Origin of the sequence: Nocardia sp. NPDC005366 (assembly GCF_040606855.1) — a bacterium.
Taxonomy (GTDB): Bacteria; Actinomycetota; Actinomycetes; order Mycobacteriales; family Mycobacteriaceae; genus Nocardia.
This window is the reverse complement of sequence record NZ_JBEXFQ010000002.1, coordinates 288358-401370: the sequence shown is the minus strand read 5'-3', so window position 1 is coordinate 401370 and position 113013 is coordinate 288358. Positions and strand designations below refer to the sequence as shown.

Here is a 113013-nt window from a genome sequence, read left to right as displayed (position 1 = left end):
AACCACTTCGGCGGCATTTCGACCGGGTGTCGGAATACGAGCCCACCTGTTTCCTATGGTCGCGCGCCGATATGGGGGCTGCCGGAAGTGTCGGCCACGAACGGGTGGATGTGAGGAACCGGGCCGCGCTCGTACGATCATCTGGTGCGTCACTTCGTGCGCTCGATCTGGAGCGAGCCCGCCGAACCGGATCCGCCGCGACCGATGTGGCGGGACCGGGTGTTGGTCGGCGTGCTGGTGGCTCTCACGCTGGTGCAGGGTGCGCTGAAACCCGAGGTGCCGCACCGGGCGGTGTGGGTGCTGGTCACGGTGGCGATCCTGGTGACGTTGCCGTGGCGCAGGACGAAGCCGCTGCCGACGGTCACCGTCGCCTTCCTGGCCTCGGCCGTGACGACGGTGCTGCTGGGCGGCGAGCAGTCGGGTATCGACACGATGGCCGCGATGCTGCTGCTGCCGTACGCGTTGTTCCGCTGGGCGTCCGGCCGCGACATCGTCATCGGCTCGGTGGTCGTCCTCGCCGGGGCCGGAGTCGGGATAGTCACCGCCGGTCTGCGGGCCGCCGATGCCCTGGGCGGGCTCACCGTGCTGTCCTCGGCCATCGCACTGGGTCTGGCGTTGCGGTACCGGGCACGGGCCAAGGCGCGTGAGCTGGACCAGGTGAAGCTGATGGAACGCGAACGGCTGGCCCGCGAGCTGCACGACACCGTCGCGCATCACGTGTCGGCGATCGCGATCCGCGCGCAGGCCGGTCTCGCGACAGCGGCGGCGCGGCCGGAGGCGGCCACCGACGCGCTGCGTGTGATCGAGACCGAGGCCGCGCGCACGCTCACCGAGATGCGCACCATCGTGCGCGCTCTCCGCATGGACCGCCCTCCGGACGTCATCGATCTGCACCCGAATCCGGGGATCGCCGATTTGGAACGACTCACCCGTGGACCGGGTGACGGCCCGTCGGTCGAGGTCGAATGCCGCGGTCCGGTGGACTATCTGTCGCCCGCGGTCGGCGCCGCGATCTTCCGGCTCGCGCAGGAGTCGGTGACCAACGCGCTGCGCCACGCCGAGAACGCCACTCGTGTGCGGGTACGGGTCGCGGCCGAGGACACGACGGTGCGGCTGCTGGTGTGCGACGACGGGGACAGCCGCCCCGGCCGCACGATCCCGATGGCGGGGTTCGGGATCTCCGGCATGATCGAGCGGGCCGCGCTGCTCGGCGGCACCTGCGCGGCGGGGCCGTCTCCCGGTCGAGGCTGGATGGTGACGGCGATGCTGCCGCGTGAGGCGGGGTCGTGACCGGTGAGACGCTGCGCGTGATCGTGGCCGACGACCAGGAAATAGTCCGCACCGGGCTGGTGATGATTCTGGACGCCCAGCCGGGCATCGAGGTGGTCGGTGCGGCGGCGGACGGGGCTCGTGCCGTCACGCTGGCACTCGACCTGCGCCCGGACGTGTGCCTGTTCGACATCCGTATGCCCGGCACCGATGGTATCGAGGCGACCAGGCAGCTCGCCGGGCCCGGCGTCGCGAATCCGCTGGCCGTGGTCGTGATCACCACCTTCGACCTCGACGAGTACGTCTACGCCGCGTTGCGGGCCGGGGCGCGCGGGTTCCTGCTGAAGGAAGCCGGACCGGATCTGCTGGTGCAGGCGGTGCACGCCGCCGCCAACGGTGACGCGCTCATCGCACCCAACATCACCGCTCGGCTGCTCGCCGCGTTCGCCGGTTCCGGGCCGGAATCCGTTCCGGCGCAACCGCTCAGCCCGCTCACCGCGCGCGAGGAGCAGATTCTGGCCGCGGTCGCGCGCGGACGCACCAACAACGAGATCTCCGCCGAACTCCACATCAGCCTCAGCACGGTGAAGACCCACATCGCGAGCCTCATGGCCAAGGTCGGCGCCCGCAACCGCGTCGAGATCGCCATCTGGGCTTACGAGACCCGGCGTCTCGGGCGCTGATCGGCCGAAAGAACGAGGCGAGACCGAACTTTCGGATGGTCCGGATCGAGCCGTGAGTCCGATGTGCGATGGCGGCCCCGGCGGCGAGGATTTCGGGTATGGCCTCCACTCGCGCCGACCGGCTGGTGCCCGCCGGGTTGATCCTGCTCAGCGCCGTGCCCGCGCTGGCCGCCGCGTTGCGCCTGGCCGATCTGTCCGGCGTGGCCGACGTGACCACCGACGATGCCCGCTTCGCCGCCGCGCCGGTGCCGATCGTGGTGCACGTGATCGCGGCCGGCCTCTTCACCGTGGTCGGCGCCCTACAGTTCGCGCCGACGCTACGTCGCCGCCACTGGCATCGCCGCGCGGGCCGCGTCCTGGTCCCGCTCGGGCTCGCCGCCGCGTTGTCGGGCCTATGGATGACCGCGTTCTTCCCGCACCCGGCGCACGACGGCGTCCTACTCGGCGTGTTCAGAGCCGTATTCGGTTCGGCCATGGTGGTCGCGCTCGTACTCGGCGCGAACGCGTTGCGCCGCCGCGACTTCGCGCGGCACGGCGCCTGGCTGACCCGCGCCTACGCGATCGGTCTCGGCGCCGGAACACAGGCGGTGTTCCTCGGATTCTGGGCGGCCGTCGCGGGGGAGCCCGCAGTACTCGCCCGTGCCCTGCTGCACGCGGCCGCATGGACCCTCAACCTCGCTGTCGCCGAGTGGGTCATCTCGCGGCGCAGCCGCCCTGACCATTCATCACCGATCGAAGAGGAACCCCGTGACCACATCGACCGCGACGATGCGAGCCATCGTCCAGCGCGCCTACGGCCCACCGGAGCAGGTGCTCGAACTGGCCGAGATCGACCGGCCCGTACCCGGTGACGACGACGTGCTGGTACGCATGGCGGCCACCAGCGTGAACACCCCGGACTGGCTGACGGTGAGCGGGACCCCCTCAATCCTGCGGCTCGGATCCGGACTGCGCCGACCCGCGACGCCGGTGCGGGGCAGCGACGTCGCCGGGACGGTGGCGGCCGTCGGCCGCGACGTCACCGATCTGCGGCCCGGCGACGAGGTCTTCGGCGCGGTGTGGGAGAACCGCGCCCGGAGCCGGTCCGGCACATTCGCCGAATACGTGGTGGTCCCCGCCGACCGGCTCGCCCCCAAGCCCCCTGGCCTGTCGTTCGAGGAGGCCGCCGCGGCGGTGATGTCGGGGATCACCGCGCTGACCGCCGTGCGCGACGTGGGCCGGGTCGGGCCGGGCACCCGCCTGCTGATCAATGGCGCGTCCGGCGGTGTCGGGACGTTCGCGGTGCAGATCGCCGCGCGGCTCGGCGCGCAGGTCACCGGGGTGTGCAGTACCAGGAACGTGGACTTCGTTCGATCCCTCGGCGCGGATCACGTCATCGACTACACCGTCGAGGACTACACCCGAGGAAACGACCGCTACGACGTGATACTGGACAACGTACTCAACCACCCGCCCGCGGCGACCGCCCGAATGCTCACGGCCGCGGGCATCTTCATCCCGAACAGCGTGGGGCCGGGCGGCGGCCTGCTCGGGGGGCTGCCCCGCGTGGCACGGGCCATGACCATGCGCTGGGGTTCCACCGACGTCCGCACCGTCACCTGCGTGCCCGACCGCGAGAACCTCGCCGCCATCGCGGCCCTCCTCGCCTCCGGTGAGGTCGCTTCCATCATCGAGCGGACCTATCCGTTCGAGGAAGCCGCTCGCGCGGTGGCGCACATGTTCGGTCACCGTTCCCGCGGCAACATCGTGATCGGTATCGACGGCCGGTAGTCGCTCGGCCGTGTCGAATCTCAGGCAGCAGCTCGTGTCGTCGTCTTCGACGAGGGCCGAGCGTCATCGAGAGCGAACGCGCCAGCGAGTGCGCTAAGTGGACGGCCTGATGCCGCGTTCAGGCTCGTCGGCGAGGCCCGAAGCCCGTAGTCGACCGGCGACTCCCTCCAGGAATATCGCGACTCCGTGGGCGAAGACCTCGTCGGCAGGGGCGGCGACATAGACGGCGCCCGCGGTGCGCAGGGCGGCATATCGGTCGGCGGGCAGGCCATCGAGCAGCCGGGCGAACCCGTCGGAGCGAGTGGCGCCGTGTGGGCCGCGTCCGACAGCGCTGCGCTGGATGTCCGCGGCGCCCGCGACGAATTGGATCATCGTCGTGGTCGTGAAGGCCGCCTGTTCGGGGGTGTTGCCCGCTTCGAGGAACAGCTCCAACGCGGCATCGACGAGGCGCAGGGTGTTGGGGCCGTATCCGGCGGTATTGCGGCCCACCGAGGGGGGGAGTGGCTGGGAGAGCATGACGCGCCGCATCTCGTGCATCAGCGCTTCGGCGTCGGCGCGCCAGCCACGGTCGGTGCGCACGAGACGGATCTCGCCCATGACGTGGTCGGCGATCAGCGCGATCAGTTCGTCACGGCTGGCGATATGACGATAGAGCGAGGCGCTGCTGGTGTGCAGGCGCTCGGCGACCCCGCGCACGGTCAGCGCTTCGACACCTTCCTCGCGCAGCAGTTCCACTGCGGCCGTGATGATCCGCGAGGTCGACAAGCCGCCGTCACGCGGCCTTCGTCGGTTCTCGGCCGCGGCGCGTTCGGCCCACCACTGTGACGATCCCGGCTCGAGGGATTCATTGCCAGAGAGGGCGGCGCGGGTCATATCCCCGCTCCGTGGTCGGCCGAGGCGAGGTGCGGTTCAAGACAGCGCATCCGGCTCCATCCGCTCGTGTGGACATCACTTGACAGTATGCGATCAACGCTCGCATACTACCGAATCAGAAATGGGAGCAATGATCGCATAGCGGTGATCGGCAGCTTCATGCTCGGGCGCTGAGCGGGTGCCACACGGCAACCGAAAGAGGTATCGGTCGATGAAGCAGCAGCGGCGAGGACGCAAGATCGCCATGACCCCGTCCGAGATCGATGCATTCCTCGCCGAGGAGCGGACCTGCCGCGTCGCGACAGCCGGCCCGGACGGGCCACATCTGACCGCCCTCTGGTTCGTCTGGGACGGCACGGCGTTGTGGCTCAACTCGGTGGTGAAGAGCCAACGCTGGACCGATATCGTGCGCGACCCTCGGGTCGCTGTGCTCATCGACGCAGGCCGCGAATTCAACGAGTTGCGGGGGGTGGAGATCCGCGGTGTGCTGACCCCCGTGGGCGAGGCCCCCCGTACTGGCACGCCCGACCCCGACCTGGCGACGCCCGAGCGGTTGTTCGCTCGCAAATACGCAGGCCGCGACGAGATGCACTACGACGGCCGTCACGCCTGGCTGCGTCTGGAACCACAGAAGTTCACCAGCTGGGATTTCCGAAAGATGTGACACCCCTGCCTATCCCGCCGTTCGGCACAACAATGGAGAAGTCCATGAATCTCGATGACATGATTTTGATCAGCGTCGATGACCACATCATCGAACCCCCGGAGATGTTCACGAATCATCTGCCGCGCCGCTATCTGGCCGACGCGCCGCGGTTGGTCCACCGAGACGACGGCACGGACGTGTGGACCTTCCGCGACGTAGTCATTCCCAACGCCGCGCTCAACGCGGTCGCGGGGCGGCCCAAAGAGGAATACGGCATGGAGCCGCAGGGGCTCGATGAGATCCGTCCCGGCTGTTACGACGTGCACGAACGCGTCAAGGATATGAGTGCGGGCGGCATCCTGGCGCAGATGAATTTTCCGTCGTTCCCTGGCTTCGCCGCCCGGCTGTTCGCCACCGACGACCCGGATTTCTCGCTGGCGCTGGTGCGCGCCTACAACGATTGGCACATCGATGAATGGTGCGCTGCCTATCCTGGTCGATTCATACCGATGGCGCTGCCGGTCATCTGGGACGCCCAGGCCTGTGCCGCGGAAGTACGGCGAGTGGCCGAGAAGGGAGTGCACTCGCTCACCTTCACCGAGAACCCCGCCGCGCTCGGCTACCCGAGTTTCCACGATCCGTACTGGAATCCGTTGTGGCAAGCCCTCGTCGATACCGACACCGTGCTCAGCGTGCACATCGGTTCCTCCGGTCGGCTGTCGGTGCCTGCGGTGGATTCGCCACCCGACGTCATGATCACCCTGCAGCCGATGAACATCGTGTCGGCGGCGGCGGATCTGCTGTGGTCGCGGGTTATCAAGGATTATCCGGGTATTCGCATCGCGCTGTCCGAGGGCGGCACCGGCTGGATTCCGTATTTCTTGGAGCGCGTCGATCGCACCTTCGACACGCACTCGACCTGGACGCTGCAGGACTTCGGTGGCCGCCGCCCCAGTGAGGTATTCCGCGAGCACTTCTTGACATGTTTCATCAGCGATCCGCTGGGTGTCCGGTTGCGCCACGACATCGGCATCGACAACATCTGCTGGGAAGCGGACTACCCGCACAGCGACTCGATGTGGCCGAACGCACCCGAAGAACTGCACGAGGTGTTCACCGCCGATCACGTCCCCGACGCCGACATCGACAAGATCACCCACGAGAACGCGATGCGGTGGTACTCCTTCGATCCCTTCGCCCACATCCCGCGCGAGCAGGCCACCGTCGGTGCTCTGCGTCGATCGGTCGCCGGACACGATGTGAGCATCCGGTCGCGCAGCCACCGAATCGTCGCGGCCGAGGAGAAGATGGCGGGCTATCGCGAACGCGCACGTCGCGCGGTGCAGACAGCGCGTTGAATCCGGCCGGTTGATCGTGGGTGGTCGACCCTGTGTGCGTTCCGGACGGCTCGCTCGGGGGCTTTGTCGAGTCCGCGCCTGCTGACCGCTCCGAACGCGCAGGTCACCACCCCCGATCGACCCCCGACGTCAAGTGCCGCGTACACGGGAGGGCGGGTGGGAACTGCGATAGAACTCCCCACCCGGACGTGACACGATGAGGCGCACGCCAGTCCCTACCTCGAGCCACACTCGGAATCGACTGTGGCTCAACGAAAACGATTCCTCCCCCCGCGTGCGAGTCGGCGAGCCCGCGATGGTTCGATGAGTGGGCGCCAGTAGCGAACCGAGACGCGCCTCGGAACTCGGTGTCGCGCAGCCGTGACCGATTCGAGGAGGTCAGTGAGCACCTGCTCCAGATTGCCAGGGGGACGGCGGAGGCGATCATCGCGCCGCGTTCGGCGAATTCCGCGACGCTGAGCCGCCCACTGCGAAATGATCGGACTACCGCTGTAGCGATTGTTCGCGCTCCGCGGTGCCTACGCGGATTTCGGGTACTCCGTCATGAGGAAGAGGCTAGCGGGGAGGTTTGAACATGGGCGAGATGTGGTTCGGCCACTACCGCCTGGAGCGACTGCTCGGCAGCGGCGGCACGGGTAGGGTCTGGCTCGCACGCGACACTCGCACCGATCAGAACGTGGCGCTGAAGGTGCTCGCGGCCGAGCTGGCCGCCGATCCCACATACCGGCAGCGCTTCACCCGGGAGGCTCGCCTGGCCGCCCTGTTGCGTGGCCCGCACACCGTGCCGATCCACAGCTTCGGCGAGCTGGACGGCCGCCTCTACCTGGACATGGAATTCATCGAGGGAATCGACGGGGCCGTGTTGCTGCGCCGCGAGGGGCGACTGGCTCCCGAACCGGCGGTCCGGATCGTCTCACAGGCCGCCACCGCGCTCGATGCCGCGCACCGGATCGGTCTCGTGCACCGGGACGTCAAACCCTCGAACCTGATGGTGACACCGACCGGGTCTGTCTGCCTGATCGATTTCGGCATCGCCACCCGCACCGGCCAGCCCCCGATCACCGCCACCGGCCAGATGGTCGGCACCCTCGGATACCTGGCGCCCGAGCGGTTCGCCGGGGCCGCCGACGCGCGTTCGGATCAGTACTCACTGGCGTGTGTGCTCTACGAACTGCTCACCCGCCGACGGCCCTTCGGCGACGGCGATTCGCCCGAGCAGATGTGTGCCCACCTGTTGGCGACGCCACCGGCGGCGAGTGACCTGGTCGCTGCCGTACCCGCCGAGCTGGACGCGGTGATCGCCCGCGGCATGGCCAAGGACCCGGGTCAGCGCTGGTCCAGCGCCGGCGAATTCGCGGCCGCGGCCTATGCCGCGGCGACGGGGAAGGATATGCCGACCGTCGAGATCTCGCCGGTGGCCACTCCGACAGCGGTGATCGCGACCGCGGTCGCCCCGGCCGCGTACTCGGGAACAGTCCACGCGACGGCCCCGCTGCACGCGACATCGACCAATTGGATCGCGGCCGATGCCGCGCGGACTCCCGTCGCACACTCCGTCGCGGGACAGTCCGCACCGGCGCCGGGCAGCGCGGCACCTCCGCTCTCGACGCGACCAACCACCCGCCCGAGGACATACGGCCCGCTGCGCGAGCGGCCGCGGTTCGCCGTCGCGGCATTGGCCGTTCTCGCCGCGGTGATCGGCGGCGCGCTCTGGCTCGGCAGGCCCGGCGCCGCCGAGACCGATTCCGCCGTACCGACCACCCGGCCCGGCACCCCGACGGCAGTCCCTTCGCTGCCCACCGCGGCACCGATCGCCGCGCCGGCGATCGTGAGCACTCCGGTGGTCGGGCAGCCATGTGATCCGGCCGTGTACGGCACCGGATTCGACGGCGACGGCGTATCGCTGCACTGCACCGGTTCCGGTGACAGCGCGAGCTGGACTCGGGTACCGCCGCAGCCCATTACGGTCGAGCCGAACATGGACGCACCCGGGGTCGACGACAACTCCGGCCCGAGCCAAGGAAACAGCTCGGGCCAAGGAAGTAGCTCGGGCCAAGGCAATTCCGGCAACAGCGGCAATGGCAACGGCAGCAATGGCAATGGCAGTAGCAACGGCAACGGCATTGGCAGTAGCAACGGCAATGGCAACAGCAATGGCAACGGCATTGGCATTGCCAAGCCGCCCAAGCCGTACAAGTAGCGCCTACCGGTCAGTGTTCTCGTGAGCGCGGCCGAGAACCGCTGATCGGTTGCGTCGCAGGCCGGTTCGGTACTGGTGTCGCGCTAGGTGGTGCGATCACTCCCACGCGAATGCTCCGACTCGTCGGTCGTCTTCGATGCCGGGTCGATCTGATCGGCACGTTCACGTTCCCGGTTCAGCGCGTCGCGCGAGGACGCGGCCGCACTGCGGTGTTCGGATGCTTGCTGTTCCAATCCGGCGGCGTGGGCGGCTTTGGCGTCGGCCTCGGCGGCGGCCGCGCGCGCCTTCGCGGCGGTCTCGTCGGCGAGCGCTTCACGCTGCCGGACCTGCCGGGACTGTTTGACGTTCTCGGCGCGGATCTGCTCGGCTTCGGCATGGCGCTGCTGCGTGCGTTTGCGCTGCAGCGCCCATCCGAGCGCTGCCAAGAGCAGAATTACGACGACCGCGATGACGATGATCCAAACGATGGTGCTGGTGGCCATCTTCAGCTCCTTGGAGTTGGTTGCTGATGAGCGATGTGGCCCGTGTACAGGTCAGAAGTGCGGACAGGTCAGTAGTAGTGGCGGCGGCCCCCGACGGCGCGGCCCATCGATCCCAGCAATAGCAGCACCAGGCCGATGACCAGGACGACGAGCCCGATGGTCCACAGGATCGGAATATCGAGGAGGAATCCCACGACGAGCAGGATGATTCCGAGAATAATCATGGCGACCTCTTGATCTCGAGGGAGGGACCGGAGGACTCCGGCCGCGGATGGCGCCGGTCAGTGTTTGAATGCGTCCTTGATCTTGGCGCCGGCTTGTTTGGTGTTGCCCGCGATCTGGCCGCCGCGCCCCTCGGCCCTGAGGCGGGTATTTCCGGTAACGCGGCCGACCCTCTTCTTGGCGCTGCCCTTGACGGCTTCGAACTTGTACGCGAGTTTCTTGGTGATACTCATGTCCGGTTCTCCTTGGTGACCGATCCGGCAGTCGTCTATCGGGCGCCCTCGTGGCCTGCGGCAGTTCGTCGCGGTGCTGCCCGATACGCGAGCACCGCCTCATGAAGACTCCGGCCGGATCGTCATTGCCTATGGCGGATGACCAGCGGTTTTCAAGTGTAGATCTTTAAGTCAACTCCGCTGGACGCTTTGCTGTCAACGTTGTCCGGCCTACGCGGGATCTGTCCGGGGCGACCACCTCCGCGATCAGTCGGCGAGGTCGAGCGCGGCGCCGACGATCGCGTCCGCGTCGATGCCGTGATGTCGGTAGACATCCGCGAGCGAGCCCGACTGCCCGAATCCGCTGACCCCCAACGACACCGTGCGGACCTGATTGACGGCGGACAGGAAGGTCAAGGTGTGGGGATGCCCATCCAGGACGGTCACCATCGGCGCGGACCGCTCCCGAGGAAAGACCCTCTCCAGGACCCACGGGTGGCCCGCGCCGACGCCACGCCGGGCTTGCACTGCTTCGAAGAGCAGGCCGGGGCTGGTGACGCACACGACGTCGGCGTCCACACCCTGAGCCGAGAGCCGGTCCGCAGCGAACAGGGTTTCGGGAACCATCGCGCCCATCGCGACAAGGGTGACCGCTGGTCGCGGCGCCTTGCGCAGCAGGTACGCACCCGCGAGCACATGGCGGCGGCGACGCTGACGTGCGGTCGGATCGGACGGGACCGCGGCCAGTCTCTGGTCGACGGGCCGGGTCGACAACCGAAGATACGACGAGCTGCCGTCGGGGCGTCCGAGTCGGGAGATGGCATCGAGCAGAATCCATTCGACTTCGATGGCGAAGGCCGGTTCGTAGCTGACGCAGCCCGGCTGTTCGAGTCCGATCGATGGCGTCGTGATGGATTGGTGCGCACCGCCTTCGGCGGCGAGGCTGATCCCGGAGGGCGTGCCGACGAGGATCGATTGGCCGCCCGCGTAGATGCCGTAGGACCACGGTTCGAGTGCGCGCTCGACGAATGGGTCGTAGAGCACCCCGATCGGGAACAGCGGCTGGCCCCACCGGCTCCAGGTGGCGCCGAGTTCACCCATCAAACCGACGAGATTTGTTTCCGCGATGCCCAGTTCCACGTGCTGACCTGTCGGCTTCTCCCGCCAGTGCATGATGGTCTCGGTGTCGTCGGCGAACCAGTTGTGGCGTTCGTGCGGCGCCCATACGCCGACCTTGTTGAGCCAGCCCGCGAGATTGGTGCTCGAACTGACGTCCGGGCTCACGGTGACAACGCGTTCGGCGGCGTCGGGCGCCTGCCGCGACAAGTCGAGCAGGGTCCGTCCGAGCGCGGCCTGGGTGGTGGCGGTGCCCGAGGGCGTGCGGCCGAGGTCTGCGGGCACGGGAGGCGGTGTGACATAGGCGGATTCGGTCCTGCGCAGCCGATCGGCCGCCGATCGGCACAGCTGGCCCGCCTGCGTTCGTTCATCGAATCCGCGCCACGGATCTGCGGGGTCCATCCCGAGGGCGGTTGCCAATTCGGCGAACTGATCGACGGTCAGCAGTGACGAATGGTTCTGCGGATGCCCCTCGGTGGGCAGGCCGTAACCTTTGATGGTGTAAGCGATGATCACGGTCGGTCGCTCGTCGTCTATCTGCGCGTATGCCGTGCGTAATGCGTCGAGATCGTGGCCGCCGAGGTTGCGGATGGCGCGACGGAGTGTGGCGTCGTCGAGTCCGGCGATCAATTCGGCGATCGGCGCCGAGCAAGCCCCGGCGCCGGGCAGTCGCCGCCGCAGCTCGTCGGCGCCGCAACGCAGCAGACGCTGATATTCCGGATTCGGCATCGCCAGAATTCTGGTGCGCAAATGCTCGCCGCCCGCACGCGTGAACAGTGATTCCAGCAGTGTGCCGAACCGGACTGCCAGCACCTGCCAGCCCGCCGCGGCGAACATGCTCTCCAGTCGCGCGGCGGCGATGTTCGGAACCACACGGTCCAGCGACTGGCGGTTCATGTCGACGATCCACACTATCTCGCCGAGTTCGGCGACGGAGGGGTCGAGGATGGCTTCCCACACCGCCCCCTCGTCGAGTTCGGCATCGCCTACCAGTGAATACTGTCGTCCGGTTCCGGTGCTGCCGGTTGTGGCGTTCACGTAGCGTCGCGCGATGGCGCCCCAGATGGGGGCGGTGGCGCCGATGCCGACCGATCCCGTCGAATAGTCCACGGGGTCGGGATCTTTGGCGCGGCTGGGATAGGACTGCAGCCCGCCGAACTCGCGCAGGGTCGGCAAATAGCGCTCGTCGAGTGCGCCGAGCAGATAGTTGATCGCGTGCAGCACCGGCGACGCGTGGGGTTTGACCGACACGCGGTCGTCCGGGCCGAGCTGTTCGAACCACAGCGAGGTCATGATCGACACCATCGACGCACAGGAAGCCTGGTGCCCACCGACCTTGAGTCCGCTCGGATTCGGACGTATCCGGTTGGCGTGATGGACGATTCCGGTCGACAACCACAGCACTCGACGCTCGATCTCTTCGAGGATGTCGAGGTGGCGATCGTGGACCCGCGTGGTGGCGTCCGGCGGGGGAGCCGGAAACGGTGCGGTCATGGTGACTTCCCTGGAGACGATCACGGCATGTTTATGCAGAACTGTTAGCTGAGTGCACCATTCTTGGAAGATCCGCGCAAACATCGATGGTATTTTTGATCAGAGTGCACGCATTCCGGTCGATTGCCTCGGTGAAAGGTCAGCAGAATGACAAGGAAGACCACCGGCGACGACATCGATGGTCGACTGCTGCGGGCGTTGCGGGAGGACCCGCGAGCGCCGACGATCGCGTTGGCCGACCGCATCGGTGTCTCCCGCAATACGGTTCAGGCCCGGATGGCGCGCTGGGATCAGTCGGCTGTGCTCGGGTCCTTCGAGCGGCGCGTGGAACCCGGATTCCTGGGCTATCCGCTGCGGGCCTACGTTTTCACCAACGTCAAACAGCGTTTGCTCAGCGAGGTCGCGGCTGCGCTCGACACCATCCCCGAGGTGGTGGAGGTACACGGGCTCAGTGGTGTGTCGGATCTGCTGATCCAGGTGGTCGCGCGTGACGCCGATGACCTCTATCGGATCGCCGGTCGGATCCTGGGAATCAAGGGCGTCAAACGCACCAATACGGCACTGGTGATGCGAGAGTTGGTCGAGTATCGGCTGACGCCGTTGATCGAGCGGCTCGCCTCGAGGACATCCGATCGGATACAGCCGTGAATGCCCTCGGGAACGCGCGGTCACGGATACGGCAGCGCCGACCCGCCTCGCTTGTCCAATGACACCGTCATCAGCGTGATCTCCTGCTGCTGGCCGTTGACGATGGATATCGCGCGGGCCCGGACAGCGGGGACAGCGGTGACCTCCGCCGCTGCCGCCGCCATGGCGACACCGCCCTGATGATGACGGATCATCAGTTGCAGGAACAGCACGTCGCGCTCGTCGCCGGTCGCGTGATAGAGCCGGGTCAGTTCCTCGTTCGACGCCATGCCCGGCATTCCCGCGGCGTGGCCGTGGTGGTCGCCGCTGGAGTCGGGAGCTCCGGGCTGCTGCACTGGCATTCCGGTCAGCTCCAGCCAGCCGGTCAGGGTACCGATCTCGCGCCATTGAGACGCCCTGATCTGCTCGGCCACCGCACGCACATCGGGCGTGGCCCCGGAGCCGAGCATGTCCACCATCGTGATCGCCTGCTGGTGATGCGCCGACATCTGTTGCGCGAAAACGATATCGGCGTCAGCCAGAATCGGCGTCGCCCCGGTCTCCGGCTCGCCGCGCCCGAACCAGCCGATCAGGACTCCGGCCGCGACGCACACGCCCGCCGCGACCACCAGCGCGACCGGCGTGTGCCACCGTCGCGTCCTCATCGCGGCGGATATACGGCGGGATCGAGCCGCAATGCCATGAATCCGTTGTCCATGCACGCGACATACAGCGTGTCGCCGTGGAATTCGGGCGGCGACAGGCACCAGTCGGCGGACAGGTCACCGCCGACGAGCCGACTCTGATCGTTGATGACCCCGTCGATTCCCGTCTGGCCCTGCAGGACTGCGCGCGCCAGCGCGAGGGTGCCGATTACGGGGGGCCCGATGATCGAACCGAGAGTGGCGTGCAGCGAATTCGGCAGTCGCAGATGTTTGCCCGTTTGCGCGGGCGGGTTGAAGTAGGCGATCTCGGCGAAATGATCCGGGTCGCTGACGTCGAAAACCCGGATGCCGGATTGGATCCAGCCGCATGCCAGTGTGCGCGGATTGTCGGGCCGATCGACCGAGCAGTAGTGCGCGTCGTAGCCGAATGCCCCGTTGCCCGCGCTGCTCGAGGCCCAACGATCCTGGTGTTGGGGCAGGTTGATCGCGAGCTTGACGCTGTTGCGCCAGCTGGGATTCGCCGGATCGGCGATGTCGAAGAGTTTCACCCCGCCCGAGCCGCCCTCATCGACGGTGAAGATATGGGGACGACCGTCGTAGGTGACGAAAACGCTGTGCTGGGTGATCTGGCCGTCGGTCCAGAATTTCTGACCGATATGCGGAAGCGGATGGCCGATCACGGTGTGCGGCATACGATTCTGCACTGCCGAGACGTCGATCACCGTCAGTCCGGTCAGATTCGACAGGAACATGGTGTTGCCGTCCGGGGTGAAACCCATACCGTGGGCCTCGATTCCGGTGAGACCGCCCCACACCACCATCGGTTGGGCGGGATCGGTGATGTCGACGGCGCTGATCCAGCCGGGCGCGATACCGGAAGCCCAGTAGGTGTTGCCGTCCGGGGAGAAATCACCCTCGTGCGTGGTGATCGGGACGGGCATGTTCAGCATCGAGCCGGTCGTGGTGTTCAGCAGTCGCGGATGCGCGCAGTCTTCGGAGATGTCGTAGACGGAGAGGAAACCCGCGCCCTCGATCAGGCCGACCCCGGTGCCGACGAGCAGGCCGCGGCCCCGGTGCACCTTCAGCGACTCCCAGGTGCCGCCGAGCATGGCCGGTTCGGACAGCACTGCCGTGCGGACCGGGTTGGCGGGATCGCTGACGTCGATGACGTGCACGCCCGCGTCGGGGCCGAGCAGGTTGGTCGGGAAGGTCGACGCGAGGTAGGCGCAGTGGTCGTAGGACGGGCTCACCGGTCCGGCGCCGAGTCCCTGGTACTGCCCGATCAGATCGATATTGCAGTTGTATCCGGCTGTGCTGCGGCCGGATTCGCGGTCAGCGAGCGGGACTTCGCCCTGGATGCCGGTTTCGGTCAGATCGCCCGCGCGGCACGACGCCGGGTCCACCGCCGTCGGCCACACCCCGGTGAACTCATCGATGCCATGGGATGGTGCGGCGGTTCCGACGGCCGATCCCGCGACCAGGACGGCCGCCGCCGCGAGTGTGCTCGCCGCCTGTGCGACCGACCTGCGCCGCCACCGCGGCGGTTCACCGGGCCTGGGTCCGCGCCATCGGCGCGTCCGGTCGATAGCGACATCGTTGTCTCGCCCGGTGATCATCGGTGGTCCTATCGTTCGGGGGTGCTCACCCGATCGGAGTGTTCCCGATCGGCATCGAATTCGTCAGTGGTGGCGTGGTTTCCGGCTGCCGCTGCGTCGCGGTGGGCGGCTTCGTCGGGTACGGGGTGAATCCGGGCCGTCCCGGTCGGTCGGGTAGCCAGCTCTCGCAGGGCGTCGGAGACCGCGTCCGGGAATTCCAGTGGCGCACAGTGCCCGCAGTCCAGTTCGATGAGGTCGAGCAACTCCGGCAGCTGGGAGGCGATCAGGCGCGACCGTGCCGGTGGCGCGATCCGGTCTCGTCGCCCGGCGATCACCAGGGCCGGGACATTCACCGAGGCCGCGTCGATGGTCGTCACCAGATTGACCAGCATGGCCCCGTAACCGCCGCGCCCACCGGCGGACGTCGCGCCGATCATGCGATCCAGTTGCAGCCCGATCTCCGCCGCGGCGGGCGCGCCGACCGCGATCTGCGTCAACAACTTGCGGCGCAACGGTATACGGCGCGGCATCGGCAGCCCGGCCAGTGGCACCACGGTCTGCGCTAGGCGACGACGGAGGCCGATCAAGCTGTCGGGGCCACGGAGAAACCTCACATTGTCCAGGATCGCACCCGGAGTGGTGTTCACGAGGGCGACTGCAGAAGCGCGGGCGGCGATATCGGCCGGATAGCGTGCGGCCCAAGCCATCACCGCGATTCCGCCCAGGGAATGCCCGGCGACCACAGCGGTCCTGTCCGCCGGGACCGTGGCGGCGAGCACCGCGTGCAGGTCGTCGGCGAGATGATCCATGCTGTAGCGCCCGGCGCGGGCCACAGCACTGCGGCCGTGTCCGCGCTGATCGTAGGCGACGATCCGGAATTCGCTGCCGAGCCGCTCGATCTGTTTGCGCCAGAATCCGAGTGAGCACAGGATGCCGTGGGCGAGCACGATCGTCGGCGCGTCGGCCGGACCGTGGATCTCGACGTGCAGGCGTGTCCCGTCCGCGCTGCGGACGTCGACGACCTCGAAGGGTAGGCCCGCCGGCGACGCCGAATCGTCGCCGCGTGACCCCGCAGAACCGGCGCGCCGTGCCTGTCGCATCGCGCGTCGCGCCTGTGGCACCAGCCGCAGCGAACGCGGCAGCCGCGGCACGGTATTGCGCGAGACCGCGGCGAGCGCGTCGAAGGCCAACCGGCGGCTGCGATTCCACGGCACCCCGAGTAGCTCGCGCAACTCCGGCGTCAGCAGTCCCGCGGTGATCAGCGCGAGTACCCGCCCCGCCACCGGCCGCACGGTGTAGTTCCACACGATGCCGTGGCGCAGCACGGGAACCGGCGGTGGCTTCGGCGAATCGACTACGGCCAGTACCCGATCGGTCATATCCGACCGTTCGAGCCGGGTGGCCGCCATCTGCTCGAACCATCGTGTGAACGCCGCCCAGTCGGGCGGCATATCCTGCTCGCGGACACCGTAGAGTCGTCCCACCTGACGCATCTCGAGATAGAACCGCTCGATCTCACCGGGACGCCAGCCGCGGCCGAGCACCTTCTGCTGGGTGTAGACGCCGTGGACGAGACTGGCGTGCACCCAGTGAAACGCTTCGGGATTCAGTGCGCTCCAGCGCGATCCGTCCGGTTTCGTGCCCTTGATTTCGCGGTGCAGCTCGCGCAGCCGCCGGGCGGTCGCCAGCGAGTCCTCGCGCCCGTAGACCACACCCATGATCATGTCCAGGGTGCGCTCGGCACGGCCGTAGGGATCGGTTTCGAAGACCGAGAACTCGCGCACGCCCGCCGCGACTACCGGATGCGCCACATCGATGAGCAGACGGCGCGAGGCGCCGAGTACGAACGTGAGATCCCCGAATACCGACCAGGCCACCGAATCCGGTCCCAGCGGCGTCGGCTCATTGCCGGTCGCCGCCCGCGTGTCCACCACATCAGTCATGAGACTATTATTAGCATAATGGTCTCAAGTGCAATACTGATCGGATGACCCGCCCGGGTGCGCCGCTGACCAGCCTGTTCGAACGCGCGATCGAACAGGCGGTCTCCGGCGCTACCACGGTCGTCGGCGATGACCACGTATTCGACGCCGCGCTGACGGTGCTCGCCGAGCGGGGCACCAGGGCGGCGACGATGGATGACGTCGCCGCACGGTCCGGAGTGAGCCGCGCGACCCTGTTTCGCCGGTTCGGGGGTAAGGACGCGCTGTTCGAAGCGGCCATGGCGCAGACGCTGCGCACATTCCTCACCGCGATCGCCACCACATTCCTCACCGTGACCGACCCCACCGAGCGCATCGTGGAAGCCTTCGTCGCCTGCCTGCGGCTGCGTCGACGGTTCATCGCGGGCAACCCCGACGCCGCGCACAATGCCGAGCTGCTCGCGATGCTGTCCGCCGGAGACCCGTCACCGCTCGATATCGGACATCGTTTCATCGCGGCCCATATCGTCGCCGGACAAGCCGAAGGTGTGCTCCCGCAATCGGATCCGGATATCCAGGCCGACGCCATCATCCGGCTGACACTGGGCTACCTCGTGCTGCCGAGCACCCGCTACGACCTCGACGACGAGCTGACCGCGCGGCGCATCGCCCGTCACGCCATCGCGCCGTTGGTCACGGGCTCGCCGCCGTGACCGTCGAACGACCGCCCGGCGCGTGGATGTCGCACTGTCGAATTCGATTGCCTTCGGCGACCATGACGTCAGGCTTGTCTTCCGGTAGGTAGCGACAGATGAGGACCGATCATGAACCCGACTCTCACCCGGCATGCCCGGATCCGGACACGCCGCACCGACCCCGCGGTGCGGCACGCGTGAGTACCGAACCCGCCCCCCTCGTGCACGAACCGCGGATTCGTCAGCACCGGCCCGCGGCGGATTTCCTCGTCGACCGGCCCCGGCTCGATACCTTCGGTGTGCGCGAAGCGATCCGCGTGGTCACCATCGGCCTCGTGCTCGGCGCGATGATCGCGCGCCGATTGCTCGGGTGGCTCGCGTCGACTCTGCGGCGCGGGGCCGAGCGGCCCACTCGGCGGGAGGTCGTCGCCGACGGTATCGTCGACGGATTCGAACGACTCGGCCCGATGTTCGTGAAACTCGGGCAGTTGATCGCCTCGGCCTCCGGAGCGTTCCCCCGTGAACTATCCGACGCGTGCCTGCGCTGTCTCGACGATGTGCCTCCCTTTCCCGCGGCCATGGCTCGACGCATCGTCGAGCAGGATCTCGGCCGACCGCTGTCCGAGGTATTCCTCGAATTCGACAGCACCCCGCTATCGGCGGCGTCGGTCGCGCAGGTGCACGCGTGCGTACTCGCCGACGGGCGCGAGGCCGTGGTCAAGGTGCAGCGTCCGAGGATCGCGCGCCGGATGTTCATCGATCTGCGCGCCGCGTTGGTGCTGGCCCGACTGCTCGAACGACGATTAGAATCCGCCAGGGTCGTGAATGCCGTCGGCGTGGTGCGCGACCTCTACGAGGTGACCGTCACCGAGTTGAACTTTCTCCTCGAAGCGGACAACCAGAGCCGCATCCGGGCCAATCTCGACGCCTTCGGTGACAACACCGAAGTCGTCGTCCCCGAGGTCTACTGGGAGTTCTGCGGCCCACGCACGATCTGCATGCAGCGGCTGCGCGGTGTTCCGCTGGATCGGTTCGACGTCGTCGCCGCGGCGCACGCCGACCCGGAGATGCTGATCCGGCGACTGGTGAAGGTCTGGTTGGAGGGGGTCATCGTGCACGGCCTTTTCCACGGTGATGTGCACGCGGGAAATCTGTGGCTCCTCGATGACGGCAGGCTGGCGATGCTGGATTTCGGAATCGTCGGCACCATGGCGCCGCCGTGGCGTGCGATGGTGCGCGCGATGTTCTACGCCAGCGCCTTCGACGGCGACTTCACCCCGGTCGCGCTCTCGCTGCGCGAACTGAATCTGTTCGCCGAACAGCGCGCCGACGATTCGGCGATCGGCAGGCAGTTGGCCATCGTGCTCGGTCCCATTCTGTCCGGTGAACTCGCTCGACTCGACCTACAGGTGATTACCGCCGCGCTGTTGGATTTCGGTCAACGGCGCGGTGTCGCCGGGCCCGAACAGCTCATCTTGATGTGCAAGCAACTGGGTTATTTCGAGCGGTACGCCATCGAACTCGCACCGGGATGGCAGCTCGGTCGCGATCTGTTCCTGCTGCGCAACATCTTTCCCGATGCGGTGGCGGCCAGGGTGACGCAGCACGGTATCAGTCTGCCGGACAACTGATTCGACAACCGGGCAGCAGGCACGGTGGCCTCCCCGGCCCCGCTCGGTGAACACGGCAAGAGCCGTCAGCGGCCGAAAGTGCGCGCCGTGGCCAGGGTGGTGACGCGGTTGTCGTTACCCGTGTCCCGGAGTTCTACTCGTCCCACGCCTTCCCGCAGGCGGGCCTCGGCGATGACCGGGCCCACTCGAGCGCCCAGCAGATAGCGCAGGCCGAGGAAGCTGAGGCTGTCGCCGGGGGCGAGGGAGAGCACGGCCTCCTCGGCGGCCAGGGCGATGAGGCCGCCATTGATCGTGTCGGAGGCGTTCAGTCCCTCGATCGAGTAGGGCAGCAGGACCGTTCCGGGGCCGACTCGTTCGCAGTTGGCCCGTTCGGCCAGCGGCATCGGCAGCCGGTCCGTTGTGGGGGGCAGCTCGACACTCAGCGTCGGCGGCAGTTGGACGTCCGGGTTCGGCGCGACCATGAAGGAGGCGGCGCCGACAGCGATCGGTTCGTCGTCGACGGTGAATTCGAATTCGGCGACGAACACCGACCGGCCGACTTTGACGACTCGCCCGACTACCAGCACCGTGCCCTCGCCGGGGGCCGGACGATACAGGTTGACATCGAGTTCGAGTGTCACCGGAACACGGGGGCCCATCACCAGGGAGGCCAGCAGGCCCGAGACGGTATCGGCCCAGGTCGCGAGGATCGAGGTGCGGAGAATGGTGGTGCCGGGCACGTGCATCTCGGGGGTGATCTCGGCGGAGCCGTGCAGTTCCTCGCCCACGCGTCGGGTCGTGAAGGCCAGTTCGCGCAGGATCTGTCCGCGTTTGTCCAGGCTGCTCGGCACGATCGTCACGGTGTCTCCTCATGGTGGTGGGCGCGCACGCGGGGGAGATCCCGTGGACCGCACGCGGCGATAATTGCATTCTCTAATTTGAGAATCTAACTTTCGAAGTTAGCACTACCCCGGCGCTTTCAGTCGAGTCGCCTGCGTGACGACGAACACAAGGCCGTGGCGCGGCAACCGCGGCCGGTCAGGTCGGGAATTCTCGCGATTCTCGCACCTCGCTGACGTGTATCCGACTGGCTCAACGCGACGTTGTCCGCCTCGGGAAAGAACTCTCGCCAGAAAAATCGGGGACGGTGTCGATCGGCGCCATCGCCCGTTCGACCTTGTTATGAGAGGGTCCGACAGGGATCCGGATAACCAGGGAGAAACGACCATGAAGTTCATGCTGGTGATGCGCGCGACCGACGAGGCATACGCGGGAATGGCGGATGTCGACTTCGAGAAGATGCTCGAGACCGTGGGCAGGTTCAACGACGAGATGATCCGCGCCGGGGTGCTGGTCGCGGCGGAGGGGCTCGATGACGCCGCGCAAGGCGTGGTCGTCGACTACTCCTCGGAGACGCCGGTGGTGACCGACGGCCCGTACGGCGAGACCAAGGAACTGTTCGGCGGGTTCTACATCCTGAATGTGGCGTCCAAGGAGGAAGCCGTCGAGTGGGCCAAACGCCTGCCGGTGACCGGACCCGGATTCAAGACCGAGATCCGCCGCGTGACATCCATCGACGAATTCCCGCAGGACAACGTATGGATCCAGAAGGAGCGGGCATGGCGCGAGGCCACCGGCCAGCTCTGAGCGAGATATCCGGCGATGGCTGATCCGACCGGTCGCGAGGCCGTCGCCGCCGTCTGGCGAATCGAATCGGCGCGGATCGTGGGTGCGCTCGCGCGCTATACCGGTGATTTCGCGCTGGCCGAAGACCTCGCCCAGGAGGCGCTGGCCGAGGCATTGGTGACCTGGCCGCGGCAGGGAGCGCCGCGCAATCCCTCGGGATGGCTGCTCACCGTCGGTCGTCGCCGTGCGATCGATGCGTTCCGCCGCCGTTGCGCCTTGGACGACAGGTACGCCGCCCTTGCCCGCGATCTGGGAGAGGGCGGCGTCGCCGCGGGAAGTGACCGCGCACAGGCGGATCAGGACGGTGACGATGTGCTGTGGGACCCGGACCAGATCGATGACGACATCCTCGCCCTGATGTTCATCTCCTGCCATCCCGTGCTGTCACGGGAGGCACAGGTGGCGCTGACCCTGCGCGTGGTCGGCGGCTTGACCAGCGACGAGATCGCCAAGGTGTTCCTGGTTCCGACCGCGACCGTGCAGGCCAGGATCACCCGCGCGAAGAAGACGCTGGGGGCGGCGCGGATTCCGTTCGAGGCCCCGCCCGCCGAGGAGCGCCGCGCCCGGCTCGGTTCCGTGCTCAGCGTCGTCTATCTGATCTTCACCGAGGGCTCCTCGGCCAGTTCCGGCGGCGAGCTGATTCGGTTCGACCTGGCGGGCGAGGCGCAACGTCTCGCGCGGGTGCTGGCCCGATTGATGCCGAACGAGCCGGAGGCGCACGCGCTTTCGGCGCTGCTCGAACTCACGGCCGCGCGTTTCCCCGCGCGCACCGGGCCCGACGGTGAACCGGTGCTGCTCGAACGGCAGGACCGCCGCCGGTGGGATCGCGCCGCCATCGCCAGGGGGCGCGCGGCCCTGGCGCGCGCCGCGCAGATCGGCAGGGGTTTGGGGGTGTACGGCCTACAGGCGGCGATCGCCGAATGTCATGCGGTCGCCGCCTCGGTCGATGACACGAACTGGGAGCGGGTCGTCCTGGTCTACGAAGCGCTCGGGCGTCTGGCTCCATCGCCGGTGGTCGACCTCAACCGGGCGGTGGCGGTTTCGATGGCGCAGGGACCGGGCGCGGCGCTGCCGATAGTGGACGAATTGGTCGCGACAGAGGCGCTGGCGAATTCGCATCTACTGCCGAGTGTGCGCGGGGAGTTGCTCACGCGCCTCGGTCGCACCGAGGAGGCGCGGACCGAATTCGAGCGCGCGATCGGGTTGTGCGCGAACGAGCGGGAGCGGGTGCTGCTCGGGCGCAAACTCGCCGATCTCGGGTGAGCATCGGCACCACTGCGCGAGGGCGGCCGGGATGCCGATCGTCCGGGGATCAGTCGGACCCTTCGTCGTCGCGATCCGCCGCCTTGCCCGAGACGCGGATGACCCCGGCGTCGAGGTCGAGTTCGACGCGCGGTCGGTGCTGCTCACCGTCGCCGGACTGGCTGCTCTCGTCGGTCAGCTTCTTGCCGGGGAACAACTCTCCGAAAACGCCCACGAATCCACGATAGCTCGCGCCGCGCACCGGCTTTCCTCCCTCAGCCAGGTTTCGTCGGTCGCCAGCGCCCGATACCGGCCGCGGCCACCGTCATTGCCTGATGCTCAACCAGCCCTCCATGAAGGCGTGGTAGCGGCAATAGAACGGGTGCGAGCCGATTTCGCTGGGTGCGGTGAATGTGATGGTTCGATAGGCTTCGACCTGCTCGTCGAAGAGTCCGGGGCGTCTGCTCGTGACGCTGTGCCGGACCGCGTCGTGGTTGACGACGGTGACGACCGCGCCGGGAGTGATCGTCGGCAGCGAGCTGAAGGCGAGATCGTCGATGGTGATGGTGACGGCGGATATCGGAGCGGGAGCGGGCGGCGGAATCGCGAGCGGCTGCTCGGAGGAGGAATCGCAGGCGGCAATCGAAACCAGTGCGAGTATTCCGCTCACCGCGAATCCCCATCCGGACCGTGCTCCGCGGTGACGAAGACGTGCTGGCACGGCTGCCTCCTGACGCGCGGTTCCATCCTGGTGTCACATGGTAAATGCCCGAGCGAATGTATTCGGCCGAACTTCGGATGACATTGCCTGAATTAACTCCGTCGAATACGGGCGCATGAATATGGCCGCCGCACAAGATGCGGCGGCCATTTCGTTACCGGATCGACGTCATTCCACGACTTCGACGATGTCGCCGGGGGAGAGATGTTTGTAGGTCGCTTCTGCGCCTTCGGGCGTCATCCGGATACAGCCGTGCGACTGTTCCTCGATCGGCCCGATATGGGTCGCGATATCGCCGTTGAAGAAGACCGCCCACTTCATCGGCGCATTATGCATCGTGCTCCAGTGGTCCTCCTTTTTGAACGCGACGCGGAACCTGCCGGGGGGTGTCTCGTAACCCGGCCGACCGTGGGAGATCGGGGTCGGGCCGTATGTCACTTTCCCGTCCTCCATCAACCAGCCCTCGTTGGTGGAAAGCCGCAGGCAGAACCGTGCATCGGCGGCACATGGCGCGTATACCGGCGCGGGTGGCGGCGGTGGGATCAGTGCGGGCAGACCCGGCACGTCCGGGCCGCCCGGCCACAGTGGCTCGGCCTGCGCCGTCGCGGTGAGAGTGAAGCCCGCCGCCGCGATACCTGCGAGAACGGCATATCCAGCCGCCCGTCCGCGTGATTTCTTGATGCTCATGAGAACCCCTTTTCCCGCTGCCCTCGTGTCGCTTTGCGAGGGTGATGCGTCCAGTACGTCGCCGAATATAGAGGATCGTCGTGAAGAACGAGCGATCTGTGCGGATCCAGGTCGGGATAATCAGTTTGCGCATCGCCTGCGTGATTTTATCGGGTGGGCAAGTCGGGGCAGTTCATTTTCCGAAGAAAGGAGTGGTACACGCCGATATTGCGATTCCCGCCCGAAACGTGAGCTATGTCGGTATTGTGACCGCACCGAACTCGAGGAGGTTTCCGATGCAACGACGCATCTCGGTTCACGCGCTGTGGCGCCACATCCGTCGCGGCCTGCTCCTGTACGGCGCGAGCGTCGGCGGCTCGATGCACTGCTACCAGGAATCGGTGCGCGAAGAGGCCGAGGCCAAGGCGTGGGATTGGTCGATCCCGAATCAGTGGTACGACATGGCCCATCGGGACTGAGTGTCGAGAACCGACGGGGGTGTCCCCAGAACCTCCGCCCAGATAAGTGGGGGGTCCGAATCACGTAACCGGTGAATGTTCCCGCTCGATGTCGCAGTTGATCAGCTACGACCGGCGGAGGACGTTGTGAATCATCTGGTGAGACTGGCGGTACCCCTTTTCGCGGTGCTGCTGCTGGCGGGCGGGGTGGCCGGGGTGGCCGCGGGCGCGCCCGACGGCTTGTGGCATTGCGAAGTCGGTTCCGGTCGGGTGCCCCAGACCGCGATACCCGAAGAGGTGGGCATCGATTCGGCCGCACTGGCCGCCGCGGTGGCATTCGCGTCGGATCCGACGCGCAGGAATGTCCAGGTCTTCCGGAACAACTGCCTCATCGCGACGGGACCGCACAACGCGGAAACCGGTGGGCAGCCATGGAATATGTGGAGCGTGACCAAGAGTGTGGTCGCCATGGTCGCCGGTATCGCGATCGACGAGGGACGGTTGCGGCTCGACGATCCGATCGGGGCGCACCTGCCCGCCGGACTCGGTGACGAGGCGCACCGGGCGATCACGGTGCGGAGTCTGCTCACCGAGTCCTCCGGTATGCAGGTCGCGGTCGCGTCGGAGGGCGTCACCGGACTCGTGCAACTCGATCCGAATGTGGTGGCGCAGGCCATGGCGATGCCGATCGAGCATCCGCAGGGCACCGTGTGGCAGTACAGCCAGCGTGCCGTCGACCTGCTCGCCTATGTGACGCAGCAGGCGGTCGGCGAAGATCTTCAGGCATTCGCGCAGCGGAAACTGTTCTCCCCCTTGGGTATCGAGCGCACCGACTACCACTGGGGCCGCGACCGCAGCGGGAACACCTACGGCTACGCCCACCTGATCCTGCCGCCCGACGATTTCGTCAAACTGGGGTTGCTCGTCCTCAACAAGGGCGCATGGCGCGATCAGCAGGTCATCTCGGCCGAATACCTCACGCGGGCGACCGAACCCTCGCCCGCGAATCCCTGCTACGGATTTCTCTTCGTCGTGAACGGTCCCGGTTGCGAAGTCCTGTTTCCCGGACTGCCGCCGGACGCGGTGCAGATGTCGGGCATGCTGCGCCAGGACGTCTTCATCGCGCCGAGTCTGGGGCTGGTGATCAGCTGGACGGGTGTCACCGTGCCCGGCGGGTCGGTCAGCTTCCCCCACGATGTCCTGCGCAACACCGCGGCGGCCTTCCGTGAACCGCGTCTGGCCGACCCCGGCCCGTATGTTCCACGCGAGGACATCAGTCTCATGGATCCGACGATCTCGAATCCGTCCACCACCCTCGCCGCCTTCGGCATCGGTCCCTCCGCCTATCCGGGGTGCGGCCCGGTGAGCTGCCTCGGGAAACCGCTCGGTCCGCCGATCGCCGGTTGGCCGCCGGGCTGTTTCGTCCTCGGCTGTATCGGCCCCGACCCGCAGACACCGGGAATTCGTTGAGGCCGAGGGGGTCACGATGCCGAGCGGTGCGCGCCCGTCTTCGCGGTGCGGTCCCCGGCGGAGCGGGCGGCTCGGATGGTTGACCCGGCCCGCCGCGCCGGGCATGGTGGGTCCATGGGCAACGCGGAGGTTCGGGCGGGCGTCGAACTGACCAACCTGGACCAGCCGCTGTTCGACGGCGCGCAGGCCACCAAACGGGACCTGATCGACTATCTCGAGACCGTTGGTGAGCGCATGGTGCGGAATCTGCGGGATCGTCCGTTGTCGGTGGTGCGGATCCGGCCCGGCCAGGAACCGTTCATGCAGAAGAATCTGCCCAAGTACACGCCGGAGTGGGTACACCGGGTGACGATCTGGGCGGACAGTTCCCGGCGCGAGGTGTCCTATGCCCTCTGCGACGATCTGCGCACGCTGCTGTGGTTCGGCAATCAGCGGGCGGTCGAGTATCACACCACGTTGCTGCTCGCCGAGCACACCGCGGGCCCGACTCATCTCGTACTGGATATCGATCCGCCGCCCGGCGCGCCTTTTCGCCAGGCGGTGCTGGCCGCCGCGCTGATCCGGCGGGCACTGGCCGACGACGGGTTGGCCGGCGCGGTGAAAACCAGTGGGGCCAAAGGGGTTCACATCTTCATCCCGGTGACCGCGGGCCTTCCCCTCGAGGATGCCGCCGCCGCCACCCGTGCGATCGCGGCCCGCGCCGAACGCATCGATCCGGATCTGGCGACCACCGCTTTCATCCGAGAAGACCGCGGCGGCAAGGTATTCCTCGATTCGACCAGGGCGGGTGGTGCGACGGTCGTCGCCGCCTACAGTCCGCGGGTGCGCCCGGATGCCACCGTTTCGTTCCCGGTGCCGTGGGCCGACCTCGAGAATGTGACTCCGGCCGATTTCACCATCCGCACCGCGCCGGGACATCTCGGCGACCGCGATCCGTGGGCCGCGGAAATGCCGACCCCGCAGATCCTGCCCGCCGACCTGATCGAGGAGGGCCACACCATCCCCGTCGCCAGGGTTCAGGCCATGCACGAGGGGAAGCGTCGCGCGCGGGCGCGCCGCGCGGAGTAGCGCCCGGCGCGATCCGGCGATTCTCCCGCGCGATCACGCGGGATTGTGAACGCTGATGTCGGGCCGGTGAGACAGGAGTGGATCGTGGAACCGATCGTCGCGGTGACCGGGGGAAAGATCCGGGGCAGGAATATCGACGGAATCAGCGCGTTTCTCGGGGTCCCGTACGCGGCGGCTCCGGTGGGTGAGGCGCGTTTCCGGCGACCGGAACCGGTCGAGGGCTGGGCCGGGGTGCGTGAGGCCGGTGCGCTCGGTGCGACCTGTGTTCAGGGGCCCTATCCGCCCGCGATCGAGGCGATTCTCGGAACCTACACCGTGTCAGGCCCGGAATACCTGAATGTGAATGTGTGGACGCCGGATCCGGGTGGCGCGGGCCTGCCGGTGATGGTGTGGATCCACGGGGGCGCTTTCCTGCACGGATCCAATGCCGTGCCCGTATACGACGGGGCCGCCTTCGCCCGTGACGGCGTCGTGCTGGTCGCGCTCAATTATCGGCTCGGCGCTTCGGGTTTCGCGGTGCTCGATGGCGCGCCGCCGAACCGGGGTCTGCTCGATCAGCTGGCCGCGCTGGCCTGGGTGCAGGAGAATATCCGGGCATTCGGCGGAGATCCCGGCAATGTCACCGTCTTCGGTGAATCGGCGGGCGGGATGAGCGTCGCATCGCTGCTCGCTTCGCCCGCGGCGCGCGGGCTGTTCACGCGGGCGATCATGCAGAGCGGTAACGGCGGCGTGGTGGCCACCCTCGATGACGCGCGGTTGCTCGGCGGCGCGCTGGCCGACGCGCTCGGACTGCCCGCGACGGCGCGAGCATGTGCGGCGGTGGCGCCCTCGGTGCTGCTCGCCGCGCAGGAGGCCGTCGCCGCCGATATCGGTCGCGATCCGAATCCGGCCCGCTGGGGACGGTCGGTGCTCGCGCGCGGGGCGGGCATCATGAGTTTCTTCCCGACGCTCGACGGTGAACTGCTCACCGAAGAACCCGCCGCGGCCATCGCCGCGGGGTCCGCGCGCGGCATACCGCTGCTCGCCGGATGCACGGCCGAGGAATTCCGGCTGTTCACCGTCCCGACCGGTCTGGCCGCCGCGATCACCATGCGGCGGCTGCCGTTCGCCCTCGCGCGCTTCGGCATCGATGCCTCGGTGATCGAGCATTACGCGGCGAATCGGCCCGATGCCACCGGCGGCGATCTACTGGCCGCTATCGTCACCGACGCGGTGTTCCGCAGCCCGACCAGGGATATCGCGTCGGCACACGCCGCCGCGGGAACTCCCGCCTACCTCTACGAATTCGCTTGGCGGCGCGCCGATCTCGGCGCGATCCATGCTCTCGAGGTACCCTTCGTCTTCGACACGCTCGCGGCCGGTCCCCGGCTGACCGGCCCGAATCCGCCCCAACGCCTCGCCGACGAAATGCACGCGGCCTGGATCGCATTCGCCACCTCCGGCGACCCCGGTTGGCCTCGCTACGCCGACGGCGAACGGGTGATGAACTTCGACGACCCGGCCTCCGCGCTGATTCCCGACCCGCGCCCCGACGAGCGTGCCGCACTGGCATCCGCTCTCGCGCACTGAGTCCTGCGGTATCGGTGGCCCGTCGGCCGTTCGACCGCCATAATCCGATGAGATGTGCAATGTTGTTAGAGCTCAACAGCATTGAGAGGGAAACCCGAGGTCGCCGAAAAGGCGCCGGTAAAAGGGGGTGCGGCGAGTGATGAGGTCGTCGAACACGTCCGATCCCACGCGTGGTGTCGGCGCGCTGCGTACGGGCGCCGCCCGTGGTCGGGGGCGGTCTGGAGCGGTTCCGCTGTGGCCGGGAATGATTCCGGCGTCCGGGGAGGCGCCGTCGCGCACACTACCCTCGTCGCGGGCTCTGCCCCCGCCGCGCACGCTGTCGCCTGGACGCACGCTCCCCGCGTCGAAAGGGCGTCAGCGCAGGCCGACGCGTCGCCCCCGCCGCAGATCCTGGCTGGTGGGATCGGTGGCGTTGGGTGCGTCGCTCTCGGCCGTCGCGGTGGTGATGGTCTACTCCGGCGCGGTGACAACGCCGCGCCAGGCGGCGACGGCCGCCGATCCGGTGCTCGGGGGTGGGCCGGGCTGCGAGCCGACCCGGACCGACCAATTGGTGCGCGGCAATGGCGTCGGCTCCACGGCAACCGGTCCCGAGACCATCCTCGCTTTCCAGCACGCCTATTACGTGAGCCGGTCGGGTGCGCAGGCGCGCGCACTGACGACCGAGAACGCCGCGGTACCGACGGCCGAGGTGATCGGCGCGGGTATCGCCTCGATCCCTCCGGGAACACAGCACTGCGTGCTGATCACTCCGCTGGCCGACGGTCGCTTCGACGTGGTCATCACCGAACTGCGCCCCGCCGCCCCCGCCCGCACGTACCGCCAATTCGTCACCGTCGCCGCGGGTTCGAACGGCATGGCCATCACCAAGATCGCGGCGCCGTCCTGAGACGTTATCCGCGACCCCGCTCGGATCAGGGGCGCGGTCCTGGCCCGCGGATCGCCGCCCACACCGGCCCGTCAGCGCGGACATCGGCTCAATCTTTCGGCAAAGATGCTGGTCAGGTCGATTTCGAAGATTTTCTCGAATCGAGAGGTGTCGATCGCGTTCGCCGGGGTATCCGGGCGTCGCCGAGCTCGAGACGGAACGAGGGATATCGGATGAGTAGGACACCAGCTTCTGCCGAAGGAACGCACAGCGCCGCCCGTCGGGACAGCTACGACGATATCGAGCCGTGGTTCGACAAGTTGGCCGCACTCGACGCGGACGACCCGCACCGGTCGAGCCTGCGCACGCAGATCGTGGAGCGGTGCCTGCCGCTGGCCGAGCACATCGCGCGCAAATTCTCCGGGCGCGGCGAGGATTTCGACGACCTGTTGCAGGTCGCCAGGCTCGGCCTCGTCCAAGCCGTCGACCGCTACGACGTGTCGCGCGGCGCGACTTTCCTCTCTTTCGCGGTGCCGACCATCATGGGTTCGGTACGCAGGCATTTCCGTGACGGCACCTGGGCGCTGCGGGTGCCGCGCCGCGCCAAGGAGGTGCAGGCGCTGATCCGTCCTGCCATCGAGGCGCTGTCCCAGCGCCTGGGCCGCATGCCCACCGCGCGCGAGATCGCGGCCGAACTCGACCTCGACGTCGTCGAGGTGACGCAGGCGCTGATGGCCGCCAACGCCTACCAGACCAATTCCCTCGACGCCGTCGCGAGCTCGTCCGATGAGCAGGCCCGCCCGTCGATCGCGGACACGCTCGGCGCCGAGGAGCCCTCCTACCGGCTGCTCGAGGACGCTTTGGCGGTGCGCCCGCTGCTCGCCGCGCTGCCCGAGCGGGAACGCCGGGTGCTGGTGATGCGGTTCTTCGAGAACAAGACCCAGGCGCAGATCGCCGACCGCCTCGGCGTCTCGCAGATGCAGGTGTCGCGCATCCTCACCAGAACCCTGAAGAAGCTGCGGGAACAGGCGCTCGGCGACGACCAGGAGTATCGGGTCGCCTGAGCGAGGGACGGCCGCGAACCGACGTCGGCCCGCTGAGCCTCATGAACCGGCGCTTGCCGCACTGGATATCGGGATGTCGGCGCGAAACAGGTTGTCCCAGCGGCGGTCCAGCCGCTGTTTCGCCTCGGGCAGCGCCACCGCGCCCAGTGTGCCGTCGTCGTCCTCGGTGAGCAGTTCCAGCTCCCGGAGTGTGCGCAGCCCGCCGCCGATCTCGAAGTCGAAGGTTGTTTCCCACCGCGCGCGGAACCAGTTCTCTACCCGCTGATCGAGTGCGGCCGCGGTCAGTGGGCGGTCGGCCGTGCGCAGGAAGTGGTAGGCCAGGATGGTTTCCTTCACCTCGGATTCCTCGGCAGCGTCGAGCAAATGGTGGAACACTCCCGCGTCGTTGTCGAGATTGCGGAAGTAGAGGTGTTCCGACAGCGTCTTCATCAGCGTGATCTTGCGGTTCTTGAATTTGGAGAACTGTCGCACCAGGTATCCGCCGAAGGCCGCCACCCCGGCGCCAAGGGTGACCAGCGCGGTCTGATCGAGCAGCACGGATTCCTCGCGTAGCCCGAGCCAGAACGCCAGCAGCAGTACCAGCAGTCCCAGCGAGGCGATCAGTTTGGTGACGAGAACGATGATCCCGGAGATCACCGCGGGCACACCGATCAGCAGCTTGTCCAGCGGCCGCATCCGCACTCGGACTCTCGGGTACAGCATCTCGAGGTCATTTCTCGGTACGTTCTGGAACATCTTCAGCAGGACGCCGCCGTTCGGCCGATCCGCGGTCGCCTGCGGGCGCTCGGTGAACGCGATGTACACGAGAACCTTGGAGTAGCTGGTGAATTCGACGCTGCGTCGCCGCAACCCGTAGAGCCACTTCACCTTCTCGGTGCGCTGCGCTACTCCGCGCCGGAAGAACATCGCCGTGTCGATATCGTCGTCGTCGATCTCCAGTCGCACCTTCACCAGTGAGTGTTCGGCGAAGGAGCGCTCGATCTCGGCCGCGTCGATGCGGGTGAAGTCGGCGGCCTCGGCCAGCGCGACGAGTTCACGTTCCACTGTCGCCCGTGCCGCCGCCCGATCCCGAGGTGTCGCGGCACGGATCGTCCGCTCATCCTCCGCGGGATCGACCAGTTGATAGGCGTCGAGCACCGAGTCACCGCGCACATGGAATCGGTGATGCAGCAAGGCCGCCAATAGACGCGCGAACTCCAGGAACGACGCGCGCTCCGCATCGGGCAGTTCCTCGGCACACAGCGAGATCACCGCGCTCTTGCGAAACGGCAGGAAGTGTTCGGCGTCCATCGGCAACTCCTCTCGGCGGGCACGCCCGTCGGCCATCACCATCAGAGGATGCGGACATCGACCGCGCACCGCGCGGGTACACACAGCGGAGCAGCAGTGTAATGCACAGCCGTGCGATGACTTTCAGGTCAGCCCGACGACCGCCGTAGCGCGTCCGAAGATCTTCTTCCCGCCGTATGTCGCGGTGAGCGCGATGACCGCCGTACGGGTGCTCGGGTCGACGGATTTGACCTTGCCCTGGAATTCGACGACGCTGCGGCCGTCGGCGCCCACGTACACCGGGCTCGTCATCCGCACGCAGTACTGCCGCAGCGCACCCGGATCGTCGAGCCAGGTGGTGACGAAACCCGCGCCGAGCCCCATGGTCAGCATGCCGTGCGCGACGACGCCGCGGTCGAGGCCGACGAGTTCGGCCGCGCCCGAATGGAAATGGATCGGATTGGGATCGCCCGAAACACCGGCGTAGTTCACCAGATCGCCGAGGGACAGCTCGACCCTGCGCAGTGGCAGTTCCTCGCCGGCCGACACCGTGTCGAAGGCGCGTGCGCGCGGGCCGGGCGCAGGCGCGGCAGGTTCGGGCAGCGGTGTCGGCCACCGCAGGAGTCGGGCCGGGCTGCTCATGTCGTGACGCTCGATCGCGGCCAATCCGGCGGCGATCCTGTCGGCCTCACCGGCGGCGTCGGACTGTGCGATCACCGAGGTGTAGGCCATGACGACCAAATCCTCGTGCTGGTTGGTGATGGCGTTCTCGATGACGATCATGTCGCCGCCGAACGCCGAGCGGAACGAATGCAGCGAGACATTGCTGGTGATCTCGTCGCCGACGAGAATCGGCCGGTGATAACGGAAGACCTGGTCGGTCTGCACGGTGGTGGTCATATTGATGCCGACGAGGACTTCGCTCATGGCCTTCTGGACCGAACCCATGAGCAGGCAGGTGAAGGTCGGTGGTGCGGGCAGGGCCGGATAGCCGTATGCCGCGGCGGTGTCCTCGTCCCAGTGCACGGGATGGAAGTCTTGGACGGCCCGCGCGTACTCCCTGACCTTCTCGCGCCCGACCAGGTAGCTGTCCTGGATCCGGAAACGCTGCCCGACGCGCGAGCGGATATGAGATATCGGCTCGACCTCACCGCGCGCCATCTCGACGACCTCCATCATCGAACTCCTCTCCCGGTTGCCATCGACCCACTATCGGTGGCAGGCACCCATTTGCCGAATGGGCGCGCCGACTACGCGCTGTAGCCGCCGTCGACATCGAGTTTCTGGCCGGTGATGAAATCCGCGCGATCGGAGGCGAGGAAGCAGACGGCTTCGGCGATGTCCTCGGCGTCACCGAAGCAGCGCAGCGGGATATTGGCGCGGGCGATCTCGAGGGCGTGATCGTCGAGTTCGCCGGAGCCGATCAGGCGTTCGGCCATGCCGTCGGTGGTCATACCGGGGCCGACGCAGTTGGCGCGCACGCCGAAACGGCCCTCCTCGGTCGCGATGCCGCGGATCAGGGCTTCCACCGCGGCCTTCGGTGTCGTGGACAGCCCGTCCCGAATAGGGAATCGGGTGGTTGCCGCACTGGTGACGGCGACGATATTGCCCCGGCTCGCCCGCAGATGCGGCAGTGCGGCGTGCACCGCGTTGAAGAAGCCGACGGTGTCGGTGACCAGCTGCTGCCGCAATTCGTCGGGGGTGACGCGGCTCAAGTGCACCATGGGCACGTGGGGGCCTGCCGCGTAGATGAGCGTGTGGATACCGCCGAGGTCGGCGGCCACTTCGGCGACGACAGCCGCGGTCCGCGCCGCGTCGGTCAGATCGAGTTGCCAGGATCTGGCGGTGCGACCCAGCGCACCGGCGGTATCCACCAGGTCATCGAGCCGGCGCGGTGACCGGAAGTAGGTCAGCGCGACATCGCTGCCGCGTTCGAGCAGCAGGCGTGCGGTGGCCCGGCCCAGGCCGCCGCTGGCGCCGAGGACGAGCGCGACACCGGATCGGTGACCGAAATCGTTCATCTCTACCTCTCGGTGCGGGGGAACGATCGTCAAGTGCGCGCAGACGATGCCCGCTCCCTATTGATAGCGCACCCACGCGACCCAAGCAAGTGCTTGGTTGACCGAGCGGTGCGGCCAGCCTCGCCGCGGCGGGCCCTCCCGAGAAGTCGGTGTGCGCTCAGTCCTCCGCGACGACGACGGTGACGTCGATATTGCCGCGAGTGGCGTTGGAGTACGGGCACACCGAATGCGCCTTGTCCGCCAGGGCTTGCGCCTCGTCGCGGGACAGATGTGGCAGCGACACCTCGAGGGTGACGGCGAGTTGGAAACCGCCGTCGGCGTTCGGGCCGATGCCGACCTTCGCGCCGACCGCGGAGTCGGCGGTATCGGCGTTCGCGGCTTTCGCGACCAGTCGCAGTGCCGAATGGAAGCAGGCCGCATAGCCCGCCGCGAACAGTTGCTCGGGGTTGGTGCCCTCGCCGTCGCCGCCGAGTTCCTTCGGCATGGCCAGGTTCACGTCGACTCGGCCGTCGGTGCTGCGGGCGTGTCCGTTGCGCCCGTCGCCGGTCGCCAGGGCCTCCGCGGTGTACAGAACCTTCATGGGTCGGACTCCTTCTGTGCGGCTGATTGGTTACCGACAATACGGTAGCCAGCAATTAGATTGTGTACAATCTAAATCGCGGTGGTCCGCGTCACAAAACGTTCGCTGAAAGCCTTGAGGATGAAGTTACATACCGCGTATCTTTGTTTCATTCACCTGGTGAGGGCGCTGGTCGAGGTGACGGCGCCCGATGTTTCAGGAGGCGGTATGCGGCGTGGAATCCTGGCCAGGGCGGTGACATCGGCCGGTGCGGACGCGCCGGTGGGCACCGCCGAACGCATCCTGGATGCCGCACTCGCGCAGTTCGAGACCGTCGGGATCAAACGCACCACGGTGGAGGACATCACCCGTCGTGCGCGGCTCGCGCGAGTCACGCTGTACCGGCATTTTCCCGGTAAGGACGACATCGTCGAGGCCGTGATCCTGCGCGAGATGGGCCGTTTCCTCATCGCGCTGGAGATGGAAATGGCGGGTTTCTCCTCGACCGAGGACAAGCTCACCGAGGGTTTCGTCTTCTCCGTAGCGTTTCTGCGCGAGAACACGCTGCTGAATCGGTTGCTGGAGATCGAACCCGATTCACTGCTGCCCTATCTCACCACCGACGGCGGCAGTCTGGTCGATACCGGGGCCACGTTCCTCGCCGTGCAACTGGCGCGCGACGCCATGGAGGATCGTTCGGGCGCGGAACTACAGGTCGTCGCCGAACTCGCCGTGCGCATCATGTTGTCGTTCCTGCTCACTCCGTCGCGCAGTATCGCCATCGACGACCCGGCCGACGCGCGCGCCTTCGCGCGCCGCCACCTCAATCCGCTGCTACTGGACCACGCGACCGACGCGCACCGGGTTGGTGTCGAACAATGACCGCCCGACTATCGCGCCGCAACAGCTTTCCCATCATGTCGCCACGTTCGACGAGGAGCGTCGCGATCGATCGATAGAGGAGGACTGCCATGGTGGCACTCCAATCCCGCAAGAGCCGCGTCCCGGAGAACGGGCTGTTCGTCGAGATGCCGAACGGCCTGCTGGACCGGGCCGTTCGATGGATACCCGAACGTCGCGGCGTACTCGCCGAGCCGCCGCCCGGTAGCGGTCTCAAACCGGTGCCGGGACATGCCGGACTGCCGTGGATCGGTGATTCGCTGCAATCGCTGCACTACGGGTCCGCCTATACGCTCGCCATGGTCGAACGCTTCGGAAAACTGGTGTGGTCGAGGGGATTCGGCCGCGATATGGTGCTCGCGGCAGGCGGCGAGGCCATCGACTCGGTGCTCGGCAATCGCGACAAGGCATTCATCACCGGGCAGAAGGATCTCATCGACCCGTTCTTCCACGGTGGTCTGCTCCTGCTGGATTTCGACGAGCATCGGCTGGATCGGCGCATCATGCAGCAGGCATTCATGCCAGACCGGCTGCGCGCCTACTTCACCAGGGTTGCCGAACTGGCCCAGGAGCGGATCGGGCAATGGCCGACCGGAGAGCCGATCAAGCTGTATCCGTCGGTGAAGAAGCTCTCGATGAATATCGCCGCCGATGTCTTCATGGGCGTGCGGCTCGGGCCGGAAGCCGACCGCCTCGCCTCGGCATTCGAAGCGATGCTGCTGGCCTGCGAATCGCCTCTGCGATTCCCGGTACCCGGCAGTCGGTGGAAGTCCGGGCTGCGTGGACGCCGCGAACTCGAGCAGTACTTCGCGCAGATGTTGCCGGCCAAGCGGACCGGCGACGGTTCCGACTTCTTCTCGGCGCTGTGTCATATCGAAACCGAGGACGGCCAGCGCTTCAGCGACCGCAAGGTCATCGACCACATGATCTTTCTGCTGCTGGCCGCGCACGACACCTCGACCATCACCGCGACCGTCGCGACCTACTTCCTCGGCAAGCATCCGGAATGGCAGCGGCGCGTTCGCGATGAATCCCTCGCGCTCGGCGCCGGCCCGCTCGAGGTGGACGCGCTGAATTCCCTCACCTCGCTCGACCTGGTGATCAAGGAATCGATGCGCATCATCGCGCCGGTGCCGTTCATCATGCGCAAGGCCGTCAAGGACGCCGAGGTCGACGGCTATTACGTGCCCGCGGGCTCGAATGTGGTGCTCGGCGCCGTCGCCAACCACTTCCTGCCCGAGTACTGGACCGATCCGTGGAAATTCGATCCCGACCGCTTCGGCCCGGAACGTCGCGAGGACAAGGCGCATCGCTACGCCTGGATGCCCTTCGGGGCGGGTGTGCACAAATGCATCGGCATGTACTTCGCCATGCACGAGGTCAAGGTCATGCTGCACACGCTGCTGTGCGGCTACGAGTGGGATTTCGCCGCGGACTACGAGATGCCGTGGCAGATGAGCGCCCTGCCGTTCCCGAAGGACGGTGTGCCGATCACGCTGCGCAGGCGCGGGTAGGCCCCGCGCGGCGCTAGGCGGACGTGCCGTCGACGAGGAACATGTAGCTCTTCTCCTCGACGCGCTCGGCGATCCGCCACGCGCCGTCCACGCGGACCAGCGTGTCCAGGTACCACAGACCGCACAGCATCAGGGCCTTCGCGCCGTCCTGGCCGGGGACGAGCATGGGGTTGTGACAGATGGTGCGCGCGGTGGCGGCATCGCCGTCGACGGTGATGGAGGAGGCCGCGACCAGGTGCTGGAAGGCGGGGAAGTTCGGCATGACCTGGGCGAGGAACCGCTTGGTCTCGGTGAGGTCACCGGCCGATCCGCCCATCGCCGAATAGTCGACGCGGGCGTCGGGGGTGAAGACGTCGTCGAGCAGATCCCACTGCTCGGTGTCGACGGCGTGGGCGTAGCGAACCATCAGGTCCTGGATCTCCAGGCGGTCGGAGATCTCTTGCAGCGATAACACGGGTGCCTCCAGGGGGTGCGGAGCGGGCCTGCGCAATGGCACCAGGGGTGCGGCCCGGTGCGCAAGAGGTGCGATCCGCGCGGCATATCGGGGGTGTTCGCGCGACGCGGATCACTATTTCGAAGTGATCCCCAACACATAACGACGCTATAACGACATGTATGTCATTCATGACTTTTGCGTCTCGAACTGCATTGATGTCCGAGTGTTGACCGGATGGTCAAGAATTAGTCACCGTTATCGGTGCGTGATCTTTCGCGAACTCTTGGTTATGTTGGTTCTCAGCCCGGATCACCGAGATGGGCTCGAACTCGAATCGCCGAACACCGTAATCCTGCCCCACGGTTCGAGAATCCCCGACATTTCCTGGGGGCAGGGTCCTGGTTGAGGTAACGCCGGGTCGGAAGGGCGCAGGCAGGAAACTTCGAATGTCGCATAACAAGATCAGCACCCGTGTCCTCGGATTCGCCTCGATCGTGGGCGCCCTCGTAGCCATCCCGCTGGGCCTCTCCTCGGCTACCGCTTCCGCCGCAGGTCACAACTGGGATGCTGTCGCACAGTGCGAGAGCGGCGGCAACTGGGGCACCAGCACCGGAAACGGCTTCAGCGGTGGTCTGCAGTTCACCCCGAGCACCTGGGCCGCCTACGGCGGATCGGGCTCGCCCGAGAACGCCAGTCGCGAGGAGCAGATCCGCGTGGCCGAGAACGTGCTCGCGGGCCAGGGTCCCGGTGCTTGGCCGGTATGCGGCGCGTACCTCTGAGTCTCGCACCGCTACTGACTAAGTCATAGCATTCGCTCGACGCCCATCGATTTATTCGGTGGGCGTCGAGCTATTTGTCCGTTATACGCGCTGTAAATAGCGAAGACCTGTTGAATCGAATAAATCTAGTGTGGCCGCATATCGGTGATGGGCCGTATCACAAGACGGTACGCGGTCTGTGAGCCGCCCCCGGTGGCTCGGTGTCTGCCCGCGCCGAACGGGGCGAGCCGTTCGACCAGGGGCGCATCGACCAGGTTTGCGTGTCCCGGCCCGCATGGCCTGTTCTTCCTCTAGCGTTGGCACGGTTGTGACGCCGAGAGGGGCTGCGAATGCGATCGGGGATGCTGGGACCGACGGAATTGCGGGAGCGGATCGAATCCGGCGAACTCGACACCGTATTGGTCGCCATGACCGATATGCAGGGCCGGTTGCAGGGTAAGCGTTGTTCGGGCCGGTACTTCCTGGACGAGGTGCTCGACCACGCCACCGAGGCCTGCGACTATCTGCTCGCGGTCGACGTCGAGATGAACACCGTCGACGGCTTCGCGCACTCCTCGTGGGAAACCGGCTACGGCGATTTCGTCCTCAGGCCCGATCTCGCGACGCTGCGCCTGGTGCCGTGGCTGCCCGGTACCGCCCTTGTGCTCTGCGATATCGAGCGGGTGCGGCCCGAAGGTGAGCCGGTGCGGGTGTCACCGCGCCAGATATTGCGGGCGCAGCTGGCTCGGCTGGCTGCGCACGGGTTGCGCGCCTACGTCGGCACCGAACTGGAATTCCTGGTGTTCGACGACACCTACGAATCGGCCCGCGACAGCGGCTATCGAGGACTGACCCCCGCCAACCAGTACAACGTCGACTATTCGATGCTCGGCACCGCTCGGCTCGAACCGCTGCTGCGCCGCATCCGCAACGACATGTCGGGTGCGGGAATGTACGTCGAGTCGGCGAAGGGGGAATGTAATCCGGGGCAGCACGAGATCGCCTTCCGCTACGACGAAGCGCTGGTGACCTGCGACAACCACAGCATCTACAAGACCGGGGCCAAGGAGATCGCCGCCCAGGAGGGGCGCAGCCTCACCTTCATGGCGAAATACAATGAGCACGAGGGTAATTCGTGCCATATCCACCTCAGCTTGCGCACGATGGACGGCGAGCCGGTCTTCGCGGGTAACGAACCGGCCGGTACCTCGGCCCTGATGCGGCATTTCCTGGCCGGTCAGCTGGACTGCCTGCGCGAGTTCACCTATCTGCTGGCCCCGAATATCAACTCCTACAAACGATTCGCTCCGGGCAGTTTCGCGCCGACGGCGTTGACCTGGGGTGTTGACAACCGCACGTGCGCGTTACGTGTCGTCGGCGGGGGAGATTCCCTGCGGATGGAGAACCGCATTCCCGGCGGTGACGTGAATCCGTACCTCGCGGTGGCGGCCACGATCGCCGCCGGTCTGCACGGCATCGAGCACGCACTGCCGCTCGAGCCGGAGTTCCACGGCAACGCCTACCGTTCGCAGCGGCCACGGGTGCCACGGACGTTACGGGAAGCCGCGCAACTCTTCGGTGACTCCACGGTGGCGCGCGCGGCCTTCGGCGATGATGTGGTGGAGCACTACCGGAATGCGGCACAGGTCGAACTCGACGCCTTCGACGCCGCGGTCACCGATTGGGAGCGAACCCGTGGCTTCGAACGACTCTGACGGTCCCCGTCCCGTCATCGGCCTGCCCACCTATCTGGAGCGCGCCGCTTTCGGCGCGTGGGACACCCTCAGCGCCGTCCTGCACCACAGCTATGTCGCCATGGTGGAGCGGGCGGGCGGGATACCGGTACTGCTGCCGCCCGCGGGCGTCGCGCGCCCGGAACTGCTCGCGCGGCTCGACGGTCTCGTACTGACCGGCGGGGCCGATATCGATCCCGCCCGGTACGGCGCGCCCCCCGCGGCCACCGCGTTCGGGGGATACACCAGGGCCGATCGCGACGATTCCGAATTCGAGCTGTTCCGGCTGGCCCGCGCGGCGGAAATGCCCGTGCTCGCGGTGTGTCGTGGTCTGCAACTGGTCAATGTGGCGCTCGGCGGAACACTCGTCCGGCATCTGCCCGATGTAGTCGGACACGAGGGCCATTCGGGTGGTTCCGGCTCTTTCACACTCGTGGACGTGACGACCACACCGGGCAGCCGGGTGGCGGGGATCATCGGGTCCGCGCTCCGGGTGCACTGTCACCATCATCAGGCCGTGGATCGGCTCGCCGCCGGGTTGGTCGCGACCGCGCACGGGGCGGACGGCACCATCGAGGCGGTGGAGGCATCGAGCGGTCCCTTCCTGGTCGGCGCGCAATGGCATCCGGAGGAGAATGCCGCCGACGATCGCCTGATGCGGGCATTGGTCACCGCGGCGGTAGCGCGAGAGGAGCGAGCGGCGTGACAACGGCACAGGTGATCAATCCGGCGACCGAAGAGGTCGTGGCGGCGATCGAACTCGCCGACGAGGCGGCGACCGACGCCGCCATCGAGCGTGCCCGGTCAGCCGCGCCGGGCTGGCGCGCTATCGCCCCGGAGGACAGGGCTCGATTGCTGCGCCGTTTCGCCGACGCCGTCGACGACGATCTAGAACATCTCGCCCGGCTCGAGGTCGCCAACGCCGGTCACACCATCGCCAACGCCCGATGGGAAGCGGGTAATGTGCGCGACGTCCTGCACTACGCGGCGGGAATCCCGCAACGATTGCTCGGCAACCAGATTCCGGTCGCGGGCGGAGTCGACATCACTTTCCACGAGCCACTCGGCGTGGTCGGGGTGATCGTGCCGTGGAATTTCCCGATGCCGATCGCCGCGTGGGGATTCGCTCCCGCACTGGCCGCGGGGAATACGGTGGTGCTCAAACCCGCCGAATTGACTCCCCTGACCGCGATCCGCCTCGGTGAACTCGCCCTGCGGGCCGGTCTGCCGGAGGGCGTGTTCCAGGTCGTGCCGGGTAGCGGCGCGGTCGTCGGGCAGCGGTTCGTCACTCATCCCGCGGTGCGCAAAGTGGTTTTCACCGGGTCAACCGAGGTGGGCAGACAGATCATGGCCGGGTGCGCCGCCCAGGTGAAACGGGTGACGCTGGAACTCGGCGGCAAGAGCGCCAATATCGTCTTCGCCGACGCGGACCTCGAGCGCGCGGCGGCCACCGCGCCGTACGGCGTCTTCGACAACGCGGGTCAGGACTGCTGCGCCCGTTCCCGTATTCTCGTGCAGCGCAGCGTTTTCGATCGATTCCTCGAACTGCTGGAACCGGCCGTCGCGGGCGTGCGGGTGGGTGATCCGAATGAGGAGGCCACCGAGATGGGCCCGTTGATCTCGGCCGCGCACCGGGCGCGCGTTGCCGGGTTCATCGAGCCGTCGACGAAGATCGCCTACATCGGAGCCCGCCCCGACGGTCCCGGATTCTGGTATCCGCCGACGGTGGTGCTGCCCGCGGGACCGGACGACCGGCTGCTGACCGAGGAGATATTCGGCCCGGTGGTCGCGGTACTGCCCTTCGAGGACGAGACCGACGCCGTCCGGATCGCCAACGACACCGAGTACGGTCTGTCCGGCTCCATCTGGACCAACGATGTGGGGCGGGCGCTGCGGGTGGCGCGCGGGGTCGAGGCAGGGAATCTGTCGGTGAATTCCCATTCCTCGGTGCGGTATTGGACGCCGTTCGGCGGATACAAGCAGTCGGGTCTCGGGCGTGAGCTCGGTCCCGACGCCGCGATCGCCTTCACCGAGACCAAGAACGTCTTCATCGCCACCTAGCAGTACCGGGCTTTCCGAAAAGGAGATGCGTTGCAGCGCTTACAGGATCGAGTCGCCGTCGTCACCGGCGGCGGGAGCGGTATCGGCCTGGCGACGGTGCGCCGGTTCGCTGCCGAGGGCGCCACGGTCGTCGTCGCCGATATCGATGCCACGGCGGGCGCGGCCGCCGCGCGGGAGGTGGGCGGTACGTTCGTGCGGGCCGACGTCACCGACGAGGATCAGGTGCGCGCGCTGTTCCGCACGGCCGTCGATACCCACGGCGGTCTGGACATCGCCTTCAACAACGCGGGAATCTCACCGCCGGAAGATGATTCGATTCTCACCACCGGTCTCGACGCCTGGCAGCGGGTGCAGCAGGTGAATCTGACCTCGGTCTACCTGTGCAGCAAATACGCGATCGAGCACATGCTGGCACGAGGCCGCGGTTCGATCATCAATACCGCCTCGTTCGTGGCGGTGATGGGCGCGGCGACATCGCAGATCTCCTACACCGCGTCCAAGGGCGGCGTGCTGGCGATGAGCCGGGAACTGGGCGTGCAATTCGCCCGTCAGGGCATCCGGGTCAACGCGTTGTGCCCCGGTCCGGTGAACACGCCGTTGCTCCGGGAACTGTTCGCCAAGGATCCGGAGCGTGCGGCCCGTCGCCTCGTCCACATCCCCGTCGGCCGTTTCGCCGAACCCGAGGAGATCGCGGCCGCGGTGGCCTTCCTCGCCAGTGACGATTCCTCGTTCATCACCGCCTCCCAATTCCTGGTGGACGGCGGCATTTCCGGGGCTTATGTGACCCCGCTGTAGGAGCGGGCGCGGCTCGTATCCGCCGCCGCTGTGACGTAGATCGCTATTTCCCATATCTCCGCAGGTATCCGCTGCTGTGCGGGGGCTCTGTCGAGCGCGCCTGTTGTTTGCCTCGGGTGCAACGCGGGTATCGGTCGTTGTCGTGCCGGTTCTGGGAAAGCCCCGGAACCGGCCGTACCGATCGAGGTCCGCGGGACAGGGCCGGAAGAGGAGACGCGATGACCGACAATTCCACGGAGCAGGGGCAACTCCGTCGCTCGGTCGCCGCGTCGGCCATGGGCAATGCCACCGAATGGTTCGACTACGGCGTCTACGCCGCCACCGCGACCTACCTCACCGATGCCTTCTTCCCCGGTGATCTCGGCACCATCGGCACCATGCTCGGCTTCGCGGTGTCATTCGTCCTGCGCCCCCTCGGCGGCATGGTCTGGGGCCCGCTCGGTGATCGAGTCGGCCGAAAGGCCGTGCTGGCCACCACGATTCTGCTCATGGCCGCCGCCACCGGCGCCATCGGGCTCGTGCCGAGTCACGCCACCATCGGGGTGGCCGCGCCGATTCTGCTGATTCTGCTGCGCGTGGTGCAGGGCTTTTCCACCGGCGGTGAATACGGCGGGGCCGCAACCTATCTGGCCGAATGCAGTACCGATCGCAAACGCGGCTTCCTCGGTAGCTTCCTCGAATTCGGCACACTCGGCGGATTCGTCGGCGGCTCGGCGGTGGTTCTGGTCTGCCAGCTCGCGCTCGGTTCGGACGCCATGCGCGACTGGGGGTGGCGGATCCCGTTCCTGCTCGCCGTGCCGCTCGGACTGATCGGCTGGTATCTGCGGTCGCGCCTGGACGAATCCCCTGTTTTCGAAGAAGTCGCGGACAACCCGAGCCCGCCGGGCGGACTGCGCGAGGTGTTGACCACCTATCGCCGCGAAACCCTGACGCTGGCCGGTCTCGTCGTCGCACTCAATGTCGTGAACTACACCCTGCTCACCTATCAGCCCACCTACCTGGAGAAGACCATCGGGATGGGGGAGTCGGCCACCACCGCGATGATGCTCACCGGGCAGGTGGTGATGATGCTGGTGCTGCCCTTCTTCGGCGGTCTGTCCGACCGGGTCGGGCGACGTCCGATGTGGTTGTTCTCCCTGGTCGGGCTCGCGGTGCTCGCGGTGCCGATGTACTGGCTGATGGGACAGGGAACGCTGTGGGCCATCACCGGTTTCATCGTGCTGGGACTGCTCTACGTGCCGCAGCTGTCCACCATCAGCTCGACCTTCCCCGCGATCTTCCCGACCCACGTGCGCTATGCCGGGTTCGCACTCGCCTACAACGTGTCCACCGCGGCGTTCGGCGGCACCGCGCCGCTGGTGAACGAAGCCGTGATCGAGGCGACCGACTGGGCGCTGTTCCCCGCGCTCTACATGGTCGGCGCGTCCCTCGTCGGCCTGGTCGCCTGGTCCTTCCTGCGGGAGACGGCAGGCACATCGCTGCGCGGTACCGAGGTACCCGACGCCGAGACGCCGACGACCCCGATCCCCGTGCGGGCCGCGACCTGACCCCGCCTGCGGCAGGTATTGTCGAGATCGCGGGCGGGTAACTGTCTCGCGGCGGCGAGCAGCACGAACGCGGGTGAAAACACCGAACGAAAGGGAGATGCGCGTGCAGATTCAGATCAACACCGACAGCAATATTCACGGCGGGGAAGACCTGATTCGGCGGGCGGAGGACAGGATCTCCTCGATACTCGAGCGTTTCGAATCGCAGCTCAGTCGGGTCGAGGCCCATCTGAGTGACCAGAACGCCGATAAGGGCGGCCCGGAGGACAAGCAGTGTGTGCTCGAGGCGCGTCCCAACGGTCAGCAGCCGGTGGCGGTGACCCATCGCGCCGATACCGTCGAAGCGTCCTATACGGGAGCCGCCGACAGTATGGCCAAATTGCTCGACAGCCGTTTCGGACGGTTGCACCAGACCAAGGGCGGCGAATCCATCCGGCATCTGCCCGCCGACTGAGCGGTGACGGCCGGGTGACGTACTCGCGTCCGCCCGGCCCCGACGCTTCGTCAGGGCTTCCAGCCGGTGACCCACAGCCAGGTGGCGTGTGAGGGCGGTTCTACGGCTGGTCGGTGGGTGCGATACCCATTGTGTGCAAGGCCCAGTTCCGGGCGGCTGCTCGCTGGGTGAGGGGGTAGCGGCGCGCGCGGAAAAGTCGTAGTCCTCGCCGTCGTGGGTGAACCAGATGGTAGCGAATCCCGCGCCACATACCGGGGAGAGCGGAACGGCACATAGGTGGCGACGTTCAGTTGGGGGCTCGGGATGTGGTCGTCGTCGTTCACCGCTTGTGTTTCCCATTTCGAAATCGACTATGGCGCAAAGTATCCCAAGGACGGTCGCCGAAATCGTCGACAACCCCGGCGTCTTCGGCCCGCGCGGCCGACACCACCGGAAACGGAGGTCGCCTGAAAAGTGGCGATCGTCGCTGTCGACGTCGAGGTCGGGGTTGTGGCAGACAGAAGAATCCGGGAATACCACCGGTTCGGCCACCGTTGTCGATCATGATTTCGACACGAAAGGCTGTTCAGATGCGTGCACTAGTGGTGGATCCGCGCCAGCCGGAGTCGGTACGACTCGCCGATATCGCCGAGCCGGTTGTCGCCACCGACGATGTGCTTGTCGAGGTCCATTACGCCGCGTTGAACCACGGAGATTTGAACGACGCCCGATCCGGCCGAGTCCCGGCGGGCGCGGTACTCGGCTCGGATATCGCCGGCGTTGTACTGCGCTCGGGTCCAACCGGGCCGCCGGCTGGGACCCGCGTGGTCGCGCTTGCGGCGGGAGCGTTTGCCGAGCAGGTCGTCGTCGCCCCCGGTTCGCTTGCCGAGGTGCCGACCACCGTGGATCTCGCCCACGCGGCGGCACTCCCGGTGGCCGGTGTGGCGGCGCTGCGGGCGCTGCGCGCGTGCGGCTCACTGCTCGGCCGACGGGTGGTGATCACCGGAGCATCCGGTGGTGTCGGCCGGTTCGCCGTGCGGCTCGCCTCCATCGCCGGGGCGCACGTGATCGCCTCGGTGGGCAGGCATGAACGCGGTGTCGGCATGAAGGAGCTGGGTGCCGACGAGGTGGTGGTCGGTCTCGACGGCATCGACGCACCCGTCGACGTGGTGGTCGACAACGTCGGCGGCCCGCAGCTGGTCTCGGCGTGGCAACTTCTCGCGCCCGGCGGCACCGTCCAGAGCATCGGCTGGACATCGGGCGAGCCCGCGGTGTTCCCGCCGTACTCGACGATCGGGTCGCCGAAATCGCTCACATCGTTTCTGATCGAGGGCCGGGCTGCCGATGATCTGGCCGATCTCGTGCGCCTTGTCGAGTCCGGCGCTCTTCCGGTCGAGATCGGTTGGCAAGGGCCACTGGAACGGTTCTTCGAGGCCACCGACGCGTTGCGCGACCGGCGAATCAACGGCAAAGCCGTCCTCACGATAACCGCACCAAGTCCTGGCGAACTCCCGCACACAACTGATTCACGATCAGCGAGATAGGACACCCCGCCGCCATCGGCATCGACCATCCCGAGGCCGGGCCGATCGAGTCGGAGCTGTATCCGCCTCGGCTGGTGGAGAATCCGGATCTACTGCCGGTGGTGCGGCTCCCGGTGACCGGTGCGGATCGGAGGCGGGTGGCGGGTCAGCTGGACTCGTAGTCGATGGTGACGTCCCCGGAGGCGTCGTCGGAGTGGACGTCCTCGGTGTCGGTGTCTTCGGTGCCGATGTCGTCGGGGTCGGGCCAGCCGTCCTCGATGACCAGCCTTCCGGTGCGCAGCATCTCGGTGTACTGCTCGGCGACCAGCGCGGTCGGATAACTCGGCCAGTAGGACACCGCGCCGGTGGATTTGTCGATGACGCAGACCGATCCGCCGACCGCGGGGGGCGGTAATCCCTCCGTCTGCAATCCCTCCGTCTGCAATCCCTCCTTCTGCGCCGCCCCGGCGCCGAAAACGGCGACCACGGTGAATCCGGTATCGAATTCGGTGACCACAGTGCTGATTCCGGCCGCGGCGTCACCGGGATCGGTGAGGTGCAGATCGGCGATGCGTCGTGCTTCGGCGAGATCGACCGGGACGGCCGCTTCGGTGGGATAGGCGTGGACTTCCATGGTGCCCCTTTCACTGGGCCTTGCCTATCACCGACGCGGTACGCGTGGCGTCCTGTTCTCGGAAATTCGTGACCAGGAACAGTTGCGGCTCAATCGAACTGAACGGTAGCGAGCATAGCCCTGGCCAGGGTTTCCGGATCATCCGACGTGGTCAGCGCCGAATTCACCGGGGCTTCCTCGTGCCACAGCGTGGCGAAGCCGCGAACGAGCGACCAGGCCGCCAACTGGATGGCCCGATCGCGCCGTGGCGACTGCCGAACCCGGCCGCGCTGGTCACCGTCACCGGAGTTCTCGAACTGGCGGTCGCGGTGGGTCTGCTCATTGCGTCGACCTCGAAACTCGCCGCCGAGTGCCTGGCCCTGCTGTTGATCGCGATGTTCCCGGCGAATATCCACGCGGCCCACGCCGACATCGGTGTGAAGTCGATGCCATTGCCGCTGCGCACCCTGGTCCAACTCGGTATTCCTTGGTGCGTCCGCGCTGGTGGTCTTCGGATAACCGTGCGGTGCGCGGGGCGAACGTGAAGGGCCCCGGTGGGCCCTGTTCCCCCCTCCTGGAACAGGCCCCTCCGGGGCTGAAATAAATATGCCTTGGGGGCCTTGACAGAGGCTTAACGAGGACTTAAGAGCCGTCAGCGCCGGGTTTCGGAGAGCTGGGCGAGGAATTCGGCGTTGGTCTGGGTGCGGCGCAGACCCTCCATCAGCAGTTCGAGGGATTGGGTGCCATCGACCGCGGCGAGGGTGCGGCGCAGGAGGTGCGTAGCCGCCAATTCGTCCGGGTCCAGCAGCAATTCGTCCTTGCGGGTGCTGGATTGGGCGATATCCACTGCGGGGAAGATCCGCTTGCTCGCGGCGGCGCGATCCAATTTGAGTTCGGCATTGCCGGTGCTCTTGTACTCCTCGAAGATCACCGTGTCGGCTTGCGAGCCGGTTTCCACCAGGGTGGTGGCGATGATGGTGAGCGAACCCCCGTACTCGATATTGCGGGCCGCGCCGAGGAAACGCTTGGGCGGGGCGAGGGCTGCCGCGTCGATGCCGCCGGAGAGGATGCGCCCGGAGGCGGGTGCGGCGAGGTTGTAGGCGCGAGCGAGCCGGGTCAGGGAATCGAGCAGAACCACCACGTCGCGGCCCATCTCGACGAGACGTTTGGCTCGCTCGATGGCGAGTTCGGCCAGGGCGACGTGCTCTTTCGGGGAGTGGTCGAAGGTGGCGGCGGCGATATCGCCGGGTACGGACCGCGCCAAATCGGTGACCTCCTCGGGGCGTTCGCCGACGAGGACGAGCACGAGTTCGCATTCCGGGTGGTTCTTCGCGATTCCGTGCGCGATCGATTGCAGAACCGAGGTCTTACCCGCCTTGGGCGGTGCGACGATCAGTGCCCGCTGCCCCTTGCCGATGGGCATGACCAGATCGGTGACCCTCGTGGTCATCTCGTGCTGCTCGGTTTCCAGGCGGAGGCGCTGATCGGGATAGATCGGGGTGAGATCGGCGAATACGGGCCGGAGTTTCGCCCGGGCCGGATCGAGGCCGTTCACGGTCTCGACCCGGGTGAGCGGGTCGAGACGATCGCCCTTCGTCGCGGCGCGAGCGGTTCCGATGACGAAATCGCCGCGGCGCAAACCATTGTCGTGGACCAGTCGCGGTGCGACGTGGAGGTCACGCGGGTCGGGAAGATAGCCCTCTACGCGCAGTGTCGCGTGATTGCCGACGATATCGAGAATTCCGCTGACGGAACGCTCTGCGGCACGCGAATTTTCGGTCGAGTTCTGGGTAGATGTGTTGTCTTTCAAAAGTTTTCCTTGGTGTGAGAAAGGTGATCCGGTGCGTCGCCGAGTGTTCGAGCGAGCCGGAATCGTCGGATCGCAACCCGCGAGGGGTATGCCGATCCGGGTGATCGCGGATGTCTGAAGTGGTAAGTCCGTCGTGACGGCGCGCGGCCATTCGGCAGGAAGCGCGGACTCACTTGCGGGAGATCTGGTCTGCATCCACAAGGAGAAAATCCACTAGAAGAAGACTGCACCGAGACTACCGGTACGGTTCTACAATTGCAACGAACTGTTGAGCTCGTCTGATCGTATCCCCTGAAGTCATTCACAACGAGGGAGTTACGCATGGCCGCGTTGAAGCCGTTCTACGAGGATGTCCAATCGCATTACGACCTGTCCGACGAGTTCTATCGGATATTTCTGGACCCGACTATGACCTACAGTTGCGCCTACTTCGAAGACGAAGACATGACGTTGGAGCAGGCTCAGCTCGCCAAGATCGACCTCGCGCTGGACAAGCTCGGCCTGGAACCGGGCATGTCGGTGCTCGATATCGGATGTGGTTGGGGCGCAACGATGTTCCGTGCGGCCGAGAAATACGGGGTCCGGGTCGTCGGACTCACGCTCAGTCGCAATCAACACGATCACGTGGCGAACGAGATCGAACGCCGCGAGTTGCCCGGGGTGGAGGTGCGGTTGCAGGGCTGGGAGGAATTCGACGGCCGCGTCGATCGGATCGTCAGCATCGGCGCATTCGAGCACTTCCGGCGTGAACGCTACCAGGATTTCTTCGAGCGCTGCTATCGGGTGCTGCCGTCGGACGGGCGGATGCTGCTGCACACCATCGTCGGCTTCACTCTCAACGACCTGCGCCGGATGAATATTCCGGTGACCCGGGAAACTGCTCTCTTCCACATTTTCGTCAAGCGGGAAATCTTCCCCGGCGGGCAGTTGCCGCAGCCGGCGGAGGTCACCAGAGCGGCCGGTCAGAACGGGTTCGGCACCGAACGGATCCAGCCGTTGCAGGCCCACTACGCCCGCACTCTCGACCTGTGGGCCCGCGCCCTCGTCGCGCATCGTGACGAGGCGGTGCGGATCACCTCCGAACAGGTGTACGCCCGCTACCTGAAATATCTCACCGGGTGCGCGGCGCATTTCCGGAGCGGGCATATCGATGTCATGCAGTTCACCCTCTCCAAATAGGTCAGAGCACCGCCTGGGTCTGGGTCACCTTCGCGACGAGTTTGCTTGCCTCGTCGTGAATTTCGGTTTCGACGACGATGAAGGAACGTCCCGCGTGTAGGGGACGCGCGGACGCGATCGCGTATCCGGATCGCATACCGCGCACGAAATTCGTCTTCGACTCGACGGTGGTCGTGCCTGTCTTGCCCGAGGGCAGATTCAGGAAGGCACAGACCGCCCCGGTGGCGTCCGCCAGCGACATCAGGGCTCCGCCGTGCAGCATCCCACCGAGCGTGCACAAGGACTCGTCCCAGGCCAGGCGGCTTCGCACCAGCAGCGGCCCGTGTTCGAGCACCTCGATGCCGAGCCGCTCGGTGAACGGCATGCTCTGATGGAACAGCGTGGTTCCCGTCTCATCGGTCATTCGCCGATCGTCCCCGATCCGCGCGCACCGGGCGATTACCCCGGAGGTAATGGTCCGGTGCGCCGGGGAATATCGATGCCCGGCCGCAACCCCGAATGGGTGGCGGCCGGGCGACGGTGTGCGCCGGGATCAGGCTCCGTAGACCGCGTTGTAGAACTGGATCGCGCTGGCGATGCCGACCGGAACGCCGAGCAGGATCATGCCCGCCGCCGCGCCTAAGGCGATGCCGACGCCCGCACCGGCCAGGCACAAGCCGACCGGTCCCGCGACGAAGGTCGCAACGACCAGCGGCGCGCCGATGATCGCGCCCGCGACGCATCCGAGGACGCCGCCGACCACGGTGCCGACCAGCGTTCCGATACCGGTCGCCAGGCCGAACTGGGTGGCGGCGGTGCTCAACGAGGTGTTGAAGTCCGCGCCGCCGATTTCCTGGGCGCTGACGGGCTGCAACATGGTCGCCGGATGGGCGTCAGCCGGGTCGGTGCTCGGTGTGAATGTCGCGGTATTTCCGTCGACCTGGGCGGCGATCGGCCATTCCATACCGTCCTTCAAATATGTCAGCGGCATGCCAGCAACCATGTCGCCTCGATCGTCCAGCACCTGGAACTGGGTGCCCTGAGTGGTCAACGATCCGGCATCGGTCTTCAGTACAACCGACTTGTCCACAATATTCGCGGTGTAGTGGATACCTGGAAGCAAGTCCGTTTGGACCGTCGTCCCGGGTGTCTGCGCTGGAGCGGGGGCCGCGTAGGCGGTGCCACTCGTGATGCCGACAGCGGCGATTACCAGCGCGGATGTCGCGGCGAACTTCATCAGTTTCATGAACGTCGAACACTTTCCTCAGCAGGAGCACCTTCGGCCCCGAGGGGCGAGAGCCGGCGCGGCTCGCAGAAGCGAACCTGTGTGTAGGTTTGTCTCCGCTGATTAAGGAGAGGTAACGAAACGGGTAAGGCGCGCGTCAATTCGAAGTGAATCGCGTTATGAAATCGTTAATTCGGACATTCGGCTAACTTTCAGCGTCGATATCTGTGGCGTAATCCACAATATTGGCGATGAATATGTGATCCGAGTTTGCTGATCGGTGTCCTTTCACCCGATCCTGGCGACAACCGCGCGCGGTAGCAGCGGGAGCGCCCGATCGATGAGCCGCCACGGCCAGCCCGGGACGCAGGCGCGGATCTGCTCTTTCTCGATCGCGCGAATCATCGAGGCCACGCCCTTGTCCAGTGGCGCCACCAGCTTCGCGTCACCGGCTCTGGCCGCCATATCGGTGGCGATGAAGCCGGGGAGCAGGGTGGTGACGGCGATCGGGCTGCGCGACAGTTCCACCGTCAATGCCTCGCCCAGCGCGGCGAGTCCGGCCTTACTCGCCGAATACGCGGCCTTCGTGCCGGGAAGTCCGCGCACCGCGCTCATCGAGGAGACCAGAACCAGGTGCCCGCCTTGCTGGCCGCGGAAGATCTCCATCGCGGCCTCGATCTGGGCGAGCGCGCTGACGAAGTTGGTGGTCGCGGTGGCGATATTGGCGTCGGCGCGTCCGGTGCCTATCCTGGCGCCCTTGCCGAGGCCCGCGTTCACGATCACCCGGTCGAGCCCGCCCAGTTCGTCGCGCAATTCGCCGAACATCAGCGGGACGGCCGCGTGATCGTCGACATCGAGCGCCCGCACCGCGACCGTGATCCCCGGGTGCGCGGCGGTGAGTTCCGCGCGCAGGTCTTCCAGGACGTCCAGTCGCCGCGCGCACAGCGCCAGGTCGCGGCCCTTGCGCGCGAAATCCCTCGCCATGCCCGCGCCGAGGCCCGCGCTGGCGCCGGTGATCAGAATCTTGCTTCTCGTCATGCGGCCGACGATAGCGGCGCGTCGTCAGGGTTCGGGAGGCGCTGCTGGGAGCATCCGCCACGCGCCGCGCCTCTTCGTGAGGAAAGCGACGTCGGTCGGCTCGCTCCGCGCCCGCACCGATGTGATCGGGCATCGAATCGGCGGCGGATTCGGCCGCGATGATGTCATTCCCGCGCTCGCCCGCGATATCGATGGTGTGAGTGGCATTCGCTCGGTCGACGCGGGTTCGCGGCAAGTGTGTGGCGTCCGCTGTGCCGGGCTGTGCACCGACGCGGGGATCGCCGCCGTCCTCGCCGCCGATCGCGCGCTACTGCACTGGCGCGCGATGCGCGGGCTCGGCGACACCGGCCAGGCCGAGCATGTGGTGCAGGAAACCCTGCTGCGAGCGTGGCGTTCGTGCGCGCAATTCGATCCCGACCGGGGTTCGGTCCGTACCTGGCTGCTGACGATCCAGCGCAACGTCATGATCGACCTCGCGCGTTCACGTGCGATCAGGCCCGGCGACGTCCGATGGGACGAACTCTGCGAAATCGGCGAAGTGCGCTACGCCAGCCCCGATTTCGCGGAGAGCCTGGCAGACGGACTGCTGGTGGCGGATCTGCTCGCGCGACTGCCCGCCGCTCAGCGGGAGGCCGTGGTGGAAGTGATCCTGCGCGATCGTGCGTATCAGGAGGTGGCCGACGATTTCGGCGTTCCGGTCGGCACCGTGAAGACACGCGTGCACTACGCCCTGCGATCCCTGCGCAGACTGCCGCGCGGGGCTTGATCGGATCGTCACGGCCCTCGTTGAATTCCGCGTCGGTCGAGCGCGTCTCGACCGTCTGACCGGGCGAATGCGGCCTGAACAGGCATAATGCGTGATATTGCTTTTAGGTAACAGTCCTTGCCTGTCGCTCGAGACGTTGCGAGAGTGAACTACTGGGTTTGGTGTTACTAGTGGGAAGGGAGGGGCGCTCCATCCCGGAGCGCCGACACCGCACATGAAGCCAAACATCATCAAGGCCGGTATCTGCACCGCCGTGACGGCCGCCGTAGTCGTAACCTTTTCCGGAATCACCGCGACTGCCCTCGCCGAGCCGGTCTCCCCGGACGCGACCGTGCTCGCGGGTAGGACGGTATTCCTCGACCCGGGTCATGCGGGGTCGAACCACACCGAGAACCTGTCGAGACAGGTGGACAACGGCCGCGGCGGCACCAAGGATTGCCAGACCACCGGCATGACCTCGCTGAACGGAGTGCCCGAGCACACCATCAACTGGAATGTGGCCCAGTTGGTCAAGACGTCGCTGGAGAGCATCGGCGCGCGGGTGGTGCTGAGCCGTCAGGACGACACCGGCTGGGGTGGTTGCGTCGATGATCGGGCCCGCGCCGCGAACGAATCCGGCGCGGCCGTCGCGGTCAGCATCCACGCCGATAGCGCCCCCGCGCAGGCCAAGGGCTTCCACCTGATCGTGCCGCAGCTGCCGATTCCCAATGCGAAGGCCGACCAGGTGCAATCCACCGAGGGCCTCGCGGCGTCGAAGGCGGTGCGCGACGCGTACGTGCAGGCCGGATTCCAGCCCGCCGATTACGCGGGTGCGCAGGACGGTCTGCAGACCAGGGCCGATATCGCCGGTCCCGCGCTGACGACGGTGCCCGATGTCTTCCTCGAAATGGGTAACGGCGCCAACTCCGACGACGCGGCGATGCTGGAATCCCCGGACGGGCAGTTACGGCACGCCATCGCGATCACCACCGGGCTGGTCACCTATCTGTTGGCCGCCACACCGGCCCCGAGCGGTTCCGCGGGCGACCGTCCTGCCGCCGCGCCGCCGGACCCAGCGCCCGCGCAGACAGCGCCCGCCCCCGGTACCCCGCAGGCCGCGCCAGGTGGCACGGTTCCGCAATTCCGGACGGCCCCGGGCGCCCAGGCCACGCCGGGTACCGAGACCTCGCCCGGCGTCCGGTCGACGCCGAGTGCGCCGGGCGGTGAGTCGACGCCGGGTACCGGAACGGAAGATCTCGTCGGCACCATCACGAAACTGCTGCTTCCGCTGGCGAAGGCACTCGGCATGGATGAAACCGCGATCGCCGGCGAACTGATCAACCTGGCCTACACGCTGGCAAGCATCCTGTTCGCCCCCACCGACTAGGGTGGTCGGGTGGCTGAGCGGATTCCTGTCCTGATCGTGGCCGGTTTTCTCGGATCCGGGAAGACGACACTGCTCAACCATCTGCTACGCGATAACCGCGGCACCAGGATCGGCGTGGTCGTCAACGATTTCGGGGCCGTCAATATCGACGCCATGCTGGTCGCGGGGCAGGTGGACGCGACGGTGTCGTTGAGTAACGGATGCGTCTGCTGCGCGGTGGACGTCAGCGAACTCGACGGACTGTTCACCCGTTTGGCGCACCCGAGATCCGATATCGATGTGATCGTGGTCGAGGCGAGCGGGTTGGCCGAACCGCGCAATCTCATTCGGATGGTCATCGGCAGCGATAATCCGCGCATCCGATACGGCGGTCTGGTGGAGGTGGTCGACGCCGAACAGTTCCCGGCCAGTCGTGAGCGTCATCCGGAACTGGCGACCCACCTTCGGCTCGCGGATCTGGTTGTCGTCAACAAGGCCGACCGATTGCCGGTGGACGAGCTCGACCGGCTTCGGGCCGAGATCGCCGAGGTCGTCGGCCAGGTTCCGGTGTACGCGACCACCTACGGCCGGATCGATCCCGGTCTGCTCTTCGATGAGCCGCTGCGCGAAACGTCGACCATCGCCGAGCAGCTGAGTTTCGACGAGCTGCTCGCCGAACACCATCACGACCACGACGGCCATCCGCACCTGCACGACGACTACACGAGCGTGTCGTTCAGCAGTGACACCGAATTGGATCCGCGCCGTTTGGTCGGATTCCTGGAGGATCCGCCCACCGGCCTTTTCCGCGCCAAGGGCATCGCCGCGTTCGGGGTCGCCGAGGAACGGCGAAAGTTCGTGTTCCACATGGTCGGACGCCATATCGTCTTCGAGCCACGCAGTTGGGGCCGCGGCGAGCCACGTGCCAGTCGGCTGGTGCTGATCGGCGCGGGACTGGAAACGGAGACGGCGTTGCGGCGGTTGCGCGATACCGTCCACGCGGGGGACGACCCGCTGGATTCGCACGCGATGCTGGGTGTCTGGCGCTACACGGCGCACTGACAACCGGAAGGGTCAATGCCCGCAGGCATTGACCCATTCCGACAGTCCGTCGGCGAAGAGTTGACGTTTCCAGATCGGAACCTCGTGCTTGATGCGATCGACCAATTCCGCACAGATCCGGAACGCCTCGGCGCGATGCGGGGCCGCTACCGCGACCACGATGGCGAGATCCCCGATGGTCAGCGGACCGACGCGGTGCACCGCCGCGACCGGGAGACCCGAGGACGATGCCAGGTCGGCGCAGCATTTCCGCAGGAAACGACCGGCTTCGGGATGGGCGGAATACTCGAGCGCCGACACCGCCTGCCCGCCGTCGTGGTTGCGGACCTTACCGGTGAAAACGACGACAGCGCCGTATTCGGGCCCGGTGACAGCGGCTTCCACCTCGGCGGGGTCGAGCGCTTCGTCGCTGATGCGAGCGACGCGGACCAGAGCGTCTTCACGCGTTGTCATGGCTGCCGCCTCCGGCTACTTGCGCCAACAGGTGATCGAGGAGAGGTTCGAGGACGGCCATCCCGTCCTTGACGCCGCCGGGGGATCCGGGCAGGTTGACGACCACCGAGCCCCCCGCGAGTCCGGCGACCCCGCGGCTCAACGCGGCGAGCGGGAATTTCGCGGTGCCGCGCTGCCGGATCGCCTCGGCGACCCCGGGGAGTTCGCGGTCGAGCACCGACAGGGTCGCCTCGGGGGTCACGTCGGTGGGGGAGGCGCCGGTGCCGCCGGTGGTGACGACGAGCGAGGGACTCAGATGTAATGCGTCGGCGAGGCCGACGGTGATATCGGCATCGGCGTACACCAACGGACCGCGCACCGAATACCCCAGTTCGGCAAGCCATTCGACGAGGACGGGACCGGTGGTGTCCAGGCGGGTGCCCGCGGCGACACCGGTCGATGCGACCACGACGGCCGCGGTTCTCATCGCGGAATCCTGATCCGTCTCGCGCAGGTGCGAGCCGGTGGGCAGGCCGAGGCTCTCCTCCTCCTCGTGAGCGCTGGTCTCGACCTCGGGCCGCTCCCAATGCCCGTGCTTGCCGCCCTCTTTGGTGAGCAGTCGGACGGCGTTGAGGGTCGCGGCGGGATCGACGGCCTTCACCATGTCGTGCAGGGTGAGACCGGCGACGGCGACCGCGGTGAGCGCCTCCATCTCGACGCCGGTCGGTCCTTTGGTCTTCGCGCTCGCCTCGATGGTGATGGAGGTGTCGGTGAAGCCGAATTCCACCTTCACCGACGACAGCGCGAGCTGATGGCACAGCGGGATGAGCTCGGAGGTTTTCTTCGCGCCCGCGATGCCTGCGATGCGCGCGGTCGAGAGCACATCGGCCTTCGGCATGTCATCGGCTCGCACCAGCGCCACCACCTCGGCGGTGGTCAGCAGTTCGCCCGCGGCGACGGCGGTCCTCGTGCTGTCGGATTTCGCGCTCACGTCGACCATACGGGCCCTGCCCTCGCGATCGACATGCGACAACTTACTCATACATCCCACCCTGGCACAGTCCGGCGCCGCGGCGCGAGAGGCCCACTCCCGATCGCGGGACGATCACAGCGCGTGCACGCGGACGGAGGCGCCCGCGGGCAGTTCGGTGGTCTCGGCCGCGATATCGATGAGGACGTCGGCCCACGCCATGGCCGCCACCAGGTGTGATCCCTGACCGGATACCGATTCGACGCCTCGGTCGGTGACGCGTCCGCGCAGGAACTGGCGGCGTCCAGCGGGGGAGCGCACCGGCTCGGTCAGCGGCAGCTCGCGTGTCTCGACCGGCGGCAGGCCGGCGAGGCCGCGCAGCGCGGGCCGCGCGAACACTTCGAACGAGACCATGGTGCTCACCGGATTCCCGGGAAAACTCAGTACCGGAACGCCGTCGACCACGGTCAGGCCCTGCGGCCCGCCGGGCTGCACCGCCACCGAGCCGAATTCGCCGCCCAATGGTGCGAGCACATCCTTGACCACCTCGAAATCCCCTTTGGACACACCGCCCGAGGTGAACACGAGATCGGCGGACTTCGTTGCCGCGGAGATCAATTCGCGGAAGATCCGGGGATCGTCGGTACTGTGCTCGACCGAGACGACGGTGACGCCGTTGGCGCGCAACGCCGCCGCGAGCGCGATGCCGTTGGAGTTGTAGATCTGTCCTGGACGCAATGGTGTTCCGGCGGGAACGAGTTCGTCGCCGGTGGTGATCACCGCGGCGCGCACGGGTGCGAATACCGGCACCTCGGCCAATCCCACCGCGGCAAGCGCGGCGATATGGCGCGGTGTCAACGCCGTTCCCGCGGGGACGAGCAGATCGCCCGCGCGCACATCGGTGCCCGGTTCGCGGATGAATTCGCCTGCGGTCCTGCCGCGTTCGATGACGACGGTCGCGCCGTCGGCGCGCGTGTCCTCCACCGGAACCACACAGTCGGCGCCGGGCGGAATCGGCGCACCGGTCATCACCTTGACGGCCGCGCCCCGTGGCAGCGGATCCTCGCCGGAATCGCCCGCGGCCACAACACCGGCCATCGGCAGCGTCACCGGTGTCACCGCCACCGAGTCGGCGCGCACCGCGTACCCGTCCATGGCCGAGTTACGGAAGACCGGCAGCTCGACCGGTGAGCGCACATCCTCCGCCAATTGCCTGCCCAGGGCCTCCGGCACCGGCGCTGCCTCGATCGGCCGCGCCGCCAACGGTCGTAGCAACCGTTCGACGGTGTCGCGGTACTCGTCGACGGACCTGGCCGGGACGCGGACGGGCCGAGAGCTCATGCGAGTCAGCCTATCGTTCGCCTGGCACCGGACCGCGCGGTCGTCGCCTCGACCGTGACTCACCATGTGACATGCCCATTTGTGAGGTCGCGGCGACCGGTGAGGTTTCGCCTCCCCACGGTCTCGCCCACGTCGGCGTGGTCATAATGGGAGTGTGACGTTGGTCGAGATGGGCATTCCCGCGGTTCGGTCCGGCCGCCCCTCGCTCGACGGACGACCGGAGACGCCGTACCTTGTGGACCGATTCGGGCGGGTAGCCCGGGATCTTCGGGTGTCGATCACCGAGAAATGTTCGCTTCGCTGTACTTACTGCATGCCGGAAGAAGGGCTGCCGCCGATTCCGGTGGAGGAGTTGCTGACCGTCGACGAAATCGTCCGGCTGGTCACGCTCGCGGTCAGGGAATTGGGCGTGCGCGAAGTCCGGTTCACCGGCGGTGAACCCCTGCTGCGCCGCGATCTGGAACAGATCATCGCGGGTTGTCACGAGCAGGTGCCCGAGACGCCACTCGCCATGACCACCAACGGGGTCGGCCTGCGACATCGCGCGCGTGCGCTCGCGGACGCCGGGCTCGGTCGGGTCAATGTCTCCCTCGATACCGTCGACCGCGTCGGATTCGCCCGGCTCACCCGGCGCGATCGCCTCGATTCGGTTTTCGCCGGTATTCGCGCCGCCCATGACGCGGGTCTCGCGCCGGTGAAAGTGAATGCCGTGCTCATGCGTGAAACCCTCTCCGGTGCGGCTGATCTGCTGCGCTGGTGTCTGGACGAGGGTTGCGAGTTGCGCTTCATCGAGGAGATGCCGCTCGACGCCGACCACGAATGGGCGCGCGCCGAGATGGTGACCGCCGCCGAATTGCTCGATGTGCTCGGCACGCGCTTCACCCTCACCGAGTCAGGGCGGACCGACCCATCCGCACCCGCCGAGAAATGGCTCGTCGACGGCGGCCCCGCCACCGTGGGCGTCATCGCCACGGTGACTCGCAAATTCTGCGACACCTGCGACCGGACCCGGCTCACCGCGGACGGGATGCTACGTTCCTGCCTGTTCAGCGACCAGGAATTCGACGTGCGGCAAGCACTGCGCACCGGCGCGGACGACGAGGACATCGCGTCCATCTGGCGCGGCGCGATGTGGAACAAATGGGCGGGTCACGGTATCGACGCCGAGAACTTCGTCCCACCGGAACGCACGATGGGAGCCATCGGTGGTTGAGATCCGCTATTTCGCCGCCATCGCCGACGCCGTCGGCAAGGACACCGAGACCATCGACCTGCCCGCCGATGCCACCCTCGCCGATCTGCGCGCCACCCTGGCCGCCGCCTACGGCCCCGGTCTCGACACGATGCTCGGAGTCTGCGCCTACCTGATCGGGGACGAACTGACCCGCGATCCGTCGACCGCGCTCACCCGGCGCGTCGACGTTCTCCCGCCGTTCGCGGGTGGCTGACCCGCACTGAGCGGTCAGCGCCACCAGGTGTCGAGGGGGGTCACCGGAACGGTGCGCTTATGCCTGGTATTGCGGAAGAAGGTCTCCAGTTTCTCGGCGACCTCGGGCGTGACGTCCTTGCCCTCTAGGTAGTCGTCGATTTCGCTGTAGCGCAGGCCGAGTGCCTCCTCGTCCGGGAGCGCGGGCCGGTCGTCCTCCAGATCGGCGGTGGGCACCTTGGACCAGATACTGCTCGGCGCACCGAGTTCCTGCAGCAGGGACGCGCCCTGACGTTTGGTGAGGCCGGTGAGCGGGGTGAGATCGACGCCGCCGTCACCGTATTTGGTGAAGAAGCCGGTGACCGCTTCCGCGGCGTGATCGGTGCCGACGACCAGCAGATTCTCCTGACCGGCGAGGGCGTACTGGACCACCATGCGCTCGCGGGCCTTGACATTGCCGCGCACGAAATCTCTGAGTTTGTCCACCGCGAGCGCCGAGGCGACCTCACCCGCCACCGAGTTGGCGCCCGGGCGGATATTCACCACCACCGACCGGTCGGGCTGGATGAACCTCATGGCGGTCCTGGCGTCCACCTCATCGGATTGCACGCCGTAGGGCAGCCGGACCGCGAGGAAGGTCGCGTCGTCCATCCCGTCCGCGCGCAATTCCTCGACGGCCAACTGGCACAGTCGCCCGGTGAGCGCACTGTCCTGGCCGCCGCTGACGCCGAGCACGAAACCCCGTGCGGGGGTCGCGCGCAGATACTCCGTGAGGAAATCGATGCGCCGCCGCACCTCGACCTTGGGTTCGATATTCGGCTGGACGCCCAACTCGGAGATTATCTGTTCACGCACACTGACCATGGCAGCTCACTCTACTGGCGAGCGTGGCCCGGCGATCCGTTCCACGAAGGCTGCCCAGTTGTCGCCGATCTGTTCGCGGTCGTAGCCGAGAACACGCATCTGGTACATCACGAGCGGGGCGTCGAGTACCGCGAGCACCGTATCCGCCAGCAGCGGCAGTTCACCGACCGCGCCCGCCTCGCGCAGCAGCATCGACACATGCGCCTTCAGCAGGTTGTAGGGAGCGCCGGTATAGCGGTCGCCCGCCTCGCTGATCTCGGCGGCGCGATGCAGTTCACCCTCCACCTCGATATCGAGCAGTCGCGCGCGCCCGAATGCGACCAGACGCTGCACCGGGGGCGCGCCGGGACCGAGCGGCGGCGGTCCGAACATGAACGCGGCCTGGTATTTGCGTTCGGAATGGTCGAGCAGGGCGCGCATCAATCCGGACCTGCTGCCGAATCGGCGGAAGACGGTGCCCTTCCCGACGCCCGCTCTCTTGGCCAATTCGTCCATGGTCAACGCGTCGACCCCGTGCTCGCGCACCAGGAGATGGGCCGCGTCCAGCAGCAATTGCCGATTACGCGCCGCGTCCGCGCGTTCGGTGGGTTCGGAGGTACCCGGCAGCGGGGCGCCGATGCCGAGTAGCGGACGTTCCGGCAGGGGTGCGCCGGACAGGGGCGTGCTGTAGGTCACAGTCCTCTCGGGCTTTCCTGGGAATGGAATCGGACCGCAGTCCGGTTATTGCTGATGAAAGTTCGGATACCGCATGCATTAGACCAGGAGTCGTCATGAGCCAGCCCCGCATTCTCGCACTTGTCGGCAGCCTTCGCGCCGCATCGATCAACCGCAAGCTCGCCGAGGCCGCGGTCCAGACCGCGCCGGAGGGTGTCGAGGTCGCCATTTACGAAGGCCTCGGGGAGGTCCCGTTCTACAACGAGGACATCGACGTGCCCGGTTCGGTGCCCGCCGCCGCCCAGGCGCTGCGCGACGCCGTCGCCGCGTCCGACGGTCTGCTGCTGGTGACTCCCGAGTACAACGGAACCACGTCCGCGGTGTTGAAGAATGCCATCGACTGGACCTCTCGTCCGTATGGCGCGGGGGCGCTCAAAGAACTCCCGGTCGCCGTACTGAGTGGTTCGATCAGCCCGAACGCCGCGAAGTGGGCGCACGGTGACACTGTCAAGGCGCTCGGCGTCGCGGGCGCGCGGGTCGTCGAGGACGCGCACCTGCACTTCGGTGCCATCGGCGAGCGTTTCGCCGAGACCCATCCGCGCGAGGACGAGCAGGCGCTGACCGAACTCGCCGGCGCCGTCGCCGCATTGGTCGAGGCCGCGCGCGGCACGCTGGTATCCGCGTGACCGTCTGACGACACACCGGCCGAACGCCGTTCCGAGCGCCGCCTCCGTTCCGATTCCGGGACGGAGGCGGTCTCGTGTGCTGGGTGTTCCGCACTGCTTCACGAGGGATGGACGATGCGGCAGGGGCGGGTGTGACAGGGGGCATCGGAAGTGTTTGCTGAGAAGAAGCTACGGTATGAAATTGTGATCTATGACACCCTCGTGTCGGTTTGTGAATCGACTGTCCAGGGGCTTACCGAGTAGGAATCCCATCTTTGTAACTCGCAACATGTCGTGTTGTGTGAATCTGTCGGCCACTAGGTGTAGTGTCTTGCTCACTGGAAGACGGCGCGGAACCACCGTGTGAACCACCTCGGCCCAGCGGGTCGGAGCAGGGGTTTCGGGGGTTCTCCGAGTTGGATCCAGGAGTTTGCGCAGCGTACGGCGGAGCATGCATCGCAAGCGCCTGCTCGCAGGTCGCTCGAACGATCGGCATACGGATCACCGGCTGTGGACTTAGGCATAGGAGAGAGGGACATATGACCGTCACCGTGTATACCAAGCCCGCTTGCGTCCAGTGCAATGCCACCTACAAGGCGCTCGACAAAGTCGGGGTGGAGTACGAAGTCGTCGACATCTCCGTGAACGACGAGGCGCGTGACTACGTCATGGCGCTGGGTTACCTGCAGGCCCCGGTCGTCGTCGCCGGTGAGGATCACTGGTCCGGCTTCCGGCCCGACCGCATCAAATCTCTCGCGACCGTGGCGGCCTGACCGCCCGTTCATTCCGACCTGGCGAGGGGAGGTAGTCGCCGTGCCCGCTGGTCGCTTCGCTGGCTCCGCTTCGGTGTCGCTGGGTCGCTCCGCTGGCTCCGCTCCGGTGTCGCTGGGTCGCTCCGCTGGCTCCGCTTCGGTGTCGCTGGGTCGCTCCGCAGGCTCCGCTCCGGTGTCGCCGGGTCGCTCCGCAGGCTCCGCTCCCGCCGCGCTGGTGTACTTCTCCAGCGCTTCGGAAAATACGCACCGCTTCGTCGAGAAGCTGGGACTCCCGGCGACTCGCATACCACTGCACACCGCCGATTCGCTGCGCGTCGACGAACCGTACGTACTGATCGTCCCCACCTACGGGGGCGGTCGGCACGTGCTGGGGGGTAACCGATCCGACAAGGATTTCGTACCGCGGCAGGTCGCCAAGTTCCTCAACGATCCGCACAATCGCGCCCTGCTGCGCGGGGTCATCGCTGCGGGCAACACGAACTTCGGCGATACCTTCTGCTATGCGGGAGAGGTGATCTCGCGCAAATGCGGGGTGCCGTACCTGTATCGCTTCGAACTCATGGGAACCGCTGAGGACGTCGAACGCGTCCGAGAGGGATTGGGATTGTTTTGGCAACAGCAACCACCGCACCGACCGGAAAAACAGCTCGTCTAGAGCAGATTCCGGTCCGCAACGCGGAGGCAAGCGAGGTACTCGACTACCACGCCCTCAACGCGATGCTGAACCTGTACGGCCCGAACGGCGAGATCCAGTTCGACAAGGACCGTGCCGCCGCGAGGCAGTACTTCCTGCAGCACGTCAACCAGAACACCGTCTTCTTCCACAATCTGGAGGAGAAGCTGGACTACCTGGTCGACGAGAACTATTACGAGGCAGAGGTTCTCGAGCAGTACGGCCGCCCGTTCATCAAGAAGCTGTTCAAGCAGGCCTACGCCAAGAAGTTCCGGTTCCCGACCTTCCTCGGCGCGTTCAAGTACTACACCTCGTACACGCTCAAAACCTTCGACGGCAAGCGCTACCTGGAGCGGTTCGAGGACCGCGTGGTCATGGTCGCGCTGACGCTGGCCGCGGGCGACGAGACGCTGGCGAGCAAGCTGGTCGAGGAGATCATCGACGGCCGCTTCCAGCCCGCCACCCCGACCTTCCTCAATTCGGGTAAGAAGCAGCGCGGCGAGCCGGTGTCGTGCTTCCTGCTGCGCATCGAGGACAATATGGAGTCCATCGGGCGCTCCATCAACTCCGCGTTGCAGCTGTCCAAGCGCGGCGGCGGAGTCGCGCTGCTGCTCAGTAATATTCGCGAGCACGGCGCCCCGATCAAGAAGATCGAGAACCAGAGTTCGGGCGTCATCCCGATCATGAAACTGCTGGAGGATTCGTTCTCCTACGCCAACCAGCTCGGCGCGCGCCAGGGCGCGGGCGCGGTGTATCTGCACGCCCACCACCCGGATATCTACCGCTTCCTCGACACCAAACGGGAGAACGCGGACGAGAAGATCCGCATCAAGACCTTGTCCCTCGGCGTGGTGATTCCCGATATCACCTTCGAACTGGCGCGCAAGAACGAGGATATGTACCTCTTCTCGCCGTACGACGTGGAACGCATCTACGGCAAGCCGTTCGCCGATATCGATGTCACCGAGAAGTACCACGAGATGGTCGACGACAAGCGGATCCGCAAGTCGAAGATCAAGGCGCGCGAGTTCTTCCAGACCATCGCCGAGCTGCAGTTCGAGTCGGGCTACCCGTACATCATGTTCGAGGACACGGTGAACAGGGCCAACCCGATCGCGGGCAAGATCACCCACTCGAATCTGTGCTCGGAAATCCTCCAGGTCTCCACGCCCTCGGAATTCAACGACGATCTGTCCTACGCCAAGGTCGGCAAGGACATCTCGTGCAACCTGGGTTCGCTCAACATCGCCAAGACGATGGATTCGCCTGATTTCGCGCAGACCATCGAGGTGTCGATCCGGGCGTTGACCGCGGTGTCGGATCAGACCCACATCTACTCGGTGCCCTCGATCGAGCAGGGCAACAACCAGTCCCACGCGATCGGCCTCGGCCAGATGAACCTGCACGGCTACCTGGCCCGCGAACGGGTGCACTACGGTTCCGACGAAGGTATCGACTTCACCAATATCTACTTCTACACCGTTGTCTACCACGCGATTCGGGCCTCGAATCTGATAGCGAAAGAGCGCGGCACCTACTTCGGCGGCTTCCCCGAGTCGAAGTACGCCACCGGCGAATACTTCGACAAGTACACCGATCAGGTGTGGGAGCCCAAGACCGAACGCGTCGCGCGGCTTTTCGCCGACGCGGGCGTGCGCATCCCGACCCAGGACGATTGGCGCGAGCTGAAAGCCTCGGTCATGGAGCACGGCATCTACAACCAGAACCTGCAGGCGGTGCCGCCGACCGGCTCGATCTCCTACATCAACCACTCCACCAGCTCGATCCACCCGGTGGCGTCGAAGATCGAGATCCGCAAGGAAGGCAAGATCGGCCGCGTCTACTACCCGGCGCCCTACCTCGACAACGACAACCTCGAGTACTACGACGACGCCTACGAAATCGGCTACGAGAAGATCATCGACACCTACGCCGCTGCCACCCAGCACGTGGACCAGGGGCTGTCGCTGACGCTGTTCTTCAAGGACACCGCCTCCACCCGTGACCTGAACAAGGCCCAGATCTACGCCTGGCGCAAGGGCATCAAAACCCTGTACTACATCCGTCTGCGTCAGATGGCCCTGGAAGGGACCGAAGTCGAGGGTTGCGTCAGCTGCATGCTGTGAGCGGGATCGGATTCGGTCGGCCGCGGACAAGGCCGACCGGAACCGCGCTCAGCACCGCGATCGGACAGCGCACCTCGAGGACACATAGGGGGTGTGGTCAGAGCCGGATGTTCAGCAGTGACAGGACGATCTCGACGGCCGAATCGACCAGCCGATCCCTGCTCACGGTGAGTCGGCCGTCGGCCCAGTCGAGGTAGAGCGCGACCAGTGCGCCCGCCATGGCGGTGCCGATGATCGCGAGGTTTTCCTCGCCGCGTGTGACGAGGGGTTCGGCGTCGGCGCCGAATATCGGGGCGAGTGCCAGGATGAATGCCGGGCTGCGCTGGGCGCTGTGTCTGCGCAGGGTGTCGTCGTTGAGGGGTTCGCGCAGCAGGATTCGCGCTCGGCGGGGATCGGCCTCGAAGTAGTCGGCACAGATTTCCAGCGCTACTCGGACATTGGCGTGCAGGTCGGCGCCGGGCAGGGTGGTGTGCATCCGGTCGAGCAGTGCCGTTTCCACGCGGTCGTAGACCGCGGTGAGCAGCGCTTCCCTGTTGTCGAAACTCTCGTAGAAATAGCGCGGGCTCAGGTTCGCCAGACGGGTGACCGCGCGCATGGTGACGGCGGTCGAGCCGTCGGTGCCGAGCAGATCCAGTGCCACGTCGAGCAGTTGCTCGCGTCGGTCGGCCGACCGGTCGCGCAGCGTCTGGCCTCGCCACAGCTTGGGTGCGTTCACCGCGTCATCCTCGCATCGACGGCCTGTAGCAGGCCGTTGACATCACCTGATTCAACATGAATCATATGATTCAAGTTGACCGGGAAAGGGCGCGCCGTGTTCGATGAGGAACAGTTCCAGCAGGCTCTCCGGCGTCCACGGTTGGCGAGACCGGCTCCCGAGTTCCTCGAGTCGAACCGGGCCGTGCCGATACGGGTCATGGCCGAACCGGAATTGCAGGCCAATACCGAAGAATGGTTCGTCCAGTTCGGCGCCAAACTGACGTACTACGAGAAGCTCGGCGTGGATCTGAGCTGGGTCATGGACTGGGCCAAGAAGTATTGGTGGAGCTTCCTGGTCCGGGATATGAGCGTCAACAGCGAGCTGTACGCCCCCGACGTCCGCTACACCGACGTCACGACGTTCGGGCGTACCATCGTCGGCATCGAGGAATTCGTGCGGTACAACTTCGCGTTTTTCGAGGCCATCCCCGATTGGCGCTACGATCCGCTGCCCGGCCAGGTCTATCTGGATGTCACGCCGGAAGGCAGAGTGCGCGTGGTGATTCGCTACGTCGGCAGCGGACACTGGGACGGTCCGCTGCGTCTCTACCCCTACGACGACACGGCCCCCGCCATTCACGGCAACGGTCGATTCATTCAGTGCACGGCCGTCGACCGCTATCACTTCAACGAGGACGGTCTCATGGAAGAAGGCGAAACCCTCTACGACTTCCTGGACGCGACCCAGCGCGGCGGAGTTCTGCCGCGCGATGACAGCTGGCAATTCCGGGCACTGATGTCGGCGTCGAGAATTCCCGCGCTGGTCCGGCGTTTCACCTCGAGGAGATAGGCACAGCGTCAGCAGCCTCGTCATCACCAGCCGAGAACATTTCGGGCAGGTCGGGGTGCTGCGAAAGCGGTTGTGGTCCTACGATTCAGGGGGGACGGGGTGAGTCGGGAGGTGCGGGAATGTCCGAGGTGACGGTCGACGTGGACGACGGGGTGCTGGCGGTGGTCGGGACACTGCTCGGCACCGCGACACCGGAGGACACGGTGCGGATGGCGTTGCGGGAGGTGCTGGTCCAGCGCCAGCGGATGGCGGTGCTGGAGCGGATGATGGTGCGCTCGCACGAACGGATCGCCGACGCGACGGTGGATCAATGGCGTAAGACGCCCGCCTGGCGGTAGCGCTGATCGGCGGTTCGCGAATGCCACCGCGAACCGCCGAGGCGATGTTCACGCCAGCGCGGGGGCGACTTCGCGTTCGAACAGTTCGACACCCGAGGTGTCGTAGGCCGTCTCCGGGAAGTTCAAGATGGCGTATTCGAGGCCGAGTTTCTCGACCGCGGTGAGCTTTTCGATGACCTGCTCCGGCGTGCCGACCGCCGCGCTGGTGCGGTAGATGTTGTCGATCTGGGCGGCGGCGGCTTCGGCGCCGACGAAGGGGCTCAGCCGGGCTTGCAGATCGCGCAGCCGTTCTTCCACCTCGGCCTCGGTCGCGCCGATGGCCGCATTGAAATTCGATGAACGCACGATCGCGTCGAAATCGGTGCCGACGTCGGCGCAATGCGCACGCAGCAGTTCGGATTTGTGCGTGAACTCCTCGGGGATTCCGGTGAAATTGGTGTACTGCGCGTATTTCGCCGCGATCCGCAGCGTCACCTTCTCGCCGCCGCCGGCGATCCACAGCGGAATCCCGCCCTCCTGGAGCGGAAGTGGGCGCACGATGGCGCCGTCGACCTGGTAGTGCTTGCCGTCGAGGGTGGCCTCGCCCTTGGTCCACGCCTGCTGGAAGATCTGCACGCCCTCGTCGAGGCGACGCAGCCGATCACCCGCGGACGGGAAACCGTAACCGTAGGCGCGCCATTCGTGTTCGTACCAGCCGCCGCCGATACCCATCTCCACGCGGCCGCCGGAGATCAAATCGACGGTGGCGGCGACCTTCGCGAGATACGCCGGATTGCGATAGCTTATCGCCGTACACATCTGGCCGAGCCGAATCCGCGAGGTGGTGGCGGCGAAGGCCGACATCAGCGACCACGCCTCGTGGGTGGCCTCCTCGGTCGGCACGGGCACGGTATGGAAGTGGTCGTAGACCCACAGCGACTCCCAGATATCGCTCTCGTCGGCGCGCTTCGCGAGGTCGCGCATCACGGTCCACTGTGAGGCGGGATCGATACCGACCAGGTCGAGCCGCCAACCCTGCGGGATGAAGATACCGAAGCGCACTGAAATCTCCTCTGTCGTTACTCGAACCTCGTCGCGGCACGACCCGCGCGATGGCCCGCCGTGATGACGGTATGGGCCGCCGAGAACTGTCGCGGGTCGTCGTTCGCGGGTCAATAGTTAGATGCTGCGTGAGTTAGACGCTGCGTGAGTTAGACGCTGCGTGCGTGCAACTCCGAGACTAGGCGCCCCCGCGTCCAGCGACCGTGGACCAGCGACCACGTACCCGGCCGAGCATCCGCTCGACCGGGTATGTCGGACTATGCGCCGGTGAACTGCGCCCCGGAGATCGAGGTGGACGGCCGCCCATCGATACCGACCGGGATATCACCCTCGAGGGTGGTGCGGTACAGCACGCGGGTGACGTCCAGGTGGTCGAGGTCGCTGGGGGCCAGGTGGGCGGTGACCCTGTTGTCCCAGAACGCGATGCTGCCCGCACGCCAGCGGAAGCTGACGGTGTAGGCCGTATGCGCGATCTCGTCGAACAGCAGTTTCAGCACCGCGTCGCTCTGGTCGGGGCTGAGTCCGACGATATGGGTGGTGAAGCCGGGATTGACGAACAGCGCGCGCTCGCCGGTCACCGGGTGCACCCGCACCACCGGATGTTCGGTGACCAGCGGGGCGGCGGCGACCTTCTTGGCGTAGTCGCTGTTCGCGTCCCAGGCGGGTCTGCGGCCGCCGAAACGATGCTGGGCGCGCAATCCGTCGACGAATCGGCGCAGCGATTCCGGCAGATTCTCGTAGGCGGCGACCAGGTTGGTCCAGCGGGTGTCGCCACCGCGTTCCGGGGCGATCTCGGCGCGCAGAATCGACGCGGCCGGCGGGTTGATCAGCGGCGAGACATCGGTATGCCAGTGATTGGTATAGCTGAATTTACGTACCCCGAAACGCTTTTCGTACAGGCGGCTGTCGACGGCGAGGATCTCGGGGAATTCGGTCGGCGCGTCGTCGTCATAGGGGTGCGACGGGGTGACCGCACCGAAACGCCGAGAGAAGGCGATCTGCTCGGCGTGGCCGATGTGCTGGTCGCGGAAGAACAGCACCTTGTAGGTGTGCAGGGCGGAGGTGATCGCCTCGACCTGCGCGTCGGTGAGGGTTTCGCGCAGGTCGACGCCGGAGACGTCGGCGCCGATATGGCCCGCGACGGGTGCGATCCGCACGGTGTCGGCGGCGAGGACGGTCGGGTTTTCGTGTACAGCGGTCATGGGGAACTCATTCGGGGAGGAGACGGTTCGGGTGGGCGGGGCGGATCGTCGGACGACAGGCACAGCGGTACACGCGCATGAGGTTCACCTCCAGTCGTTGGTTATGGAAGTTCCGGTCCGATGGCGAGGCGAGCGCCGAGTTCTCCACCGCCCCAGCCGAGTTTCCTGCGGTAGCTGCCGAGCAGTTCGCGTTCGATGAGGTAGTTCTCGTCGAGTTGCGGATCACCGGGGAGCAGCGGTTCGATGCGGGGTGCGACGAAGAGGGCGTCGACGGGGCAGTAGGCCTCGCACATGAAGCAGGTCTGGCAATCGGATTGCCTGGTGAGCACCGGAATGCCGTCCGCGCCGCGGTCGAAGACGTGGGTGGGGCAGACCTCGATGCATTTATCGCATTCGATGCAGCGTTCGGCCGAGACGACTTCGATCATGCCGACACCAATTCGGTGCCCGCGAGAAAGACCGGTTCCGGCGCGGTCCAGATCTCGTCGAGACCGCCGGTGATGAGCCGATGGTGTTGCGCCGGATCCAGATCGGGGAATTCCTGCCTCCGTGCCATGCCGCGCGATTCGGTGCGGGCCAGCGCCGCGGTGTACATCCACCTGGCGTGCGCGGTCATCGCCGCCGCCGAGCGCACCTTCGACGGATCGGCGCCCGCGTACTCGAGTCCGCCGCGGGCTGCCCGCCACACCTCGTCCAGGGCGGCCAACGCGGGACGCAGGCGGTCGCCGTGGCGTAGATAGTTCTTGTCGTAGGGCAGCACTTCGCGCTGCACGGCGGCCACGATCTCGGAGTGGGTGAGTGCGGGATCGGGTCGCCCGGTGGGCCGAAGACCGATCTCACCGGTGCCGAACCGTTTCCGGTGACCTGCCGAATTCCCCTGGCGTAGTGCGTATCGCGCGGCCCCCGCGCCCGCCCAGCTCCCCGAGGACATGGCCCACGCGGCATTGTGGCTGCCGCCGCCGGTGAAACCGCCGCAGATCAGTTCGCGGGTCGCGACATCACCGGCGACGTAGAGGCCGGGTACGCCGGTCGAGCAGTCCGCACCGGCCACCCGCACCCCGCCGGTACCGCGGACCGTGCCCTCGAGCAGCAGTGTGATCGGGAATCGGTCGGTGAACGGATCGATGCCGAGCCGGTCGAAGGTGAGGAAGAAATTGGGTTGTCCCAGGCGCATGGCCCGCCGCTGGCCCTCGTCGGCGCGATCGAGTGTGCAGAACACCGGCTCGGTGAGCAGGGTCTGGGCGATGACGGAACGTCCGCCCTTACTCGAGGCCCCCGCGAGCGGCTCGCCGCTGCCGAGATAGAAGGTGGCGAAGCCGTAGTACGCGGTTTTGGTGACCGAGGTGAATTCCGGCGCGATGGCATAGGCGTTGGAGAATTCCATCCCGGACAGTTCGGCGCCCGCCTCCACCGCCATCAGCGCGCCGTCGCCGGTATTGACATCGCAGCCGAGCGTTTTCGACAGGAACGCGCAGCCGCCGGTGGCCAGCACGACCGCGCGGGCGGCGATATCGATACGCGATCCGTCGGCGAGCCGGTGCAGACGTGCGCCCGCGACCGCGCCGTCGGCGGTCCTGAGCAATTCCAGCGCCGGGCTGTGGTCGAGAATCGTCACCCCCGCGCGCTGCACCCGAAGCCGTTGGCGTTTCATATATTCCGGCCCTTGAACGCCGGTGCGGCGCGGCGTGCCGTCCGGGTCCACCGGGAACGGGTAGCGGCCCTCCTCGGCGAGTTCGTCGACGCGGTCGAAGGTTTCGTCGAGTACCCGGGCCATCCACTCGCGGTCGGCGAGGTAGCCGCCGAGTGCCTCGCGGCTCGCCATCGCCTTCTCGCGCAATTCGGGTTCGGGCCGCACATACCAGATCCCGGTGCCCGCTGCCGCTGTCGCGCCACTGCTGCCACAGAATCCCTTGTCCGCCAGCGTGACCGAGGCTCCGGTCGCGGCGGCCTTCAACGCGGCCCAGGTGCCCGCCGGGCCGCCGCCCAGGACGAGAACATCGATTTCGGTCATGGATGTCACCTTCTGTTGGAGGGTTCCGATTCCCGCCCGGCGGGTGGCCAGGGGACGTAATGCGGGATGTAGCGCGCCATCACCGCGGCGCCGAGTGCCGCGACCGCGCCGATGGTCAATGCCGCGACTGCCAGCGGTGCCGCGGTGGCCAGCGTGCCGATCAGCAGCGGCCCGCCGAAGGCGCCGCCGTCGTGGGTCAGGCGCCACGCCGCCAGGAATTCCGAGCGGATCGCGGCGGGGGCCACATCCGCGCCGAGCACCATGATCACCCCGTTGCCGACGCCGTTGCCTATTCCCATGGCGATAGCCACCGCACCCAGCGTGATCGTCGAATAAGTCAGCGGCACAGTCGAATACGAGAGAGCGAGGATGGACAGCGACGGCACCGCGACGGGACTGCGCCCGAACCGGTCCATCAGATGCCCCGCCGGATAGGCGAACACCAACTCCAATGCGGCGCCGATCCCGAACAGCAGACTGGCGGTGGCCGCGCCGATCCCGATGTGATGGGCCCACAGCGGCAGGATCACTTCGCGCGACGCGCGGGCCGCGCCCATCAGCAGCGATCCCGCGCCGAGTGTCGACAGCACCCGGTGGTGCAGCCTCCCGACGCCGATCAGCGACAGCGGCGCTGTGGAGACAGGCGTGGGATCTGCCGCGCTCGGCAGCGGCATCCGCGCCATCATCCAGCCCGCGAGCAGGAAGGCCACGAACTGCACCGCGAACCCGCCTCGGATACCGAATCCGAGAATCGCCAGCGCGCCGAGGAACGGCCCGACGAAGAATCCGAGCCGCATCGCTCCGCCGAACAGTGACATCGCCCTGGCCCGCCGCTCGAAGACGATGGCCTCGGCCATATAGGTCATCTGTGCCAGACCCCAGACGGCGTTGGACAATCCGACGATCAGCAGGGCCGCGCACAGCACCGCCACATTCGGTGCGAGCAGGCACAGCAGCACGCCGAACAGTCCGACCACGGTGCCCCCGACGGTCGAGGCCCGTTCCCCGACCCGCGCCACCAACTGCCCGGCAGGGATGTCGCCGAGTACTTGGCCGAGTCCGACCAGAGCCACGGATAAGCCCGCGACCGCCACCGACGCACCCAGATCGAGCGCGGTGAGCGTCATCACCGGTGCGGCGGCGCCCATCCCGATACCCCGCGCCAGGGTGGGCACGTAGACCGTGAACACCAGCGGGCGCAGGGAAGTTATCGGGGCGGGTAGCGGTGCGGACTCCGAACACGAGGTCATGCGCTCGCTTCGGCGTCGGCGAACCGGCTCTCGGCGAACTGACTCTCGACCGGGTCGAGCCCGTAATGCCCACGCAGTGTGTCGGATTCGTAGTCGGTCCGGAACAGTCCGCGCTCCTGCAGGATCGGGACCACCTTGTCGACGAAATCCTCCAGCCCGCCCGGCAGATACGGCGGCATGATGTTGAACCCATCCGCCGCGCCGTTCTCGAACCAGCTCTGCAGTTCGTCGGCGATCTGGGTGGGGGTTCCGGCGAAGGAGCGGTGCCCGCGTCCACCGCCGAGTTTGCCGATGAGCTGGCGCACCGTGAGGTTCTCGTTCTCGGCCAATTCCTTGACCAGGCTGAATCGGCTCTTACCACCCTCGAAATCGGTCACCTCGGGCAGCGGCGGCAGCGGTGCGTCCAGCGCGTGCTGGGTGAGATCGACGCCGAGCATCCGCGAAAGCTGACCGAGCGCGTAATCGGGGGAGATCAGATCGGTGAATTCCTGTTCCAGCGCCCGCGCCTGCTCCTCGGTATCGGCGATGTAGGGCACCAGCCCCGGCAGCACCTTCAGTTCGTCGGCCGAACGCCCGAACTTGGCCAGCCGCGACTTCAGATCGCGATAGAAGGCCTGTCCCTCAGCGAGGGTGCGCTGCGCGGTGAACACCGCCTCGGCGTATTGCGCCGCGAAATCCTTACCGCTCTCCGAGGAACCCGCCTGCACCAGCAGCGGACGTCCCTGCGGGCTGCGCGGGGAATTCAGCGGTCCGCGGACCTTGAAGCGCGGACCGTCGTAATCGATGGTGTGCACCTTCGACGGATCGGCGAACACCCCCCGCTCCGGATCGAGCACGATCGCCGAGGATTCCCAGCTGTCCCACAGTCGAACGGCGACATCGACGAACTCCTGGGCCCGCTCGTAACGGCGGGCGTGTTCGGGAATGGCGTCGTACCCGAAATTGAACGCCTCGTCCTCGCCGGCGGAGGTGACGATATTCCATCCCGCCCTGCCGTGGCTGATGTGATCGAGCGAGGCGAATTTCCTGGCCAGGTTGAACGGCTCGTTGTAGCTGGTCGACGCGGTGGCGATGAGTCCGACCCGGGAGGTGACCGAGGCGATGGCCGCGAGCAGCGTCACGGGTTCGAAAACCGCGAGGGTATTGCGTTCGATACGCGGCCCCACCGCGAGACCGTCGGCGAAGAACACCGAATCGAGTTTCCCGCGTTCGGCGATCTGCCCGAGTTCCTGGAAATGGGCGACATCGAGGACGCGGTGTTCCTCGGTGCGAGGGTGACGCCACGCGGCTTCGTGATGCCCGACTCCCATGAGGAAGGCGTTGATGTGGAATTGCTTGGGGGACATGGGTAGATCTATTCCTTTGCCGGGGTGGATCGGATCGTCAGCGGTCGGCTTCGACACGCCAGCGCGAGAAGCGGCGTTCGAGAGTGACCAGCAGACCGTTGAAGGAAAGGCCGAGCAGCGAGATGGCGAGAATGCCCGCGTACATGTTCGGGATCTGGAAATTCTGCTGCGCCGCGGTGATCAGATAGCCGAGTCCGGCTCGGGCGCCGACCATTTCGGCCGCGAGCAGCACCAGGATCGAACTCGCCGCCGCCATCCGCAGACCGGTGAAAATGGACGGGATCGCGGCGGGCAGGATCACCTTCTGGAACAGGCGGATCGGCTTCAGTCCCAGTGACACCGCGGATTTGACGAGCAGCGGATCCACCGTGCGCACACCGGTGATGGTGTTCAGCAGGATGGGGAAGACACTCGCATAGACCACGAGGGCGACCTTGGATGTCTCGCCGATGCCGAGAATCAGGACGAAAACCGGCAGCAGCGCCAGCGCGGCGGTATTGCGGAACAGCTCGAGAATCGGGTTCAGCAGTTCGGCCACCGGTTTGTACCAGGCGATGGCGATGCCGAGCGGCACAGCGATCACGAGCGCGAGGGCGAAGCCACTCAGCGAACGATTCAGGCTGGCCGAGACATGGGTCCACATCTCGCCGCTTCGCACCAGATCGATGAAGGCCTGTGCCACCGTGCTGAACGGCGGCAGGAATACCTGGTCGACCAGTCCCACCTGCGGCGCGAACTGCCACAGCAGCAGGAAGGCGGCGATCGCGGCCAGCGGTTTGGCCAGTCGCCACCCCGCCCGCGCGACCAGGGCGACAATGCGCCGTGCCGCCGACGGTCCGCGCTCGACGGTGTCGGTCGCCGGTCGAGGCGCAACCGCCACCCGGGTGCGGGCGGGCTTCTCGATGAGTTGCACTGCGCTAGACATGGCTGAGCCTCTCGATGGGGGTTTCGACGGTCGCGGTGTCGGCGAGCGATTCGCGTTCCTGGCCCTGCGCGCGTTCTACCTCGCTGCGCAGCAGTGACCAGATCTCGTGCCGATAGGAGCGGAACGCCTCGGTGGAGCGGATGTCCGCGCCGGTATCGCGTTCGATATCGACGTCGATCACAGCCTTCACCCGTCCCGGCCGCGAGGTCAGCACCGCCACCCGTTGGCCGAGATAGACGGCCTCATCGATGCCGTGCGTGATGAACAGGATCGTCTTCCCGGTGGCGCGCCAGATTCGTAACAGCTCGTCCTGCAACGATTCCCGGGTCTGGGCGTCGAGTGCGGCGAACGGTTCGTCCATCAGCAGTACCTCCGGATCGAAGGCGAGGCTGCGGGCGATGGCGACACGCTGTTTCATCCCGCCGGACAGTTCGTGCGGGTACCGGTCACCGAATCCCGTGAGGCCGACCAGCTCGAGATAGTTGTCCGCGAGTTCGCGACGCGCTCTGCGCCGCAACCCTTTGGCCTCCAGTCCGAATTCGATATTCGCGCGGGCGGTGCGCCACGGCAGCAGCGCGTACTGCTGGAAGACGATGCCGCGGTCGAGACCGGGGCCGGTGATCGGCGCGCCGTCCAGCAGGATCTTTCCGGACGAGGGTTTGCTCAGCCCGCCGAGCAGATCCAGCAGAGTCGACTTACCCGAGCCACTCGGACCGACCAGCACCAGGAATTCACCCTCGCGCAGTTCCAGCGTGATGTCCTCCAATGCGGTGAATTTCTCGTTCGAACCGCGGATAGAGAATTGTTTGCCTACTCCATCGAGTGCGAGTTTCGCTGTCGTTGTGCTCATTTGGCTATCGCTTCCCCGGTGGGACCACTGGTGGGCTGATATGTTCCGTTGGCGTAAGGATTGAATTTGTTGGTGAACAGATCGCCCGCCTTCAGCTGGCCCTCTTTCAGCTCACCGTTGCGCACCAGCCAGTCGATCCAGATCTGGATCTCCTTCTCCGCGACCACCGCGCCCGGCACCGGGAGACCGGAACTGCGCCAATACTTCAACAGTTCGGTGTTCTCGTTGCGCCCGCGCTTGTCGATGATCGTCTTGAACCGCGCCACCACCTCGTCGCGAGGGGTGACCTGCAACCAGCGGGTGGCCCGAGCGGTGCCCTGGACGAAATCCTGGACGGCATCGCTGTTCTTCGCGATGAAGTCGTCGCGGAAGACGTAAGTGCCGTAGTCGAATTCGCCGAAGATCGCCTTGTCGGTGTAGAGCGGGTGGATACCACCCCGTTCGACAGCGGTCTCACGGAAGACCCCGCCGAGGGTGCCTATCTCGACCTGGCCCTTGCGCAAGGCGTCCTCGGTGTTGGCCGGCGGCACGACCAGCAGCTGAACCTGCTTGATCTCGCTCTCCGACAGCCCCTGCTGGTGCAGCCACTCCCTCGTGATGAATTCGTGGTGTGCGCCGAGCGTATTGACGGCCACCTTCTTGCCGATCAGATCGCGGGCGGAATTGATACCCGAATCGTCGCGGACGAAGTAGCCGCTGAACGACTTCTCGTCCGCCCCATAGGAACTCAGGACAGAGGTGACCTTGGCGCCGCCCGCGATCAGCTTCACCACCGCGCCGTTGAAAGCGCTGCCGAATTCTGTCTGATCGGTCGCGGTTGCCTGGATGCTGGCCGGACCGCTGGTGGTGTCACCCTCCCACTTCAGCGAGATCTTGCTGAAGTAGCCGAGATCGTCGGCCAATTCGTAGGCGGTGACCTGCCCTGTGGTGCCTTGGTAACGAAGGACCGTCTTGCCGTCGACGGTCGCGGTGGTGGCGCTGCTGCCGCACGCGCTGAGCACGGACGTGCTCGCGAGGACGGTGAGTGCGGCGGCGAAGACTCTGTAGACGCGCCGCTGTAATGCGGTGGAGGCCATAACTATTCCTTCGGGAAGGCGAGCCGCGCGACCGGAAATCGGCATGCGGCGGCGACGCCGAGAAAGGGGGAATACTCTCGGTGGGATTGTGCTTCGGAATTCGGAAGCGGGTCCGCCCGGCAGTTCGTCCGGGCGGCGCTACCCCGTCAGCGGCGACAGATACCGTGCGGAACGCGCATCAGGTCGATCGCGCGGCGGCGGATCAGCATGGTGCGTATCAACACGGCGAACTTTCGGGAGCTGTAATGGGTGACGGGTGGGAACCCTGGTTTCCTATGGTGTGGGGCGCGGTGGCAGCGAGACAACAGCCATTCCACATTGTGAAAATCAGGGTGATTTGAAAGCCGCCCCACCCGGTCACCGTTGCTTTGCGCCATATGCCCAGCTAACAAGGCCAGACGGTCGACCGTGAAGGGTTCGGATCAGCCGGATTCACCCCGGCAGGCCGCCTTCAGGCCGCCTTCAGGCCGTCGAACGCTCCAGGCCGCCGCAGCGCCTCGTCCATGTGTCGAAAGCCCCTATTTTTCCGGTATCGTTTGGCCACTGCGCGGATCGCTAGCCTTGGCGAATGAGAGTCAAAGTCGATACGAACGAACTTCGCACTCTAGGGGGCGAGGTCCGGCGAGCGTTGAGTGCGCTCGATCACGGGGTGAGTATTCTGTCCGGTACCGCACCGGGTCCGCCCACCTCGAGCCTCAGCGCGGACGAGATCTTCGGGAATACGACCGCGGGAAAGGGGCTGCTGCGCACCCACGAGTGGTCAGCGTTCCCGGCCGTGAAAGCCGCGATGGCGGCGTTCGCGGGCACTGTCGAAGCCGATGCCGAGCAGCTGGACCTCGCGGTCGCGCTCTACCGCTCGATGGATTCCGAGAACGCCGAGAAGCTTCTGAAAGCCAACGGGCAGGGGCTCGACCTCGTCAGCGCACATCTGAGCAACGGCGGCGACCACAGCGCCGAACAGGCCGCGCAGATCGCACGCCTACGCCAACTCTTCGGTTCCGGACCGTTGGGAAATATCGTGATCGGGGGCGACTTCAACGCCTCCTCGAGCGGTAACGGCGCTTCGGCGCAACAGATCAGAGCGTTCGCCGAGCAGGGATTCAATGTCGACGCGGGCAGAATCGATGACGGTCTCGGCGGCACCTCTGCGAGTCATATACCGATCGACCACGTCTTGCCCCGCGGGGTCGGCACCTCCGCCGCCGAGCGCTGGGATAGGGGGGAATCCGACCACGACGGACAGAATGTCGAGGTGACGCTACCGGCCTGGTAGCCCTCAGTCGACGTTGACCCGAACCCTGGTGGCCGAGCGCGGCTCGTCACCGGGGCCGAGGTCGGTCACCGAGACAGGTCCGGTACTCACGCCGTCACCGACGCGCACGAGCACCACGTTCCCGAAATCGTCGCTCCCCCAGGGGCGGTAGAACTGGGTCCGCTCCGACGCGGGACCGAAGTGGACCTCCCACGTCTCTCCGGGAGGCGCCAGCTTGTTGAGTTGACGACCCAGTTCGTCGGCGCCGTCACGGAACACTTCCTGCAACGTGGCCACATCGACCCTGCCGTCGATGATGCGCCTGGCGAGTTCGTCCATATCGTGTATCTGGGTGCCCTGCCCGAAGCCGGTCGGGTTGTTTCCGTCGCCCCCCTGCTGGATATTCCAGTTGAGCATCCGCAGTGTTCGCTTCGACCAGGCGGTGTCGGCGGCCTGGAGCCGGGTCACCGCCGACTCGATGACCTCGAGCTGGTGATTCAAGGCCGAATCGGCTCTGGACCTGATCCCGTAGTAAGCCGAGTCCAAATCCTCGACCAACTGGGTCTGCTCGTCGTCTTCGGGAAAGAAGACGACCTTGTGTTCATCGGTGTAGTTGCGCACCAGCGGTTCCACCTTCGACCGGGCGGTATCCAACAGCCCCTGATGAAAGCGCAAGGTCGCGATGCACGCGCCGAGCGCGCCCGCGATCTTTCCCGTCGATTCCGCGCAGTCATCGAGGTCGGCGACGAGTTCGCGGCGATGGGTGTCGTACCTGCCCGCCGCGGGCCCCGCCCACACATCGTCGCCGAGTGCCCGGTTCGCCGCGGCGTTGATCGTGTCGGCCGCCCACGACAACTTCTCCTGCTGCGCTTTCCACGCGGACTCGTAGGCCGCGAGCCTGCCCAGATTCGCACCGAGGTTCAGCACCGTCACCGTCTGCACCATGCGGATCAGGCTGTCGCACACGTTATTCGGCGACAAGACGCGGATTTTAGGGGCGGCGGCACAAATCGGGGTGAGTTATTGCGTGGTAGCCGAATTGTTCTGCACGACCGTTCCGATACGCCCCGCGATCTGCTGCATAGCGGGCAGGATTTCGCGCATCAACGCCTCGTTGAGCCGCGCCGAACGCGCCTGCACGCTCAGCGCACCCCAGACCTGCCGGTCCGGGCTGAAGACCGGCACCGCGATCGAACGGATCGGATCGTCGACTCCGAATTCCTCCGTTTCGAACTCCTCGACCGCGAAACCCTTGCGCCGCACCGGATCGAGGTCGGTGCGCAGCCCGCTGTCCACGGGAGAGTAGGCGAGCAGGGCCCGCCCGGCGGCGCTGGAGCGCAACGGTCGACGAGGCCGCGGCAGCTGATGCGCACAGAACAGCACAGGCGGGCGGGCCTGCAAGACCGTGACGGCGTCATTCGAATCGGCGACGCTCAGACTGGCCGTGATCTTGATGCCCGCAGCAAGGGCATACATATGCGGTGCGGCGGAATCGATGCCGAGACGGGTCAGCGCCGGGCGGGCCAGCGTGGCGAGGCCGTGGCCGACTCGGTAGCGGTCGGTCAGCGGATCCTGTTCCAGCAGCCGTCCGCGCACCAGTGCCTGGGCGATGCGGTGCGCGGTGCTGACCGGCACACCGGCCAGATGGGCCAGCTGACTGATCGAGAGCTCGGGATCATCGCCTTCGAAGCAATTCAGCAGATGGACGGCCCGCTCGACGGCCTGCGATCCCGAACGTGGCTGGTCGGTGTTGGCCATAGTGTCGTCCCCATCTCCCCGGGTTCTGGCTGCTCCGGACTTGGCGAGAACTGTTCCGCCTCCGAAGCGGGCGGGCAACGGTTCGACGCTCGGTGCGTCAAATCGGTGATCTCACCGAAAGTAGTGGCGATGTCGCGGTGCGGGGGTCACGCTGGAACCGCTATGAATACGACAGAACCGAGGCTCGGCGTCGATTTCGGCCGGGTCATCCAGGGGGCGGCGCTGGCGCCCGGCGCCGCGGACACGGTATTCCTGTCCGGGGGATTCGAGGAAGCCATGCGAACACCCTCGAGCCCCGGCGCGTTCGAGGTGCTGCCCCGGCTGGTCGAGCGGTTCGGCGGCCGGGCCTGGGTGATCTCCAAATGCGGTCCGCGCGTGGAGGATCGGACCAGGCAATGGCTCGACCGGCACGAGTTCTACGAGCGGACCGGTATCCCGCGCGATAACGTCCGGTTCTGCCGCCGACGCGCCGATAAGGCCGCGCATTGCGCCGAGTTGTCGATCACGCACATGATCGACGACAGGATCGATGTGCACCACGCGCTGCGCGGGCTGGTACCGCATCTGTATCTGTTCGGCGCGCAATCCGGACCGGCTCCGGAATGGGTGAGCCATACCGTCACCTGGTCGGAGGTCGAAGCCGCCGTCGACGCCGGTTTCGCGGCCTGACCACCGGCGATATCCGAATTCGACTCTGCGCCGCGGTGCACGGACGGCGTCGCGGCGGTGAATTCCGGTCCGATCCGAACCGAACGCGGTTGTGTGTGTGGACCATCGGCGTAACGCATGTATCCTTTGCGGGAAAGCTTTGCGCCCGGCCCTTTCGAGTCGGCGTATTCGGGAAGTCTGCGGCGGTGGTCACCTCGCAGCGAACTGGAGGAGGTGGGGTTGCCATGCGCAGCGAACCTCCCAGTCGAAGGCCGCGCGGCGCCGCTCCTTCGTACTGACCGAAGCTTCTAATCGACAGCCTTCCGCTGTGATCGGTCGTGAGCGGGCGCCTCGCGGTGTGACTTCGTGTCATCGATTCACCCGTCACTCGTCGCTGTGCTGAGGACCACCCATGTCGCAGACCGATCTCATCGAAGTACGCCCGACGCTGTCGGAATCCCTGAACGACATCGTCGAAAGCCACCGTGTCGACGCCGCGCTCGATTGGCTCGGCAACCATCCGCCGCATGTCATCGCGGACCAACTCGCCCGCATGGATGCCGTGCAGGCCGGCGTCGCCTTCCGCCTGCTCGGCAAAGATCTGGCCCTGGCCGTATTCGAGGAACTCGAACCGGTCGACCAGCAGCAGATCCTGCAGGGCCTGCGCGATCAGAGTTTTCGTGAACTGGTCGAGAGGATGGCGCCCGACGATCGGGCGCGCATGCTGCACGAGGCGCCCGCGAAGGTCGCCAAGAAGGTGCTGGCGGGTCTGAGCCCGCGTGAGCGCCGGATGACGGCCGCGCTGCTCGGCTATCCGGAGGGGTCCGTCGGCCTCTACATGACGCCGGAAGTCGTTGCGCTGCCGCGTAATCTGACCGTCGCCGAGGCACTGCAGACCGTACGGGCCAAGGGCGGCAACGCCGAGACGGTGTACACGCTGCCCGTGGTGGACGCAGGTCGCAGGCTCATCGGCGTCGTGGAATTGCGCGAACTGGTGCTGAGCGAGCCGGACACCATGGTGTCCGAACTCGTGGTGACCGAGCCCGCGTTCGTCCGCGCGACCGATTCGGCGGAACGCGCCGCGCGCCTGATGCGCGAGACCAACGACCTCAATCTGCCGGTGGTGGACAGCGAGGACCGCTTGGTCGGGCTGCTCACCATCGATGACGCGGTGGAGGTCATCGAAGCCGCCGACAGCGAGGATGTGGCCAAGCAGGCCGGATCGGCGCCATGGGCCGGTCACTATATGGCGGCCGGGGTGTTCCAGCTGGCGCGCTACCGGGCGCTGTGGCTGCTGCTCCTGCTGCTCGCGGCGACCCTCACGGTGAGCGTCACCGACTTCTTCCAGGGTACCCTCGAACAGGCCGCCCATCTGGCCCTGTTCATTCCGCTGCTGATCGGCGCGGGTGGGAACGCGGGGGCGCAGGCCGCGACGGCCTGTGTGCGCGCGGTCGCCGTCGGTGAGGTACGCGGTTCGGATCTGTTCAAGGTGATCTGGCGGGAATGCCGTGTGGGTCTGGTGCTCGGCGCGATGCTCGCCACCTTGGGCGTGATGATCAGCGCGATATTCGTCGGCGCCAAAATCGGCCTTGTCGTTGGCGTCACCCTGGTGTTGATCTGCGGCTGGGCCGCCACCATCGGCGGAACGATGCCGTTGCTCGCCAAGAAGTTCCGCATCGATCCCGCCGTGGTATCCGCGCCGATGGTGACCACTCTCGTGGACGCCACCGGCCTCATCATCTACTTCACCACTGCCAAGCTGGTCCTGGGCATCTGACCGCTCCTCGTTCTCAGCTAATTCGCAGCGTGGTCCCAGGGCGGGTCGAGCGCGCGTCTCTACTGTCGGTGTCGAGACGACGAAAGGATCCGGATGAGCCCCCATTTCGCGCGGCGCGGCAACGAACACGAGCATGAACACGACCTCGGACTCGCGCACGACCTGCGGACGATGGTGTCACGTCGCCGTGCGCTGTACCTGTTCGGCGCGGCCGGTACCGGTGCCTTCGCCGCCGCGTGCTCGGCTACGGATTCGCCCGATTCGGCGGCGAGCGCGAGTGCCATCGAGACGGCGTCCAGCAACATCTCGGCGATACCGCAGGAGACCGCGGGGCCCTATCCAGGCGACGGTTCGAACGGGCCGAATGTGCTCATCGAATCCGGTGTGGCGCGCTCCGACATCACGACCAGTTTCGGATCGTATTCCGGTGTCGCGCAGGGGGTTCCGACCAAGATTCAGCTGGATCTGCGGGATCTGGCCCGCAGCGGCGCGGCGGGTGCGGGCATGGCCGTCTACCTCTGGCATTGCGACAGGGCGGGTAAGTACTCGCTATACAGTGATGGCGTCACCGACCAGAACTATCTTCGCGGCGTGCAGGTCGCCGACACATCCGGCGCGGTCGCCTTCACCTCGATCTTCCCCGCCTGTTACGACGGCCGCTGGCCGCATATCCACTTCGAGGTCTACGACTCGCTCGAATCCGCCGTAGCGGGTGAGAACGCCCGCCTCACCTCGCAGATCGCCCTCCCGCGGGATGTCTGCGAATCGGTCTATGCCTACGATTCGGGCTACTCGGCCAGCACGAGCAATATCTCACGCGTCACCCTCGCTTCCGACAATGTCTTCGGCGACGGCTGGGATGCCGAGCTCGCGACGATATCCGGAACCCCCGCCACCGGTCTCACCGTCTCGCTCACCGTGGGCGTCGCTGCGAAATCGGAGAATGTCCAGTCCGGCAATGGTTTCCGACCTCCGCCGGGTGGGGGTGGCCCGCCTCCTGGTGGGCGACCGCCGGGCAGGTAACCCTCTGGGGCGCATACGTTCTCGCCCTTCTCATTCGCTGGCGCGATCAAGAGCTTACGGCTATGATCGAACGCGCATTCGACGCTGTTTCGGTGAGGGGAGGGCTCGACCTGATGAGTGGTGGGAAATCTCTGGAGCAACGTGTCTGTGCGCTGGAGCTATGGCGGGATCACCAGATCACCCGCGATACTGTGACGGTGACGCATACACACGATCAGTTGGCGGATATCCGCTCGAGTATCGGTGACCTGGAAGGTCGATCGGTCGCTTCGCGGCTCGTGTCGATCGGCGTCGATATCGGCAGCCTGGCGTCGCGCCAGGAGTCGATGGAACGTCAGTTGGTCGCGGTTGATGGGCGTCTGGATTCCATGGACGGGCGGTTGGATTCCGTAGATCTGCGTCTGGATTCCGTGGACCTGCGTCTGGATTCCATGAACGGGCGTCTGGATTCCGTGGACCTGCGGCTGGGCAGATTGGAGTCCGACGTCGGTGTTCTGAAATCCGGTATGGCTCAGATCCTGACGATTCTCCAGAGCCGTTCGGGAATGTAGATGTGACGACGAAGGCCCCGCCGGAGCGGGGCCTTCGTTCGAGCGCCGGGTCAGAACTCCCAGTCTTCGTCCTCGGTGTTGACGGCTTTGCCGATGACATAGCTCGAGCCGGAGCCGGAGAAGAAGTCGTGGTTCTCGTCGGCGTTGGGGGACAGGGCCGAGAGGATGGCCGGATTGACATCCGTCTCGTCCTTCGGGAACAGGCCCTCGTAGCCGAGGTTCATCAGCGCCTTGTTGGCGTTGTAGCGCAGGAACTTCTTGACGTCCTCGGTGAGGCCGACTCCGTCGTAGAGATCCTGGGTGTACTCGACCTCGTTGTCGTACAGCTCGAACAGCAGCTCGAAGGTGTAATCCTTGAGCGATTCACGTTCGGCTTGGGAGACCAGTTCCAAGCCCTTCTGGTACTTGTAGCCGATGTAGTAGCCGTGTACCGCTTCGTCGCGAATGATCAGCCGGATCACATCGGCGGTATTGGTGAGTTTGGCCCGCGACGACCAGTGCATCGGCAGGTAGAACCCGGAGTAGAACAGGAAGCTCTCCAGCAGGGTGGAGGCGACCTTGCGCTTGAGCGGATCGTCGCCGTTGTAGTACTGGAGCACTATTTCGGCTTTGCGCTGCAGGTTCCGGTTCTCCTCGGACCATCGGAACGCGTCATCGATCTCGCGGGTGGAGCAGAGCGTGGAGAAGATGGAGCTGTAGCTCTTGGCGTGCACGGACTCCATGAAGGCGATATTGGTGAGCACCGCCTCCTCGTGCGGGGTCAGCGCATCGGGAATCAAGCTCACCGCGCCCACCGTGCCCTGAATGGTGTCCAGCAGCGTGAGGCCGGTGAAGACCCGCATGGTCAGCTGCTTCTCGTCGGCGCTGAGGGTGTTCCACGAGGGGATGTCATTGGAGACCGGAACTTTTTCCGGCAGCCAGAAGTTGCCGGTCAGCCGGTCCCAGACTTCGGCATCCTTCTCGTCGGGCACCCGATTCCAGTTGATGGCCGACACCCGATCGATCAGTTTCATCCTGCCTCCACACCTTTCCGCCGAGCACGCTACCGTCACGGATTCGTTACACCGAACACTACTCCTAGTGGGTGACAAGTCCATACAGCACAACACCTTGTGTCGTCGCGATGTACGTCGGCGGATGAGAAGTGCCGGTGAACATCGCCTGCGGCAACTCATTGTGCGATATGGCCGCATGTGCGGATGCGGGGGTCCTCGGGTGGGCGATTCGGTCGCTGTGAACTTGCTGCCCGGCGGTGGGTGGTGGTCGGGGCGGAGTGCCGGGTTCGCGCGGCATCCAGGGCGACCAGCCGACGCGACAGCGAAGATCACATCACCGTATTGTCTGAATCAGTACGCACATACGGCCGTACTGCTGCCGCACGATGGGGGCTTGGCGATGTCCGCACCAACCGATCCCGATATGAACGATCTGCTCGGTCGACTCGCACGGATTCCGAGCGGGCGCCGCGGCAAATGGGTCGTCCTCGGTGTCTGGATCATCGCGCTGTTCGCCCTCGGTTCGCTGGCGGGCAGACTCACCGACGCGCAGCAGAACGACAGCGTGAACTGGCTGCCCGACAGCGCCGAATCCACCCAGGCGTTCCGGCTCGCGGAATCCTTCGGCAATAGCGAGCAGATTCCCGTTGTGCTCGTCTACGAGCGCACCAGCGGGATCACCGAGGCCGACCGGACGGCGATCGCGGCCGACGCGCGGCGGGTCGCGCAGGTCGAACACGTGGTCGCGGACAAGGTGCTCGGTCCCATACTTTCCGACGACGGCCAGGCCGTCGAAATCCTCGTGCCGATCGAGGTGGGCACCGAAGGCTGGAAGCGGTTGGCCACCGTGGTCGACGACATCAAGGACACGGCGGGGGAGCGGCCCGACGGACTGTCTTTCCACGCCACCGGACCCGCCGGATTCGGAGCCGAATTCGGTGAGGCTTTCGCGGGTATCGATGGTCTGCTGCTGTTCGCTGCCGCCGCGGTCGTCATCGTCATCCTGCTGTTCACCTACGGGCCCATGCTCTGGATACTGCCGCTGCTGACCGTGGGTTTCGCGCTGGTCATCGCGCAGAGCGCGGTCTACGGCGCGACCGAGCTCGGGTTGACGATGAACGCGCAGAGCCAGGCCATTCTCACCGTTCTCGTCTTCGGCGCTGGCACCGACTACGCGCTGCTACTCGTGGCGCGATATCGCGAGGAATTGTGTCGCCACGAGGACAGACACGAGGCGATGGCCGTGGCGCTGCACCGCGCCGGACCCGCGGTGCTGGCCAGCGGCGTGACGGTCATCATCGCGATGCTGGCGCTGTTGGTCGCGGAGTTGAACTCGACCGCGGGCATCGGCCCGGTGTGCGCGATCGGCGTTTCCGTCGCACTGCTGGCCATGCTGACGCTGCTGCCCGCGCTGCTCGTCATCGTCGGCCGGTGGATCTTCTGGCCGCGCCACCCGAACTTCGGCACCGCCGACCACACCGAATCGGGTCTCTGGGCCAGGGTCGGATTCGCCATCGCCCGCAGGCCACGCACCGTCTGGATCGGTACCGCGCTCGCGCTCGGGGTGTTGGCACTCGGGGTCAGCGGTCTGGATTCCAACGGCATCGCGAACAAGGACGCCTTCGTCGGCGCGTCGGAGGCGGTCGACGGAACAAAGATTCTGGAGCGGCATTTCGACGCGGGCACCGGTAACCCGGTGGCCGTCATCGGCCGGGCGGCGCGCTCGGATGCCATCGTCACCGCGCTGCGGTCGACCGAGGGCATCATCTCCACTGCCCAGCCGGTGGTCAAGAACGGATTGGTCTACGTCGAGGGCACGCTGTCGGATCCGCCGGACAGCGCGGCCGCCGACGCCACCATCGACCGGGTGCGCGACACGGTGCACGCGGCGGACCCCGATGCCAAGGTCGGTGGGCAGACCGCGGTGATGCTGGACATCAAACGTGCTGTGTCGCACGATAATCGGATCATCGTGCCGTTGGTGCTCGCTATCGTGATGGTGATTCTGATGGTGCTGCTGCGTTCGGTGCTCGCCCCGATCCTGTTGACCGGCACGGTGGTGCTGTCCTATTTCGCCGCACTCGGATCGAGCCGCTGGATCTTCGATCTGCTCGGATTCGAGGGCGCCGACCCGGGACTTCCGTTGCTGGCCTTCGTCTTCCTGGTGGCGCTTGGCATCGACTACAACATCTTCCTGATGTCGCGGGTGCACGAGGAAACGGTCAAACACCGCACCAAGGCGGGCGCGTTGATCGGCCTGGCCGCGACCGGTGGCGTGATCACCTCTGCCGGACTGGTTCTCGCGGGCACCTTCGCGGTGATCGCGACCCTGCCCGTGGTGAGCTTCGTCCAGATGGGCATTGTGATCGCCCTCGGCGTCCTGCTCGACACCATCATCGTCCGCTCGGTTCTGGTCACCGCGCTGACACTGGATATCGGCGACCGGATCTGGTGGCCGAGCGCGCTGTCGCGACCGGTCGCCGAGGCGAAGTCCGAACCCGAGGTCAGCCTGGTCGAATGAGCCGGGCTCAGTCGGTGACGTAACCGTTGAGGGTGCCGCGCAGGTCGGAGAGCAGGGCACGGGCGGCAGTGAGTCCGTTGCCGTTCCAGACCGAATCCTCGACGGCGAAGACGCGGTGGTCGGTGGCGGCGCCGAGTTCTTTCCACCCATCGGTGCGCAGGATCTTCGCGCCGTAGTCGCGGCCGTCCTCGCCTGCGAAGACGACGTAGATGATGTCGCCCTCGGCCCTTGTCGCGAGTTCGTCGGTGGTGATGTCGACGGAGGCGCCGCGTTGCGCGGTCGGCCGCTGCACGCCGGTATCGGCGAGAATCTGGCCCGCGAAACTGTTGTTGCCCTGGATCTGGATGGTATCGGCGGTGAAGCGCAGCACCGAAGCCTGACTCTGGCTCGCGGCGATGGCGTTGCCGATATCGCGCGCCTCGATGCGGTAGTTCGCCAGCGCGGTCGCGGCCGTCGCGCTCCGATTCATACCGGCGGCCAGTGCGGTGAATTCCGCCTGCCAACTCGGGGATTCGCCGACAAGAACGGTAGGCGCGATGGCGCGCAGCGCATCGAAACTCGCTGTCGGCGAAGGTGTTTCACCGAGAATCAGATCGGGTCGGAGTTCGGCGATCTTGGCGAGATCGGGTGTGCCGTTCGCGCCGACGCCGGGAATCTCGGTGACGCCGTAGCCGAGATAGGCGGGCTGGGCGCGTGGTCCGTCGATGGTGACCGCACCGACAACGCGCTCCCACAGACCGAGCGCGCACGCGGCGTCCAGTGCCGACGTGCTGAGCACGACGATGCGCTGCGGATCGGCGGGGACCTCGGTGACGCCCGCGGTATGCGTGACGTCGCGGGTGCCGCTCCCCTGATCCGGTGCGCTCGGCAGCGGGCACGCCTTGGACGTGTCGCGCTCGAGTCCGACCACGCCCGCGCCCGCGATATTCGTGGTCGTGCGGACGATCGAACTGGGGTCGTCGGTCTGCTGTGCGCAGCCGACGAGCAGTAGCGCGGCACAGGCCGCGGCTACGGCGGCCGTGCCGTATCGGGTGGCGGCTGTGCGATTTCGGGTGGGTACGAGTGCGCTCACCGGCATGCGGGTGAGGGTACATTGCCGCCGCCAGGTGTAGACGGGGGTATCGGGGGCGAAGGCGCTCGGCCCGCGACGCGAAACCGGCGACGCGAAAGCGGCGACGCGAAAGCGGCGACGCGGGCCGAGCACTCGGATCACCCGATCACAAGACGTTGCCGCCCAAGCTGAAACGCGCCCCGGTGGCGTCGGCGACCGAGGCCATCCGGCCGTAGGGGGTGTCCTGGGCCGGGACGAGGATCGTGCCGCCGAGTTCGACCACCTTCGCGACGGCCTTGTCGACGTCGTCGGCGCCGAAGTAGACGGTCCAGCCCGCCGGCGCGCCCTCCGGCAGGGTTTCGGAGGCGTCCATGACACCGCCGAGCATCGGACTCGTCGAATGGATCGTGGTGTAGCGGAACCCCGGTTGTTCCGGCATGGCCATGGTGTCGTTCCAGCCGAAGACATCGCGGTAGAACTCGAGTGCGGTGTCGTAGCGGCGGGTGTGCAGTTCGAACCAGGACGGCGCGCCGTCGTGGTCCCGCCATGTCCCGCCGTCGACGATGGCCGTGGTCTCGAAGCCGGAGAAAGTGCCCGCCTGCCAGATGCCGATACCGGCGCCGTCCGGATCGCCGAGCACGGCCATCACCCCGATATCGCCCACGTCCATCGGCGGAACGACGATCGTGCCGCCGTGCGCGGCGGCGGCGTCGGCGGTGGCACGCGCGTCCGGGGAGGAGAGGTAGACGGTCCACTGATCGGGACCTTCCGGACTGTCGGGCGTCTTGCCCATACCGCCCGCGACATCCTTGCCGTTCTTGCTGAAGGTGATGTAGCCGCCGAACTCCTCGCCCGCGCGTTCGGCTGTCCAGCCGAAGAGTTCGCCGTAGAAGGCGATGCTGCGGTCGGGATCGGCGGTGTAGAGGTCGACCCAGACGGGGTCGCCTGCTTTGGGGTGAGTCATGGTGGTCTCTCCTTGCAGGTCGTCGAGCACTGGTAGGGGTAGAGACGCCCAGGGGGGCGGGAACTCATCGGTGCACGCCACATCGGGTTCCGCGGCAGGAGCGGACTTTCATTGTTTCAACGAAATACGACAGAGAGTAGGACCCGCGCGGACCGGCGCGGCTGCACCGTTTACGATCACATGAGCGCAAGCGAACTGTCGTCTGTTCCGGTCACGGAATGGATCCACGCAGCGGAGCCTGCAAAGCGACCTACAGGCATCTTCAGGAGGATCAGTGACTGCGGTAGAGCCCAGACCAGTCCCTCAGATGGAAGCGACTCGACCGTATCCGGCTCGGACCGGGCCGAAGGGTTCATTCCTCTACAAGATGGTCACAACGACCGATCCCAAGGTTCTCGGCGTCATGTACCTGGTGACCGCGGTGAGCTTCTTCCTCGTCGGCGGTCTGATGGCGTTGCTGATGCGTGCCGAGTTGGCGCGGCCTGGCCTGCAGTTCCTGTCTCCGGAACAGTTCAACCAGCTGTTCACCATGCACGGCACGATCATGCTGTTGTTCTACGCGACCGCGATCGTCTTCGGGTTCGCGAATATCGTGCTGCCGCTGCAGATCGGCGCGCCCGACGTCGCCTTCCCGCGCCTGAACGCGTTCAGCTACTGGCTGTACCTGTTCGGCGGCACCATGGCGACCGCGGGTTTCATCACCCCCGGCGGCGCCGCGGACTTCGGCTGGACGGCGTACGTGCCGCTGACCGACATCCTGCACTCGCCCGGCGTCGGCACCGACCTGTGGATCCTCGGCCTCGCGGTCTCCGGTCTCGGCACCATCCTCGGCGGTGTCAACATGCTCACCACCGTGGTCTGCCTGCGCGCTCCCGGTATGACCATGTTCCGCATGCCGATCTTTACCTGGAATATCGCCGTCACCAGCGTGCTGGTGCTCCTCGCGTTCCCGCTGCTCACCGCGGCGCTGTTCGGCCTGGCCTACGATCGCCATCTCGGCGGGAACATCTACGACCCCGCCAACGGCGGCATCATGCTCTACCAGCACCTGTTCTGGTTCTTCGGCCATCCCGAGGTGTACATCATCGCGCTGCCGTTCTTCGGCATCGTGTCCGAGATCTTCCCGGTCTTCTCGCGTAAGCCGATCTTCGGTTACACCACCCTGGTCTACGCGACGCTCGGTATCGCCGCGCTGTCCATCGCGGTGTGGGCGCACCACATGTACGCCACCGGCGCGGTGCTGCTGCCGTACTTCTCGTTCATGACCTTCCTCATCGCGGTGCCGACCGGCGTGAAGTTCTTCAACTGGATCGGCACCATGTGGCGCGGTCAGCTGACCTTCGAATCCCCGATGCTGTGGTCGATCGGCTTCATCGTCACGTTCCTCTTCGGTGGTCTCTCCGGCGTCATCCTGGCTTCGCCGCCGCTGGATTTCCACGTCACCGACTCGTACTTCGTCGTCGCGCACTTCCACTACGTGCTCTTCGGCACCATCGTGTTCGCCACCTTCGCCGGCATCTACTTCTGGTTCCCGAAGATCACCGGCCGCATGATGGACGAGCGCCTGGCGAAGTGGCACTTCTGGACGACCTTCATCGGCTTCCACAGCACCTTCCTCGTGCAGCACTGGCTGGGTGCGGAGGGTATGCCGCGTCGCTACGCCGACTACCTGCCTTCCGACGGTTTCACCACGCTGAACACCATCTCCACCATCGGCGCGTTCATTCTCGGCGGCTCGATGCTGCCGTTCGTGTGGAACGTCTTCAAGAGCTTCCGCTACGGCGAGGTCGTGACCGTTGACGATCCGTGGGGTTACGGAAACTCGCTGGAATGGGCCACTACCTGCCCGCCGCCGCGGCACAACTTCTACGAGCTGCCGCGCATCCGGTCCGAGCGCCCCGCCTTCGAACTGCACTACCCGCACATGGTGGATCGCATGCGGGCCGAGGCACACGTGGGCTGGGGTACCGGCAAACACGTGACCGATGTCCACGAGGGCGCGGTAGCCACGAAGTAGAGCCGCATCGCCGGTCCAGCGCTGGGTTACGGACCCACGGGGTCCGGCCGCGCACTAGGATTCGTACGACGAGTGTGCACCCGCTGGTCATCCAGCGGGTGCACACTCGTTTGGTGAGGTAGAAGCCCCGAACGGTAGCGACAACGGCGACGCGGCACAGGGAGAGGGCGTACAGGACTTGGAGCATATCGACTTGGCTGACACCATCGTTCTCGTCACCGTGACCGGACCGGACCGCCCCGGTGTGACGTCGGTACTGCTCGCGGCGATGTCCCGGCACGACGTCAGCCTGCTGGACGTGGAGCAGGTCGTCATACGCGGTCACCTGTCCCTCGGCGTGCTCGTCACCTGTCCCGGCGATCCCGAAGCATTGCAGGAACACGTCGAAGAGGCGATGAGCACTGTCGGCATGAGCGTCGACGTCGAAGTGGGCGCGCGTGTCGGTAGGCAGCCGATGTCGACCCACGCGGTGGTCATCCTCGGCAGCCCGGTCACCGCGCGCGCCTTCAGCGCCGTCTCGCGCCAACTCGCCACCCTCGGCGCGAATATCGATACGATTCGCGGCATCGCCGACTATCCGGTGACGGGCATGGAATTACTGGTCACCGCGATCGACACCGGTTCCGATACCGACTCGCGGCTGCGGACGGCACTGGCCGAGGTCGCGGTGGCCGAGCGGGTCGACGTCGCGGTGGAACGGGCCGGGCTGGCGCGCCGCGGCAAACGGTTGATCGTCTTCGACGTTGACTCGACCCTCATCCAGGGCGAGGTCATCGAAATGCTCGCCGCGCACGCGGGTGTCGAGGATCAGGTCAGGGAGGTCACCGAGGCGGCGATGCGCGGTGAGATCGATTTCGCCGAATCGCTGCGGCAGCGGGTCGCGACTCTCGAGGGCCTGGACGAATCGGTCATCGACGAGGTGGCCGCACGGATCGAACTCACGCCGGGCGCCCGCACGACCATCCGTACCTTGCGCCGCATCGGTTTTCGCTGCGGCGTGGTCTCCGGCGGTTTCCGCCAGGTGATCGATCCGCTCGCGCACGAACTGGAACTGGATTTCGTCAAGGCCAACACCTTGGAGATCGTGGACGGCAAGTTGACCGGACGGGTGGTCGGCGAAATCGTCGACCGCGCCTTCAAGGCGACAGCCCTGCGCGCGTTCGCCGCCGAGGCGGGCGTTCCGATGGAACAGACGGTCGCCGTCGGCGACGGCGCGAACGATATCGACATGCTCAACGCGGCGGGTCTCGGCGTGGCCTTCAATGCCAAGCCCGCGCTTCGTGAAGTCGCCGACGCGGCCCTGTCGCACCCCTACCTCGACGCCGTGCTGTTCATTCTCGGCGTCACCCGCGACGAGGTTGAGGCGGCCGACGCCCGCGATGGCGGAGTGCGCCGAGTGCCCCTCGTCGGCAGCTGAACGCGGGCCCGTCGAGCGAGCGACGGCCGCGCGTCGAATCCGCCCGTACACCGGGAATGCGGCGGGGGACCGGCCACTTGTGATGGAGTGCGCGCGGCCACGGGAGCACGGTGGGGGTCGTGCGGAAGTTCACGGCGACGAACAAGGTGGAGTGGATGAGTGACCCGTTCAGCGAGGCCGGAATCCGGGGCGGTACGACATCGGTGACAGACGCGGTGACCGACGCGGTGACCGACGCGGGGGCGAACCCGGAGGCGAACCCGGAGGCGAACCCGGAGGCGGCGTCCGAATCGTCCGCCGGTTTCGAGGGTTTCCGCGTGCGGCACGCGGAATTGGCGCGCGGGTACGGCGGCGCGGGAGATCCCGACGATCCGGATCGGGTGCAGGCCATGCAGATGGTGCTGCACCTGCCGAAGGCGGATCCGCCCCCACGCAGCGCCCTGCTGGCCGCCGCGGCCTCCTCGGTGGTCGCCCTGTGCCTGGACGAGCGCGTCGGTCCAGGCGGGCCGTGGGAGCACGCCTACCTCACGTGGAAACACTCGCGTATCCGCAAGGTGGCTCGGCGGGCCCGTGGCGCGCAATGGACGGCGGCGAACGAGGTGGAAGGCATCACCGTCGACGTCGGCGGCGTCCAGGCGCGCGCGCTGGTGCCGAGTGCGGTCAGCGCCGTCGATCCGCGGATCAAACGGCTCCAGATCGGCGGCACCGATCTCGAACACGATGAACCCGGTCCGCCGGATCCGGATCTGCCGGTGCTGTGGATCAATGCGAAATTGGGGATGACGGTGGGCAAGGCCGCAGCGCAGGTCGGCCATGCCAGTATGTTGCTGGCGGGTGCTCTCTCGCCCGAAAACGCCTGGCGCTGGGCCGAATGCGGCTTTCGTTGTTCGGTCCGCGAAGCCGATGTGACGCGCTGGCGGTCGCTGGCGGCACGGGTATCGGACGGGTCGGCGGTAGCGGTCCGCGACGCGGGTTTCACCGAAATCGCTCCGGGTTCGCTGACAGTCATTACGCTGCCTGCGGAGTCCTGGTGATCCCAGGCGACCAACAGCGCGAGAAAGGTGTGCGGTAGACGATCGGTCCGCGATCCCGGACTCCGGGTGTGCTGCCGGGGAATTCGGGTACCTGTCCATGGAGGACTGCTCCGGAGGAGGTCGACATTGTCCACTCTGATGCTCATTCTCGTCGCTTGGTTGGTGCTCTCGTTTCCGCTGGCGTTCCTCGTCGCCAGGATGTTCGGCTCCCGCGGCGGCCCGCCGATCGATCGCGAGCGAGCCGTTCGCGCCGCCGCGGCCCGTCACCGCCGTCGCCACCGTGCTCGAATGCCACGATCGGACCGACCCGCGTGGGTCGGGCGGGCATCGACGGCACATGTGAGCCAAGATGGAGCGCGTGCCACAACCGGATCCTGATCTGCTCATTGATTTCTCCGACGTGACCATCCGACGATCGGGCCACACCCTCGTCGGTCCGGTCACCTGGCAGGTCGAGCTCGACGAACGCTGGGTCGTGCTCGGACCCAACGGCGCGGGCAAGACCTCCCTACTCCGCATGGCCGCCGCCGAGGTGCATCCGACGTCGGGTATCGCGCATCTACTCGGCGAAGTGCTCGGTAAGACCGACGTCAGCGAGTTGCGTCCGCGCATCGGACTGTCCTCGGCCGCGGTGGCGAGTCGGGTGCCGCGCGAGGAGAAGGTCAGCGATCTCGTGGTGTCCGCGGGTTACGCGGTTCTCGGCCGCTGGCGGGAACGCTACGACGAGGTCGATACCGACCGCGCCATCGATATGCTGGAAAGTCTCGGGGCCGAACATCTTTCCGACCGCACCTACGGCACGCTCTCCGAGGGTGAGCGCAAACGGGTGCTGATCGCGCGTGCCCTGATGACCGACCCGGAACTGCTGCTGCTCGACGAACCCGCCGCAGGCCTCGATCTGGGTGGCCGCGAGGAGTTGGTGGAGCGGCTCGGTGATCTCGCCGCCGATCCCGACGCCCCGGCCATGGTGCTGGTCACCCACCACGTGGAGGAGATCCCGCCCGGTTTCACCCACGGCCTCCTGCTCAACGAGGGCGAGGTCGTCTCCCAGGGTTTGCTGACCGACGTGCTCACCTCCGAGAATCTCAGCGACGCCTTCCGTCAGTCGATCACCCTGGACAGGGTGGACGGCCGGTACTTCGCCCGCCGCAGCCGCCGGGCGGGTAAACACCGCTCGCGGTAGGACATACCGGGCGATCGGGTTGCCTTGCGATTGCCTGGAATTCGCCGAAGCCGGGTGGATCGGGCATGCCCCTAGCACAGCCGAATACGTGACGCACGCGACCGGCGCGCGGTCCGGCGAGTTCGGCGGACGTTATGGTGCAGGAGTGAGTGAGACAGATACGCAGGTTGACTCTCAGGTTCCACCGATCAGGGACGCCTCCACGGTGATGGTCGTGCGGGACGGCGTCGCGGGTCCGGAGGTATTCCTGCAGCGTCGGGTCGGTGCGATGGAATTCGCCGCCGGGATGACGGTCTTCCCCGGCGGCGGTGTCGATTCCTCCGACGGCACCGCGGATATCGCGTGGGCCGGTCCCGCTCCCGCGTGGTGGGCCGAGAAGTTCGCCACCTCCGAGCCGCGGGCCAAGGCGCTGGTCTGCGCCGCGGTGCGCGAAACCTTCGAGGAATGCGGTGTCCTGCTGGCGGGTCCGACCGCCGACACCGTCGTCTCCGATACCGCGGGCTATCACGACGCTCGCGGCAGGCTCGAGCGCCGCGAGCTGTCGTTCGCCGCCTTCCTCGCCGAGGAGAAACTCGTCCTGCGCGCGGATCTGCTTCGGCCGTGGGCGAATTGGATCACCCCCACCATCGAGCCGCGCCGTTACGACACGTATTTCTTCGTCGCGGTACTGCCTCGGGGACAGCGTGCCGACGGGGCAACCACCGAGGCCGACGAAGCGCGCTGGCGTATCCCGGCCGCCGCGCTGGATCACTGGCGCGCCGGCGCCGACGTGCTGTTGCCGCCCACCTGGACGCAGTTGGACGCGCTGCGACGTTTCGCCACCACGGCCGAGATCTTCGCCGCCGAGCCGGTGATCGACCCGATCATGCCGGAATTCACCCGTATCGATGGCCGTGACCTTCTCGTTTTCCCCGACTACCACCGCTATTACGCCGAGCTGCCCGATCCGAGCCGTCTGAAGGGTTCATCGCGCCCCTGAACTCTTCCCGCGCCCGCTGAAGACGGGTGGGCTCCCGGTCGGGTCCGGGATGACGGGCCCGAGACGGGTGCGCGGTAGCGTGCGTGCCATGGCCGAATTCGTGACCCTGGATCTGCTCGAGGGCGATGCCGAGCGCGGCGTGGCGGTGCTCAGGATCGCCCGTCCGCCGATGAACCTGCTCACCGTGCAGGTGGTGCGGGAGATCGCCGCGGCGGCGTCGGCGGTGGCGTCGAACGACGCGATCGCGGCCCTGGTCGTCTACGGTGACGAGCGCGTTTTCTGCGCGGGCGACGATCTCGCCGAACTGGCCGCGATGAGTTCGGGGCAGGCCCGCGCCATGGCCGCCGATCTGCAGGACGCGCTCGGGTGCCTCGCCCGGGTGCCGCAGCCGACGGTCGCCGCGATCAGCGGGTACGCGCTCGGCAGCGGTCTCGAACTCGCCCTCGGCGCGGATCGCCGCATCATCGGCGACAACGTCAAACTCGGCTTTCCACAGATCAAGGCCGGTCTCATTCCGCTGTCGGGAATCCGTCGTCTCGCACTGCTGATCGGGCCGGGCGCGGCCAAGGATCTGGTGTTCACGGGCCGATTCGTCGAACACGAGGAGGCGGCTGCCCTCGGCCTGGTCGACGAGGTGGTCGCGCCCGACGATGTCTTCGCCGCCGCCACGCGCTGGGCGCGTCGATTCGTCGATGGTCCGTCACGCGCGCTCGCGGCCGCGAAGGCGGTTTTCGAAGCGGGCCCGCACGGACTCGACCGCGCCCGCACCGAATGGGCCGATCTCTTCGATACCGAAGACCGCCGCATCGGCACCGAATCCTATTCGGCCGACGGCCCCGGCTCGGCGGCCTTCGTCGGCCGCTGACGACGCGAGCGGCCGATGGCGGATGTACCGACCAGTAACTGAAACGCGTTTCACCTGGGACTATCCGCCGATGGTGGAGCGGAGGTAACTCGGCGGTGCGTGGGAACCGCAGCATGCGGCATGTGACCGGTCGGTAACGTCGGTCCGGACTGCCGCTCGCGGGCGAACGAACCGGACCACGTTCGGTGCGGCCGGTACGGTGGTTCGGGATGCCGAGCGCCGAACGGTCCGCTGAATCACGAAGGCATCGGAGAGGATAGGCTACGCATCCATGACGGTCCACCCCGACGACCCTGCGCCGAACCCGCATGCCACCGAGGCCGAGGTCGAAGCAGCGCTCAAGGATACGAAACTCGCCCAGGTTCTCTACCACGATTGGGAGGCGGAGACCTATGACGACAAATGGTCCATCTCCTATGACGAGCGCTGTATCGAATACGCACGCGGACGCTTCGACGCCGCGGTCGGCCCCGCGCCGCTGCCGTACGAAAGGGCCCTCGAACTCGGCTGTGGCACCGGCTTCTTCCTGCTGAACCTGATGCAGGGTGGCGTCTCGAAATCCGGTTCGGTCACCGACCTGTCGCCGGGCATGGTGAAGGTGGCGCTGCGCAACGCCGAACACCTCGGCCTCGATGTCGACGGCCGGGTGGCCGACGCCGAGACGATTCCCTACGACGACGACACCTTCGATCTGGTCGTCGGCCACGCCGTCCTGCATCACATTCCCGATGTGGAGCTCGCGCTGAAGGAATGCCTGCGGGTGCTCAAGCCGGGCGGACGGTTCGTCTTCGCCGGTGAGCCGACGACCGTCGGCAATTTCTACGCGCGCTGGCTCGGCCGCATCACCTGGAAGGCCACCACCACCGTCACAAAACTGCCCGTGCTGGCCGGGTGGCGGCGTCCGCAGGAGGAACTCGACGAGTCCTCACGCGCGGCGGCGCTGGAGGCCGTCGTCGACCTGCACACGTTCGATCCGCGCGATCTCGAGGCGATGGCGCGCTCGGCGGGTGCGACCGGGGTCAAGGCCACCACCGAGGAATTCGCGGCCGCGCTGTGGGGCTGGCCGGTGCGCACCTTCGAGGCGGCTGTGCCCCCGGAGAAGCTCACCATGGGCTACCGCATGCTGATGTACCGCGCCTGGATCGGCCTGAGCTGGCTCGATGAGAAGATCATGCGTCGCGTCGTGCCTCGCCAGTTCTTCTACAACGCCATGATCACCGGCGTGAAGCCGGGAGCGTCCGGCAAGTAGTGGGATACGGCTTCAGTCGCGACGACGTCGACTTCCTCAGCGGCGCGGCGGGACGTGCCGCGCTCGCCGAGGTGGACCGGCTGGAACTGACCGCGGCGACGCATCTGCGCGATCTGGAACATGTGCGTCGCCGATACGACGCGGCGGCGGGGGCGCTCATCGACACGGTGCGCCTGCGGCGCAGGGCCTCGCGCAAACTTCTCGGCGCGGGGGAGTGGCTTTTCACCGACGACGCGCTGCAACAGGCGACCCCGACCCTGGTGGCCCGGCACCGTGCCCGCCGCGTGTCCGGGCGCGCGGTGCACGACGTCACCTGTTCTATCGGCGCCGAACTCGTCGAACTCGCCCGCGTCTGCCCGACCGTCATCGGCAGCGACCTGGACGACGTCCGCCTCGCCATGGCCGCGGGCAATCTCGCCGCGGCGCGTACGACGGCCGAGCGGGCGGTGCTGCTCGTCCGGGCCGACGCACTGCGACCGGTCAGCGTCGGCACCGTTGTCATCGCGGATCCGGCGCGGCGGGCCGAGGGCAGACGCACCAATGATCCCGCCGCCTTGCAACCGCCGCTGCCGGATCTGCTGTCCGCCTACGCGACTCGCGATCTCGCGGTGAAATGCGCGCCTGGACTCGATTTCGATCGCCTCGACTGGGCGGGAGAGATCGAGGTGGTCTCCCTGGACGGGGCCGTGCGCGAGGCATGTCTGTGGTCACTCGGGCTGACGCAGGCGGGGGTGACTCGGCGCGCGAGTGTGCTCTCGTCCTCGGGCGCGGTTTTCGAGCTGACCGACGCCGACGCCGACGAGATAGCGCAACGGCCACCGGGAGAGTGGATCATCGACCCGGACGGCGCGGTGGTCCGCGCCGGTCTCGTCCGTCACTACGCCGCGAAACACGGTCTGTGGCAGCTGGATCCGCGGATCGCCTATCTCACCGGCGATCGTGTTCCCGACGGCGTGCGCGGCTTCCGCGTCATCGACCGAATGGAGTTGCGGGAGAAGACGTTGCGCCGGGAACTCGCCCGCCGTGACTGCGGCGCGCTGGAAATCCTCGTGCGCGGTGTCGATGTCGATCCGGACGCGTTACGTCAGCGCCTCAAACTCCGTGGGGATCAGCCATACACGTTGGTGATCACCCGAATAGGCCGCGCCGCCACCGTTTTCGTCTGCACCGCCCATCGCGCCACCGGGGACTGAACCGCGCCGATCTCGCGGGCAGCGGGATCAGGTGTCGAGTTTCTTGACGATCCGTTGCACGGTGAGCCAGGTCCGGGTCGTGATGTCCTTGCCGTAGGTCCTGTCCAGCCACGCCATGAAATCGGTGGTTCTCGGGGTGCTGTTGTCGATGACGGTCAGGAAGGCGCGGGCCTGGTCGTCGTAGCCGATGACGCGGGTCAGTTCGTCGACCGAATCGGGTGGTGCGACCTCCGGGCTCTGATCCTTGAAGAAGGTCACCGTCAGATACGACCCCCGCTCGTGTTTGAGCCCGGCGAAGGGGTCGCGGTCGATCAGGGCCCGCAGATCCTCGTAACTGCGCAGGATGGTGCCGCCGGGAATACCCAGTTCCCGGTTCAGCGCCTCCTGGATGCGGTCCTCCAACTCGGCCTCGCCGGCGTCGCGGCAATGGAACACGACATTGCCGCTGGACAGGAGTGTGGCCACCTTGTCGAAGCCGAGCCCGTCGAACACCTCGCGCAGCTTCTCGTTGCGCATATTCGGGTTACTCGGCATGATCCCGCGCAGCAGGGCCGCGTACCTGTTCATATCGCCGACCGTAGCCGATGCCACCGACAACCCGGCGTGCACTGCCGGTTGCCCGTGTCAGACGCCAGCGGGCCGCGGCACCCGATCACACCTGCTGGGTGGCGCCGTTCTTCTTTCGCTCGATATCTTCCAGCGCGGCAATATATTTGGCGCGTTCCTCGGCACCCGCCTCCCAGGCGGCCTTGCGGTTCTTGACCACCTTGGCTGGTGCGCCGACCGCGATGCTGTAGTCGGGGATCTCGCCCTTGACCACCGCGTGCGCGCCGAGTACGCAACCGCGCCCGACGCGGGTTTCGCGCAGCACCGTCACCTTGGCGGCGATCCAGGTGTCGGGGCCGATGCGTACCGGGCCCTTCACGATGCCCTGATCCTTGATCGGGGTATCGATATCGTCCATCCGGTGGTCGAAGTCGCAGATGTAGCACCAGTCGGCCACCAGGGTCGATTCACCTATCTCGATATCGAGATAGGTGTTGACCACGTTGTCCTTGCCGAAGACCACCTTGTCGCCGATGCGCAGCGATCCCTCGTGGCAGCGGATGGCATTGCCGTCGCCGATATGCACCCAGCGGCCGATCTCCATCCGGCTCAGTTCGGGCGTCGCGTGGACCTCGACGTTCTTGCCGAGGAACACCATCCCGCGCAGCACGATATGCGGGTTGGCCGCCTTGAACTTGAACAGCCGGTAGTAGCGGACCAGGTACCAGGGGGTATAGGCGCGATTGGCGAGCACCCACCGCAGCGAAGCCGTCGTCAGGAATCGCGCCTGCTGCGGATCCCGGCGGCGCGAACCCCGCCACCGTGAGCGCAACGGTGCGCCCCACATGCTCGTCACGAATCCGTCTCCCGTCGTATATCCCCGGTCGGCACCCGGGACGCGTGTCACTTGGCTACACAGAGTACTTTCGCGCCGAGGACGGCGAGGTCGCGGGCGTGTCTTACGGAGTTCCCAAAGGGGCAGCGAACCACGCCGCGCCCGCGCGGCCTACTACACAGAACCACGCCGCGCCGCAGGCGCGGCCGGAGAACCCAGTAGTCTTGCGATCGGCCAACGACCCGAGGGGAGAACAGCAGGTGCGAACCGGCAGCGTGCGGGCTGTATCCGAAAAGCCGCGATTCCGTATGCGTGCGGCAGTTCTCGCCGCCCTCGGCGCGATCGTGGTGACCGGATGTGGCACCGATGTCGATGACATCACCGTGGGCGCGGGCCGGGGTTGGCCCGCGGCGTATCACGACGGCCGCAACGGCGGGGTCACCTCGGTGACCGGAGCCAGGCGGATGGCGTTGAGTTGGTCGCGCCCGTCGGGCGGTCCGATCGAGCGGCCGGTGACGATCGGTCCGGAGGGGCAGTTGTTCCTCACCACCCGCACCCCGCGCGGTTGCGCGATCCTGTCGTTACAGATGCCGACCGGACGGAAACGCTTCTGCGATCCGTTGGGCCCCAACACGGTTTCCTCGCCTTCGGTGGTCGACGGCGTCAGCAATGTCTACGTCGGTGACGACGGTGCGGTGAATTCCTTCAACTATCTCGGGCAGCCGCGCTGGCGTACTCCCGTTGCCGGGGTTCCGGTCTCGGTGCAGTTCACCGGCGACGGGAAACTGCTGACGGTGACCCAGTCCGGCCAGGTCGACGTATTGAGCAGGCAGACCGGTCAGCGTGCGGTGACCACCGTGCAGTTGCTCGGTGAACCGGATTTCCTGGCCTACCCCGCTCTGGCCCGTCCCGCGCCGGGCCAGGGCCTGGAGGATTGCCCGGCGGGCGGTCCGCAGTGCCCGGTGGCGAATATCTCCGCCGTCGACGCCGAATCCGGCCGCTTCTTCCTCACGCTGTGGAAGCCGGGTAAACCTGTCGCCGCCCTGGTCGCGTTGCGCTATCGGGACGGCAAGGTGGTCCAGGAATGGAGCGCCGACCTGCTGACCGAGGGCAGCGGCACGAGTCCGGCGGTTTCCGCCGACGGGTCCACCGTCTACGTGGGCGACAACTCCGACCGGCTGATCGCGCTGGACGCGGCCGACGGTCGCACCAAATGGGTACGTTCACTCGGATTCGCTCCGCGCGGAGGCATCTCCGTCTCGGCGGACGGACTGATCATCCCAGCGGGTGACGACGGCTATCTGCTCGCACTGCGCGATAACGGCGACAGATCCGAGATCGTCTGGGAGCGTAAGGATCTCGCGCTGCGCGGCATACCGGTCCAGACCGCGGGCGAGACCGGCTACACCGTCGCCGCCATCGGGACGGGGCTGAACCTCGTCACCTTCGACACCTCGACCGGTGAGACGATCGATTCCGATGTGCTGCCCGGCGGAACAGGTACGACGACGGGTACGTCGATCTCCGCGCAGGGCGAGGTCGTCCTCGCCACCCGCATCGGTGAGGTCTTCACCTTCGCGCCCGAGAGGTAGCGGGCGGCACGGACTCAGACCGGCTGGTTCGGATCCCGTTCCGGCAGTGGGCGTTCCACGATGCTCGGACGGCCGAGCGGATTGCGAACCCGGCGTTTCGCGGAGGAGTAGACCAGCGCCGTCTCCGCGGCGACCACATCCCACGCGAAATCGGCGGTGAGCCGTTCGCGTGCGGCATAGGCGCGATCCTGGGTGGCCGCGGGATCGTCGAGGGTGGCGCGCACCGCTTCGACAAGGCCGTCGACGTCGGCGGGTTCGAACGAGGCGCCGGTGACGCCGTCGATGACGGCTTCACCGAGTCCGCCCGCGGTCGAGGTGATGAGCGGGGTGCCCGCCGCGGCGGCTTCGAGCGCGACGATGCCGAAGGGCTCGTACCGGCTCGGCAGCACGATCGCGTCGGCGCCGTGCAACCAGCCGAGCAGTCCCTCGTGGTCGAGTTGTCCTGCGAAGGTGACCGCGCGCGCGACGCGATGCACCCTGGCGCGTTCGCGCAACCATTCGAACTGGGTGCCGATGCCCGCGATGGTGAGGGTGGTGCCGGGGTGGGCGCGGCGGATGCGCGGCAGGGCGGCGATCGCGTCCTGCACGCCCTTCTCGTATTCCAGCCGCCCGACGTAGAGCAGTCGCGGCGGCCCGGAACGCGGTGCGCGCGGACGGAATGTCCACGCGCCCACGTCGATTCCGTTGCGGATCACGGTCATCGGGATGCGTTCGGGGCCGTACAGGCGCTCCACCTCGTCGCGCATGGACGTCGAACAGGTGATGAGCGCGTCGGATTCGTTGGCGAGCCACCATTCGACCGAGTGGACCTGTTTGTTGACCTTGCCCGCGACCCAGCCGCTGTGGCGTCCCGCCTCGGTGGCGTGGATGGTGGAAACCAGTGGCACGTCGTAGTACTCGGCCAGGGCGATGCCGGGATGTGCGACCAGCCAGTCGTGCGCGTGCACGACATCGGGGACCCAGCCGTCACCGATACCGGGTTTGCCCAGCGCGATACCCGCCCGCACCATGGCGTGGCCCATGGCCAGTGTCCAGGCCAGCATGTCCTCGCCGAAATCGAAGCACGGCGGATCCTCGGCGACCGCGACGACGAGCACCCCCTCGGCGATGAAGGAGTGGGTCGGGTGGGTCGAGGAGTCCGTGCCCGAGGGGCGGCGTGCGAGCACGACCACCTCGTGCCCCGCGACGGCCAGTTCGGTGGCCAGGTGATGCACATGTCTGCCGAGGCCGCCGACGACGACAGGGGGGTACTCCCACGACACCATCAGAATTTTCATGTGCGTCTTTCTCCAACCGGTACTGAGGCGGATGCTTGTCCCGCATCCGAGACCGGCGCGGCGTCCGACTCGGCAGTGCTGTCGTCCGAACCGACAGCGGTGGCCTGCTCCGGCACGGCGGCCTCGTGACCCGCCCCGAGTCGTCTCGCGTCCACACCGGGGAAGAGTCCGTCAGCCGCCCCCCATCCTGCCGCCAACTGCTGTGCTTTGGCGACTTGACCCGCTCCGACCGCCGCGGCGATCTCCCGCACGGCATGCGCGTGCTGATGCGCGCGTTCCCTGGCGTATCCGGCGGCGGAATCCTTGCTGACCATGAACGCCCAGTCACTGGAGACGGTCAGGATGGCCTCGCGCAGCAGTTGGTCGGCGACCGGGTCGCGCAGGGTCGGCGCGTCACCGTGCGTCGCGCGCATCTTGTCGACCGTGTCGAGGGTGAGCCGGACGATCTCGTCATTGAGTTCGACCAGGTCACGGACCTGATCTCCGGCCCAGACCCGCCAGTCCTTACCGGAGCCCCACGACGAATCCGCCAGCGGCACCGGCGTCCCGACGAAACCGCGTTCCCTGGCGTCGGCCAGGGTGCCGACGGTGACGCCCGCCTCGGGCAGCGCGCGCAGCACCTGCTCGAGCCACTGCGGACCCTCGTGCCACCAGTGGCCGAAGAGTTCGGTGTCGAATGCGGCCACGACCAGCGCGGGACGGCCGATACGCGCGGATTCCGAACGCAGCCGCGCCACCACGGTCCGCACGAAATCGTCGACATCGCGCCCGACGGCCGCCGCCGCGAGTGCGGGGTCGTAGGGAGCCTTGTCCGGACCGTCCACCGTCTTGCCGGTGACGCGCGACGGCTTGAGACCGGTGGCGTGATCGTAGTGATGAAAATCACGATAGGCGGACTGCCCCGGATAGCCCGATTTGGGCGACCAGACCCGATAGCTCACGTGCAGATCGCGCCCGAACGCAATCACATCGGACTCGCGGACCGGGCGGCCGAGCGCGCTGTCACCGCGCAACGCGGGACCGTCGACCATGAAATGCGTCACACCGGCGGCGGCGTAACCGACCTCCATGCCCGGGGTGTAACCGCATTCGGGGGCCCAGATCCCCCGGGGCGTGTGCCCCCAGCGACGTTGCGCGTCGGTCAGGCCCTCGGCCAGCTGGAAGGCACGCAGCCGGGGGTCGAGCAGCGGCTGGAACGGATGCGCCAGCGGACCGCCGAGCAGTTCGATGGCCTCGGCGTCGATCAGCTGCCGCCACACCGGCGCCGCGCCGTGTCGCCAGTTCCGCTCGAAATCGGCGAGAGCCGTTGCGGCGAGCCGGTGTTCGTGACGCCCCAGCGCGATGTTGCCCGCCATGGCCGCCTCGTCGGCGCGCAACTGCCAATTGCCGAGCCAGTGGTGCATGCCGGCGAGGCAGTGCGGATCGTCGAGCTGCGCCGCGAGCACCGGCGTGATGCCGAGGCTCAGCAGATGCGAACGACCCTCCGCCGCAAGGGTTCTCAGGACGTCGACGACGGGAAGATAGGACGCCGCCCATGATTGGTACAACCACTCCTCGCCGACCGGCCAGCGGCCGTGGTGGGCCAGCCACGGGAGGTGGGAATGCAGGACGAGGGTGAACTGGCCGGGTACTTCGCTCAAGGCTTCACCGCGATGGCGACCAGATCGAGGCTCGCGTCGATATCCGTGGCGAGCAGGGCGAAATCATCGATGGTGACGGCGGCGACGTCCGCGGTGAGTTCGGCGGGCCACGGCTGCCCGGCCAGTGCGCGCTCGATCTGCGCGTCGATGAAGGACCCACCGTGCTTGGCGTCCAATGCTTTCAGATTCGCTCCGTGATGCACGCCGATCATCTGTGACACCTCGAATCCGGCGTCCACCAGCAGTTCGGTGAGTTCGGCCGCGTTCAGTTCGCGGGTGTGGAACGGGTTGAGCGGGGTATCGCGGCCAGGCGAGAAGGTGATCCGGTTCGGCGTGCTGATGAGCAGTTCGCCGCCGGGTCGCAGTACTCGCAGGCATTCCCGCAGGAACCGGCCCTGATCCCAGAGGTGTTCGATCACTTGGAAATTCACCACGACGTCGAATGAGGCGTCCTCGAGCGGCAGATCGGCGAGGTTGCCCTGGATCATCTCGACGCGCGGGTAGCGCTCGCGGACGTGGGCGACGGCACTCGCGTCGTAATCGAGTCCGGTGACCTCGGTCGCGACGCCCGCGATCATGTCGGCGCCGTAACCCTCGCCGGATCCGGCTTCCAGTACGGTCTTTCCCGCGCAGCGGTCGAGCAGTCGGGCGTAGACGATCTCGTGCCTGCGGAACCAATAGTTTTCTTCGGCGATGCCGGGGACGGTGCGCTCGCCGGTCAGCGGCAGCGGCTCGACGTCACCTCGGTCGGTGTCGACGACCGTTCCGGATGCAGTCATGACCGTCGGGTCGCCCACTGCGGCAGGGATCACAGCCTCGCTCATCCCCCCGACGTTACTGGTAGGGCCCGCGCACGATATAGCCCGGACCGGTGTTGCGAGAGGGAAGACCGTAAGTTACCCATGGGTAACTTAACGTAGGGTAGTGTCACGCCCGAGCCACTCACACGGACGTACGGCCAAGCTCGTGCGACCACCGGATACACGCCCCCAGAACAGGAGGTCGACGAAGACCGATGCCGAACATCGTCGTACTCATCAAGCAGGTTCCTGACACCTGGTCCGAGCGCAAGCTGACCGATGGTGACTACACCCTCGACCGCGAGGCCGCCGACGCCGTCCTCGACGAGATCAACGAGCGCGCCGTCGAAGAGGCGCTGCTGATCAAGGAGGCCCAGGGCGGCGAGGTCACCGTGCTGGCCGCCGGTCCCGACCGCGCCACCGAGGCCATCCGCAAGGCGCTGTCCATGGGCGCCGACAAGGCCATCCACATCAACGATCCCGCGATCCACGGCTCCGACGCCGTGCAGACCGCATGGGTTCTGGCCTCCGCGCTCGGCCAGGTCGAGGGTGTCGAACTGGTCATCGCCGGTAACGAGGCCACCGACGGCCGCGCGGGCGCGGTTCCGGCGATCATCGCCGAGTACCTGGGCCTGCCGCAGTTGACCCACCTGCGCAAGCTCGTGGTCGACGGCGAGAAGATCACCGGTGAGCGCGAGACCGACGAGGGCGTTTTCAAGCTCGAGGCGAGCCTGCCCGCCATCGTCTCGGTCACCGAGAAGATCAACGAGCCGCGCTTCCCGTCCTTCAAGGGCATCATGGCCGCGAAGAAGAAAGAAGTGCAGACGCTGACGCTGGCCGACCTCGGCGTCGACCCGTCGACCGTCGGTGTCGCCAACGCGGGCACCACCGTCACCGCCTCGACCCCGAAGCCGCCGCGCACCGCGGGCGAGAAGATCGCGGACGAAGGCGACGGCGGCACCAAGATCGCCCAGTACCTCGTCGGCCAGAAGATCATCTGATCGTCGCTGCGTCGTTGCGGGACACCCGCACCCGGTCGAGCCGGACGAGTCGCCTCGCGAACGTACCGCCCTCCGGGACTGAGACTGCTTAGGAGAGAACACAATGGCAGAAGTACTTGTGCTCGTCGAGCACGCCGACGGTGCGATCAAGAAGGTCAGCACCGAATTGCTCACCGCGGCCCGCGCCCTCGGTGAACCCGCCGCGGTCGTGCTCGGCGCCGCGGGCACCGGTGAGAAGCTGGCCGACGCGCTGGCCGCCGCGGGTGCGGAGAAGATCTACATCGCCGAATCCGACGATGTCGAGAACTACCTGGTGACCCCGAAGGTCGACGTGCTGGCCGGTCTGGTCGAGTCGATCTCGCCGGCCGCCGTGATCGTCGCCGCCACCGCCGAAGGCAAGGAGGTGTCGGGCCGCCTCGCCGCGCGCATCGGCTCCGGCCTGCTGATCGACGTCATCGACGTCAAGGCCGACGGCACCGCCGTGCACTCCATCTTCGGTGGCGCCTTCACCGTGGACGCCAAGGCCAACGGCGACGTGCCGGTGATCTCGGTGCGTCCCGGCGCGATCGAGGCGTCGGCGCAGGCCGGTGCCGGCGAGAAGGTGACCGTCGAGGTCCCCGCGCAGGAAGACGGCGTGGTCAAGGTGACCTCGCGCGAGCCGGTCACCGGTGGCGACCGTCCCGAGCTCACCGAGGCGGGCATCGTCGTCTCCGGTGGCCGCGGTGTCGGTTCGGCCGACAAGTTCTCGGTCGTCGAGGCGCTGGCCGATTCGCTCGGCGCGGCCGTCGGCGCGTCGCGTGCCGCGGTCGACTCGGGCTACTACCCGGGCCAGTTCCAGGTGGGTCAGACCGGTAAGACGGTCTCCCCGCAGCTCTACATCGCCCTCGGCATCTCCGGCGCGATCCAGCACCGCGCGGGCATGCAGACCTCGAAGACCATCGTCGCGGTCAACAAGGACGAAGAGGCCCCGATCTTCGAGATCGCGGACTACGGCATCGTCGGCGACCTGTTCAATGTCGCCCCGCAGCTGACCGAAGCGGTGAAGGCCCACAAGGGCTGACACCCAGCTCGCGAGACAACGGCCCCGGACGTCTGTCCGGGGCCGTTGTTGTTTCAGCGACTGCGGTGCAGGTTGTCGAGGAGGGTGGTGAGGATGGGGGAGCGGCGGGTGTCCGTGCGCACGATGGCCGATACCGGGATGCGCAGGCGGTGTTCGGTCAGCCGCAGGACGACCAGGCCCTCGGTGGGGCTGTCGGCGTACAGGACGGTCCAGGCATCGGGGCGGTTGATGAGTTCCATGGTCGCGGTGTGGTCGGGCGGGATGGGCGGACCGAAGGTCGGGCCGGTCGTCAGATCGGCGAACGCGGTCCGAATGACGGTGTGCAGCAACACCTGTTCTTGTTCGGGCGGCAGCAGCAGCGGGTAGGGGCTCAGTTCGGCGAGGGTCACGCTCTCGCGGGCGGCGAGCGGATGGCCGCTCGTGGTGGCGATCACCAGATCCTCGATCCAGAGTTGTTCGACGGTCAGTCCGGGTTGGTCGACGCTGCCGCGGATCAGGGCCAGATCGCAGTCGCCGTCGGCCACGGCGGTGATGCGCAGGCGGAACGGCTTGATGACGAATTCGATTTCGGCGTCGGGGTGGGCCGCGCGCGCCGCGGCGATCGCCGAGAGCGATCGGGTCGCGAAGGACATATTGGCGGCCAGGCGGATGCGGTGGCCCGTCGTGCGCACGGTCGCGCGGATCGCGGATTCCAGGCTCAGCATCTGTTTAGCCAGGGGAAGTAGCCGCATGGTCGCGTCGGTGGGGACGACGGCCCTGGTCGAGCGCTCGAACAGCGGCACGCCCAGGTCGCGTTCCAGCCTGGCGATCTGATGACTGATCGCCGACTGGGAGATGAAGCAGCGGGTGGCGGCCTTGCTGAAGCTCAGTTCTTCGCAGACCGCGATGAAGTATGCCAGCTGGCGAAGCTCCACGACAAGCTCCCATTCATGAATGATCCAGATAAGAGTCATCTCCATTATGCGCCTGAACACGTGAAATATCTGCGTTCCGAATAACGGTTGGTAATGAGAGAAGGAGGCTTTCATGGAACACGCAGATGTGGTCGTCGTCGGATCGGGATTCGGGGGGCTGGCCGCGGCCAAGCAACTGTCGAAGTCGGGAATCGACCACGTCCTTATTTCGAGCACGCCGGAGCATCTGTTCCAGCCATTGCTCTACCAGGTCGCGACAGGTGTGCTGGCATCCTCGGAAATCGCGCCCCCGATCAAGACGATCTTGCGCAAGCGCCGCGAAGCGGATGTTCGCCTCGGCAAGGTGGTCGATATCGATGCCGATGCCGCGATTCTGACCTACGAACACGACGGGGAGCTGACCCGGATCCGCTACGGTTCGCTGATCGCGGCCACCGGTGCGTCGCAGTCGTATTTCGGCCGCGACGATTTCGCGGAGAAGACCTTCGCGCTCAAGACCATCGATGACGCCAGGATCCTGCGCGCGCAGATCCAGCGGGTTTTCGCCGAGGCGGCGGTCGCCGACGAGGCGAGCAAGCGCAGGCTGCTCAGCTTCGTTGTGGTCGGCGCGGGCGCCACCGGCGTCGAGGTGGCCGGACAGCTCAAGGAACTGTCGAAACGGTATTTCCACCAAGAGGTTTCGGTGACCCTGGTCGAGGGTGCGGGTGAGGTGCTGCCGCCTTTCGGCGGTGGGCTGTCGGAGTACGCGAAGAAGTCGCTGGTCAAGGGTGGCGTCGAGGTGCTCGTCGATACCTTCGTCACCGATATCGAACCGGGCAAGGTGACGGTCGAGGACAAAGCGGGCGTCGAGCGCCTGATCGCGGCCGAGACGGTGGTCTGGTCGGCAGGTGTGCAGGCGGGCGGGTTCGCGAAGATCCTGGCCGAGGCCACCGGATGCGAAACCGACCGGGCCGGAAGGCTGCTCGTCAACCCGGATCTCACCGTGGGCGGACATGCCGATATCTACGCGATCGGCGATATGACCTCGCTCAACGGCTATCCGGGCCAGTCGCCGGTGGCCATGCAGGAGGGCAGGCACGCCGCCGACATCATCAGTCGTAAGAAGCGGCCCGGCACCCCGTTCTTCTACTGGGACAAGGGCAGCATGGCGGTGATCAGCCGGTTCAGCGCCGTGACCAAACTCAACGACCGGATCACCTTCCGCGGGGTGACCGCCTGGTTCGTCTGGCTCGCTGTCCACTTGTTCTACCTGGTCGGGTTCCGCAATCGCTTCGCGGCGGTGGCCTCGTGGCTGGTGGCCTTCATCGGCAGCGGCAGGCCGGGATTCGCCGAGGTGGAGCGCAAGCCGGTCGAAGTGTCATCGACGCCGGCGCGATCGGCGGCCTGAGCGAGGGGCCGAATATCGCGCTGCTTCAGGTGATCGAAGCAGCGCGATCGTGTGGTCGGCGGCAGCGTATTGCCGCCGACATGTAGTCCCGATCAGGGGAAAGACGCGATTTCCACGCGTTGCCGCAAACGCGGATCGACGGTCTGGTTAACGCTCGGTGTGACCATCGTCTCGTTCACCGAACCGGCATCGACGCGACACCCCGAGGTTGCTCCATCGCTGTCTCGGACTGGCTTCATCACGGATATGACTATTTCGTCCGTGTTGACAGCCCCGGGTCGGTCGACGGACTCAGGGGTGGAACGGTCTCGGTACTCACTGGTCGTCTCGTCCGACGCCGAACATCGCGAGGCCGCGCAGCGATTGCGCTACGGCGTCTTCGCCAACGAGCCCGGCTTCGCCATCCCCGATGACGGAACAGGTCTGGACGCCGACCGATTCGACACGCACTGTGACCACCTGCTGGTCCGCGACGACGTTACCGAACAGTTCGTCGGCTGCTACCGCATGCTGCCGCCGGATAAGGTCGCGGCGGCGGGCGGTTACTACACTGCCACCGAATTCGATCTGGCCCAACTCGATCCGCAGGGGCGGCGGATCGTCGAGATGGGCCGAGCCTGCGTGGTGCCCGATCACCGCAACGGCTCGGTGCTGACCCTGATGTGGGCGGGCATCCTGCACTACATCCAACTCACCGGCTACGAGTGGGTGATGGGGTGCGTTTCGGTGCCGATGCGCGACACCGAAACCGATCCGCCCGGAGTGAACGTACGCGGTGTGCGCGACATGCTGCTCGCCAGGCACGGGTCCGATCCCGAGCAGCGGGTGCACCCGCACAACCCGGTGCTCGTCGACGGTCGCACCTTGGACGACCTGACCCCGCCGTCGCGGCCCAAGCTGCCGCCGCTGATGCGGGGGTACCTGCGCCTGGGCGCGGAGATCTGTGGTGAACCCGCGCACGATCCCGACTTCGCGGTCGCCGACTTCGTCGCGCTGCTCGGACTCAGCACCATCAACACCCGCTACCTGAACCGATTGCAGGATGCGGCAGCGACATTCGACGGTGGACGGTGAGGTAGATGGTGTTCGACGCGCCCCCCGCGACAGCCGCGCATTCGTGGATGCCGTCGAGCCCCTGCGGGCCCGGCTGCATCGAGTCGATCGACCAGGTCGGCACGGCGCGGGTCCTCGCCCGTGTCCTCGGGGTGGCCGGGCTGCTGGTCAGTTTCCCGCTGCTGAACGTCGCGACGCCACAGGGGCGGCGCGAGCACCTGCAACGGCGCTATGCGCACGCACTGCTCGGCTGCCTCGGGATGCGATTGCGGGTGGTCGACAATCGGGTCGCCGCGCGTAGCGTGACCGAGGAATCCGTGCGGACCGACCTCGTCACCCGGATCGGCACCGCGCTGCGGCGTGACGATCGCGGGGTCGACGGTCCCCGGGCGCGGCCGGTCAGGGCCGGTTACGCGCCCCCGGACACCGGAGTTCTCGTGGTCACCGGCCATATCGGGTGGACCGATGTGGTCACCTTGGCCGCGGTGCAGCCGCTGGGTTTCGTGGCGCGCGCCGATATGGTCGACTGGCCGCTGCTGGGCAATCTGGCGAAACTGCTGCGGGTCATCCCGATCGAACGTGAACGGCTTCGGGCGCTGCCGGAGGTGGTCGCCACCCTGGGCTCGCGGCTCGCGGCGGGCGACCGGATGGCCGTATTCCCCGAGGGGACCACCTGGTGTGGCCGCGCCTACGGCGGCATGCGCCCGGCCCTGTTCCAAGCCGCCGTCGACACCGGCACCTACGTCCAGCCGGTACGGCTGCGCTACCTGGACCACCACGGCGCGCTGTGTTCGACGCCCGCCTTCGTCGGGGACGACACGTTCGTCGGCTCCGCCGTCCGGGTGCTGCGCTCGCGCGGCATGGTCGCCGAGGTGGTGCTCGAACCGCTGGAACATCCCGGACTCGACCGCCGCGACCTCGCACGCCGCTGTGAACTCGCGGTGCGCGGGGACCGACTATCGCGCCACGACGGCACCGGCACCGAATGGATCGAAGCCACGACGACGCGGGTGCAGGATCCCACCCCGATGACGGTCACCGGGCTGCGGAACCGGGCGGACACGGGTCGTTCGGATGTGCCGCGTCCCGGTGTCGGCATGCGCCGCAGGGCTGTCGCGCTCTTCCGTGGTCGCGGCAGGGATGCCTCGGCGCATCCGCGCGCCGCGGTATCGAGGAACAGAGTTCCGCGGGGCGAGTGAGGTCATCGAGCGGGATCGACGCGGTGCTACGTCCGGCCGCCGGAGATCGATTCAGGGTGAGCGCAAACCTGGTGTGGTGACAAGGAATCCCGCATCATCCACGGGTGATCGAGGAGAGGTACCCGGCATCCACCCAGGGGCGGACCCCGCTGTACCGCCACCCCGGCCTGTTGCGTGCTCTCGCCCCGATCGCGCTGCTGTTGCTCTGGCAGATCATCAGTACCAACGGCGTGGTCTCGGCGAAGAAACTTCCCGCGCCGTCGGTGGTGCTCGACGCGGGACTGGAGATCTACCGTTCCGGCCAGCTCGGTGACGCACTGCTCATCTCGGGGCAGCGCGCGCTGTTCGGATTCCTGCTCGGCGCCGGGCTCGCGCTGATACTGGCCACCATCGCCGCACTCGGCAAGGTCGGCGAGTACGCACTCGACCCGCCGTTGCAGATGATCCGCACCATCCCGCTGTTCGGGCTGATCCCGCTGTTCATCATCTGGTTCGGGATCGGCGAGGAACCCAAGATCTATCTGATCGCGCTCGGTGTGTTCTTTCCGCTCTACCTGAACACCTACTCCGGTATCCGCCAGCTCGACCCCAAACTGCTCGAGCTGGGCCGCACCCTGCAACTGAGCCTGGTCGAGCGACTCCGCCTGCTCATCGTGCCCGGCGCGCTGCCGCAGATCCTGGTCGGTGTGCGGCAGAGTCTCGGTATCGCCTGGTTGTCGCTGGTGGTCGCCGAACAGATCAACGCCAGCGCCGGTCTCGGTTTCGTGGTCAACAATGCCCGCGAATTCCTGCGCACCGACATCGTCATCTTCGGTCTGCTGATCTACAGCCTGCTCGGCCTGGTCACCGACGCGATCGTGCGCGCGCTCGAACATCGCGCCCTGCGCTGGCGTACGTCCGTCGACCGAA

Annotated in this window: 108 protein-coding genes and 2 pseudogenes (1 of these 110 only partly in view); 62 read left to right on the top strand and 48 right to left on the bottom strand. The window is 66.7% G+C overall.

Annotated features, from left to right (window positions below):
- Positions 1–144 precede the first annotated feature (144 nt).
- The 4 genes from ABZS43_RS04150 (at position 145) to ABZS43_RS04135 (ending at position 3722) form a co-directional block, all read left to right on the top strand.
- The gene (locus ABZS43_RS04150; RefSeq protein ID WP_355034321.1) at positions 145–1290 is read left to right on the top strand and encodes a histidine kinase; all 1146 of its coding nucleotides are present in this window, start codon (positions 145–147) and stop codon (positions 1288–1290) included.
- Complete coding sequence (locus ABZS43_RS04145; protein ID WP_355034320.1) at positions 1287–1952, top strand: response regulator transcription factor; 666 nt, start codon at positions 1287–1289, stop codon at positions 1950–1952. Before ABZS43_RS04150 ends, ABZS43_RS04145 begins: the two co-directional genes overlap by 4 nt.
- Positions 1953–2050: 98 nt before the next feature.
- Positions 2051–2803, top strand: coding sequence for a DUF2306 domain-containing protein (locus tag ABZS43_RS04140; protein WP_355034319.1), 753 nt, complete (start codon positions 2051–2053; stop codon positions 2801–2803).
- Positions 2700–3722: an NAD(P)-dependent alcohol dehydrogenase gene (locus ABZS43_RS04135; RefSeq protein WP_355034318.1), complete on the top strand. Its 1023-nt coding sequence runs from the start codon at positions 2700–2702 to the stop codon at positions 3720–3722. Before ABZS43_RS04140 ends, ABZS43_RS04135 begins: the two co-directional genes overlap by 104 nt.
- Before the next feature lie 93 nt (positions 3723–3815).
- Here the strand turns inward: ABZS43_RS04135 and ABZS43_RS04130 are convergent, their stop codons facing one another.
- Positions 3816–4595: a TetR/AcrR family transcriptional regulator gene (locus ABZS43_RS04130; protein ID WP_355034317.1), complete on the bottom strand. Its 780-nt coding sequence runs from the start codon at positions 4593–4595 to the stop codon at positions 3816–3818.
- 211 nt (positions 4596–4806) lie between these two features.
- Between ABZS43_RS04130 and ABZS43_RS04125 the strand changes: the two genes are divergently transcribed.
- From ABZS43_RS04125 to ABZS43_RS04115, 3 genes are all read left to right on the top strand, one after another.
- On the top strand, positions 4807–5259 hold the full coding sequence (locus tag ABZS43_RS04125; RefSeq protein ID WP_355034316.1) for a pyridoxamine 5'-phosphate oxidase family protein: 453 nt from the start codon (positions 4807–4809) through the stop codon (positions 5257–5259).
- A 44-nt stretch (positions 5260–5303) separates the two neighbouring features.
- The gene (locus tag ABZS43_RS04120; protein ID WP_355034315.1) at positions 5304–6599 is read left to right on the top strand and encodes an amidohydrolase family protein; all 1296 of its coding nucleotides are present in this window, start codon (positions 5304–5306) and stop codon (positions 6597–6599) included.
- Between the two features lie 574 nt (positions 6600–7173).
- Positions 7174–8799 (top strand): serine/threonine-protein kinase, encoded by a 1626-nt coding sequence (locus ABZS43_RS04115; protein ID WP_355034314.1) that lies wholly within the window; start codon positions 7174–7176, stop codon positions 8797–8799.
- Positions 8800–8882: 83 nt separating this feature from the next.
- Here the strand turns inward: ABZS43_RS04115 and ABZS43_RS04110 are convergent, their stop codons facing one another.
- The 4 genes from ABZS43_RS04110 to ABZS43_RS04095 all read right to left on the bottom strand — a co-directional run bounded on the left by ABZS43_RS04110 (position 8883) and on the right by ABZS43_RS04095 (position 12325).
- Positions 8883–9281, bottom strand: coding sequence for a hypothetical protein (locus tag ABZS43_RS04110; RefSeq protein WP_355034313.1), 399 nt, complete (start codon positions 9279–9281; stop codon positions 8883–8885).
- Positions 9282–9349: 68 nt separating this feature from the next.
- A complete protein-coding gene (locus ABZS43_RS04105; RefSeq protein ID WP_355034312.1) occupies positions 9350–9505 on the bottom strand; it encodes a DUF6131 family protein in 156 nt (51 codons plus the stop codon).
- Positions 9506–9562: 57 nt separating this feature from the next.
- Positions 9563–9736: a CsbD family protein gene (locus ABZS43_RS04100; RefSeq protein ID WP_355034311.1), complete on the bottom strand. Its 174-nt coding sequence runs from the start codon at positions 9734–9736 to the stop codon at positions 9563–9565.
- A gap of 246 nt (positions 9737–9982) precedes the next feature.
- Positions 9983–12325: a pyruvate dehydrogenase gene (locus ABZS43_RS04095; protein ID WP_355034310.1), complete on the bottom strand. Its 2343-nt coding sequence runs from the start codon at positions 12323–12325 to the stop codon at positions 9983–9985.
- A gap of 147 nt (positions 12326–12472) precedes the next feature.
- Between ABZS43_RS04095 and ABZS43_RS04090 the strand changes: the two genes are divergently transcribed.
- Entirely contained in the window at positions 12473–12973 is a 501-nt protein-coding gene (locus ABZS43_RS04090) for an Lrp/AsnC family transcriptional regulator (protein WP_355034309.1), read from the top strand.
- Between the two features lie 20 nt (positions 12974–12993).
- Here ABZS43_RS04090 and ABZS43_RS04085 read toward each other — a convergent pair whose 3' ends face one another.
- Genes ABZS43_RS04085 through ABZS43_RS04075 form a run of 3 tightly spaced genes read right to left on the bottom strand, consistent with a single transcriptional unit; the run spans position 12994 to position 17155 of the window.
- Complete coding sequence (locus ABZS43_RS04085; protein ID WP_355034308.1) at positions 12994–13617, bottom strand: DUF305 domain-containing protein; 624 nt, start codon at positions 13615–13617, stop codon at positions 12994–12996.
- Complete coding sequence (locus ABZS43_RS04080) at positions 13614–15233, bottom strand: hypothetical protein (RefSeq protein ID WP_355034307.1); 1620 nt, start codon at positions 15231–15233, stop codon at positions 13614–13616. The genes ABZS43_RS04085 and ABZS43_RS04080 overlap by 4 nt, the downstream gene beginning before the upstream one ends.
- Before the next feature lie 8 nt (positions 15234–15241).
- On the bottom strand, positions 15242–17155 hold the full coding sequence (locus ABZS43_RS04075) for an alpha/beta fold hydrolase (protein ID WP_355034306.1): 1914 nt from the start codon (positions 17153–17155) through the stop codon (positions 15242–15244).
- 44 nt (positions 17156–17199) lie between these two features.
- Between ABZS43_RS04075 and ABZS43_RS04070 the strand changes: the two genes are divergently transcribed.
- Positions 17200–17847 carry a helix-turn-helix domain-containing protein gene (locus tag ABZS43_RS04070; protein WP_355034305.1) on the top strand — a complete coding sequence of 216 codons (648 nt, stop codon included), beginning with the start codon at positions 17200–17202 and terminating at the stop codon, positions 17845–17847.
- 179 nt (positions 17848–18026) lie between these two features.
- Entirely contained in the window at positions 18027–19460 is a 1434-nt protein-coding gene (locus ABZS43_RS04065) for an AarF/ABC1/UbiB kinase family protein (protein WP_355034304.1), read from the top strand.
- Between the two features lie 65 nt (positions 19461–19525).
- On the opposite strand, the gene ABZS43_RS04060 is transcribed toward ABZS43_RS04065, so the two are convergent.
- Complete coding sequence (locus ABZS43_RS04060; RefSeq protein ID WP_355034303.1) at positions 19526–20299, bottom strand: hotdog domain-containing protein; 774 nt, start codon at positions 20297–20299, stop codon at positions 19526–19528.
- A gap of 367 nt (positions 20300–20666) precedes the next feature.
- Here ABZS43_RS04060 and ABZS43_RS04055 point away from each other — a divergent pair, with 367 nt between their 5' ends.
- Positions 20667–21086, top strand: coding sequence for a YciI family protein (locus ABZS43_RS04055; protein ID WP_355034302.1), 420 nt, complete (start codon positions 20667–20669; stop codon positions 21084–21086).
- A 15-nt stretch (positions 21087–21101) separates the two neighbouring features.
- Entirely contained in the window at positions 21102–22388 is a 1287-nt protein-coding gene (locus ABZS43_RS04050; protein WP_355034301.1) for a sigma-70 family RNA polymerase sigma factor, read from the top strand.
- A gap of 49 nt (positions 22389–22437) precedes the next feature.
- Here ABZS43_RS04050 and ABZS43_RS04045 read toward each other — a convergent pair whose 3' ends face one another.
- From ABZS43_RS04045 to ABZS43_RS04035, 3 genes are all read right to left on the bottom strand, one after another.
- Entirely contained in the window at positions 22438–22629 is a 192-nt protein-coding gene (locus ABZS43_RS04045) for a hypothetical protein (protein ID WP_355034300.1), read from the bottom strand.
- Positions 22630–22692: 63 nt separating this feature from the next.
- Positions 22693–23037, bottom strand: a complete 345-nt coding sequence (locus tag ABZS43_RS04040) for a plastocyanin (RefSeq protein WP_355034299.1) — start codon at positions 23035–23037, stop codon at positions 22693–22695.
- 219 nt (positions 23038–23256) lie between these two features.
- Positions 23257–23775, bottom strand: coding sequence for a L,D-transpeptidase (locus ABZS43_RS04035; protein ID WP_355034298.1), 519 nt, complete (start codon positions 23773–23775; stop codon positions 23257–23259).
- 80 nt (positions 23776–23855) lie between these two features.
- Here ABZS43_RS04035 and ABZS43_RS04030 point away from each other — a divergent pair, with 80 nt between their 5' ends.
- The 6 genes from ABZS43_RS04030 to ABZS43_RS04005 all read left to right on the top strand — a co-directional run bounded on the left by ABZS43_RS04030 (position 23856) and on the right by ABZS43_RS04005 (position 30248).
- On the top strand, positions 23856–24233 hold the full coding sequence (locus ABZS43_RS04030; RefSeq protein ID WP_355034297.1) for a hypothetical protein: 378 nt from the start codon (positions 23856–23858) through the stop codon (positions 24231–24233).
- 126 nt (positions 24234–24359) lie between these two features.
- Positions 24360–25682: a serine hydrolase gene (locus ABZS43_RS04025; protein WP_355034296.1), complete on the top strand. Its 1323-nt coding sequence runs from the start codon at positions 24360–24362 to the stop codon at positions 25680–25682.
- Positions 25683–25796: 114 nt separating this feature from the next.
- On the top strand, positions 25797–26750 hold the full coding sequence (locus tag ABZS43_RS04020) for an ATP-dependent DNA ligase (RefSeq protein ID WP_355034295.1): 954 nt from the start codon (positions 25797–25799) through the stop codon (positions 26748–26750).
- 84 nt (positions 26751–26834) lie between these two features.
- Positions 26835–28319 (top strand): carboxylesterase family protein, encoded by a 1485-nt coding sequence (locus tag ABZS43_RS04015; protein ID WP_355034294.1) that lies wholly within the window; start codon positions 26835–26837, stop codon positions 28317–28319.
- A gap of 406 nt (positions 28320–28725) precedes the next feature.
- The gene (locus ABZS43_RS04010; RefSeq protein WP_355034293.1) at positions 28726–29205 is read left to right on the top strand and encodes a hypothetical protein; all 480 of its coding nucleotides are present in this window, start codon (positions 28726–28728) and stop codon (positions 29203–29205) included.
- A 212-nt stretch (positions 29206–29417) separates the two neighbouring features.
- Entirely contained in the window at positions 29418–30248 is an 831-nt protein-coding gene (locus ABZS43_RS04005; RefSeq protein WP_355034292.1) for an RNA polymerase sigma factor SigF, read from the top strand.
- Positions 30249–30287: 39 nt separating this feature from the next.
- On the opposite strand, the gene ABZS43_RS04000 is transcribed toward ABZS43_RS04005, so the two are convergent.
- From ABZS43_RS04000 to ABZS43_RS03985, 4 genes are all read right to left on the bottom strand, one after another.
- Positions 30288–31538 carry a TMEM143 family protein gene (locus ABZS43_RS04000; protein WP_355034291.1) on the bottom strand — a complete coding sequence of 417 codons (1251 nt, stop codon included), beginning with the start codon at positions 31536–31538 and terminating at the stop codon, positions 30288–30290.
- Positions 31539–31661: 123 nt separating this feature from the next.
- Entirely contained in the window at positions 31662–32693 is a 1032-nt protein-coding gene (locus tag ABZS43_RS03995) for a fused (3R)-hydroxyacyl-ACP dehydratase subunits HadA/HadB (protein ID WP_355034290.1), read from the bottom strand.
- 74 nt (positions 32694–32767) lie between these two features.
- On the bottom strand, positions 32768–33538 hold the full coding sequence (locus ABZS43_RS03990; RefSeq protein WP_355034289.1) for an SDR family oxidoreductase: 771 nt from the start codon (positions 33536–33538) through the stop codon (positions 32768–32770).
- Between the two features lie 157 nt (positions 33539–33695).
- Positions 33696–34118, bottom strand: coding sequence for an organic hydroperoxide resistance protein (locus ABZS43_RS03985; RefSeq protein ID WP_355034288.1), 423 nt, complete (start codon positions 34116–34118; stop codon positions 33696–33698).
- Between the two features lie 207 nt (positions 34119–34325).
- Between ABZS43_RS03985 and ABZS43_RS03980 the strand changes: the two genes are divergently transcribed.
- Complete coding sequence (locus ABZS43_RS03980) at positions 34326–34979, top strand: TetR family transcriptional regulator (protein WP_355034287.1); 654 nt, start codon at positions 34326–34328, stop codon at positions 34977–34979.
- An 89-nt stretch (positions 34980–35068) separates the two neighbouring features.
- A complete protein-coding gene (locus ABZS43_RS03975; protein WP_355034286.1) occupies positions 35069–36511 on the top strand; it encodes a cytochrome P450 in 1443 nt (480 codons plus the stop codon).
- Between the two features lie 13 nt (positions 36512–36524).
- Here the strand turns inward: ABZS43_RS03975 and ABZS43_RS03970 are convergent, their stop codons facing one another.
- Positions 36525–36965, bottom strand: coding sequence for a nuclear transport factor 2 family protein (locus tag ABZS43_RS03970; RefSeq protein WP_355034285.1), 441 nt, complete (start codon positions 36963–36965; stop codon positions 36525–36527).
- Between the two features lie 428 nt (positions 36966–37393).
- On the opposite strand from ABZS43_RS03970, the gene ABZS43_RS03965 reads away from it, so the two are divergent.
- The 8 genes from ABZS43_RS03965 to ABZS43_RS03930 all read left to right on the top strand — a co-directional run bounded on the left by ABZS43_RS03965 (position 37394) and on the right by ABZS43_RS03930 (position 45818).
- A complete protein-coding gene (locus ABZS43_RS03965) occupies positions 37394–37726 on the top strand; it encodes a transglycosylase family protein (protein WP_355034284.1) in 333 nt (110 codons plus the stop codon).
- A 341-nt stretch (positions 37727–38067) separates the two neighbouring features.
- Positions 38068–39420, top strand: a complete 1353-nt coding sequence (locus tag ABZS43_RS03960) for a glutamine synthetase family protein (protein ID WP_355034283.1) — start codon at positions 38068–38070, stop codon at positions 39418–39420.
- Complete coding sequence (locus tag ABZS43_RS03955; RefSeq protein WP_355034282.1) at positions 39401–40144, top strand: gamma-glutamyl-gamma-aminobutyrate hydrolase family protein; 744 nt, start codon at positions 39401–39403, stop codon at positions 40142–40144. Before ABZS43_RS03960 ends, ABZS43_RS03955 begins: the two co-directional genes overlap by 20 nt.
- A complete protein-coding gene (locus ABZS43_RS03950; RefSeq protein ID WP_355034281.1) occupies positions 40141–41499 on the top strand; it encodes an aldehyde dehydrogenase family protein in 1359 nt (452 codons plus the stop codon). The genes ABZS43_RS03955 and ABZS43_RS03950 overlap by 4 nt, the downstream gene beginning before the upstream one ends.
- Positions 41500–41529: 30 nt before the next feature.
- On the top strand, positions 41530–42294 hold the full coding sequence (locus ABZS43_RS03945) for a 3-oxoacyl-ACP reductase (protein WP_355034280.1): 765 nt from the start codon (positions 41530–41532) through the stop codon (positions 42292–42294).
- Between the two features lie 218 nt (positions 42295–42512).
- Positions 42513–43841 carry an MFS transporter gene (locus tag ABZS43_RS03940; protein ID WP_355034279.1) on the top strand — a complete coding sequence of 443 codons (1329 nt, stop codon included), beginning with the start codon at positions 42513–42515 and terminating at the stop codon, positions 43839–43841.
- Between the two features lie 97 nt (positions 43842–43938).
- On the top strand, positions 43939–44295 hold the full coding sequence (locus tag ABZS43_RS03935; RefSeq protein ID WP_355034278.1) for a ribosomal subunit interface protein: 357 nt from the start codon (positions 43939–43941) through the stop codon (positions 44293–44295).
- Between the two features lie 569 nt (positions 44296–44864).
- Positions 44865–45818, top strand: coding sequence for a zinc-binding dehydrogenase (locus ABZS43_RS03930; protein ID WP_355034277.1), 954 nt, complete (start codon positions 44865–44867; stop codon positions 45816–45818).
- Positions 45819–45963: 145 nt separating this feature from the next.
- Here the strand turns inward: ABZS43_RS03930 and ABZS43_RS03925 are convergent, their stop codons facing one another.
- The gene (locus ABZS43_RS03925) at positions 45964–46431 is read right to left on the bottom strand and encodes a hypothetical protein (protein WP_355034276.1); all 468 of its coding nucleotides are present in this window, start codon (positions 46429–46431) and stop codon (positions 45964–45966) included.
- 236 nt (positions 46432–46667) lie between these two features.
- Between ABZS43_RS03925 and ABZS43_RS03920 the strand changes: the two are divergent.
- Positions 46668–46929, top strand: a pseudogene (locus ABZS43_RS03920) (hypothetical protein); the annotation flags it as partial.
- Positions 46930–47062: 133 nt separating this feature from the next.
- Here the strand turns inward: ABZS43_RS03920 and ABZS43_RS03915 are convergent.
- A pseudogene (locus tag ABZS43_RS03915) lies at positions 47063–48166 on the bottom strand (transcription termination factor Rho, short form); the annotation flags it as partial.
- 375 nt (positions 48167–48541) lie between these two features.
- On the opposite strand from ABZS43_RS03915, the gene ABZS43_RS03910 reads away from it, so the two are divergent.
- The gene (locus tag ABZS43_RS03910; RefSeq protein WP_355034275.1) at positions 48542–49399 is read left to right on the top strand and encodes a cyclopropane mycolic acid synthase family methyltransferase; all 858 of its coding nucleotides are present in this window, start codon (positions 48542–48544) and stop codon (positions 49397–49399) included.
- 1 nt (position 49400) lies between these two features.
- Here the strand turns inward: ABZS43_RS03910 and ABZS43_RS03905 are convergent, their stop codons facing one another.
- The 3 genes from ABZS43_RS03905 to ABZS43_RS03895 form a co-directional block, all read right to left on the bottom strand.
- Positions 49401–49802 (bottom strand): PaaI family thioesterase, encoded by a 402-nt coding sequence (locus ABZS43_RS03905; RefSeq protein WP_355034274.1) that lies wholly within the window; start codon positions 49800–49802, stop codon positions 49401–49403.
- A gap of 129 nt (positions 49803–49931) precedes the next feature.
- The gene (locus tag ABZS43_RS03900; protein WP_355034273.1) at positions 49932–50624 is read right to left on the bottom strand and encodes a hypothetical protein; all 693 of its coding nucleotides are present in this window, start codon (positions 50622–50624) and stop codon (positions 49932–49934) included.
- A gap of 267 nt (positions 50625–50891) precedes the next feature.
- Positions 50892–51641, bottom strand: a complete 750-nt coding sequence (locus ABZS43_RS03895; RefSeq protein ID WP_355034272.1) for an SDR family oxidoreductase — start codon at positions 51639–51641, stop codon at positions 50892–50894.
- A gap of 76 nt (positions 51642–51717) precedes the next feature.
- Between ABZS43_RS03895 and ABZS43_RS03890 the strand changes: the two genes are divergently transcribed.
- The 3 genes from ABZS43_RS03890 (at position 51718) to ABZS43_RS03880 (ending at position 54814) form a co-directional block, all read left to right on the top strand.
- Positions 51718–52407: a sigma-70 family RNA polymerase sigma factor gene (locus ABZS43_RS03890; protein ID WP_355034271.1), complete on the top strand. Its 690-nt coding sequence runs from the start codon at positions 51718–51720 to the stop codon at positions 52405–52407.
- 214 nt (positions 52408–52621) lie between these two features.
- Complete coding sequence (locus tag ABZS43_RS03885; RefSeq protein ID WP_355034270.1) at positions 52622–53773, top strand: N-acetylmuramoyl-L-alanine amidase; 1152 nt, start codon at positions 52622–52624, stop codon at positions 53771–53773.
- A 9-nt stretch (positions 53774–53782) separates the two neighbouring features.
- Positions 53783–54814 (top strand): CobW family GTP-binding protein, encoded by a 1032-nt coding sequence (locus ABZS43_RS03880; RefSeq protein ID WP_355034269.1) that lies wholly within the window; start codon positions 53783–53785, stop codon positions 54812–54814.
- A 12-nt stretch (positions 54815–54826) separates the two neighbouring features.
- On the opposite strand, the gene ABZS43_RS03875 is transcribed toward ABZS43_RS03880, so the two are convergent.
- The 3 genes from ABZS43_RS03875 to glp form a co-directional block, all read right to left on the bottom strand.
- Positions 54827–55267 carry a molybdenum cofactor biosynthesis protein MoaE gene (locus ABZS43_RS03875; RefSeq protein ID WP_355034268.1) on the bottom strand — a complete coding sequence of 147 codons (441 nt, stop codon included), beginning with the start codon at positions 55265–55267 and terminating at the stop codon, positions 54827–54829.
- Positions 55254–56288, bottom strand: a complete 1035-nt coding sequence (gene moaCB / locus ABZS43_RS03870) for a bifunctional molybdenum cofactor biosynthesis protein MoaC/MoaB (RefSeq protein WP_355034267.1) — start codon at positions 56286–56288, stop codon at positions 55254–55256. Before moaCB ends, ABZS43_RS03875 begins: the two co-directional genes overlap by 14 nt.
- Before the next feature lie 63 nt (positions 56289–56351).
- A complete protein-coding gene (glp, locus tag ABZS43_RS03865) occupies positions 56352–57557 on the bottom strand; it encodes a gephyrin-like molybdotransferase Glp (protein ID WP_355034266.1) in 1206 nt (401 codons plus the stop codon).
- Between the two features lie 154 nt (positions 57558–57711).
- Here glp and moaA point away from each other — a divergent pair, with 154 nt between their 5' ends.
- A complete protein-coding gene (gene moaA / locus ABZS43_RS03860) occupies positions 57712–58770 on the top strand; it encodes a GTP 3',8-cyclase MoaA (protein ID WP_355034265.1) in 1059 nt (352 codons plus the stop codon).
- Positions 58763–59005 (top strand): MoaD/ThiS family protein, encoded by a 243-nt coding sequence (locus ABZS43_RS03855; RefSeq protein ID WP_355034264.1) that lies wholly within the window; start codon positions 58763–58765, stop codon positions 59003–59005. The genes moaA and ABZS43_RS03855 overlap by 8 nt, the downstream gene beginning before the upstream one ends.
- A gap of 14 nt (positions 59006–59019) precedes the next feature.
- On the opposite strand, the gene nadE is transcribed toward ABZS43_RS03855, so the two are convergent.
- Entirely contained in the window at positions 59020–59847 is an 828-nt protein-coding gene (nadE, locus tag ABZS43_RS03850; protein ID WP_355034263.1) for an ammonia-dependent NAD(+) synthetase, read from the bottom strand.
- Positions 59848–59853: 6 nt separating this feature from the next.
- The gene (locus tag ABZS43_RS03845) at positions 59854–60489 is read right to left on the bottom strand and encodes a helix-turn-helix domain-containing protein (protein WP_355034384.1); all 636 of its coding nucleotides are present in this window, start codon (positions 60487–60489) and stop codon (positions 59854–59856) included.
- Positions 60490–60617: 128 nt separating this feature from the next.
- On the opposite strand from ABZS43_RS03845, the gene ABZS43_RS03840 reads away from it, so the two are divergent.
- From ABZS43_RS03840 to nrdE, 4 genes are all read left to right on the top strand, one after another.
- Entirely contained in the window at positions 60618–61187 is a 570-nt protein-coding gene (locus ABZS43_RS03840) for an NAD(P)H-dependent oxidoreductase (RefSeq protein ID WP_355034262.1), read from the top strand.
- 518 nt (positions 61188–61705) lie between these two features.
- Entirely contained in the window at positions 61706–61939 is a 234-nt protein-coding gene (gene nrdH, locus ABZS43_RS03835; protein ID WP_109528165.1) for a glutaredoxin-like protein NrdH, read from the top strand.
- Between the two features lie 172 nt (positions 61940–62111).
- Positions 62112–62594 (top strand): class Ib ribonucleoside-diphosphate reductase assembly flavoprotein NrdI, encoded by a 483-nt coding sequence (gene nrdI / locus ABZS43_RS03830; protein ID WP_355034261.1) that lies wholly within the window; start codon positions 62112–62114, stop codon positions 62592–62594.
- Between the two features lie 62 nt (positions 62595–62656).
- A complete protein-coding gene (gene nrdE / locus ABZS43_RS03825) occupies positions 62657–64738 on the top strand; it encodes a class 1b ribonucleoside-diphosphate reductase subunit alpha (RefSeq protein WP_355034383.1) in 2082 nt (693 codons plus the stop codon).
- 97 nt (positions 64739–64835) lie between these two features.
- On the opposite strand, the gene ABZS43_RS03820 is transcribed toward nrdE, so the two are convergent.
- Positions 64836–65453 carry a TetR/AcrR family transcriptional regulator gene (locus tag ABZS43_RS03820; protein WP_355034260.1) on the bottom strand — a complete coding sequence of 206 codons (618 nt, stop codon included), beginning with the start codon at positions 65451–65453 and terminating at the stop codon, positions 64836–64838.
- Positions 65454–65528: 75 nt separating this feature from the next.
- Here ABZS43_RS03820 and ABZS43_RS03815 point away from each other — a divergent pair, with 75 nt between their 5' ends.
- Together ABZS43_RS03815 and ABZS43_RS03810 are read left to right on the top strand one after the other, a co-directional pair.
- Positions 65529–66284 carry a nuclear transport factor 2 family protein gene (locus ABZS43_RS03815; protein WP_355034259.1) on the top strand — a complete coding sequence of 252 codons (756 nt, stop codon included), beginning with the start codon at positions 65529–65531 and terminating at the stop codon, positions 66282–66284.
- Positions 66285–66403: 119 nt separating this feature from the next.
- Complete coding sequence (locus ABZS43_RS03810) at positions 66404–66622, top strand: hypothetical protein (protein ID WP_355034258.1); 219 nt, start codon at positions 66404–66406, stop codon at positions 66620–66622.
- A gap of 48 nt (positions 66623–66670) precedes the next feature.
- Here ABZS43_RS03810 and ABZS43_RS03805 read toward each other — a convergent pair whose 3' ends face one another.
- The 9 genes from ABZS43_RS03805 to ABZS43_RS03765 all read right to left on the bottom strand — a co-directional run bounded on the left by ABZS43_RS03805 (position 66671) and on the right by ABZS43_RS03765 (position 76323).
- On the bottom strand, positions 66671–67663 hold the full coding sequence (locus ABZS43_RS03805) for an LLM class F420-dependent oxidoreductase (RefSeq protein WP_355034257.1): 993 nt from the start codon (positions 67661–67663) through the stop codon (positions 66671–66673).
- Positions 67664–67920: 257 nt separating this feature from the next.
- Positions 67921–68865, bottom strand: a complete 945-nt coding sequence (locus ABZS43_RS03800) for a TauD/TfdA family dioxygenase (RefSeq protein WP_355034256.1) — start codon at positions 68863–68865, stop codon at positions 67921–67923.
- Between the two features lie 101 nt (positions 68866–68966).
- The gene (locus tag ABZS43_RS03795; RefSeq protein WP_355034255.1) at positions 68967–69293 is read right to left on the bottom strand and encodes a ferredoxin family protein; all 327 of its coding nucleotides are present in this window, start codon (positions 69291–69293) and stop codon (positions 68967–68969) included.
- Positions 69290–70876: an FAD-binding protein gene (locus tag ABZS43_RS03790; protein ID WP_355034254.1), complete on the bottom strand. Its 1587-nt coding sequence runs from the start codon at positions 70874–70876 to the stop codon at positions 69290–69292. Before ABZS43_RS03790 ends, ABZS43_RS03795 begins: the two co-directional genes overlap by 4 nt.
- Before the next feature lie 5 nt (positions 70877–70881).
- The gene (locus ABZS43_RS03785; protein ID WP_355034253.1) at positions 70882–72126 is read right to left on the bottom strand and encodes an MFS transporter; all 1245 of its coding nucleotides are present in this window, start codon (positions 72124–72126) and stop codon (positions 70882–70884) included.
- Complete coding sequence (locus ABZS43_RS03780) at positions 72123–73472, bottom strand: LLM class flavin-dependent oxidoreductase (protein ID WP_355034252.1); 1350 nt, start codon at positions 73470–73472, stop codon at positions 72123–72125. Before ABZS43_RS03780 ends, ABZS43_RS03785 begins: the two co-directional genes overlap by 4 nt.
- Positions 73473–73509: 37 nt before the next feature.
- Entirely contained in the window at positions 73510–74397 is an 888-nt protein-coding gene (locus ABZS43_RS03775) for an ABC transporter permease (protein ID WP_355034251.1), read from the bottom strand.
- Positions 74390–75247 (bottom strand): ABC transporter ATP-binding protein, encoded by an 858-nt coding sequence (locus ABZS43_RS03770; protein WP_355034250.1) that lies wholly within the window; start codon positions 75245–75247, stop codon positions 74390–74392. Before ABZS43_RS03770 ends, ABZS43_RS03775 begins: the two co-directional genes overlap by 8 nt.
- Positions 75244–76323 (bottom strand): ABC transporter substrate-binding protein, encoded by a 1080-nt coding sequence (locus ABZS43_RS03765; protein ID WP_355034249.1) that lies wholly within the window; start codon positions 76321–76323, stop codon positions 75244–75246. The genes ABZS43_RS03770 and ABZS43_RS03765 overlap by 4 nt, the downstream gene beginning before the upstream one ends.
- Positions 76324–76972: 649 nt before the next feature.
- Between ABZS43_RS03765 and ABZS43_RS03760 the strand changes: the two genes are divergently transcribed.
- Positions 76973–77596 (top strand): endonuclease/exonuclease/phosphatase family protein, encoded by a 624-nt coding sequence (locus tag ABZS43_RS03760; RefSeq protein WP_355034248.1) that lies wholly within the window; start codon positions 76973–76975, stop codon positions 77594–77596.
- Positions 77597–77599: 3 nt separating this feature from the next.
- Here ABZS43_RS03760 and ABZS43_RS03755 read toward each other — a convergent pair whose 3' ends face one another.
- Together ABZS43_RS03755 and ABZS43_RS03750 are read right to left on the bottom strand one after the other, a co-directional pair.
- A complete protein-coding gene (locus ABZS43_RS03755) occupies positions 77600–78556 on the bottom strand; it encodes a hypothetical protein (RefSeq protein WP_355034247.1) in 957 nt (318 codons plus the stop codon).
- A gap of 39 nt (positions 78557–78595) precedes the next feature.
- Positions 78596–79333 (bottom strand): IclR family transcriptional regulator, encoded by a 738-nt coding sequence (locus ABZS43_RS03750; RefSeq protein WP_355034246.1) that lies wholly within the window; start codon positions 79331–79333, stop codon positions 78596–78598.
- Between the two features lie 162 nt (positions 79334–79495).
- On the opposite strand from ABZS43_RS03750, the gene ABZS43_RS03745 reads away from it, so the two are divergent.
- From ABZS43_RS03745 to ABZS43_RS03730, 4 genes are all read left to right on the top strand, one after another.
- A complete protein-coding gene (locus ABZS43_RS03745) occupies positions 79496–80002 on the top strand; it encodes a hypothetical protein (protein ID WP_355034245.1) in 507 nt (168 codons plus the stop codon).
- Positions 80003–80393: 391 nt separating this feature from the next.
- A complete protein-coding gene (gene mgtE, locus ABZS43_RS03740) occupies positions 80394–81758 on the top strand; it encodes a magnesium transporter (protein WP_355034244.1) in 1365 nt (454 codons plus the stop codon).
- A gap of 93 nt (positions 81759–81851) precedes the next feature.
- Positions 81852–82781, top strand: a complete 930-nt coding sequence (locus ABZS43_RS03735) for a dioxygenase (protein ID WP_355034243.1) — start codon at positions 81852–81854, stop codon at positions 82779–82781.
- Positions 82782–82843: 62 nt separating this feature from the next.
- A complete protein-coding gene (locus tag ABZS43_RS03730) occupies positions 82844–83332 on the top strand; it encodes a hypothetical protein (protein ID WP_355034242.1) in 489 nt (162 codons plus the stop codon).
- A 50-nt stretch (positions 83333–83382) separates the two neighbouring features.
- Here ABZS43_RS03730 and nrdF read toward each other — a convergent pair whose 3' ends face one another.
- Positions 83383–84345: a class 1b ribonucleoside-diphosphate reductase subunit beta gene (nrdF, locus tag ABZS43_RS03725; RefSeq protein ID WP_355034241.1), complete on the bottom strand. Its 963-nt coding sequence runs from the start codon at positions 84343–84345 to the stop codon at positions 83383–83385.
- A 382-nt stretch (positions 84346–84727) separates the two neighbouring features.
- Between nrdF and ABZS43_RS03720 the strand changes: the two genes are divergently transcribed.
- Entirely contained in the window at positions 84728–86848 is a 2121-nt protein-coding gene (locus tag ABZS43_RS03720) for an MMPL family transporter (protein ID WP_355034240.1), read from the top strand.
- Positions 86849–86855: 7 nt separating this feature from the next.
- Here the strand turns inward: ABZS43_RS03720 and ABZS43_RS03715 are convergent, their stop codons facing one another.
- Together ABZS43_RS03715 and ABZS43_RS03710 are read right to left on the bottom strand one after the other, a co-directional pair.
- A complete protein-coding gene (locus ABZS43_RS03715) occupies positions 86856–87926 on the bottom strand; it encodes an iron-siderophore ABC transporter substrate-binding protein (RefSeq protein WP_355034382.1) in 1071 nt (356 codons plus the stop codon).
- A gap of 139 nt (positions 87927–88065) precedes the next feature.
- The gene (locus ABZS43_RS03710) at positions 88066–88863 is read right to left on the bottom strand and encodes a VOC family protein (RefSeq protein ID WP_355034239.1); all 798 of its coding nucleotides are present in this window, start codon (positions 88861–88863) and stop codon (positions 88066–88068) included.
- Positions 88864–89137: 274 nt separating this feature from the next.
- Between ABZS43_RS03710 and ctaD the strand changes: the two genes are divergently transcribed.
- The 8 genes from ctaD to ABZS43_RS03670 all read left to right on the top strand — a co-directional run bounded on the left by ctaD (position 89138) and on the right by ABZS43_RS03670 (position 98800).
- Complete coding sequence (gene ctaD / locus ABZS43_RS03705) at positions 89138–90880, top strand: cytochrome c oxidase subunit I (RefSeq protein ID WP_355034238.1); 1743 nt, start codon at positions 89138–89140, stop codon at positions 90878–90880.
- A 187-nt stretch (positions 90881–91067) separates the two neighbouring features.
- Positions 91068–92297 carry a phosphoserine phosphatase SerB gene (gene serB, locus ABZS43_RS03700; protein ID WP_355034381.1) on the top strand — a complete coding sequence of 410 codons (1230 nt, stop codon included), beginning with the start codon at positions 91068–91070 and terminating at the stop codon, positions 92295–92297.
- 203 nt (positions 92298–92500) lie between these two features.
- Positions 92501–93331, top strand: a complete 831-nt coding sequence (locus ABZS43_RS03695) for a peptidyl-tRNA hydrolase (protein WP_355034380.1) — start codon at positions 92501–92503, stop codon at positions 93329–93331.
- 349 nt (positions 93332–93680) lie between these two features.
- Complete coding sequence (locus tag ABZS43_RS03690; RefSeq protein ID WP_355034237.1) at positions 93681–94514, top strand: ABC transporter ATP-binding protein; 834 nt, start codon at positions 93681–93683, stop codon at positions 94512–94514.
- A gap of 208 nt (positions 94515–94722) precedes the next feature.
- Positions 94723–95493, top strand: coding sequence for an NUDIX hydrolase (locus ABZS43_RS03685; RefSeq protein ID WP_355034379.1), 771 nt, complete (start codon positions 94723–94725; stop codon positions 95491–95493).
- Positions 95494–95581: 88 nt separating this feature from the next.
- Positions 95582–96358 (top strand): enoyl-CoA hydratase-related protein, encoded by a 777-nt coding sequence (locus ABZS43_RS03680; protein ID WP_355034378.1) that lies wholly within the window; start codon positions 95582–95584, stop codon positions 96356–96358.
- 271 nt (positions 96359–96629) lie between these two features.
- Positions 96630–97607 (top strand): class I SAM-dependent methyltransferase, encoded by a 978-nt coding sequence (locus ABZS43_RS03675; RefSeq protein ID WP_355034236.1) that lies wholly within the window; start codon positions 96630–96632, stop codon positions 97605–97607.
- Complete coding sequence (locus ABZS43_RS03670; protein ID WP_355034235.1) at positions 97607–98800, top strand: class I SAM-dependent methyltransferase; 1194 nt, start codon at positions 97607–97609, stop codon at positions 98798–98800. Before ABZS43_RS03675 ends, ABZS43_RS03670 begins: the two co-directional genes overlap by 1 nt.
- Before the next feature lie 27 nt (positions 98801–98827).
- On the opposite strand, the gene ABZS43_RS03665 is transcribed toward ABZS43_RS03670, so the two are convergent.
- Together ABZS43_RS03665 and ABZS43_RS03660 are read right to left on the bottom strand one after the other, a co-directional pair.
- Entirely contained in the window at positions 98828–99367 is a 540-nt protein-coding gene (locus ABZS43_RS03665) for a DUF1697 domain-containing protein (RefSeq protein ID WP_355034234.1), read from the bottom strand.
- Positions 99368–99452: 85 nt separating this feature from the next.
- Complete coding sequence (locus ABZS43_RS03660; protein ID WP_355034233.1) at positions 99453–100202, bottom strand: acyltransferase; 750 nt, start codon at positions 100200–100202, stop codon at positions 99453–99455.
- A 287-nt stretch (positions 100203–100489) separates the two neighbouring features.
- Here ABZS43_RS03660 and ABZS43_RS03655 point away from each other — a divergent pair, with 287 nt between their 5' ends.
- Positions 100490–101773 (top strand): PQQ-binding-like beta-propeller repeat protein, encoded by a 1284-nt coding sequence (locus ABZS43_RS03655; RefSeq protein ID WP_355034232.1) that lies wholly within the window; start codon positions 100490–100492, stop codon positions 101771–101773.
- Between the two features lie 14 nt (positions 101774–101787).
- Here the strand turns inward: ABZS43_RS03655 and ABZS43_RS03650 are convergent, their stop codons facing one another.
- From ABZS43_RS03650 to ABZS43_RS03640, 3 genes are read right to left on the bottom strand one after another with little or no spacing between them, the layout of a single operon-like run.
- Positions 101788–103050, bottom strand: a complete 1263-nt coding sequence (locus ABZS43_RS03650; protein WP_355034231.1) for a glycosyltransferase family 4 protein — start codon at positions 103048–103050, stop codon at positions 101788–101790.
- Entirely contained in the window at positions 103047–104690 is a 1644-nt protein-coding gene (locus ABZS43_RS03645; RefSeq protein ID WP_355034230.1) for a glycoside hydrolase family 57 protein, read from the bottom strand. The genes ABZS43_RS03650 and ABZS43_RS03645 overlap by 4 nt, the downstream gene beginning before the upstream one ends.
- Positions 104687–105469, bottom strand: a complete 783-nt coding sequence (locus ABZS43_RS03640) for a class I SAM-dependent methyltransferase (RefSeq protein ID WP_355034229.1) — start codon at positions 105467–105469, stop codon at positions 104687–104689. The genes ABZS43_RS03645 and ABZS43_RS03640 overlap by 4 nt, the downstream gene beginning before the upstream one ends.
- 236 nt (positions 105470–105705) lie before the next feature.
- Between ABZS43_RS03640 and ABZS43_RS03635 the strand changes: the two genes are divergently transcribed.
- Both ABZS43_RS03635 and ABZS43_RS03630 read left to right on the top strand, forming a co-directional pair.
- Positions 105706–106491, top strand: coding sequence for an electron transfer flavoprotein subunit beta/FixA family protein (locus tag ABZS43_RS03635; RefSeq protein WP_109528132.1), 786 nt, complete (start codon positions 105706–105708; stop codon positions 106489–106491).
- Between the two features lie 103 nt (positions 106492–106594).
- Positions 106595–107551 (top strand): electron transfer flavoprotein subunit alpha/FixB family protein, encoded by a 957-nt coding sequence (locus ABZS43_RS03630; protein ID WP_355034228.1) that lies wholly within the window; start codon positions 106595–106597, stop codon positions 107549–107551.
- A 53-nt stretch (positions 107552–107604) separates the two neighbouring features.
- On the opposite strand, the gene ABZS43_RS03625 is transcribed toward ABZS43_RS03630, so the two are convergent.
- Complete coding sequence (locus ABZS43_RS03625) at positions 107605–108465, bottom strand: LysR family transcriptional regulator (protein WP_355034227.1); 861 nt, start codon at positions 108463–108465, stop codon at positions 107605–107607.
- A 112-nt stretch (positions 108466–108577) separates the two neighbouring features.
- Here ABZS43_RS03625 and ABZS43_RS03620 point away from each other — a divergent pair, with 112 nt between their 5' ends.
- The 4 genes from ABZS43_RS03620 to ABZS43_RS03605 form a co-directional block, all read left to right on the top strand.
- Positions 108578–109852: an NAD(P)/FAD-dependent oxidoreductase gene (locus ABZS43_RS03620; protein ID WP_355034226.1), complete on the top strand. Its 1275-nt coding sequence runs from the start codon at positions 108578–108580 to the stop codon at positions 109850–109852.
- 246 nt (positions 109853–110098) lie between these two features.
- Entirely contained in the window at positions 110099–110926 is an 828-nt protein-coding gene (locus ABZS43_RS03615) for a GNAT family N-acyltransferase (RefSeq protein WP_355034225.1), read from the top strand.
- Positions 110927–110931: 5 nt separating this feature from the next.
- The gene (locus ABZS43_RS03610; RefSeq protein WP_355034224.1) at positions 110932–112104 is read left to right on the top strand and encodes a lysophospholipid acyltransferase family protein; all 1173 of its coding nucleotides are present in this window, start codon (positions 110932–110934) and stop codon (positions 112102–112104) included.
- A 107-nt stretch (positions 112105–112211) separates the two neighbouring features.
- Positions 112212–113013 carry the 5' portion of an ABC transporter permease gene (locus ABZS43_RS03605; protein ID WP_355034377.1) on the top strand. It continues 14 nt past the right edge of the window, so the window shows 802 of its 816 coding nt (coding positions 1–802); it begins with the start codon at positions 112212–112214; its stop codon lies off the right edge, out of view.

Bases quoted from the DNA above. Each gene is read 5' to 3' on its own strand.
- ABZS43_RS04140 (WP_355034319.1), top strand. From the start codon at position 2,051: ATGGCCTCCACTCGCGCCGACCGGCTGGTGCCCGCCGGGTTGATCCTG.
- ABZS43_RS04130 (WP_355034317.1), bottom strand. From the start codon at position 4,595: ATGACCCGCGCCGCCCTCTCTGGCAATGAATCCCTCGAGCCGGGATCG.
- ABZS43_RS04125 (WP_355034316.1), top strand. From the start codon at position 4,807: ATGAAGCAGCAGCGGCGAGGACGCAAGATCGCCATGACCCCGTCCGAG.
- ABZS43_RS04120 (WP_355034315.1), top strand. From the start codon at position 5,304: ATGAATCTCGATGACATGATTTTGATCAGCGTCGATGACCACATCATC.
- ABZS43_RS04115 (WP_355034314.1), top strand. From the start codon at position 7,174: ATGGGCGAGATGTGGTTCGGCCACTACCGCCTGGAGCGACTGCTCGGC.
- ABZS43_RS04110 (WP_355034313.1), bottom strand. From the start codon at position 9,281: ATGGCCACCAGCACCATCGTTTGGATCATCGTCATCGCGGTCGTCGTA.
- ABZS43_RS04105 (WP_355034312.1), bottom strand. From the start codon at position 9,505: ATGATTATTCTCGGAATCATCCTGCTCGTCGTGGGATTCCTCCTCGAT.
- ABZS43_RS04100 (WP_355034311.1), bottom strand. From the start codon at position 9,736: ATGAGTATCACCAAGAAACTCGCGTACAAGTTCGAAGCCGTCAAGGGC.
- ABZS43_RS04095 (WP_355034310.1), bottom strand. From the start codon at position 12,325: ATGACCGCACCGTTTCCGGCTCCCCCGCCGGACGCCACCACGCGGGTC.
- ABZS43_RS04090 (WP_355034309.1), top strand. From the start codon at position 12,473: ATGACAAGGAAGACCACCGGCGACGACATCGATGGTCGACTGCTGCGG.
- ABZS43_RS04085 (WP_355034308.1), bottom strand. From the start codon at position 13,617: ATGAGGACGCGACGGTGGCACACGCCGGTCGCGCTGGTGGTCGCGGCG.
- ABZS43_RS04080 (WP_355034307.1), bottom strand. From the start codon at position 15,233: ATGATCACCGGGCGAGACAACGATGTCGCTATCGACCGGACGCGCCGA.
- ABZS43_RS04075 (WP_355034306.1), bottom strand. From the start codon at position 17,155: ATGACTGATGTGGTGGACACGCGGGCGGCGACCGGCAATGAGCCGACG.
- ABZS43_RS04070 (WP_355034305.1), top strand. From the start codon at position 17,200: ATGACCCGCCCGGGTGCGCCGCTGACCAGCCTGTTCGAACGCGCGATC.
- ABZS43_RS04055 (WP_355034302.1), top strand. From the start codon at position 20,667: ATGAAGTTCATGCTGGTGATGCGCGCGACCGACGAGGCATACGCGGGA.
- ABZS43_RS04050 (WP_355034301.1), top strand. From the start codon at position 21,102: ATGGCTGATCCGACCGGTCGCGAGGCCGTCGCCGCCGTCTGGCGAATC.
- ABZS43_RS04035 (WP_355034298.1), bottom strand. From the start codon at position 23,775: ATGAGCATCAAGAAATCACGCGGACGGGCGGCTGGATATGCCGTTCTC.
- ABZS43_RS04020 (WP_355034295.1), top strand. From the start codon at position 25,797: ATGGGCAACGCGGAGGTTCGGGCGGGCGTCGAACTGACCAACCTGGAC.
- ABZS43_RS04005 (WP_355034292.1), top strand. From the start codon at position 29,418: ATGAGTAGGACACCAGCTTCTGCCGAAGGAACGCACAGCGCCGCCCGT.
- ABZS43_RS04000 (WP_355034291.1), bottom strand. From the start codon at position 31,538: ATGGACGCCGAACACTTCCTGCCGTTTCGCAAGAGCGCGGTGATCTCG.
- ABZS43_RS03995 (WP_355034290.1), bottom strand. From the start codon at position 32,693: ATGGAGGTCGTCGAGATGGCGCGCGGTGAGGTCGAGCCGATATCTCAT.
- ABZS43_RS03990 (WP_355034289.1), bottom strand. From the start codon at position 33,538: ATGAACGATTTCGGTCACCGATCCGGTGTCGCGCTCGTCCTCGGCGCC.
- ABZS43_RS03985 (WP_355034288.1), bottom strand. From the start codon at position 34,118: ATGAAGGTTCTGTACACCGCGGAGGCCCTGGCGACCGGCGACGGGCGC.
- ABZS43_RS03980 (WP_355034287.1), top strand. From the start codon at position 34,326: ATGCGGCGTGGAATCCTGGCCAGGGCGGTGACATCGGCCGGTGCGGAC.
- ABZS43_RS03975 (WP_355034286.1), top strand. From the start codon at position 35,069: ATGGTGGCACTCCAATCCCGCAAGAGCCGCGTCCCGGAGAACGGGCTG.
- ABZS43_RS03965 (WP_355034284.1), top strand. From the start codon at position 37,394: ATGTCGCATAACAAGATCAGCACCCGTGTCCTCGGATTCGCCTCGATC.
- ABZS43_RS03960 (WP_355034283.1), top strand. From the start codon at position 38,068: ATGCTGGGACCGACGGAATTGCGGGAGCGGATCGAATCCGGCGAACTC.
- ABZS43_RS03940 (WP_355034279.1), top strand. From the start codon at position 42,513: ATGACCGACAATTCCACGGAGCAGGGGCAACTCCGTCGCTCGGTCGCC.
- ABZS43_RS03935 (WP_355034278.1), top strand. From the start codon at position 43,939: ATGCGCGTGCAGATTCAGATCAACACCGACAGCAATATTCACGGCGGG.
- ABZS43_RS03930 (WP_355034277.1), top strand. From the start codon at position 44,865: ATGCGTGCACTAGTGGTGGATCCGCGCCAGCCGGAGTCGGTACGACTC.
- ABZS43_RS03925 (WP_355034276.1), bottom strand. From the start codon at position 46,431: ATGGAAGTCCACGCCTATCCCACCGAAGCGGCCGTCCCGGTCGATCTC.
- ABZS43_RS03910 (WP_355034275.1), top strand. From the start codon at position 48,542: ATGGCCGCGTTGAAGCCGTTCTACGAGGATGTCCAATCGCATTACGAC.
- ABZS43_RS03905 (WP_355034274.1), bottom strand. From the start codon at position 49,802: ATGACCGATGAGACGGGAACCACGCTGTTCCATCAGAGCATGCCGTTC.
- ABZS43_RS03900 (WP_355034273.1), bottom strand. From the start codon at position 50,624: ATGAAACTGATGAAGTTCGCCGCGACATCCGCGCTGGTAATCGCCGCT.
- ABZS43_RS03895 (WP_355034272.1), bottom strand. From the start codon at position 51,641: ATGACGAGAAGCAAGATTCTGATCACCGGCGCCAGCGCGGGCCTCGGC.
- ABZS43_RS03885 (WP_355034270.1), top strand. From the start codon at position 52,622: ATGAAGCCAAACATCATCAAGGCCGGTATCTGCACCGCCGTGACGGCC.
- ABZS43_RS03875 (WP_355034268.1), bottom strand. From the start codon at position 55,267: ATGACAACGCGTGAAGACGCTCTGGTCCGCGTCGCTCGCATCAGCGAC.
- moaCB (WP_355034267.1), bottom strand. From the start codon at position 56,288: ATGAGTAAGTTGTCGCATGTCGATCGCGAGGGCAGGGCCCGTATGGTC.
- glp (WP_355034266.1), bottom strand. From the start codon at position 57,557: ATGAGCTCTCGGCCCGTCCGCGTCCCGGCCAGGTCCGTCGACGAGTAC.
- nadE (WP_355034263.1), bottom strand. From the start codon at position 59,847: ATGGTCAGTGTGCGTGAACAGATAATCTCCGAGTTGGGCGTCCAGCCG.
- ABZS43_RS03840 (WP_355034262.1), top strand. From the start codon at position 60,618: ATGAGCCAGCCCCGCATTCTCGCACTTGTCGGCAGCCTTCGCGCCGCA.
- nrdH (WP_109528165.1), top strand. From the start codon at position 61,706: ATGACCGTCACCGTGTATACCAAGCCCGCTTGCGTCCAGTGCAATGCC.
- nrdE (WP_355034383.1), top strand. From the start codon at position 62,657: ATGCTGAACCTGTACGGCCCGAACGGCGAGATCCAGTTCGACAAGGAC.
- ABZS43_RS03810 (WP_355034258.1), top strand. From the start codon at position 66,404: ATGTCCGAGGTGACGGTCGACGTGGACGACGGGGTGCTGGCGGTGGTC.
- ABZS43_RS03800 (WP_355034256.1), bottom strand. From the start codon at position 68,865: ATGACCGCTGTACACGAAAACCCGACCGTCCTCGCCGCCGACACCGTG.
- ABZS43_RS03795 (WP_355034255.1), bottom strand. From the start codon at position 69,293: ATGATCGAAGTCGTCTCGGCCGAACGCTGCATCGAATGCGATAAATGC.
- ABZS43_RS03790 (WP_355034254.1), bottom strand. From the start codon at position 70,876: ATGACCGAAATCGATGTTCTCGTCCTGGGCGGCGGCCCGGCGGGCACC.
- ABZS43_RS03785 (WP_355034253.1), bottom strand. From the start codon at position 72,126: ATGACCTCGTGTTCGGAGTCCGCACCGCTACCCGCCCCGATAACTTCC.
- ABZS43_RS03780 (WP_355034252.1), bottom strand. From the start codon at position 73,472: ATGTCCCCCAAGCAATTCCACATCAACGCCTTCCTCATGGGAGTCGGG.
- ABZS43_RS03775 (WP_355034251.1), bottom strand. From the start codon at position 74,397: ATGTCTAGCGCAGTGCAACTCATCGAGAAGCCCGCCCGCACCCGGGTG.
- ABZS43_RS03770 (WP_355034250.1), bottom strand. From the start codon at position 75,247: ATGAGCACAACGACAGCGAAACTCGCACTCGATGGAGTAGGCAAACAA.
- ABZS43_RS03765 (WP_355034249.1), bottom strand. From the start codon at position 76,323: ATGGCCTCCACCGCATTACAGCGGCGCGTCTACAGAGTCTTCGCCGCC.
- ABZS43_RS03750 (WP_355034246.1), bottom strand. From the start codon at position 79,333: ATGGCCAACACCGACCAGCCACGTTCGGGATCGCAGGCCGTCGAGCGG.
- ABZS43_RS03745 (WP_355034245.1), top strand. From the start codon at position 79,496: ATGAATACGACAGAACCGAGGCTCGGCGTCGATTTCGGCCGGGTCATC.
- mgtE (WP_355034244.1), top strand. From the start codon at position 80,394: ATGTCGCAGACCGATCTCATCGAAGTACGCCCGACGCTGTCGGAATCC.
- ABZS43_RS03735 (WP_355034243.1), top strand. From the start codon at position 81,852: ATGAGCCCCCATTTCGCGCGGCGCGGCAACGAACACGAGCATGAACAC.
- ABZS43_RS03730 (WP_355034242.1), top strand. From the start codon at position 82,844: ATGATCGAACGCGCATTCGACGCTGTTTCGGTGAGGGGAGGGCTCGAC.
- nrdF (WP_355034241.1), bottom strand. From the start codon at position 84,345: ATGAAACTGATCGATCGGGTGTCGGCCATCAACTGGAATCGGGTGCCC.
- ABZS43_RS03720 (WP_355034240.1), top strand. From the start codon at position 84,728: ATGTCCGCACCAACCGATCCCGATATGAACGATCTGCTCGGTCGACTC.
- ABZS43_RS03715 (WP_355034382.1), bottom strand. From the start codon at position 87,926: ATGCCGGTGAGCGCACTCGTACCCACCCGAAATCGCACAGCCGCCACC.
- ABZS43_RS03710 (WP_355034239.1), bottom strand. From the start codon at position 88,863: ATGACTCACCCCAAAGCAGGCGACCCCGTCTGGGTCGACCTCTACACC.
- ABZS43_RS03690 (WP_355034237.1), top strand. From the start codon at position 93,681: ATGGAGCGCGTGCCACAACCGGATCCTGATCTGCTCATTGATTTCTCC.
- ABZS43_RS03685 (WP_355034379.1), top strand. From the start codon at position 94,723: ATGGTCGTGCGGGACGGCGTCGCGGGTCCGGAGGTATTCCTGCAGCGT.
- ABZS43_RS03680 (WP_355034378.1), top strand. From the start codon at position 95,582: ATGGCCGAATTCGTGACCCTGGATCTGCTCGAGGGCGATGCCGAGCGC.
- ABZS43_RS03675 (WP_355034236.1), top strand. From the start codon at position 96,630: ATGACGGTCCACCCCGACGACCCTGCGCCGAACCCGCATGCCACCGAG.
- ABZS43_RS03665 (WP_355034234.1), bottom strand. From the start codon at position 99,367: ATGAACAGGTACGCGGCCCTGCTGCGCGGGATCATGCCGAGTAACCCG.
- ABZS43_RS03655 (WP_355034232.1), top strand. From the start codon at position 100,490: ATGCGTGCGGCAGTTCTCGCCGCCCTCGGCGCGATCGTGGTGACCGGA.
- ABZS43_RS03650 (WP_355034231.1), bottom strand. From the start codon at position 103,050: ATGAAAATTCTGATGGTGTCGTGGGAGTACCCCCCTGTCGTCGTCGGC.
- ABZS43_RS03640 (WP_355034229.1), bottom strand. From the start codon at position 105,469: ATGACTGCATCCGGAACGGTCGTCGACACCGACCGAGGTGACGTCGAG.
- ABZS43_RS03635 (WP_109528132.1), top strand. From the start codon at position 105,706: ATGCCGAACATCGTCGTACTCATCAAGCAGGTTCCTGACACCTGGTCC.
- ABZS43_RS03630 (WP_355034228.1), top strand. From the start codon at position 106,595: ATGGCAGAAGTACTTGTGCTCGTCGAGCACGCCGACGGTGCGATCAAG.
- ABZS43_RS03620 (WP_355034226.1), top strand. From the start codon at position 108,578: ATGGAACACGCAGATGTGGTCGTCGTCGGATCGGGATTCGGGGGGCTG.
- ABZS43_RS03615 (WP_355034225.1), top strand. From the start codon at position 110,099: ATGACTATTTCGTCCGTGTTGACAGCCCCGGGTCGGTCGACGGACTCA.
- ABZS43_RS03610 (WP_355034224.1), top strand. From the start codon at position 110,932: ATGGTGTTCGACGCGCCCCCCGCGACAGCCGCGCATTCGTGGATGCCG.